The following is a 115343-nucleotide window of genomic DNA, read 5'->3' on the forward strand; positions in this document are numbered from 1 at the left end:
TAAGCGATTTTGGTGCCATGGCAGCAGTGAAACGAAGCCGTGCTCTGTTTGAGTGCCGTCGCGATGAGGTATCATAGGCGCGCTCCAGGTATCGCCGCCATCTTTTGAGAATGAAATGTTTACATCATAGGCATAGGTGTCCTTGCCACTTTTGGCCGGCCAGTGGGCGGCTAATACGCCATCATCCAAAACAGCAATAGAAGGGAAATCAGCCCAATTGACAAACCAGTTGTCACCTTCAGCTATTGTTTTAGGTTTAGTCCATTGGTTTCCCTCCAGGATACTAAATCGTAATGCGTGGCCGTTTTCAATCTTTTCACTCCAACTCATGTAAATTCGGCCATCATTGGCAGTGAACAAATTGGGTGTCTGGCTGCCAGGTAAAGCGGGGGATTCGATTGTTTGAATTTGATCGGCTGAAAAGGTTGCGGATTTTTCACAACCGAAAAATAATCCGATAATGATTATTAGCAGCCAGTACATCAATTTAGAATTCTTCATTTGGTTCTCCTAAGTTTAATTGAATTTCAAAAATAGTTTAATGTGGGTTTATAGTCAAGTTTAAAGTGCACTACGACTGGGAAAAATCTCGATGAAACCATTTACATAGACATTAAAAAAATCGAAAAGAATGTAAGAAAAGACCCTATGATATTAATATTTAATAAGGTTAATATAATATTGAGTTTAAGGTTAAGAAAAAATTGATTGAGGTTGAGATAAAAAAAATGAAAAGGTTGTGATAGTATTCTTACTTGTATCTAAAGAATAAAATTAGTCTAAAAACCTTATGAGCTAAATCTTAATCTTAACCTCAGCCTGAATCTCAATAGTTAAAGCACCCCGCTTCCAACTGGATTATCTATACATAACCGTTCAAGAAACTCTTCGAACCGCAAGCCCCACTTTTGTTGCAGATAAGGGACACGGGCTTTTATTTTTTCAATATCACCATATCGAGGGTGTTCATTAAAAGCAAATACCATAGTGTTTTGACTACCTGGGGCCGTAAGACAAACCGTTCGCTGTTCAAATACTTGACGGATATTCCATAAACAGTCCATAAACGTGTTTTCATCATAGATTAATAGATTAAACACCACCACCCCTTTAAGGGCCAGATGCCTCTTGAAATGCATAAGATAAATCCTATTCGATATCCAGGCTGGCGCTCGATTATCCTCAGATATATCAACTAAAATCATTTCATATTCACAGTTTGTAGTCTTTAAATAATCTCTGGCATCTGAATTAATGACCTCCCAGCCTTTACCCTCATCAGGGAAATCAAAAAATTTACGTGCAATATCTACAACGGTCGCTGACCATTCGATTACGTCTCCTTTAATATTGACATCTCGATTATGAAAATATCGAGCAATAGAACCGCCGCCCATTCCTATTAATAAAACACTCAGTGGTGTCTCAACAAACATTAACGAAGCAAGCATTGCCCGGCTAAATGGCGCTGGAAGCTGACCGGGTTCATCTAAGTCAATAATAGACTGCACCTCCTTACCAAAAGTCATCCAGCGGTGTCTTCCTATTTCCCACACTTCTATATTTTCATTTTTGGAATAGTGCGTATAAATTTTTTTAGCTTTAGTAATCTTAGTAAACATTGAACCTATTTCTATGCCATTTAATTCTCAACAAAATATTAAAAACTCAATATCAGCTCCACAACCGCCACTTAATATCGTTAGGTAAACCGATAGCCATTTGCGTCTAAGGTTAATCTGCTCGATAATACGAAAGAGTGCCAACAATCGTCGTCATCTGATTTGTAACACGCACGTCTTTAAAAGTTGATGCGCGTAACAGTTCAGGCAATAAACCCGCAACGTTATCCGCTGTTGTTTCAAAACCATCCAACATCTGTACCAGGTAGAATGCAGCCCGCATCAGGAAATTCTTAGGTTTGCCCCAATCCACCAGATGCAGTTCACCGGTAGGTTTGAGCACTCGCTTGATTTCAGCCATAGTACGGAGTTTGTTCTCTCGCGTCAAGTGATGAAAAAATAGGCTCGAAACGACTGTGTCAAATTTATTATCTGTATAAGGTAAGTTGAACGACATACCTTGATTTAACTGAATGGCAATATTTGCTTTCACAGCTTTGGCACTGGCGATTTTAAGAACGTTGGGGTCACCATCCAGTCCAAAGACATTAGCTTCAGGACAAGCGTTTTTAATTTTCAGGGTGAGTGTAGCTGTACCACAGCCGAGATCGAGAACTTTATGGCCGGGTAAAATGTTAGTTTGCTCAAGTAGCTTACGCTTGAATTTCTCCCCCCGGATTGTCCAACGAATGAGCGGATCATATATCGAAGTGAGCCAATTGAATCTTAAGGCAGAGATATAATTTGAATTTCTGGAGGGGGACTTCATAAAAATATAGGATGTTATTATAATTGATTTGAAATTAATTTTTCTTATCTACCAACAAACTGATCTCGCTTGAAAAGTTATCTGCAAACCGACAACCCTTTGGCCTGCAGTTGATTGTGCGTAATATCTGTGATTATCGTAAATGCTGCGAAAAAACATAGAAAGTTTAATAAAATAAATTGTACCATCTTTTTTCGATCAGCGTTCTACCAGTTATCTCGCTTATTTGCTCTTTTTTTGAAATTACAAAATCCTTTCTCAGAAATGATTAATGATTAATTATTAACCTGATCAATTCATAAACTATGTCACTGGTTTATAATACTGTCATTCCCGAATGCTCTTATCGGGAATCTTGTTACACAGGCCTATAGACCCCCGATAAAAGCACTCGGGGATGACAGTTTGGTTGTTCTCGGACACCCTGCCAATTATACCAGTGGTCTTCATCGCACAGAAACCAGCCACCGCCGTTTTACCGAAAAAAACTACTATTCATTGAGATTAACTATTATCATCCCAATTGAGTATAGTTCTAAACTCGTATAGACAAGAAATGGCTTAATTGTTCTCTCTTAAAACGTTTTACTATTTATGCTTATGTTCTTCTTCCTCCTCGAGTTCATGCTCAGCTCTAACGTATTTAAACCGTAGGTTATTTCTTTTGTCGCCTATTTTTAGACTCACCACAGCATCAAAAGAGTCTACACCTTTTAAATTCACCTCGGCCTGGAAATAGGAAACCTTCTCTTTGTCTCCCTCATGTATTTTTCCTTTTTCATGCTCTCCTTCTCCAGCGTGTTGCTTTCCTTCGCCTTCTTTATGCATCCCTTCCTTTTTATGCTCTTCTTCCCCAGCGTGATGTTCTCCCTTGCCTTCTTTATGCATCTCCTCCTCATGCTCGGCTTCCTCGCCATGATGCGACTTCAGTTCCTCAGTGCTAGCAGCTAGCTTCAAAGTCTGCTTCGACTTATCCGGTAGGGTTAAATAGACCACACCTTCTACCTTATCGACTGATACCGGTTTGAGATTTGCGTCCAGAAGGTAAACGACGATGTTGCCTTTGTTATTTTCTCCCTCTACGACCAGGAACTCAACATGATGATCTCCCATAGAGCGTACCTGGCCGCCATGAGGAGACTCATGGGCATGCTGTGCCCAGGCCTTGCCTGAGAACAATGCCAGACTCACAAAAATTAAAGAGCCCACAGCTAAAGTTGTTGTTGTTTTCATTTTTAATTCTCCTTCTTTTTAAGGTTACAAATAAACAGTTTCAAAAACCACTTCCATCATGGTGCGTTTGTGAAATGCCGATACTGATGGCATTTCAGTGTGCATCCGTGGTATCACCTCCTTTCACTACTTTATATAAGGCATGTCGCCCACATTAGATTAGCGCACTAGCGCTAAACAACTGCCAACCTTTTTTGTTCACTTTTTCTTTCCACCAGATAGTAAAAGACCGGCAAGGCCAGTAAGGTCAGGATTGTTGATGTGACCATGCCACCCACGATGACAATGGCAAGCGGTTTTTGCAGCTCAGCCCCGGAACCAGTGCTCAAAGCCAGTGGTAAGAGTCCCAAACCGGTGGTCAGTGCCGTCATCAAAACCGGGCTGATCCGGTCGCCGGCTCCTTCCAGAATGGCCTCCAACAGCCCTTTGCCTTCTTGAAAACGAAGATCGTTAATATGGGTCACCAATATAATTCCGTTTCGGACAGCGATGCCAAGCAGCAAAATAAACCCCACCAAAGAGGAAACACTCAAGACGCCGCCGGAAATAAAGATGCTGAAGACGCCGCCCACCAAGGCCAGGGGCAGATTCAACACGACCAGACCGGCCAATTTCCAGGTGCCTATGCTCATCTGCAGTAAAATGAATATAGCAGCGATTACGAAAACAGTTTCAATAAGCAGGAGTCGGGTCGCGCGCTGTTGACTCTCAAACTGCCCGCCGTAAGTGATGAAGTAGCCCTCCGGAAAAGATATCTGCTGGGCTACTCGATCTTGAACCTCTTCCACAAAACTACCCAGGTCTCTGTCCTGCACGTTGCACTGCACCACGATGCGGCGGGAGACGTTTTCCCTGTTGATGGTATTGGGTCCCATGCCGATTGTGATGTCCGCCACCCGCTTCAGGGGAACTTTTGGGCCGGTTGGCGTGGAAATCCTCAGGTTCTCAAGCCGATCTATCTTGTTGCGATTCTCATCGTCTATCATCACTACCAAATCATACTGCCTTTGTCCAAGAACCACCTGGCTCACCACTTCACCATTGAAAGCCGTTTCTATAAAATGGGAAATATCTTGCACCGCCAGCCCGTACCGAGCGGCTTCCTTTCGGTTTATTTCAATTTTTAATTGGGGAATATCAATAAGTACTTGCGGTTCTACCTGCAGATCGGCCACACCTCGGACTTCTCTGACCACGCTGGCCACCTCCTGGGCTTTCTGCCGTAGAATGTTCAGGTCAGGGCCAAAGATTTTTATGGCGACCTGTGCCGTGACCCCTGACAGTAGGTGGTCGATGCGGTGCTGGATGGGCTGCCCGATACTGATTGCCACACCTGGAAACTGCCCCAGTATCTCTCGCATGTCTGCTAGCAGCTCCTCCCGGTTCTTCTCCCGCTCCTCCACCGGCAGAACGTTTACCAACATTTCGCCGTAGGAAACTCCTTCCGCGTGCTCATCCTGCTCAGCCCGACCTATGCGGTTGCTTGTAGAAGTTACTTCTGGGATCGTATGAAGCGCTTCCTCCATTAGATAACCAATCCGCTGAGACTCTTCCAGGGAGGTACCCGGAGGTGATATCGAATTAACGACAAAAGTGCCTTCATCCAAAATAGGGAGAAACTCTCTACCCATAAATGGAATCAGAAGAAGTGCAATCATGATTAGGGAAACTGATCCCAGAAGGACAAACTTGTTCCACTTCATCATAAAATTCAAAATGGGTCTGTAGGCAGCCTTAACCCAACGGACTACAGGGCTTTCTTTGGTTTTGAGTTGCTTACCCCGGGTTAACATCAGGTCACACAATACCGGGACTACCGTCAATGCTACCAACAGAGAAGCTGCCATGGCTACCACTACTGCCAGACCCAAGGGGGAAAATAACCGACCTTCTATTCCGGTCAAGGTGAAAAGAGGAATAAAAACCAGGACAATAATCAAGGTAGCAAAAACAATGGAGGCCCGAATCTCATTGGACGCCCTCAGCACGACTTCGGTAGGGGTTTCCTTGGTTGGCTTGGCAAAATACTCCCGCAGTCGCCGGAAGATGTTCTCCACATCGATGATGCCGTCGTCCACGACCATGCCGATAGCAATAGCCAGTCCGGCCAGGGTCATGGTGTTCAATGTAAGTCCTTGCCAGTAAAGTACAATCACCGCTAAAATGAGAGACAGCGGAATGGCGGTTAAGGAAACGATTGAAGTCCGGATATTGAATAAGAAGATCACCAAAATTAGAGTAACCAGTACAGCGCCCTCCATGAGGGCATCCTTGACCGTATTCACGGCTCGCTCTATCAAATCTGCTTGCACATATTCAGATTTTATCTTGACACCCTCGGGAAGCGAGAGCTCCAATTCCTCGAAGACATCTTTTATTTTCTTCGTTAGCTTAAAAGTATTAGTATTCGGCTGCTTGATCACCTTACCAAGTACCGTCTCAACGCCATTCAAAGATCCTGAACCCCGGCGGGCGATGGGACCGTGAATCCTCACATCAGCTACATCCTTGATGAGAATGGGAACACCGTTGTCCCGGGTATCGATGACAATATTTTCAATATCGGTCACGGTTCGAACCCGTCCCAGTCCTCGAATTAGAAATTCCTCCCGACGGTTCAAGAAAAAGCCGCCGGGTGTGTTCAGGTTATCCTTCTCCAGGGCTTCACGCACATCCGACAGACTTAAATCATAGGCCAAGAGGCGTCCCGGGTGCACCAGCACCTGGTACTGCTTGACGAACCCTCCCTGATTAATTACATTTGCGATGCCACCGGCGGCTTTCAGGCGAAATTGCACGATCCAATCCGCAATATCTCGCAGCTCCAGGGAGGAGAGTTTGCCGCTTTCATCCACCATGGCATATTCAACTATTTCACCGAGACGGGAGATAATAGGAGCCATAAAGGGCGCCTCCACTCCGTCGGGCAGTGTAGGAACTACCATCTGCAGTCTCTCGGTAACCATCTGGCGGGCGCGATAGATGTCGGTGCCCCACTCGAATTCCACAAATATTACAGATATCCCAACACCGGAAGAGGAACGCACCCGATTTACTAAAGGAACACCGTTGAATGCGCTCTCCAGAGGAAAAGTGACCAGAGTCTCTACCTCCTCCGGGGCAAAACCCGGTGCCTCGGTCAGGATGGTCACCCTAGGGTCGTTGATATCCGGGTAGACATCAATGGGCAACTCTTGAAACACCTGGTATCCCAGGATCAACACGGTAAATGCACTGGCGAGGATCAGCATTTTGTTTTTTAATGAAAAGGATATGATTTTAGACCACATTTTTATGTGTCTCCTTTCGTTCAATCGAATTTAACAAACATATCTTAGTGGGCGTGGGGCTTACTCTCATCTTGTACCCCGCCCGCTTGAGGCCTTGTAACCACAGCTAAAAGCTGGTGGTTACCCTGGGTTACGACCGCATCTCCGGGAAACAGTCCATCTATAATCTCCACGTACAAATCATCACGAAATCCAGTCACCACATCCACTTTCTGGTAAATTTCACCGTTCTCTACAAAAACAAACTTATCAGGGCCGACCTCAATCACCGCATCCACCGGCACCGCAATAGCTTCGGGATTGGATCCCACCACGATGGTCACTTCGCCAAACATCTCGGGCTTGAGCTTGCCATGCTTATTGTCCACATGCACCCATATCTGAGCTGCCCGTATATCCGGATCGAGGACTGAACTAATAAAAATGATTTTACCTTCAAATATCTCATCCGGATAAGCATTTAGATGGATGCGCACCCGCTGCCCCATATTTAATAAAGGCACATAGTCCTCAAACACCTCACCTTCCACGATAACCATTGCAAGATCCATGATCTCAAAAAGCGGAGTAGAAGGATCTACGGAAGCTCCCATGGAAACCTTGCGCTGCACGATTGTGCCGGATATCGGGGCTGAAATGGATACCAGGGGAATGGGATTGCCGTAGCGGCGACTCTGTACTTCGGCTAACACCTGGCCCTTGGTTACTCGATCTCCCATATTGGCCAGTAAGTTTTCGACCCGGCCCTCGATGCGTGTGTTCACAAAGGCCACACGATTGGGATGTGGCCGTACGGTGCCAGGTACGCGAACAACTTGCTCTATATTTCGCAAATCGGCCACAACAATCTCAAGACCGATATTAATTTTTGCCTGTTCCGTTAAGCTTATGGTACCGGGATCTACTGCGTCATGGGCTTCCAGATTCGCCGAATTATCCCCGTTACTTTGAGCCGGGTTACTGCCAGCGCCGACTTTCATACCCATATAAAATGCAGCAGCCAGCAAAACAGGCACCAAAATAAGGGCCCAAACAGGCATACGAGCTTTCTCCGGATTTTCAAAAGTTTCTGTCATCGTATTGACCTCCATTAAAAATTATGCTAAAATGTACTTTCAATCTATTCTCGAATATCAACCAGATTCCCACCAAGGACTTTATCCAGGTTGACGACCGCCAGGTTGAAACTATACAGGGCTTCCAGATAGGCTGTCTGAATATCAACCAAATTCCTCTGGGCTGTGATGACCTCGATAATTTCCGCCTCTCCCCGCTGGTAGGCTTCTTGAACCAAATCCATATTTTGTTCAGCCGTTTCCAGCATACCTTCTTCCAGAAGCTGCACCTCTTTAGAGGCCAGGAGCACTTCGGAATAAGCTGAGGCAACCTCCTTTTCAATCAGAAATTTCAGAAAAGAATATCTTGCTTCGGCTGTTCTTTCGCTAGCTAAAGACATTGCAATATCGCCCTGGTTCCTGTTGAATAGCTTGATAGGGAGGGAAATCATCGCGCCAAAATTGTTTTTGTCAAACTCCTTATTATATAAAACTGAAAATCTCAGGTTGGGAATTTTCAGAGAACGCGCCAAATTGATCTCGCTCTGCGCCGCCTCCTGCTCGAATTGCAGGGACTTCAGATCACGCCGATTTATTACAGCATAGGCTTTCAATCTTGCTACATCCACCTCAACAGGCTGGTAGGCCAATTCTTCTGAAGACGTGAACTCAGTCTCCCAGGGGCGCCCCATTAAGTTGTTTAATCTATACTTTGCGATCTTGAGTTGGTTTATCACCCTGGCCTTCTCACGGAGAGTTCTTTGTAGCTCAAGTTTGGCGAAGTTTACCTCAAATTGCGGAGCGTACCCGGCATTAAATTTGTCACTTGTTCGGTTTACCAGATCTTCGGTAAGTGAAATCACCCGATGTGCCAGATCCAATTTCTCTTGTTGCAGGAGAACCTGGTAGAAAGTCTCGCGGACATCTCCCACTAACATCCATTGTGCCCGACCTATCTCCGCCTCGACCTTCTCAATTGTGGATTGTGCTACCTGTTTACGGTGTCCTCGTTGACCACCAATCTCAAATTCTTGCGACACACTCAAGGAATACTCCGAAGTTTTTCCGACACGTTCCGATGGATTCGCATTAAAATAGGTGATCTCAAGTTCTGGATTGCTAGGAAATATCTTGGCCCCGGTTAACTGTCCTAAAGCAATCCCCAGACCTTCTCGTAAGGTTTTCAACTCCAGGTTATTTTTAACAGCTAGAGCGATAACCTGCTTAACTGAAAGCTGACTTACATTACCAACTGTACCTAATCTTTCCTGTGCCTGTGCAGGAATGTAAAGTGGTAACAATAGAGTCAAAAATAATTTCCAAAGGATCGTGCTTTTTATTTTCATTTTCTTCCTCAAATTTTTAATCTCATCTCCTTTTGTTGACGAGTCCGAAATGTTCCGCCCGTAAATTGTTCTTGTAAAAAGTTTTTTTATCGAAAATTTTTATAGATGTAGCATTTAACCTTGGTCGCCAGATATAAACTAACTTACAAAATTCTAACAAATACAAAGCATGCACTTGTATAAACTACTGAACCGGCAACAGAAAAATGCGAATGAGAGATATCTAAACTAGGGGAGGTGCATGTATTAGGTAGGAGAGGGCGTACTTGTCCCTTGTACGTAATCGAATTATTTTAAAAAGACCATTGAAATGGAAATTTGGGGTTGATTCTATTGTTTCTAACCCACCTTTCGAAACCACACTTGATGAAAGAAAATGCTCAGTTTGTATGAGAGTGGGCAAATAAGAACTTCTGACAAACAAAGTTAAGATCGTATTACAGCAAATATCTGCTTCCTGCCGTTGGTCATCATGATTATGCGGTGGTGTTCCATTTTCATGCTCATTATGTTCAGTGCTATGATGATCTTGAGGGGTTAACTCCATTGCTAAAGCAATGCCTTGCTCAAGCAGACAAGCTTGGGAACTTAGCAATAATATAAAAACTAAAAAAAAGAAAATTAATTTTGAGCGGGTTTTTTGCATAATCTATAGTTATTTGCTAACCACTATTTTGTAGGCTGAAGTTAATCATTCTGTTAGAAAAAATCAAGCTAACCTTCACTTCATAAATTCCAAATTTCGAGATATTGTCGTATAGTTTTACTTTTGGCCTGAAAGAATTTCTCTATAATGCCAATACGGACGATAGCCAGTCTTTTAACCGCAGTGGCAAAGTCACGGCAAACCATAACAGAAACTCAATCGATATCGTTGTTTGAGTAGTTTCGTTTCATGTTACCTTCTATAAGTCGTGTATCCAATTTCGCTTTAAAAGAGATCGTGGTTCAGAGTAAAGATTGGACACTCATTTTACCCAAGAATAGTGTGCCAATCCCATGCACTCTTATCCCAACACGGCCTGGCGGTAGGGCATTTGCATGGCCATGGGTGACCCGTTCTTTATTGTTGATATAGCCGCGAAAATGTCGTCCGTCACCAACTACCCGAAGAGAAATCCAGCCATTTGCTTCTGTTTTCCCTTTATCAAAAACCTTAGTCTTTCCAGCACTGACCCTGCCAAGTTGGACAATTCCATTTTGTAAAGAGAAAAAATCATAATTAGAGTCGTCCTGAACATGATGCAGCAGCATTATCGATCCGGAAAAATCGTCTACGTTTAACAACATATCCACCTGAACGCTTTCGAGTGAATCTCCGGCGACAAATAAAAGAGGTTGTCCGGTTGGCCTGAGTGAAAGAAAATCCCCTCGAATTGAATCGGAAATAACTTCTGCACTTAAATTTTCAAAAGCGCCGGTTAACCAGTGGAATTGCTCTGCAAGAACTTTTTTAGCGCCCGGGCCGGGATGCCAACTCCATGAGCCGTTTTCGGAGAAGTCCAATTTTTGTGCCTCAACTTCTTCGCTTGCTATTTCATCTTTAGCCGCCTCATTGGATTGCAAGGCTTGCACCCCTACGCCATACTTAAAAACCAATTCCGCGCCATGCTCGCCAGTTTCAAATAACAAATATAGGCCTGAAGCGCCACTAAGCAATAAAATCCATGAAACTATTTTTTTTGTATGCAATTTCTTAAGGATTAGAAATGTCCTGGCGATCGCATAAATCCCGAAATACAACATCGTCCACAATGCCAAATCCGAATGTTCATTTAAGGTCGGGTTTGCTAACGCTGGCAGCGTAACGATGTCACTTGCCTGTTTGCCGCTAAAGTAAGTGAAAACAGCGCTGATCGCGCCAACCACAAATAGAAAATCGGCAATTTCTCTCAGCCGGACTTGCTTTTTAAATAAAACGCCAAGCAGATCAAAAAGAACAGCAGTGAACAACAGGGCTAACGGAAAATGAACCAACATGGGATGAATATTTGGCGCCCAATCCGGTAATGTTGGCATAAATACTCCAGAGTTAATTGACAAAATTTATGATTTATTTAACAACAGGGTTAACAGAGAATATAGAGTGTTTTGACTTTCTTTAGTTTCCTGGCGACCTCTGCACTCTCAGCTTTGCAATCAATATTAGTCAGGGTTTCTTCTTTGGAATTCTTGATGTGTGCATATGTTGAATTTTCCAATTTTCATTCATTTTAATTAATATTGCTGTCGCCAGGTTTTCACCATCGAAATTTCGAGTTTCCATTTTCACCGCAATTGATGTTTCGAAAATAGCATAAGCTGCGTTTCCGTACACTTTGACTTTAATATCACTGAAACTGTATTTTATTTCCAGAAATTGTTTGAGTTCCGGGCCGATATGATTATCGCGGTAATCTTGCCAACCCCAATTGATATGGCTCCCTTCAAATATTGTAAAGGCATCTGTAGTAACTACATATTTCTCTATTTCGCTCATATTCTTACTTTGGACGGCTGCGGCATAATTGACCAGAGTCTGTTTAACTGCCTCTGCTTCATCGGAGAAAGATTGGTTAGAAATAACCGGAGCCGATGAAAACGCCAAAATGATGAGTACAAATAACCAATTTTTTAGTCTCATTTTTTTCCTTTCAAATAAAATATGATTTGTTAAATTTGAGCGCATGTATAAAAAAAAATATAAAGAAGTTTAAAAAATTTCAAACAGCCCAAGAATAAAAACATACCTCATAAAACGTAAAGTAAAACTAACCCCAATAAATAAGCCTAAATTGATTTTTATGACGCCAGCCAAAATTGTAATTGGGTCGCCAATCACCGGCAGCCAAGATAATAACAATGCCCATTTTCCCCAGCGTTTGGTAATGGAATAGGCTTTGGCAACGGCCTTTTTTTGTAAGTGACGCTGTAGAAATTTCTCTTCGCCTTTGTAACCCAGCCAATAATTAAAAAGAACTGCCGAACAATTGCCGATAGTTGCAAACAGCAACACTGGCACTGGCTGCATATCCAAAGCAAGTGCGCTTGCAACTGCAGTCTCGGAACTTACGGGAATTATTGTAGCGGCCATAAAGCTGAATAATAATAATCCAATGTAACCAAAGTTGAAGATGTATTCGGTCATGGCTGTATGTTAATGCTTTGTTTGAATTAATAAGCGCAGAGACCGCCGAGATCACAGCGCAGCCTTGGGCCGCAACCAAATTATTTAGCCACGGATTTACACTGATTGACACGGATAAAATCCGTTTAGAATAAAAAAATAAAAATCATTACATTCAATTTGAAATTGGTGGAAATGTTTTAGGTTCAAATAGTGAAATTTAAAGCTCCATTTATTAAATCCGTGTTTTATCCGCGCGAATCCGTGGCTAAATTATTGTTTTTATTTAAAAGCCGTATTTGTTTGTTGATCTGTGTGTATTATCTTGGCCAACCAAAACTTTGCTAAAAAAACACGATGTTGCCGGCTTAAAGTACAGAGAAAACAAACAAGGTAACGTGTTCTCCTTAGTTGACTAAATCGAAAATTCCGCGTGCTTTGTGCACTCTGCGTTATGAGCTTTTTAATTATAATACCAATTTTCTAAGTCTCAGTGCATTGACGATTACGGAAATAGAGCTAAAACTCATGGCTGCTGCAGCAATCATCGGGCTAAGTAATATTCCGAAGAACGGATAGAGAATACCGGCTGCAAGGGGCACACCCAAAGAGTTATAAATAAATGCCCAAAAGAGATTTTGACGAATGTTGCGCATCGTTCCGCGACTGAGTCGCCGAGCCCTTGCGATTCCTCTCAGATCGCCCTTCACGAGAGTTAATCCAGCGCTTTCGATAGCTACATCTGTGCCAGACCCCATGGCAATGCCCACATGTGCCTGGGCTAGTGCTGGCGCATCATTAATACCATCACCAGCCATTGCAACAATTCGTCCTTCGGATTGCAGTTGTTTAACCGTTTCATTTTTCATTTGCGGAAGCACTTCAGCTTCGACTTCATCAATTCCCAGAGTTTTTGCCACAAATTCTGCAGTCGTACGATTGTCGCCTGTCAACATGACGATTTTAATTCCCTCTTTGCGTAATAACTGAATTGCCTCCGGTGTGGATGGTTTTATCGGATCCGAAACACCCAACAAGCCGGCCGGTTTGTTATCGATTGCCACGAACATGACGGTTTCACCTTTTCGACGCATTTCCTCAGCCCTGTCGGTCAAATCGCCAAGTTGGATTTCCATTTCTTCAAAAAGTCTGCGATTACCCACAGCGACACTTCGGCCATCGATAGTACCGATAACGCCTTTGCCGGTGATGGAATCGAAATTTTCAACCGGTTTCAATTCTTGACCTCGTTTCCGTGCGCCGGTTACAATTGCTTCGGCTAATGGATGTTCGCTCGCTAGTTCCAGGCAAGCTGCCAATCGTAAGACCTCATCATCTCCATAGTCTTGCAAGCTTTCAATGCTGGTAAGCTTTGGCTTTCCTTCAGTAAGCGTGCCGGTTTTATCCACTACCAGAGTGTCCACCTTTTCCATAGTCTCCAAAACTTCCGCATTTTTGATGAGGACGCCTGCCATTGCACCTCGCCCAGTGCCAACCATGATGGACATTGGCGTTGCCAGGCCCAATGCGCAAGGGCAGGCAATTATTAATACAGCAACTGCGTTTACCAGGGCGTAAGCCATACGCGGTTCCGGGCCCAATAATGACCATATAATTGCAGTTAGGACACTAATAATTACTACTGCCGGCACGAAGTATGAAGCAACCTTATCTGCTAAGCCCTGAATGGGGGCGCGGCTTCGTTGCGCTTCACTGACCATATGCACGATTTGTGCCAATAGGGTATCATTACCGATTCGTTGTGCTTCCATCACGAAGCTCCCTGTCCCGTTGACCGTCCCACCAATCACATTCTGTCCGGATTCCTTTTGCACTGGAATGGATTCACCGGTTACCATGGATTCATCAACGGAACTGGTTCCATCGACTACAATCCCATCAACCGGAATTTTCTCACCGGGCCGAACGCGCAGTTTGTCGCCGCGTTGAACATGCTCCAGGGGAATGTCCTCTTCAACACCGTTATCCCGAACAATTCTCGCAGTATTGGGCGCCAGCCCCAGCAAGGCTTTTATTGCACTGTTGGTACGGCTTCTGGCCTTCAATTCCAAAACCTGGCCGAGAAGAACCAGTGTTGTGATTACAGCAGCCGCTTCAAAATAGACCGCTACTTCCCCTTCAGCGCCGCGGAAAGCGGCAGGGAAGATAGCCGGGAATAGCGTTGCTACCACGCTATAGATGTAGGCTACTCCAGTACCAATTGCGATTAGGGTAAACATATTAAGACTAAAATTAACAACAGAAGCCCAACCGCGTTGAAAAAAAGGCCAGCCTCCCCAGAGGACCACCGGCGATGCTAATATGAATTGAATCCAAATTAGAAGGTTTGCAGAGAATGCGTTTTGCACCGGCTTGCCAGGTATCACTTCGGACATAGCCAGAAAAAGCACGGGGATCGAAAGCCCAAAGCTTGCCCAGAATCGTCGGCTCATATCCTTTAGCTCCGGATTTTCCTCTTCATCCAAAACCACGGTTTTGAGTTCTAAAGCCATCCCGCAAATCGGACAGATGCCGGGCTTGGATTGTACCACCTCCGGGTGCATGGGGCACGTATATCCTATTCTAGTTTGCTGTGTTACGGGTATTGCGGGTTCGAGGGACATGCCACATTTTGGACAAGATCCGGGTTCATTCTGTTCCACCTCAGGATCCATAGGGCAGGTATAAGTGACGCCTTTCATTGCTTTTTGAGTGTCTTGATGATGTTCATGCTCCACCTGTTCATGTTGCTCAACTTTGGTTGTGGTGAATGCTTCCGGATCCGATTTGAATTTTTCCAGGCAGTTTTGAGAGCAAAAATAGATGGATTCACCTTGGTAAGGAATGAAACCTGCGGCGGATGCGGGAGAAACTTCCATGCCGCAAACCGGATCTAATGTTTTAACTTTTAAGAATTGCATTTGTTAACTTAAAATTATGGCTTTTTGTCCTAATCCTGTGTGATGCTCTTATAGATTCGCAATTATAGATTTCAATAAATCTCGAACCTCTTCTACGATCTCACCTAATTTAGAATTTTCCACCGCCTGCATAGAAGCCATTGGATCGATAGCAGTAACATCGACTTTGCCATCTTCAAACTCCTGTACGATTACGTTACAGGGAAGCATGGTGCCGATTTTATTTTCTATCTGAAGCGCTTCGTAGGCAAACTGTGGGTTGCAGGCGCCTAATATGCGGTATTTGTAGAAGTCCACATCCAGCTTCTTTTTTAAGGTCTCCGTAACGTCAATCTCTGTGAGAATCCCGAAACCCTTTTCTTGTAAGGCAGCTGTAACATTTTCTATTGCTTCATCGAAGCTCTGATTCACTGTTTTTGAAAAATAGTAACTCATTTTTTGTTCTCCTTATTTTCGTTTTGGCTTAATTTGTATCTTTTGTAAAATATAACCAAAGGCAACATTGAATCATCAATGAAACTAAAAAACTTGATACTTATCTGTAGAGGAATGACGGATAACAAACGTGATCAAAAGTATTTTGTATCAAAAAACAACTCTCTCTATTGTACTCTTTAACTTGACTTCAAAACAGCAGAATCTGCCTGATCGATTTGATCTTCAATATTTTTGTTTAATCCGCGACTTCGCCACAAAAAATAAATAGTAGGAATTACTAATAAACATAATATTGTCGTAGAAAATAGCCCTCCAACCATAGGGGCGGCGATTCGTTTCATCACCTGGGAACCGGCGCCATGGCCCCACATGATTGGTAGCAACCCAAGAATGGTTGTTGAAACAGTCATAACAATTGGCCGAATTCGCATAGCAGTTGCCTTCAGTATGACTTCTTTAAGATCTTGAAGGGAATGCAATTTGCCTTTCCGGTCATTGTAAGCATGATCCAGGTAGGTTAGCATGATAATGCCAATTTCCGCCGAGAGGCCGGCAAGCGCTATAAATCCAACTCCAACAGCAACGCTCAGGTTATAGTCGAGCAGATATATAAACCAAATACCACCGACGAGAGAAAACGGCAGCGACAACATGACAATAAAGCTTTCTTGTATATTTTTAAAGTTGAGATAAAGCAGCAAAAAAATAATCAACAGGGTTACAGGGAGTACGATACGTAAGCGCTGTTGAGCTCGCACCATGTATTCATATTGTCCGCTCCAAACCAGGCTGTAGCCTTCAGGGAAATCTACCTCTTCTTCCACGACAATTTTAGCATTTTTCACATAAGTTCCCACATCAATATCGCGAATATCAATATACAGCCAGGCGGTACGTCGGGCGTTCTCACTTTTGATTACCGACGGACCTTTCTTGAATTCAATGTCTGCAACGTAATTGATTGGGATCTGGGCGCCTGTGGGTGTGGCAATAAGCACCCGGCGCAGATCATCCAGATTATCTCTCAACTCCCGGCTGTAGCGCACATTTACCGGGTAACGCTCCAGACCTTCAACCGTCCACGTCACATTCATGCCGCCAATGGCCGACATTATCACATCCTGAATTGCACCTACTGTTAGGCCATATCTTGCAGCTTCCTCCCGATTAATGGTAAAATCCAGGTAATTTCCGCCCACAGTCTTGTCGGCAAAAACGCTGAGCGTTCCGGGGACATTTTTTACTACGGTAGCCACCCTTTGCGCCAGATCTGACAATACTTTAAGATCCGAACCCATAAGCTTAATACCCACCGGCGTCTTGATCCCCGTTGCCAGCATATCGATTCGTGTCTTGATCGGCATGGTCCATGCGTTTGTTAATCCAGGAAACTGGATGGATTGGTCCAGTTCTTCGATCAGTTTTTCAATCGTCATTCCCTCTCGCCACTCATTCTCCGGCTTCAGCGTAATAGTTGTTTCGATCATCGAGAGCGGCGCTGGATCTGTGGCGGTCTCGGCGCGTCCGATTTTACCAAAGACATGGTGCACTTCCGGAAAGCTTTTGATGATTTTATCTGTCTGCTGCAAAAGCTCTTTTGCCTTGGTAATGCTGATACCTGGATCTGTAGTGGGCATGTAGAGCAAGTCTCCTTCATTTAGCGGCGGCATGAATTCCGATCCGATTCGCTGGAATGGTAAAATCGAAACAACCATGACTACAATTGCGACAATAATCGTCGACCACTTGAAGCGTAACACGAAATTGATCAAAGGTCGGTAGATTCGTATGAGAAACCGATTGATGGGGTTGACGTCCTCTGGTTTGATCCGGCCTTTGATCCAAAAACCCATTAATACCGGTACAACGGTGATAGCTAACAAGGCAGACGCCGCCATAGCGTAGGTTTTTGTGAATGCAAGGGGGCTAAATAACCTTCCCTCCTGGGCCTGTAAAGTAAAGACTGGCAGAAAGGAAAGTGTTATGATCAACAAAGAATAAAACAGCGCCGGCCCAACTTCCTTAGCGGCATCGATGATAATAAGCCAATGATCTTTCTTGCCGCCGTCTCTTTCGATATGTTTATGCGCATTCTCGATCATCACGATTGCCGCATCAACCATAACACCGATGGCTATGGCAATTCCGCCAAGAGACATGATGTTTGCAGTAATACCCTGGTAGGACATTATAATAAAAGCGATCAAAATTCCCATTGGCAGTGTAAATATGGCTACAAAAGCGCTGCGGAAATGTAACAGAAAGATGATACATACCAGGGCGACGATAATAATTTCCTCGATCAGTTTGCGAGTAAGGTTATCGATTGCTTTATTGATCAACACAGATCGATCATATGCTGCTTTGATGGTAACTCCGGGCGGCAGACCTTTCTTTAATTCTTCCATTTTTTCTTTTACAAGATCAATGGTTGCCAATGCATTTCCGCCAAACCGCATTACGATGATGCCGCCGACAACTTCCCCCTCGCCATTCCAATCTGCTAAGCCGCGCCTTAATTCCGGACCAATGGAAACATTGGCAATGTTTTTGATGAGTATCGGGGTGCCATGATTATCCACGCCCAATGGAATATTTTCCAAATCCTGTATAGACTTAATATATCCCAGTCCGCGCACCATAAATTCTGTTTCCCCGAATTCGACAAGGCGGCCGCCAACATCGTTATTACTGCTCTTGATCGCCATTCGAACTTTGCTGATAGAAATATTATATGCTGCGAGTTTGTTGGGATCGACTTCGACCTGGTATTGTTTTACATAGCCGCCGATACTTGCTACTTCAGCAACTCCCGGTACGCTCATCAATTCATAACGCAGATACCAGTCCTGGATCGAACGCAGCTGCTGCAGATCATACTGGTTGCCGCCATCCAACACGTATTCATAGATCCAACCTACGCCGGTTGCATCGGGTCCAAGTGTTGGATTTACTCCCTGTGGTAGACGGCTGGAAACGAAATTCAAATATTCTAAAACCCGGCTGCGCGCCCAGTATAGATCAGTGCCATCCTCAAATATGATATAGACAAATGAAAGGCCAAAGAAAGAATACCCCCGTACAGCCTTGGCAAAAGGCACCGCCAACATAGCGCTGGTAAGTGGATAGGTCACCTGGTCTTCCACCAACTGCGGCGCCTGTCCTGGATATTCCGTAAGAATGATTACCTGGACGTCGCTTAAATCCGGTATTGCGTCCACTGGCGTGTTGAGCAATTTATAAATACCGCCGAGAGCGATCATTATTGTGAAAATAATAACTAAAAAACGATTTTTTACTGAAGCTTCTATGATTCGTTCTATCATGTTAGATTTCTCCGTGTGTCCATTGTACTGAAAGATTCCATTTCTTCGAGAGACTGTGTGAAAATGGGAATAATTTTTATTACGATTCTAAAAGAACGCATGTCATTCCATAGGCTGCGTCCTGAGTGAAGTCGAAGGAAATCTTGTTATGGTTTGTGTAAGGTGTTGTTTTTTAACAAAGATCCAGTCACACGACGGGATGACATGTGTCGGACTTTTTAAATTATGTGATGATTCCATTAAACTTCGTGGTTAAAATAGTTTTCACACAGTAATCAGCGATAGAATAGCTGTTTCAGTGATTATGTTCTTTCGATTCCATGTTCTGCATGTTTTCCATCTCTTTCTTTTCTTTTGTTGCGCTATCTTGCGTATCCATTGGCTGTGTTTTTTTCTGTTTCTCAGCTAACAATTTTTGAATAACTTCTTGTAAGCGGCTTTCACTGTCAAGTAGAAACTGCGCTGAAATAACAACTTCTTCATTTCCAATGAGGCCGGAGATCACGCGGATTTTTCCGTTATCTCCTTCTTCTCCTAGTTTTACCTGCCGTGGTTCAAATTTTCCTTCACCCCGAACAACAAAAATCACATTTCGAGTGCCAGACCGTATGACCGCTTCGGATGGTATGATTACAGCATCTTTTATGGTAGGAGTCTGGATTTCTATATTCGCATACATACCAATCTTTAGCTCCAGAACCGGATTGGAAAAATCAAGGCGGACATGAGCAGTCCGTGATTTCTCGCGAAGATATGGGTAGATATAAGCGACTCTACCATGGAAAATCTTTCCAGGCAGGTAAGAAAGCTCCATTTTTGCTTCCGCCCCTTCCCGAATCCATGGCAATTCATAGTCATAAATACTTGCGTGAACCCAGATACTGGACAAATCTGCAATTTCATATAAATTTGTACCCGCCTTAACATGAAGGCCTTCAACAGCATTCTTTTGCACCACCATTCCACTTGCCGGCGATTCCAGCCTGATTGTTTTCTTTACTTCGCCGGTCTTTTCTAATCGATCAATTTCTGATTTAGGAACATCCCAGTAGAGAAGACGTTGTCGGCTTGATTCAAAAAGTGACTCCGAGTTTCTTGTAATCGAATCAAAAGTGCTCTTGGCTAGTTTCTTCCGGTTCTCAAGAGCCAACAAGAATTCTTGCTGGGTGATCACTAGCTCCGGTGAATAAATTTCGAGGAGAGGCTCTCCTTTACGAACCATCTCTCCTACGTAATTCACAAATAGCTTTTCGATCCAACCGGAAATTTTGGTGGTTACAATATATAGTTTTTCTTCATTGTACTGGATCTTTCCCACCGTTCGGATGGAACGGGTAAAATCTCCGCGTTCAACCATGGTGGTTCGAACACCCATGTTTTGTACAGTTACCGGGTCAATTTTTATATAACCACCAGCGCCAAGAGTTGTCTGGTCTTCATAGACTGGGATCAAGTCCATTCCCATCTTCGATTTCCCTGACTCGTCGTATATTTCAGTTGGATCCATGGGAGCTTGCCAATACAATACTTTGCGCTCACCTTTCGATTGTGTATCTTGAATTTCAGATTCCCCAGAAGTAATCCTTACCGGAACAAGATCCATCTTGCATATAGGACATTGACCGGGTTCATGCAACAGAACTTCCGGATGCATTCCGCATGTCCATAACTGGCTCTCTTCCTGATGTTCCATCGCTGCCATTTCTGTGGTTTTTTCCTCTGAACCACAACTGGATAAGCTTACAATTAACCCGAAAAGAAGTGGAATGGAAAGAAAGGTTAATGCCCTTACTGATAAGTTTGATTTATTTTTCATTCTGTACTCCATTAATTTGATTGTCATTTTCCCATTGCAAAATCACCGCCAACCGCACGTTCAAGCGCTGCCACTTGTTTGCAATAGTTGGCTTGTTCATTGGTATATGCCAATCGAAGTTGTAGAAGCATACGTTCTGCATCCAGTAAATTGAGAAAATCCAGTTTGCCGGTTTGGTACGCAGCAATGGCTGATTGCAAACTGCTCTCCGCTTGCGTAAGTAAACCCTGTTCGTACAAATCCAAAATTTCTGCCAGTGTTTTTATTTGAAAAATTAGGTCTGCAACCTCAGCTTGAACATGATTCATCAAGTTCTCATAGCTTAAATTCTGTGCCAGGATATTCTCTTCGGCCTGGTTCACACCAGCTTTTCTACCGCCTAACCATATAGGCAGGTTAATACCAACCAAGATACCGAAAGGATCTTTACCTGAATCCGAAAATGAATTGTTTACCTTAGGAATTGTAATGTAAGTGGCTTGAATATTGAAATCCGGGTAGTAATTTTTTTTCGCCAATCTTTTGGCGAACTCAGCCTTTCGGATCATCGATTGATTGGCAAGCAGTTCTTGGCGCTGTGCAAGAGCCCGCTGCAATAATTGATTTTCATTGAGTTGAATCCTGCATGAATCGATCACCACAACGAGTCCAATGGGCGCATTCACTGGTTGATCCAACAAGGCATTCATTCTTGTTACCACGCCTGTTCGCATTTTATCAAAGTTGAGTTGTTTAACGATGATGTTTGAAATTTCCACATGGGCTTTTAGTACTTGCGCCTGGATGCCTTGTCCGGTACTGTATCTTGTTGTAGCTACCTGGGCGAAATCACGGAGTAGATCAAGATATTGGTCGAGTATTTGTTTTGAACGGTCAACTTTGTAAAGATTGAAATAAGTAGTCTTTACTTTGAAAATCACATCACGGCGAACTGCACTCAGGTGATATTGGGCCGCTTCAGCATCCTGGTTGGCAATCTCACCTTTAAGACCAAGTTTGCCTGGAAACGGAATGCGCTGTGTCAGCATGAATACATTTTCTTGCGGTCCAACTCGTGTTTCCACATTCTCTATCCACCTGGTATAACTTAACATTGGATCTGGCAGGGTAGAGACCTGGCTCGGAATATTGAGAAAAGCCAAGTAGCGTTTCTCAGCTGCTTGAATGGCAGGATTGTTCTGTGCAGCCTCTTGAATCAAATAGTTTAAGGATACCGGGGCCTTGGTTTTCAAGTCACTTGCACCCGTTTTTCCCTGGGCACTAATTTGCCAGGGAATCCAAATCCCTGAAATCAAAAATAAATAGAAATAAACTCGAAGCATTTTTTCTCCTTCGATTTAACTTCATTAACTAAAATAATGAGATGAGTAACCACACAAACAATATGTGCATGGTCACGATAAATTTATGTTTTGAAAAAAATCAGATAAAAAAGGATGTAGTACACCCCGGGGAGAGTTTCAATTCAAAAAGGAGCAGAAGTAGAGGAAAAGGTGATCTTCAGTTAAAAAATTCAAGAAATGCTGATCATAACGAAAATTGAGAATATTTGGGTTATGAGAAGTTAATTGTGGATCATTGTGAAGACAAATAATTAGCTTTTGATTGAATGTCTTAATTACAGCTTTCTGAATAGGAAGTTGTTGATCCTGGGCGCTTTTTGACTCAATATTGCAACATTCTTTATGACATTCAGATTGCTGGGCACAGCAACTATGACTTTTTGCTGTTTGGAAATTTAAGAAACCTGCAAAGCAATTTAATGGAATAAAGAAGAGTAGATTAGTTGCGATTAAAAAGGCTGCAATTAATTTACAATTGAGAGATTTTTGGTTTTGTTTTGGCATTCTTAATTTAGTTTGAACAGAAAAGTTGTCTTTATTATTTCATTGTTTCAATCTATTGTGTGAAAAACGGATTTTCAAATGATTTTAAGTTTTTGAATTTACTTTGTGTTTGAAAATAAGAGATTGATGAAAAATAAAGCCCGGGGGTCTTAAAGATATCCAGGATATGCCACCAAAATATTTTTGGTTGGATAGCTTTGATGAGAGGGTTATGTTAATAAGACAGCATCAATATTTACTTATTTTGTTTTATAGGGTAGCATTCAGTATAAATTTGAGACTAACTTGTCCTCAAAATATTTAATTTGTAAACTACTTCAAAGTCCCCTGTTGAGAGGCTGTTGTAGAATACACATATCTGGCGAAATGTCATTTTTGGATACATTTTGCAACAGCCTGTTGAGAGAGGGATTTAGGAGTGTTTCGTGAAAAAATTCATATAAAATTAGGAGTTTCTTAGATCCTGAGGCTTAAAAGACGGATACCAGATCCAGATGCCGGATAATATCATTTATACTCTACTACTATCGTCCGTTGTCTATCGTCTATCGTTAAAAGTCTATATTTTGAATCCGGCATCCGGCATCCGGCATCCGACATCTGGGTGGAGCGGGTGTGAGTTCTGGTATCCGGTACCTGTCATACAGCATCCAGCATCTGATATTCCTTAACCTGCCCCTCCACCACCCCCACCGGCGCCTCCGCCCCCACCGGCTGATGCACCGCCACCGGTTCCTGTGGCTGAACTAAAGCTGCTGCTTGCCACGGTAACCATAGAAGAAACTGCAGTCCCAAATGCTGTTCCAAAGCTGTCACCCGAGTACTCACCATGATAGATGTACCATGGGAAAATGGTGCTGTGCATTTTGTCAGGTACCAGGTTAATCAGTTGTTTAATTCGCTTGGACGTTAATCCAAGAATCATGCCGTAAATCAAATAACGATCCATCATCGTGGTTATTTCGCTTCGATCTGTTTGGGTAAATTTGTACCTGCGCAGGTATCGCCCTAAAGCTTTCCATTGCGCATATTGGTCAATGTATTCCCTTGAAATCCGGTAAGTGGCTACTGTGATAATAAACAATACCAAGCCTACCACACATGGGATAATTGCGCCGGGACCCGTAATAGGTATGGACACAAACCCTACCAGAATAAGACCTAGGGATGGGATCAAACCTTTCATCATTTTTCGTCTACTGTCTAAATCGTAAAACCCCTTTTCTTTTGCCAGGTCTGCAATTTCTTTTCTCCATTTGGAAAACCATTTTGTCGTCTTACTTCTGGATTTTGCTATTTCTTTCATTGAAATTGAATGGCCATCCTTTGATAACTCCTCAAATAGATAATCGATGAGTTTATTTTCAAATGGTTGCAGGTCTCCAAATTTCTCTTCCAGATGATCCTTTTCTAATTTTATCGAGAATTCCGTTTTTTCTTTTTTACCAAAGATCGAATTGACGCTGACCTTCTCTTCCGAAATCTTAAGAAAACCTCTCCTGGCTAAATCAAAAAGAGTGGCAACCATTGCACTGCCTGTAACAGATCGATACTTGACAAAATATCCCATAAGTGCAGGAGGCAAGTCATTGGGAATATCGGAATAATATTGGCTGCGAAATTTCGAAGGGTAAGGTCGGCCATGTTGATTGAAGATTGGCAGCCAAATTAGAAAACCTGCTATTGCTAAAACTGACAATACGATTGCACCTGTTTTCCAGCGCTTATTTCTTTCTGCCAATTCCTGTTGAGCCCTGATCCTTGCTTCATTGGCTTCCCGGGCCCATCGGGTCTCTTCCGCGATGATATTGTCCAACATACTCGTCGATGCCGATAACGGTAAATTTGAAACTAATCGTGCAGGGAATAAAATCCTGCCTTCCCAGAATCTATATCTTGGCAGATCCACAATATCCAGGTGGATTGTGGTTTCATCCATTATTGTTACATTTCCCCATAACGGACCGTGCGCCCAGGCTCGCACTTCATCCAGTGCAGCGCCATATGGCAATTTTACGATTACATTGACTTCCCTGGTTCCGTGATCCCACTCACCGCCGACAAATTGGTAATTGAGTTCAGCGACATCCGGATAAATATTCAGAATGTTTGTAAGCTTGTAGGAAAGGATAAAAGTCTTGCTTTCATTTCTTGCGCTATAAAACCACTTCACATAAAATTCATCATTGCTATAACTAACCTGGTAGGTTCCCTTTTCTTTACCTGAACTACTGTGGTAAATAAAGTTTTCATCCCTTAATACAAAATTCTCAATTGAATCAAAACCTTTGACAGACTTTCGATAATCAGCCCAGCGAAATCTACCTTTGAACTTATAAGTCCTGAATTCCTGAATATCGATGCTGCCATCCAGGTTTACCGTGGCAATAATTTCAATTTTGATAATTTTGTAAGATTTGGCATATAGGGATAAAACATTCAATAAAGCTAATAGAAAAATGGTCATGCAAATAATTGAAATTCGTCTCATTGTTGTAGCTCCTTGCTTTAAATAAAACTTGCGATGTTACCCAAATAAATAGGGTTTATTCAATAGACAAGTTTTATTGCATCAATATCCCGCAAGAATTATCCTCGTTGATAATTGGTCATTAATCAAGCATCATACTCAAGCTCACCCGCCCCCTTTCCAAATCCACTTTCAGCACCCGAATTTCTATCACATCTCCCACGGCTACCACATCCAATGGATTGCGTCCTTTTTTACCCATCTCACTGCGGTGAACCAGCCCGTCTTGTTTTACGCCGATGTCCACAAAGGCGCCGAAATCCACCACATTTCTTACGGTTCCTTTGAGAATCATGCCTTCACGCAGATCTTCCATTTTTAGTACGTCGCTGCGAAAAATGGGTTTGGGCATATCAGCGCGAGGATCGCGGCCGGGCTTTTCCAAATTTTCGATGATGTCTTCAAGAGTCGGCTCACCGATTCCAACATCAGCTGCTAAATCTGCCAAACTTTGTTTATTCTCCTGAATCCGTTCACGCAGAAGCTCGCTTCGCAGTGTAATAGTAGCCAGATCGAGGCCTAGTTTTTTTAATAATTTTTCGGTGGCTCCGTAAGATTCCGGGTGAATGGCAGTCCGCTCCAATAAATTTTTGCTTTCGGGAATGCGAAGAAAACCTGCACATTGCTCATATGCTTTTGGCCCCATTCCACTGACCTTGGTTAGCTGTTCCCGATTTGTAAAACTGCCTTGTTGATCACGATGAGAAAGAATATTCTTGGCCGTGCGGGAATTTAAACCGGAGACAAATTGCAGGAGGGCTGCGGAAGCCGTGTTTAAATCAACGCCTACATAATTGACCACGGATTCCACAACGATGTCTAATGATTCACTTAATTTTTTCTGATTGATATCATGCTGGTATAAACCGACGCCAATTGATTTCGGATCGATCTTAACCAATTCGGATAACGGATCGAGTAAGCGTCTGGCGATTGAAATATTGCCCCGCATGCTGGCGTCCAATTTCGGGAATTCTTCCCGGGCGATTTCCGACGCTGAATAAACCGAGGCGCCGGCTTCGTTAACGATTACATATACCACGTCATTCAACTGCTCCCGGATAAGATCTGCCACTAACTGCTCGGTTTCCCGCGAGGCTGTACCATTTCCGATAGCGATGACATTTACAAAATGTTTATTGGTAAAATCAAATAGAGTGCGTTTTGCTTCGTCATAATTATTTTGCGGAGGATGGGGAAAAATGGTTGTCCCCTCCAAATATTTACCGGTTTCGTCGATAACGGCAATCTTACAGCCGGAACGAAAACCGGGATCAATGCCCATAATTCGCTTTCCCCTGATCGGGGGTTGCAGCAATAGATTGCGCAGGTTTTTTGTGAAAATGTTAATCGCATGCAAATCGGCTTTTTCCGTAAGCTGGTTTCGAATTTCCCGTTCGATAGAAGGTTCGATTAAACGTTTGTAAGCATCCAGAATCGACTCTTCAAAATGACTCGTGAAGATAGACATCGGTTCGGTGATTAACATTTGCTCTGTCAATTTAATGATTTTATCCTGTTCAACTTCGATGTTTACTTTCAGGATACCTTCTTTTTCACCACGATTCATCGCCAGGATCCGGTGGGGCGGGATTTGCTTTACCGGTTCATTGTAATCGTAGTACATCTCAAAATCAGACCGGCTTTCCTTATCCTTAGCTTCACTTTCAACTACTCCATTGCGAGTCGTGTATTCTCGTGTAAACTGGCGAATATCGGCGCGATCCGATACCATCTCGGCTACAATATCACAAGCGCCCTGGAGTGCATCTGCCACGGTCGGGATTTCTTTCTCCGCATCGACAAACGGTTGTGCCAACTCTTCCGGTGTTCCATCCAGCGTTTCTTGCTGCCAGATCAACATGGCAAGGGGTTCCAATCCCCGCGCCTTCGCCACCGTTCCCCGGGTTTTCCGTTTTGGTTTATATGGTAAATAAAGATCTTCAACTTCCTGCAATTTCCTGGTTTGGCAAATCCGGGATCGCAATTCGTCCGTTAGTTTTTCTTGCTCAGCGATGGTTTTAAGGACGGTTTGCTTTCTTTCTTCCAAATTGCGTAAATACTTGATGTGCGTTTGAACATTGCGAATTTGTTCTTCATCCAGCTTGCCGGTTACTTCTTTTCTGTAGCGAGCGATAAACGGAATGGTATTGTCCTGGTCCAATAATTCGACTGTACTCTTAACCTGGTTGACTCTCAACTCCAAATCATCGGCAATGATCTCAATCATCCTGTCTTGTGACATGCAGGTGTACTGATTGGTAGCTTTTTCGCTATTTGCTTGCTCGGGCATGTTTGGTTGAACTCCTTTTGAATATTGGAACAATTAGAATATAGTCTATCTTATATAATAACTATAACCTGTATTTCACAAGAAAAAAAGCTTAAATTTTAAAGCGGAAATTAATGGGAGGTCTTTTTTGTATTTGGATCATCTATTTTTTTAAGCTACCCCGTGGTTAGATATAAAATGTAAGTTGCAATTATTACAAAGCCTAGCAGTTCGAATGAAGCAAGCAACATAAGCATTCTTAGTCTTGATAATATTTCAATCCTTTATCATTTTAATTGCATCTTCCATACTTGATGCAATATCGAATCCTTTTAAAGCGGGAAGGCCAATCATTGTCAGGCTGTCCATATATTCTTCAGGGAAATTGACACAAACTAAATGACCATTATCATTGTTGCTTACTTCTTGCCAAAGATTGAAAAGTGCTCTAACAACATTCTTGTCAGCAAATTTTTCTTCAATTTTGATAATACAGGAAGTTGTTTTTGAATCCTCTACTTGTTTTTGATACTGGTTAATTATTTTTCATTGATTATTTAAAGAATTCCCCTTATTAAAAGCAGTTCCTCATCGTATTTTAAAGTTAGAACAGGGATTCCTTCTTTAATCTTTCCATTAACCTTGACTCCCATTATCTGGCCCAATAATTAATTATTCTTAATAATGATCTGTATATTTTATATTAGGAATGTTCCTTTACTAAAGTCTAGTAAGACTGGAAGTTAGATATAATTCAAGTTTCCACATGCGAAATGCCATTTGTCGTAAGCTTAGACTCACCAAAAGGCTAATAATTGTGAAAACAAGAAATTTCAAAAGTTGTGGCGAAAAATAAATCCAGGATTGGTTGGGAAATTGCTGAAAAACTTCAATATACATCAATATTATGAGTTGAATTGACAAAAGCAGGATAGCACAACTAACCCCCATGCTAAACCGAAATCTCCTGTGTACCCTTTGAGCTTGTTTAAGTACAGCCGGACACCTTTCGCCAAATTTATCAGCGATAAATGTACGGTAAATCACCAGTCGATTCCAGGGGCTTGCAATTTGTAATGTTTCAATTATTCCAGATAACTGTTCCAACTCATTTTCAATATCAGAATTAGCATCAACTGTCAAATGATCGATTGTAGGAGATGCAAATTTATAAATAATAATGTTAACTCGATCCAATATTTTTTGTCTAAAGTTTTTGCCTCTTTTTAGTTTTGCATGTGAATACCGGTAAAGTGCAACGTCGATATAAGAATTAATGATCAGACCAAATGTATAAGTTAAAATGAATCCCAGAAGAATAACAATAACCTTCTGATTCCAAAAACCTGATTTAAAATCAGGCCAATGCCATAGACCTACAGAAAAGAGTATAACTACTCCAGGACAAACATAGGTGAAAAACTCAAAAAGGTCGATCTTGTCCAGTATATCCTTCATAGAACTAGATTTTACTTATTTGTTTACAATTTCATCTTAATTTATTTAATCTTATATATGAAAAACTGGGAGCCATATGATGTTTTTCTAATCCTAATTTAACAAACACTGTATTCAACTTTTTATCTTTTTAATTGCGTCTTCCTCACTTGCAAGATAAAATCCTTTTAATACGGGCAAGCCAATTGATGTCAGGCTGTCCATATAATCTTCAGGATAATTGACGCAGACTAAAATACCATTATTATTGTCGGTTACTTCTTTCCAAAGATCAAAAAGTGCTCTAACAACAGCACTTCCAGCAAATTTAGCTTCAATTTTGATAATACAGGAAGTGGTTTCTGAGGCATCTTGTAGACTTTGGTACTGGTTAATTATTTCTTTACTAATTATTTTATCAACCCCCTTTTTAAAAGCAGTTCCTTATCCATATAATTTAAAGTGAGAACTATGATGCCATCTTCCATCTGGCCAGTAACTTTGATATCTTCTTTTTTCATTATTATACCTTAAAATTATTTTTAGTAATGATTTTTATATTTTAAAGTGCGATTATTATAAGTAGGTACCCACAATACTATTAACATAAATTAAATTTTCAGATCTTTATTTTTTTCTTAGCCGGGACAACATCTTTGCTAAATATCATTTTCATGGTTCGCCCTAATTCTGACACTTCAATCTTACTAATTAATTAGGAATATCACTTGTCTTTTGAATTTTAGCTGCATCTACATTTTTATTTTGCTACTAATTCTTCCTCTTTACTTGGAATATATTCGTTCATAGTTTTATATTTTGAGTCTTAGAGGCTTCGAGGCTGAATAGTTACAGATAGTGTAATGAATAAGACAAAAAAAAGTTGTAAAGAAATTCGAGAGCAGGTGGTTCTTTTTCTTTTGTTCATCACTTCAGAAGATTGTTTGCAGGCATATGAAAACTCAATTTCACAAGAAAAACTTGCTTTTGAGTTGAGCCGGATCTGGTTCGACGAGATTTATATTCCGGGAATGATTTACCTCGTCGATGGTTTGAAGGGTAACTTTAGTGAAAATAATGCCCGGGAATTTGAGAAATGTTTCACAGAGAAAGAATTCAAATCATTAGAACGATTCCATCGATTTTTTGAATTACGAATGGATATGCTTTCTAAAGACATGAAAAAGAAGGGAACCATCCCGCAAAACGACTCATGGCAGCATCTAAAAAAACATGCGTCCTATCTGGCTGATGAACTGGAACCGAATGCGGATGAAAAAAGAAAACATCTGGAGAGGATGGTTAAAGATGGATTGTTGGATGATGGAAAGTTGCTGAAAGGCAGCATCCGGGATAAATGGGTGTTGCCGTTAACAACAACGATGGATAAATAAAAAGGATCATGAATAATCCTCAGAATTAGATTTCCAATTTGGAATAATCATTTGTGCCATTCATGGGGCGTTGAACAAATCCAGGGAACCCATTTATGGTTTCCGGAATCTCACATATATTTCAATCCCAATCCAATGTAAATAACCATAGCTGCGAACCCTATATTTACCATCAAAAGAAAGAAAATTTTTCGGCGAATTTTTTTATAGGATTCCGGAAACGATTCTAACTTTTGATCATAGCTTCTAGCCATGGAGATTAACCTTGGACCGTACACCGAATTTTGTATTCCCTGGCTAACAATAATCAGTGTCACTAGAATTAGTTTAAAAACTAAAAAATTGATGTAATTTGAACTAAAGTTAAAATTACGCATATAGCTGACATTAATTAAATTGAAGATCCCAGTCAAAATAATCACTCCAATTGCTTCCCATTGAACCGTCTTAAACCGGTTATTTATTTTTATTAAGACTTCAGCAAATTCTCTGGTTGAAGCAAAGTGATTCTTTAAGACCGGACTTATAACCAACACAAAACAAATAGTGCCACCTACCCAGACGATGACAGCCAGGATGTGCAGCCACAGGATAAAAGTGCCGAATGTAAACATTATATGATTCTAGGGGCTAGAGGTGAGAGGCTTGAGACTAGGAAACTAGGGGCTAGAGATTGGACGCTAGAAACTAGAACTTTAACCAATTTTTAGTAGAAATAAAAGCATTTCCTATCTAGCCTCTAGTCTCTCACCTCTAGCCTCCAATTTCATCCTACATCCCCATCTGCTCTCTAACTTCTTCCAAGACCGTAGCATTGATTTCCTTAAAACCATTCTCCATTGCATGCTGCTCAATTCTTTTTTTAATCATGGAGCGAACAAAAGAAGGGATTCTATCCATTCGTTCTTTGGCTTCATCCGTCCAAATAAGCTCACTATCGGATTCATATGCTTCTTCAACCATTCCGGTAAATGGACATTTTGAAGTGGGACTTGAATTTTCAGGTGCTTGCTCAACATCTTGGTTTTCGGTTGATAGCTCAGTATCTTCTTTTTGATAAGTCAATGAGCTTCTAATTTTTTCCATTGGCTCGGCTGGTACAGACCTGCCGCCAATTTTTACATCGAGGGATCGTACCATCTGGGTTTCCATCTGGTTTGTTAGCATAGCGATGTCTTTGCCGCATTTCGGGCAATGAAAGATAACCGTCATCGAGCCGTTTTCAGGGCCTGAGGTCTCTTTCAGCTTCATTGCCTCATCGCATTCAACACATAAAAATTTCATTCAATTCTCCAAGTTTAAAGTTTTTTCATATAAACTAACTTTAATTTTATCGGCTATTTGACGAATCGATTTTCCTGCCGGTCGGTCTGAATATTTCTGTAGAAAAAAATCTCCCTCATCTGCACAAACTGCGATCCTGGGGTCGAACGGGATATTCCCTAAATATGAGATGCCATGTTTTATTGCAAATTCCTCAACATTACCGGCTGGGAATAATTCTTCCTCGTGACCACAGTTGGCACAAACATGGTTAGACATATTTTCTATAATTCCAATAACCGGCGTTTTTAATATTTCATTTGCCATTTTTATAGATTTGCCAACCACAAATTGTGAAACCGCCGAGGGAATTGTGACAATAATAGTTCCTGTTATTTGGGGTAGTACATCAGCCAGGTTGGCTAATTTATCGGTGCCGGGAGGTAAGTCGATAAAAAGAGTATCCAATTTACCCCAATTCGTATCAGAGAGAAATTCTCGCAGTGCTGCCGCTTCCATCATTCCGCGCCAGGTATAGGAGTCTTTTTGGGTCGGGGCGTCCCATAGAACGGGAGAGCTGTCATCAGGCAAGAATAGATCCATCGACATAATTTTCATATTTAATTGGCTTAATACAGGCAGGGTGCCCGATTTTTCATATTTGAGTTTTTGGTTTCGAACACCTGTCATTTTAGCGATAGATGGTCCATTGATGTCCGCATCTAAAATCCCCACTTTATTTCCTGCCAGTGCAAAAGTAGATGCCAAATTTACCGCAATAGAACTCTTACCAACTCCGCCTTTACCGCTCATCACAGTGATAATATTGTGAATGGAAGCCATTCTGGCTTGCATGCGATCTATTTGTTCGCCAACCTGAGCCACAATGTTTGAGCCACCGTCGCCTTTTATGTCGTGATACTTTTTCAAGATTTAATGACTCTTTTTCATAAATGAAACTCAATGAATATTGAAAATGAATGGGGGAATGGGTGAAAGGGAGAATGTGTGATTTTCATGTTTTAATTATCCATTTATCAGCTTTAATCGATCATGAGTACTATCTGAGATAATATACGATTATAACCTTCGTCAAATTTTAATGTTGCATCATCATCAATATACTTGCATCGATTAGATAGTTCTATTAGAACTTGTGTTTCACATGCCTCAGTTTCTGCATCGCTTAATTTTGCGATGAAAGCTGCTCTATATCTTCGTTTTCTCCATGCTTCTGCTAGATTAGTACAAACAGATCTTCATGAACGTCTTATTTGATCAACTAATGAAAATTTCTCTTCGTTTGGAAAACTTTTAGTAATTTTAAAAATTTTCATCGCTAGCTCAATTTCATTCTGATAAACTCTTAACTCTTTATAACTTTTTATTCTTGGCGCCATTCTCTATATCTCCCCGACTCTTATTAGAATCATTCTCCCCTTCGCCCATTCTCCCGTTCTCCGATTCAGTTAACTTCTGCCCCTTCTGGTTTTCGTTCCCTGATTCTGTTGAATTATCTTTATCAATATTTTTCATCATCTCCTCCATCATTATCCGCCCTTCAGCGATGCCTTCTTCTGCGATTTCGAGTGTGATTAACTCAACTTTTATCTTATTGGCAAAATCCACAATTCTTTCTTTGGTTTTATCACGCATAAAGCCTTCCGGAACGCGATTAAGGCGTGCAACGGCTGAAGAAGTCCAGGAGAACTCGCCGTCTTTGATGATTTCTGTGGCCGGACCGCTTGCACTGTAAGGTGTCTTCTTAAGCTTCCCTCGCTCTTCGAGATTTTTCGTTTCCTCGATAACATCTCCGGCAACTTCATAAACCTGAAGTTTGGTTATGATCGGAATTTTCTTTACCCGGGCGGATTTCTCGATCTGCGCTTTCGTTCGTCGTCTTTGATATCCTGACGGAACCTCATGTAAAGCCTGCTTTGCATCGCTGGTCCATTTCAGTTTAATATTGTCAAAGGTTAACTCTTCGGAGATAGCACCTTCCAGGGGTGCAAGGTTTTCGATGGCTTGTTTGTCCAGTTTTTGGAATTGATCGGTTTTCGATTTACATATAGGGCAAATGACCGGTTTAATATCTTTAGCCGCATAGCCACATTCTTTACAGATATAAGTTTCGGACTCCAGCAGGTTGCCTTTGTCGATCGCCACCTCTTCCGCGATAATGCCCATCGCTTGCATGGCCTTTGGCGGCAAAATTGTTGACAGCGATTTTTCGATAATTTTTATATTGATAACCGAATGTCCTCTTTCCATGGCCCAACGATGTATAGTGGTCCGTGCAATCCCACGTACACCTGCAGGCGCCGTATTTAACAACTTGGTGGCGTCCTCGGTCCAGATCATAGATTCTTCTGCCCGAATATCGATAGCTGGCACAAACCTTTTACTGGATAACAGGACATTACAGGGCGCCATTCTGAGAAGGTTCTCGGTATTGCTGCCTATATCCATTTCTTCATCACTGTGTACACCAATTCGACCCATTACCAGCAGCCAGGGTCTTTCTCGACGAACGTATTGAAGGATCTTTTCAAACGCTTTACCATCGATTAAAGTAATTTTTAATTCAATGCCTTGTTCGCTTGCTATCCTGCGGGAGACTTCAAGATGCGATTGATAGATCTTGGCCAGACCAGTATCGATTACATCCTCATGAAGTTGTTCCTGCTCTTTAAATTTGAAAACCTTGGTCGCTTTTTCGGTTAGAACATGTACAAGACTGTTGAAAAGGGTGTAATGTAAATAAGGATCATAAACGGAAATTGCTTCGACTTCTTTATTCAAAGCTTTTCCCAATTCAAGCGCAGTCTTTAAACCTGCAAACGACTCCGGACTGCCGTCAACACAAACAACGATATTACCGCCGTTGCCCAGTTCATGCTTAACTTCTCCGTTGCCGCTCCCATCGAGTTGTTCTTCAAGGGGTGACGTGTTCTTGACGATCAAGGTGTCGGTTTTGATTCTACGAACCACACGATCTGTAACACTACCGATCACGCTATCTCTCACAGCGCCAAGCCCCAAAGCTCCCATAATCACCAGGTCGTAATCACTTTCGTTGATATCATCAACGAGGACTTTATAATTCTTGCCATCGATCATTTTAGGTTCGAAAGGGATTTTCGCCGCCTGGCAGTATTTGTTCATCACTTCCAGATATGAGTCTGAAATAAGTTCCAGTCCCATGGTGATCAGGGTGTCGTGGATGCTTCGTTGCTTCTCTAATTCTTCCTCAACTTGATACTCTTCCGGTAGGGTGAATTCCATCTGTTTAAACCGTATGTCATGCATCTTGGCTGCATAGGCATGACAACCAACCAGCTTTGATTCGAACCGTTTTGAAAAGTCAACTGCAAACTCGATGCTCGATAAGGAATGATCTGAATTATCCACGGGAACATAAATCTTTTTAAACATAATTCTCCTTTCGAAGGCCTTTAGCAAGGATTGTAATTTGTTGGAAGGTCATTTCTTCAATAGTTACATTTATTTTGAATCGCTAATATATGACTTTTCAATTTTAAAGTCAACATGTTTCAGGTTTTCTTATATATGTTATAATATCCACTTTTTTCAAAAAAGCCTTGTTTTATTTCGTTCCGCTGATCTTATTAATAATAGCTCAACAAATAATAATGAGTCAGTGTTTTTTTCAACAATTGATCAATTTAGAACCGGAAAGCAAACAAATAAAAATATTTAGTGTCTGTGAAATTATCTGTCCTGATGCCGGTGTATTTTGAAAAAGCTTAATAAGGGTTTGTGGTTTTGTCTGTGTAAGTCAGTGGCTAATAAACAAACCCGATTCGATTATACACATAATTTAACCTGGTGAGAATGTAATTCAAGGTTTGATTTGCTTTCTGATCCTGGTTTGACTCCCCTAAAGAAATAGACATAATCGCGTTGCGTAAGTGATCCGTACTGGAATCCGGAAGTGGTCCATGTTTTGTTTCTTTAACACAATTAACAAAGTTTTTAAGCTCAAACCTGGCTTTAACAAGGGAATTATAAAAATCCGTTTCTGGTGTGAATTGGTTTGTGAGTTTACTGATCCTGCTAATCTCAAGTTGAATGATTGCAGGCCCCATCTGTTGGAATTCCTTCCAACTGAGGAATTCGAGTTCATTCCAATCTTTTTTTTTAAGGGTAGACATTTTTAGTTTATGGTGAATGGTTAATTTATCTTCCGCGTGATCACTTCATGATTTGATTCGCTTAAATTTAGTTATTCAAAAATTTGTTCCAAAAAAGTCAACTCTCTCGCGCAGTAAAATGCTAGGGGGGCTGATGTTTTGCTCCGGTATTAACAGCCCGCCACATTTGCAGCAGTCCTTTGAATTTTCTGCGAAATTCTGCAGAATCCTGTTGGATGGTCTCCCGTGTAAATTGAGGCAATAGATTTACCAGAAGCGATTCCATTTTTTCGATGGAAATCCAACCATGTTGCAGATAAGCCAGGGTAAGATGATAGTCCGGTTCATCTCCACGAGCGATGAAACGAAAGGCGACACTATAAGGATCGAAGTGCAAGAGTTTTAATTTATCCTGTTTAAAATTGCCATTATTGGAATAGATAGTATTTTCTGCTCGAATAGCTCGCTCTCGATATCCATCCGGTAATGGGATGTAATCACCTGGAGATTCATCGATCACCTCCACTATGAATTGATCCTGCGTTCGTTTTAACGCTTCTGAAAAAGCTGGTTTATGTTCGGGATTAATTTCAGATGCAATCTCAATTCGTTCAATCCAATTGCGCCAGCCTTCGAATAAAAGACTGGTCTCGCCAACAAGATAGAGGTTACCGGCCTTGTTGTAATTAACACTTAGTTTTGATAGAAACTCCAATAGGGTTTGGCCTTGAATTAGGTTCATAATAGATTACTATTGGTTAAATTTTGAATGATTATTTTTTAGTCTCTTATTTCAAGAGCTATTTTTAAAGTTTGATTTAATTCATTTAGTTTTAATGGGGATAACCTGCAAATGAAGTTTTTCAATATAATTTTAGAAAGGCTTACAAGCTCATCACAATGAATACTACTGTCATGTTTAAGTCCTTCAGCAATTCCAACTAATACCTGAGTGGATAAACCATCATGACTCGAATAAAGTGGTGCACAAATGACTGTAGAAAATTGTGAATCTATTAATAGTTGCCGACTAACTACTACAAATATTCTCGACTTTTTTGGATCCTTAGAGGAGGGCTTTTTAACTTTATATAAATCGCCACGTCTCACACGGGAACCTGGTAATCTAATACATCACTAGCTTCGTTATTGAGACGATCAGAATTGTTATTTATGATTTCAAGATCACAGCGATCCTGTACCTCTTTCAAATATATCTCTATATAAATCCACAAAGCTTTTTCAATAAAATCTGATCGACTTTTATTTTGCCCTGATTTTTCATCAATAGCATTCAATAATTCTTCAGACAATGTAACTGATGTTTTGATTTTCATACTACCAATATACCACCTATGTTTTTTTAATGCAATAAATTTTGTTTATTTTTTTGGAAAACTGCTAAGTTGACAAAATTAATCATTAAACCGAATGTTTTAAAATCACCTCTTTTCTTGGCTAACAAGATTAGTTCAACACAACATACCTTTCCAACCTGGAAACCTCCTTTTCGTCCACGTACTTACCAATTTCACGACGAAATTGCTTTAGGTTTCTATATGGGCGGTACTCTTTAAATTCATGAAGCATCCGTTTACCAACTCCGGGAATACTCAGGATGTCTTCGTCACTTGCCGTATTCAGATTGATTGGGACAAAAACATACTGTTCCAGGCGCGCCAATTCCTTATCGTTCACATATTTTCCGATCTCTCTTCGGAATTGCGCCAGGGCCTTATAGGGACGATACTCCTCGAACTCATGGGCCATACGTTTACCTACACCGGGAACCAGCCAAACTTCTTTTCGGGAAGCTGTGTTGAGGTTAATTGGGATAAATAATGTAACATACAATTTGGACAATGAGTCTTTGTGTACTGACTGACTGAGTAATGTGTCCAATTCGGTCATTCTCAAAAAAGGCCGGTTTTCCAAAATATCCTTTACAAGCTTTTTATTGAGTTGAGGAAGTGAAAGCAGCTCCTTTTCCCCTGCCCGATTCGGATTTAGAACATTTTTGTTGTTGCCAACCTGACTAAATGCGGCACATACAGTAATAATTACAAAAATGAAAACCATCATTATTGTAAATAAAGATTTATTTGAAGTCATCTAAATTCTCCCGTTTTAATTTGGATTCTTTTTGGTTTATTCGAAAAACCGGATGTCTAAAAGTGTAAACCGATCCCAGCAGACCAAGCTGGATCATTATGCCTGGAGCCAAAAAAGGTGTTGCACCTTTGATCGATTTCCAGAAAAGTTCTAATCCGGATAAAGAAGGATACATCTCTAACTCGAATTCTACATTAACTCGATAATGTAAGATAACGCCAACACAGCCACTAATCATAAATAATATCATCACTATCTGAAGCACTCGCAAAACCATAGAAACACGTTTGAAAGCAAACCAGCCTAGAACTACCAGACTACCGCAAATAAGAATAAGAGGCACAAATTGCCAGTAGACTTCAAAATGTTCTAGTAGCAGAAGTTCCACACCAGCGCCCAGTAAACCGGCAACAAATATGAGTAAAAGAAGATTTCGAATAATCTTACCAGTTGTGAAATTGCTGTGTTTGTCAGATGAGGTATTGTTCATTAGATAATGTACATAATACATTTTCAATAAGCATCACAATTTTTTTATTTTGTTTTTCTAAGATAAAAAGCTGGAACTCATGACAATTTCCATCGTAGATTCATTCATTCGTTTGATTAAAGCATTCGTTTGATTAAAGCATTCGTTTGATTAAAGCATACGTTTGATTAAATTTTGGTAATGAGTATGAAATCACAAATTTTTTTTCTACTTTTATTGCAGGAATATCATGGAGCAACTTGACACGAGAACGAGACTGTTAGATGTGGCCGAAGAATTATTTGCAGAGAAGGGAATCGGATCAACTTCCCTGCGAAAAATTATTGCTGAAGCAGGCGTCAACCTCGCATCTATTCATTACCATTTTGGCTCCAAGGAAGCCCTTGCCTGGGAGGTTTTTGCCCGGCGTATTAAACCCGTTAATGCGGAACGGCTACAGCGACTCGACAGAATTGAGGAAAGATCCGGTGAGACACCTCCAAACCTTGAAGAATTGATCAGGGCATTCATCGAACCGGCAATCCGGATTAAGTTTGATGAACCTGAACGCACCAAACTTATTCTTAGGCTGGTTGCTCAATTACAATCGGATTCCGGGAATTTAGGTGACCATTTTGTTGATCTATTTGAAGAAGTAGCAACGCGATTCATAGCTGCATTTCAAGCCGCTCTTTCCCAGCATTCCCATGCAGAACTTTATTGGCGTTTTAAATTTATGCTCGGCGTCATGCATATGATCATGGCACAGCCTCCGGTGCAGGAAAGTAAAATATTTTCACCCCCGGAATTGGATCTGGAGAGTATTTTAGCCCACGTAATTCCGTTCCTGGTAGCAGGTTTTAAAACACCTACTTTAAATGTCTTAAAACAGGAATAAAACTATGGTAAGAAAATTATTTGTTTTACTGCTGACACTTTTATTCATCTCATGCGCTTCGGCGCCGTCAAAACAAGATATAGAAACTGGGGTAACTGCTCCGACTAGCTGGCAATATTCTTCAACCATTGCTGCTGAAATCGATTCTGCATGGTGGACTGAATTTAACGATCCTCAACTGAACCAGGTTTTGGATGAAGCCTTCAATAAAAATTACGATCTAACCATTGCTGCTGCTAATTTTCATTCTGCAGCTGCCCAGGCAAGGATCGCCGGCGCTCCACTTTACCCACAAGCGAATCTTTCCTTTAACGGCGCCAGAAACAAACAAAATTTTATTGGATTTCCTATCCCTGGCGCCGGAGGCAACGTCTTAAGCAGCACAACGACTTCATTCGGTGTCTCGATGAATGTAAGCTGGGAGCTCGATTTATGGGGACGATTGCGATCGGATAAGGCAGCGGCTGTAGCTCAACTTCAAGCAACTCACGCTGATTTTATTGGCGCGAGGCTTTCTTTAGCTGCCCAGGCCAGCAAAAGCTGGTTTGCTGCCATTGAAGCAAAACGACAGATGGAATTATCGCAGGCTACGGCTGATAGCTGGCTCACATCTTATGAACGAGTTCAAAGACGCTACGAAAATGGCTTGACCAGTTCCCTGGATCTTCGTTTGTCTCGAGCCAATCTGTCTATTGCAGAAGCCAACCTCAGCGCCAGAAAATCCCAGTATGAAAATGTGTTACGGCAACTTGAAATACTCTTGCGACGATATCCTTCGGCAAGTATGGAAATAAACCGTGAACTTCCGGAAACATCAAGAGAAGTTCCAACTGGATTGCCAGCCGACCTGGTTTCACGCCGACCTGACCTGGCGGCTGCGGAACGACGTTTAGCTGCATCTTATGCCGGCGTTTCAGGCGCTAAAGCTGCACTGCTGCCGCAAATCAGTCTTACAAGCTCCGGAGGAACTTCCAGCAATCAGCTTAACGATTTATTAAATGGAAATTTTAGTGTTTGGAGTATTGCCGGTAGTTTGTTGCAACCTATCTTTCAAGGCGGGAGATTGCGTGCGAATGTCGATCTCGCTAAAACCAAAACTGAGATTGCCCTGGCACAATACCAACGTGCCCTTCTGAATGCCTTTGCTGAGGTTGAGAATGCCCTGGCTAACGAGAAGTACTTAAATGAACGGCAGGTTGCTTTAAAAGAAGCAACGCGACAATCTACAGCGGCCCAGGCTCTGGCAGAGTCACAGTACAATCGGGGCTTAATCAATTTCGTAACCATGCTGGAAACCCAGCGAGCAGCCTATGACAATGAACGGCAATTGCTTACCGTCCGCCGGCAGCGCCTTGATGCAAGAATCGATCTGTACCTGGCGCTGGGTGGTGGTTTTACAGTCAACAAAGACAAACAGATTCAAGATCAGGAGAATCCGTTATGAAGGAAAAGAAGAAATTTGTTCTACCTATATTGGTGATTTTTGTTAGCATCCTGGGTGCAATCGTGATTGTTGCATCCAGACCTGAAGTTAAGCCCTTACCTCCTGAGGTCTCAAGAAAAATAATTCGAGCGCAGAAAGTGTACAAACAAAGCGTTCAAATGGTAGTCAAATCGCAAGGAACTGTAGTACCTCGAACAGAAAGTGTACTGGTTTCCCAGGCGGCAGGGCTTATCATTGCCGTCTCGCCATCATTCGTTGTAGGTGGATTCTTTGAGAAAGGAGATGTTCTGGTTTCTCTCGATCCACGCGATTATGAATTTGCCCTGACACAGGTAAAACATCAAGTTGCCCAAACCGAGTTATCTTTGGAAATTGAAGGACAGGAAGCCAAGATTGCAAAAGAAGAATGGCATCGTTTAAATGATGGCCAAGCGCCTCCGTTGGTTGCCAGGGAGCCGCAGGTGAACCAGGCTCGCGCAGCGTTGGAAGCTGCTAAGGCAGGTATGTTGCAGGCCCAGCTCAATCTTGAACGAACCCAAATTCGAGCGCCGTTTTCAGGGCGGGTACGCAATAAGCATGTAGACGTTGGCCAGTACGTTACTCCCGGTTTGGCGGTAGCTAAGATTTATGCTGTTGATTATGTAGAAGTTCGTCTCCCCATACCCGATGAAGAACTTGCTTATGTTGACATTCCTTTGGATTTTCGTGGTGCAAAAACGAACCACAAAGGGCCAATAGTAATTCTGAAGACGCGCTTCGCAGGTGAAGAACATGAATGGCAGGGCTATATCACCCGGATTGAAGGAGAGATCGATGCACGCAGCAGAATGATTCATGCGGTCGTCCGGGTTGAAAATCCCTATAGCAAAAAACCCAACTCAATTAGGCCTCCATTAACAGTCGGGATGTTTGTGTATGCGGAAATCGAAGGGAAATATGTAGATGATTTGTATGCGATCCCGCGTGCTGCTCTTCGAGATAATGGCCAGGTCCTGATTGTGGATGCTGATGAGCGCTTACGATTTCGCAACGTTGAGCCATTTCGTTTCGATTCTGAAATTGTATATATTCGTTCAGGGCTGGAAGACGGAGAGCAAATTTGCATTTCGACACTTCAGGCAGTCGTCGATGGTATGCCGGTTAGTGTACTAGAAGAAAAAGTTTATGTAGGTAAAGAAACAAAATTAGAGGAGACCAAATGAATCGTGCCATAGAGTGGTTTGCTCATAACCGGGTAACGGCAAATCTTCTAATGATTGCCATTATTGTGGCTGGTGTTATATCTCTGTCACAAATAAAATTGGAAGTTTTCCCGGAGTTTTCTGCAGATTTGATTAGGGTCTCGGTAGCCTACTTAGGCGCTGCTCCGGAGGAAGTGGAGGAAGGTGTCTGCGTCCGAGTGGAAGAAGCGATTCAAGACCTTGAAGGAATTAAGAAAATCACTGCAACAGCATCGGAGAATATAGGTACTGTTGTGATAGAAGTTGAAACCGGTTATGATATTAGGAAATTGTTGGATGACATCAAATCCCGTGTAGATGCCATTACTACTTTCCCAAGGGAAACCGAAAAACCAGTGGTCCAGGAAATACTGAACCGCCGACAGGTTATCAACGTAGCCATTTCGGGCCAGGCGGATGAGAAAAGCCTTAAATTTCTCGGGGAGCGAATCAGGGATGAAATTAGCGACTTGCCGGAGATTAGTCAAGTGGAATTAACCGCTGCCCGGCCTTATGAAATTGCCATCGAAGTATCTGAAGAAGCATTGCGCCGCTATGGACTCACTTTCGATGAAGTGGCCCAGGCAGTTCGATTGTCTTCTTTGGATCTACCTGGTGGTTCGATTAAAACCAGTAGCGGTGAAATATCATTACGGACTAAAGGGCAGGCTTATCGCGGTCAAGAATTCGAAAATTTGATCTTGCGTACTTCAGCGGATGGAACGCGACTGAAACTGGGAGATGTTGCAACTATTGTCGATGGTTTTGCAGAAAGCGATCAATTTTCCAGGTTTAATAACGAACCTACGGTTCTGGTTCAAATTTTCAGAGTAGGAGAAGAAAATGCCCTAACAGTAGCCAATGCTGTAAAAGAGTATATCGCAGAAGCGCAATTGCGAATGCCGGAAGGAATCCACCTCACCACCTGGCAAGACGACTCGCTGCTGCTAAAAGATCGACTCAATTTACTTCTGCGTAACGGGCGCAACGGTTTTATATTGGTCTTTCTGGCTCTTGCATTATTTTTAAGATTAAGGCTGGCATGGTGGGTGACGGTAGGGATGATCATCTCGTTTTTTGGCGCATTTTGGGTGATGCCCAATTTTGATGTCTCCATCAATATGATCTCATTGTTTGCCTTCATACTGGTACTCGGTATCATCGTTGATGACGCAATTATAGTGGGAGAAAATGTTTATACACACCTGGAACAAGGTAAAAGTAGTTTAAGAGCGGCCATTGAAGGAGCACAAGGGGTCGCAGTTCCTGTGACCTTTGCCGTATTGACTACAGTAGCTGCATTTTCGCCTTTGCTTTCCGTTGCTGGTTTCATGGGAAAAATTATGAGAGTTATTCCCATTATTGTTATTGCTACACTGTTATTTTCCCTGGTTGAATCGTTGCTAATTTTGCCGGCCCACTTGTCTCATCTTCATCTCAAGAATAAAAAAAAACCAAGCTGGGGTTTAGCAAAATGGTGGGATAAATTTCAGGAGGGATTTGCCGTAAAATTACGCTACTTCATTAATGTACATTACCGCAATATTCTGGACCTGGCTTTGCGCTGGCGCTATCTTTCCATTTCCCTGGGTGTCGGGATGCTCATTCTTACCATTGGCCTGGTTGCCGGAGGCAGGATAAAATTTACTTTCATGCCCCAGGTTGAGGCTGACAATGTCGTAGCCCTCTTAACCATGCCCCAGGGAACATCCGCTGATGTTACCGCCCAGGCGGTTAAGGTCCTGGAAGAAAACGCCCTAAAACTGAAAAACGAATTTAAAGATGGAGACAGCACGCCAATTCAGCACATTCTGGCTTCGGTTGGCTCCCAACCGTTTCTTACTCGACAAATGAATCCTGGCGGTCCCAGCACAAGTACATTTAGTGGTTCCCATCTTGGTGAAGTAAACCTCCAGTTGTTTTCCTCTGAAATCCGTGATGTAACCAGCCCGGAATTAGCGCAACGATGGCGTGAGTTAGTCGGTACTGTGCCGGATGCTGAAAAATTGATTTTCTCCTCGTCATTGTTCTCTGTGGGTGAAGCGATCAATTTTCAATTAGCGGGTGCAAACTACGAAGAGCTCCAGCTAGCCGCGAATGAACTCAAAGCCCGGATTGGTGAATACCCCGGAGTTTTTGATATTTCAGACTCGTTTCGGGGTGGGAAAAAAGAGATCAAACTCAAAATAAAACCCGAAGCTGAAGCACTCGGACTTTCTCTTTCCGATCTGGCGCGGCAAGTGCGCCAGGCATTTTACGGTGAGGAAGTACAGAGAATTCAACGCGGTCGTGACGATATTCGTGTCATGGTTAGATACCCGGAGAACCAGCGAAAATCTTTGGGTGATCTTGAGAATATGCGTATTCATATACCTGGCGGGGGAGAAGTTCCGTTCCATATCGCGGCAGAAGTCCAACAAGGCATCGGCTTTGCTTCCATCAACCGCACTGACCGCAAAAGGACCATCAACATCACGGCAGATGTTGACTTAAGCAAAGCAAATGCCAACGAGATTGTCGCCGACATCAGCGCAAATGTGATGCCTTATCTGCTGGAAAAATACCCGGGCTTAAGTTATTCCCTTGAGGGTGAACAATCCGAACAGCAGAAGACCCTTGCCGGCTTGGGACGAGGATTTTTGTTTGCCTTGCTGATCATATATATTTTGCTTGCCATTCCTTTTCGCTCATATTCCCAACCTTTCATCGTGATGAGCGCTATTCCGTTTGGATTGATTGGTGCAATATGGGGTCATGTGTTTATGGGATTGAATTTAACCATCCTTTCCGGATTTGGCGTGGTTGCATTAACCGGTGTAGTGGTTAATGATAGCTTGTTGATGGTTGATTTCGTCAACCGGGCAAGGGCATCAGGACTGCCTCTTCATGAGGCCATCCGGGAGGCTGGGGGTTCTCGTTTTCGGCCGATCATGCTAACCTCATTGACCACTTTCGCCGGACTTACACCACTGCTCCTGGAAAGAAGCCTGCAGGCACAATTCCTGATTCCAATGGCCATTTCGCTTGCTTTTGGTGTCATGTTTGCGACTTTGATTACGCTGATATTAGTGCCTTGTATTTACCACATTCTGGAGGATGTGAAAGTAGGGTTGGCTAAGGGTTGGAGAAGAGTTCGAACTGAACCGGAATTGGTTGAGGTATGAGGTTGATTGTTACAATAATTCTTTAGCAAGATTTCTTAGAATTACAACATCACTATTTTTCAGGCATTCCTTAGGTTATTATAGCAATCTGAATCAAAATTCCCAGGTAACTTGAAGCTTTTACCTGGTGTTCAGTCTCTTCAGGACCTTCCAAATTGTTATGTATTTCATGAGTGCTTTTTCCGATAAGGAATAGACCCCCAAAGATCAGAATTAAGTCCGTCCTGAGATGTCATTTGCAAAAATAGTAAAAAAAGGTTTGGTTAAGCCCATCACCCAGGTCAATGAGAGGAGTAATAAAATTCGCGTAATCATCGCCAGGCTAAGTCCAATTATTCTGGCTTGATTTCTTTGGCTGGAGGGTAAACGTCCAACTAGGATTGATATAAAAATGATATTATCGATGCCGAGGACAATCTCCAAAGCTGTAAGTGTTGTAAGGGCAATCCATGTTTGGGGTCAATTAACCAATCCATGTTTTACGCTCCTATTCTCAATTCTTTCTACAATCTGATTATTTCCTACCCCTAATCTTTGAAAAGAGTAACTTAGCGATTCCGTAATAGGGAAGAATAAATCATAATATTTGTCTCTTTTCAAAATTTAATTTGGAGATTATTCCGTCACAATGGTTACAAAAAAATGCGGTCCATGTATTTTCCTGAATACGCCCATCAGTAATTGCCGGTTGCTGCCAGATTTCGATCAAATGTGGGTTAACTACATGACAATGGGGACAGGTACTCGAACGAGATGAAACAATTAATTTCATAGTCATTTCTAAAGAACCTTGTCATTTATTTTTTTGAAGTAATATCTAATATTGAATCCGTAGATCGTTTTGCAATATGTTCAATCTCTATATAATGCTGACAGGAACCCAGTAAATTGATATATTTCAAATCCAGTTCCTCCACCATCGTCTTTAATTCCTTTGAATCGGGAAACACGTAATCACAATCTGGTTTAATGGATCGAGCTTGCTCGATTGTTAAATGAATGAGATTCAACACGGCGTTTAAATTCTCAAGCACTTCATCCTGTTGCAGCACATTCGCCCGACCTCTTTTTGTTTGCAATCCCGTAAAAAGACTTTTGATATCATCCCAATATTTTGCATAAGCTGAATCGACTACTTTCTCATCCAAAGCACGGGTATAAACCACATTCATGGCGATCTGGTTTAGCAATAATCGAATAACATTAATACCTATTAATAATTCGATTGTGATCGCGGTTATCTCCGCATGAAGAGGGGATTTTTTATGTAAGTTACTTATTTTATGGATACAATAAAATAGTACTATTGACAGTGCAATTAAGTCAACAATCAATTCCGTAGTAGAAATCAATTTATTCAGCTTTCATTATAAATGTTTTCTTACAAAAAATCTATACCTAATAGTACCAAATAATGATCAAAAAAAAACCTAACCCAAGCAACGCATCCTTGCTTAGATCAGGCTTCCATGTAAACAACCTTTTTTGCTTCACTGCAAATGAATAAAAGAACAATTTGAGACACTAATTATAATGATCAGAATTAACAAAGTCAAGGGGAAAATGAATTTGATAGGATTGGACTTTGTCAGTACCTTTCTTAATATGCTCAAATTTTATAGTTATCTCTCTATGATCTAGTGGAATGATTCCAAAAATAACGTGTGTTTCAGAATAAACATAAATGAATTGTTAAATTCTGATTATAAAGTGTCATCAGCCACCCTGAGCGCAGTCGAAGGGTGACGAGTTTTTGTTGTCATTGAACTTAATGGCTATTAATGACAAAGTGTCTTAGACAGCAGCTTTAAGCATAATGGTTGTCATTGAATATTGCGATGATAATTAGGAATCGTTTAACTAGTATTGCCGTGGCAAAAATTCAGGTTAGTTGATATTCAGTAGTGATTTCAATCGCTTTATGCAAAGATTTATAAACCGGACAGTAATCTGCGTGCATACTATGAACGCGTTCGATCGTTTCTTTAGCCTCTTTTGTTGCAGATATCCTATAGAGTACATGAATACGCCGAATAACAAGGACATTGTCTTCTAATTCAACTTCTCCCCTGACTTCCGCAGTAAGCTTCTTATTGCTAGCATCAACTTGACGCGCTTCCAGCGCGCTTCCAAAAGTTCCGGTGAGTCAGCCGCCGGTTGCTGCGATCACATAATCTATGGTTGTTGCTTGTGGTTCGGAGATATCCGGACTGATCCCGTAATGCTTGGCGATATCACCGTGCACACCAAACTTAACCGTTTGGTTTACTGGCAGATAGGCTGTACGTAATGGCCCGTGATGGCGTTCGATTTGTATTTTTGAGACATAGACAACATCTGGCATTTTGACCTCCGATTCATATTCGTGTTTATAAAATTTACTTTTTTGATAAAAACATCCTGAACTTTTTTATGGCGAAGTAAGCTAGCTAAAACCATCTAAACTGTCAAGTAATAAGTTAACAATTTAGAAGCCTCTTCGGTTAAGGCTTGATTATTGGTTCTTTGAATTTGTAATTTATTTGGTATTTGGTATTTGGTATTTGGTATTTGGTATTTGGTTTTTGTCTTTTGTGATTTAATAGAAATTATCCACATCAAACACATTCTTCATGGGTTTATTAGAAAGGAATCGGTTTAGATTATCGCAGAACAGATCGGTCAATCGGCGGTTCTCGCGATCACTGGTACTGGCGGAGTGGGGACTGATCAACACATTTGGCATTTCCCATAAGGGGCTATTTTCCGGTAGCGGTTCGTTCGCAAAAACATCGAGACAAGCACCACCCAACTGACCGGACCGTAATGCTTCAATTAAATCGGGTTCATCCACCAACGCACCCCGTCCGATATTAATAAAAATAGCGCCTCGGGGCATTAACGAAAATTCTTCCGCCCCCAGCATGGCATCGGTTTTATCCGTATGTGGTGCGCATAAAACCAGGTAGTCGGCCGATCTTAAAGCGGAGTGAAGTTCGTTGGGAGCATAAAGACGATCCATGTTGAGGGCAGAAGGATCGATGCCGGAAATTCTCCGCTTTACGCCAATCACATACATGCCTAGCGTTTTGGCACAACGTGCGACTTCTGAACCAATTGCACCTGCGCCGATAATAAGCAGGGTTCTCTCAACCAGGTCGGTTCCGGCAAAGCGCTGCCAGTGTTTGCGCTTCTGGCCGTGAGCCATGGTAAAAAATCCCCGGCTGAATAGCGTCATAGCCATTACACAAAATTCGGTGAGTGGCTGTGCATGAATTCCAGTTGCCGTTGTTATTACAGTGTGGGGCAAACGAATATGGTATTGCCAGCGTTTTACGAGCTGTCCGATTCCGGCACTAGTGGCTTGTATCCAGAGAACATGAGGGGCCAATTCAGGTAAGTCTTCAAGATGGGTGCGGTCAAAATCAAATAATATATCCGCTCTTTGTAAAAGTTTTTGCCAACGGTTTTCCTGGTCAGGTGTCCTTGTAAATGGATTGCCAATATGGTCAGCAGCATAACGAGGAGTGGGAAGCAACTCCGGTTCATATAGTACATTCAACCGTTTGCTGACAGATCGAATTCGATCCACATGCTCTTCTTCCAAGTAGCTGGCAATGACTAGATTCAATATGGATTTGTCTGAAAGCATTCGTTTATGGGGTTAATTAACTCGATCTATTCATAAACTTTGTCACTGGTTTATAAAACTGTCATTCCCGTCCCGCCTGGGCGGGATTATCGGGAATCTTGTTACACAGGCCCATAGACCCCCGATAAAAGCACTCGGGGGTGACAATTTTGGGGTTCTCGGACACCCCGAAAGTATTCGGGAACTACACTCTGTAGCATCCTGCGCGACGGGATGACATTGGATGTTTTAAGCTTAAACAGATCGCAGTTTAAAATCAAATCTACCTACTCTTTTTCTTTCCACTCATTTTCTTTTCACGGTTCATTTCAATGATGTCCACTGTGTAAGCATAATTTCCAATCAAATGTTTGCAAAAATAATCCGATCTTAACCAGAAAAAATATTCGTTCATATCGCCATAACCATGTCTCTGTCCCGGAAATACAAAGAAATCAAAGCGTTTGTTTGCTTTGATTAAAGCATTCGCCAACCGAATTGTGCCGGCAGGATGAACGTTGTTATCGATATCGCCAGTGGTTATTAACAAACGTCCTTTTAAATTTTTAGCAATTTCCGAATTCTTCTCGATATCGTATTCAAATTTGATGTTGCCGTCTTTGTCCGTAACCTCTTTGACGCCATGGTGTTTTTCACTCCACCAGCGATTATAGACATTATTTTCATGATTTCCTGATGAAGAAACGGCCACTTTAAAGAAATCCGGGTAAACAAGCATTGCGGCTGTTGACATAAAACCACCGCCCGAATGACCAAAGATCCCCACTTTGTCGATGTCGATAAATGGATACCGATCCGCTAGTTGTTCGATGGCTGCTTTTTTGTCTGCCAATCCATAATCACGGAGATTGCCATATCCATAGTTGTGGTACCATTTTGAGCGGCTTGGATGACCGCCGCGGTTGCCCACAGTAATGACTATAAATCCAAACTGGGCCAGCCGATCGGTTCTGTCCATCCGGGTAGAAAAAGATTTGCTGACCGACTCAGTTTGGGGACCGGGATATACATAGGCAATGATCGGGTATTTCCTGGTGGAATCGAAATCGAAAGGTTTATATATGACGCCGTACAAATCCGTAATACCATCATCTGCTTTCACTCGGTAGGGTTTCGGAAATTTGTAGCCGGCCTGCATCAATAATGACAGATCTGCAGTCTCCAGGTCCACAATTTTGTTGCCGCGATTATCCCGCACTTCTGATTTTGGCGTTGTATCCACACTGGAATACGTATTGACAAAAAAGCGATTGGAGTCGCTGGGGCGAGCCGTGTGGTTATAGTTGCCAGGATTCAACAGCGTAAGTCCCGTACCGTTAAAATTTACTTTATATAAATGCCTGTAGTAAGGGTCTTCATTGGATTCGTGGGCATTCGCTGTAAAATAGAGAACCCGGTTTTCAGCATCGATCCCGGAGATGTTTTCACTGTGAAAAGGACCTGAAGTAATTTGATTCTTTAGATTACCGTTTCCATCATAAAGATAAAAATGAGCCCAACCATCCCGTTCAGACCAGTGGATCAATTCTTGGCCGTTGTTGACAAGTCCAAGTCGGCGAGTTTCCACATAAGTGTTGAGCCTTTCCTCAATCAAAACTTTGACTTCGCCAGTGGCTGCATCCGCAACACAAATATCGATCCGGTGCAGGTCGCGACTGGTTCTGGTGAAGTAAACTTTATCCGGAGTTTCTGCTAACCAAAGACTGGGTCTATTGTCATCATCACGATTCTTCGCTAATCGCGCTGCGGTAATGATGGAAACCTGCTGATCTTTAAATTCATCTTCCTGGACAACTATCTTTTCTTCCGAGGATAAATCAAAAACCAGGAGCTCAACCTGGGAAGCTTCCGATTCACCTGGCATGTTATATTTATAGGTTTCCAATGTGGGCCTGGGATTTGCTACAGAATTGATAACCCATAAATCCTTAACCTCACGACTGTCGGAACGAGTCATTGCAAACTTTTTTGAATTGCGGGACCAGACGATCCGAACTGATTTTCGTTTATCTTTGTTCTTTACCTTGTCAACATTAGTCTCACCTCGGCTCCGGCCCTGGTAGCTATAATACTCTTCACCATCAGTCGTCAAAGGGTGCTCCACTATTGTAGAATCCTCTTTTGTAGAATCCTCTTCGCTCTCGACGGCTTTCAGGTAATTCTCCATGTCCATCCAGAACAGGTTGTAGTTTTTGGAAAAGATAACAACTGAACTATCCGGAGCTATAGATGCCCAATCCGGTCTTTTCTTCGGTTTTTTATAATCTTCTACGATGGTTAGTTTTCCTGTGGAAAGCCTGTATTCAAAAAAGAAGATCTTTTTCTTGGGTTTTTTATTTTTTACTTTTTTCTTGTCATCCTTTTTTTCTTCCTTTTTTTGATCTTCTTTTTTCTCTTCCTTTTCCTCTTTTTCTTCTTTCTTCTCATCTTGCGAACTTTCTACTTCAAAGAAGATTGCCGTTTCATTCTTTATGAATTTGATTTTATCAATTGGAAGGTGTTTGGCATCATAAGGGTCTTTGGTTATCCGAGTCAGCATGGCAGCTATTTTAACATTATCGAAAATTGGGCGCTTCGTTCGTTTAACCGGATCAACTATGTAAAATGTCTTGCCTTCGCTAGTTTCGAAGGAGTACCAAAATCGGTTACTTAGCTTAAGCCAATGTGGATCCACGGATGTACTAAAAACCATTTTTTTCATCTTGTTTGGCGAAAACTTAGAAGCCAGCAGGTAGTTGGCTTTATCGATGGGTTTATTTTGGCCTGATAAACTTGCAGATTGAAATACAAGGGCTGTCAACGCGATTACAATAATAATACTTCTTTTCATAGCATGTTCCTTCCTAATCAATTAATTAATTGTTCAGAATTCAGTAAGTAAGGGTGAATAATAGAGTGAGATTCTCATTCTCATTCGAAATTCAGATTACTTCTTAATAAGAAAAAATATCTACTAAAAAGTCAATGAATTAATATCAATAAATATGAATTCACCAAAAACTTGTGGGATTTGTTCATAAAAATAATTCAGAAAAGACTAGCTTTTAAAATTCGAAGAAATTTTGTTTTTGGGTTATGAACCACAAGGCTATTTTTGGAATTTAGTAACATAATTGTAACTGTTGAAAATTGGCGGATATTTAATATACTGAAATCCTTTAAAAAACACCGGTAAAAATGAAACCTATTTTTCTGTAAAAGATGTTTCAAATTGAACCAATTATAATAAATCGTGCAATATTTCTTGGATATTGATTTAATTTGAAACAAATTATTTATCCTATCGCTTCAATTTAAAAAACAATCGAATCAACAATTTCATGCCTTTCTAACCTGCTGTGTGCACAAATATCGACCAACCCACAAATAGTTGCCGGATATTTCCCTATAAAAATAGAGAATTTGACCGGATTAGTCAGGTTCAAAGTAAAAAAACCCTTTATTAGAATATTTATAAGATATTAAATAATAATAAGTTAAATCAACATTTATTTAACAAAAAATGTATGATTTTTACAATTTATCAATATGGCATAATCCTTGCTGAGCATCTCGTAAAAGATGTTTTAGATTTAGTTAATAGTGGATAAAAGAACAATGAATATGCCTGAACACAGAGTTCTGATTGTAGATGATGAAGAAGATTTAACCTGGAGCATCACCAAGAGCTTAAAAAGGGAAAATCGAATTTCAGAGGTAAATTCTTTCAACTCAGGTAGCGAAGCGTTAGAAATTCTACAAAATGAAAGAGTAGATCTATTGGTCACTGATCTGCGCATGCCGGGAATTAATGGTTTTGCACTTATTAAGTATATTCAAGAAAAGAAATTAAATACAAAAATCATCATTATGACAGCCTATAGATCCGAAGAAATTCTAAATAAAGTTTTAATGGATGATAAGTGTAGTTTCATAGAAAAACCATTTGAGATGAGTAGTTTGAAGCAAAAGATCTATAAAATTCTTGAGCCTGTGCCATTAAAAGTTAAGAACGATGCAAGCAGGAAAATTCTTCATCTTTTAGATACAACAACGACCATCGATGATCTTCGGGTTACTTTGGTCAGTGGGAGTAAGAAGGGTCGTTTATACATTTCCAAAGGGCAGATCTATCAGGCAGAATTAGGATATATGAATGGAAAAAATGCACTCGATGAAATGCTAAATTGGGATCATTGTAGATTAGAAGTTGAATCTCCTCAAAACCCATAATTTTGTTGAAGAGTAGTTTGAAAACCCGATGAAAAATAATTTTAGATTTAAGGAAATCACTAATTGTTTCCGATAAATAGAATTAATAAACTAAAAATGTTTTATTGAATTCCAGGAGTAGTTGCATGGGCGAAGTTGTTTCAATTGCAAGTCAAAAAGGTGGTGTTGGTAAAACCACAACAGCGGTAAATTTGGGTGCTGCATTTGCTCATCTTAATTATAGAACATTAATAATAGATTTGGATCCGCAGGGAGGTATAGCCTCTAGTTTCGGGATGAGTCGCTATGATATAAAGGGTGGAATTCTACAACTATTCACAGAAAATATGCCTATTGAACAAACAATCCATTCTACCGAACTGAGTAATTTAGACTTAATTCCATGCAATGTTTGGTCCGATGACGATGAAAAAAGGAAACTAATCGGATCATCCGCAGAATCAAAACTGAAAGCTTGCTTACGTTCCATTAAAGAGGATTATGATTATTTTCTTATCGACTGTCCCCCAGCTTTGGGGAATCTAACTTATAATGGTTTGATTGCATCGGATTCGATAATTGTTCCAATTCAATGTGAATATTATGCTTTAAAGGCTTTAGGGCGTTTTTTAAAATTAACACGGACAATCAAAGAAGAATATAATCCATCATTGAAGTACCGTGGATTCTTACTAACCATGTATGATTCGAGGAATAATTTAACCAAACGGGTTGTCGAAAAAGTAAAATATACCCTAAAGGGGATGGTGTTTGAAACGGTTATTCCACGAAATGTCAGGCTGGCAGAAGTGCCTTATTATGGCCGGCCCGTTATGCTTTTTGATCAAAAGTGTAAAGGTAGTCAAAGTTATATGCAGTTGGCGGAGGAGATGGTTGCTTCAAATCAAATTCAAATCAAGAAAGAAGTTGCCTAAAAATTGAAAGGTAAGCGAATGGTCATACGATTTCTTAGACGTCTCACGGTTTTGGTCGTGGTGGCGGTAGCGGTGGCGTTGGGAATCAGTGCAATTGGGTTCACTTTACACCGAATTGAAACATTTCATTTTTTTACGTTTAACAACAGAATGGAGGGTTCAATAAAAGAAATTGAAGGCTCTATAAAAGTAGATCAACAACGACAAAATGTAACAATTAGAATTATTAGTATCATTGATAAATATAATCCTACTATGTCAACTGAGTTAAAGCAAGTAATAGCAGATTTGATTTATAAAATGGAAGTTAAATATGATAATCTGAACGTAGATCTAATCTGTGCAACAATTACGCATGAAAGTGCCCGGACATGGGATCCAAAAGTTATTTCACCGGTAGGTGCGATGGGTTTAATGCAAATAATGCCTAAGACCGGCCAATTTCTAGTTGAATATGAAAATTTAAAATGGACTTCAGCAGAAGAGATTCTCAATAATCCAATTTATAATGTTCGTATGGGATGTCGATATCTTTCGATGTTAATTGATTTTTATGGCATCGAAGGAGCTCTAGCTGCTTATAATGGTGGAGAAAAACGAGCTGCAATGTGGCTTGCTAACAATAAAGCTGATGGGATTTTATGGGAAGAAACTCAGAATTATGTACCTGCTGTAATGAAATTATACCGTAAATTTCAGAATTAGGAGATACGTATATGTCGACAATTCAGACTTCTCCTGAACAAACTAATGAAGCAGGTTTCAACGAAACTTTATTGGAGCGCTTTTTCAACCCAAAAAGCTATTTCCTCCAAAAATTTATGACTTCTCTTAATAAGAGTGATTCTTCTGTTCCTGAGACAGCGCATGCCGTTACTGTTGGTTTAATTATGGATGAAATCATCAATTCGGAAAATAAACTAAGATTATTTAAACAGCTAGATCAGTTTGATGAATTTCGCAGGTATCATGAACAATTAGATTACGGTATCGATTGCTTAAAGAATTCCAGGTTAACTACCCAGCAGATGATGGACATCGTAGGAGCCCTTGGGCAATCTCTTTCATCCACACTTCTGGATCTCTTATCTAAAGAGTCTACCAAATCCATGCTACTTGATATATTCGGATTAGAATCAACTAGTAATGGCAATGGTAATGATCATTCTTCAATGTCTAAAGATTCATTAAATGATGAGATAAAGAAAATCGACGATGTCCTCTCTCTTGAATCATTGTCTTTTAATGATGAAGATGAAATTCCTCAACAAAGTGAATTAAGCTCGGAAACTGAAATTGTATTTTCTTCTAAACCAAAACCTGAATTTCCTGTTCTAAAAGTAGACGAGAAAGAAACAGGAGAATTAGGTGATGAAACAGAGAATTCACTTTTCCAAGATTCACAACCAGAAACACCCGTAACTAAAATTGAGGAACAAGGACCAGAGGAATTAAGCTCGGAAACTGAAATTGTATTTTCTTCTAAACCAAAACCTGAATTTCCTGTTCTAAAGGGAGACGAGAAAGAAACAGGAGAATTAGGTGATGAAACAGAGAATTCACTGTTCCAAGATTCACAACCAGAAACACCCGTAACTAAAATTGATGAGAAAGATTCGGTGAAATTAATCGATGAAATTGAAAAATCGATTTTTCATGAGTTAAAATCCGAACCGCTGGTTGATAAAGCAGAAGAATCAAAGTCGGAAAAATTAACAATTGAATCTGATAATCTGTCATTCACCGAATCAAAGATTGAGCCACACGAACCTCATGTGGAACTGAAAACTGAGAATTTAAAACCGGTAAATGAACTATTTAATCCTCAAGAATCTGACGGATTCCCTTTACATTCCGATCTTAACGAACCAACTGGATTTAAAGAAAAGCCAAAAGATCTAAATGGTAACGAGATTGTTCAACAATTTGCCAAGTTGGATGAGATTGAAAGTATCGAACCCAATCCAACCGATTTACAACCTTGGTCCTATTTCCAGGATGATGTAAGTAATAAATTAAGAAGCATACGGAAAAATATTGATAATTTCTGCCTGAATGCAAACGATTGGAAATCATTTAAAAAAATCAAAAATGATTTTAAAGATTTGCGCGATGGGGCGATGATCCAAGGTGATGAAGGAATTGAAGCGCTCTCATTCAAGGTATTGCTGTTATTTGAAACTGCATACATGAAAGGAATAGAAAAACGATCAATTCTTAAGAACATTCTCAACGACGCCTGGGAAGCCGTTGCTGTTGTCAACAGCTCCGGAAAAGGCAGCGAGAGATTGGATATCGTTAGATTGGTAGCACATCAAATTGATAAACAAAGAGAAGTTTACCCGGAAGAATTGTTCGTCCAAAATGGCAAAACAGAAAAAGCTGCTCCAATAATCGAGAAAGTTGATGTCAAAGAAAATTCAAATAATTTCTCCAAAAAGACAAACGAAGAACCAATTGTTATCCTGAATAAGCCTGAACTTGAAGAAATCTACGAGTTCAATGAACCCGAGCCTTCCATAAATGAAACAGAAATACACGATGAACATGTCGACACGGTAGAATTTAAATCAATTCGTGAATCCGAGCTTCTTACCGAACTTATGGAGGAACAACTAGAGGCTGAAGAAGATTCTGTAAATCGATCCCAATTATCTGAAAATCTAAGTCTTAAAGAACATCCGGATTCGAACTTAGATAGACAGATTGATTCTTTAAGCGATGTATCTAAAACAACAGGGGAATCAGATTTAATGGAATCAAGCGATTTACCATTGACAGAGCCAGAACCTTCTTCTTCTAAACAGCCACAACCTGTTGCAATAAATTTGCCAGGAGAAGCTGATGAAGATTTGCTCGAAATATTGGAAGATATTAAAAATGAAGAATCGCAGCTAAACTTAGTTGAACCGGCGAATAGTGAATCTCAAAGTGAGCAAGTAGAAGATCAAAATGAATCCAACTTTGATTTTTACATAGAAAAGTTGCAGAAGGATTATGAAGCCAATCAAACTAAACATCCGGAAAATAGCAAAAATGATCATAATGGCTCTTCACAACCTGACCCAGGAAACGGTGGGATTAAAGGGAACATAAAGTCGGGTGACACAGGGGATGGCTACGATTTTGTTTCGGAATCTGATATGTATTTTTCTTTTGCCCGAAAGTCTCTTCAAAACTTGATGAGAAATCCTTCTGATTCACAATCACTGGAAGACATTGAGCTGGCATTTTACTCATTAAAAACTTTAGCCAAAAAACTTGGTTATAAAACCATTTATCAGTTGATGGCTTATGCGGAAAATTTGATAAGTAACAAAAAGGAAAATGAATCTTCCATGACCGTAACCCAGGTTAATGGTCTATACACGGCAGTTTCCGAAATTGAACATGCTTGCAGAGAGAAAAGATTAAACGAGCCGGAAAGGCAATCCTGGATTAATCAGCAAATAAAAATCATTCAAGGATGGAGTGAAATTCCAGCCTCTTTAGAGAAAGAGGAAATCGATGTTTCACCTGTTCAACTTGAGAAGAAAGAAAATCCATCAGATGATCCGTTAGATTTTTTATTATTTGATGACACTTCAAAATTTTTTAAGCAGTTGTTAAGAGAGTAAACATTTTTAATAATAAATCACTTTCAAGGATCTATGAAATCAAATATCCAATAGGAATAATATGAAAGAGGACAAGAAAATTACATTTCAAAGTGATACTGACAAAGAGTTAGAAGCCCTGCTTAAATCGCATAAAACGGTGATCAAGGTCATTGGGACGGGGGGCGCTGGGAATAATACCATTTCCAGGCTATTAGAAGCAGGTATTGATGATGTTCAAACCTATGCCATTAATACCGATGCCCAGGATCTCCTTTTTACAAATGCTGATCATAAAATCCTGATTGGTAGAGAAATTACTAGTGGCCTGGGTGCAGGGAGTGATCCTAAAGTGGGTGAAGATTCGGCGGTTGAAAATGAGAATGAAATAAAAGCAATTGTAAGTGATGCGGATTTAGTTTTTGTCACGTGTGGACTGGGTGGCGGTACTGGAACCGGTTCTGCACCGATTATAGCCGAATTGGCAAAAGAAGCAGGTGCATTAACCATATCTATAACAACATTGCCATTTTCAGAAGAAGGGGTAATGAGAAGAAATAATGCTGAGTATGGGCTGGAGCGGTTAAAAAAGAATTCCGATACCCTTATTGTAATTGAAAATGACAAATTGTTGGAGATTGATCCTGATGTGTCTTTGGATGAGGCGTTTCGTGTAGCTGACGATGTTTTAGTAAACGCTGTCAAAGGGATAACTGAATTGGTTACGCAAAAGGGCTTGGTTAATTTGGATTTTGCAGATATTCGAACAATAATGAAAGACGGTGGAACTGCATTAATCGGGATGGCTGAAAGTGAGTCACCTGATAGGGCCATAGATGCTGTTGAAAAAGCAGTAGCAAATCCCTTGATTGATCTAAAAATTGACGGTGCAAAAAGTGCATTGCTCAATATAACCGGCGGCAGGGATATGACAATCAGAGATGCAAAAACAGCCATGCATACTTTGGCGCGAAAATTAGATAAATCTGCAAAGATCATCTGGGGGGCTCGTATAAGTCCGGACCTTGATAAAAAAGTTTACGTGATGGTTTTAGCCACAGGGTTGAGTAATGATATGATTCCTTCTAATGTAGAATTGGTTTCCTATGAGAGTAACTCTAAAAAATTGGTCAAAAAAACATCTTACGGAACAAAAACCTCTTCCCAGCTCCTTGATGAAGAAAACGATAATGAAAGTTCATCTACGAAGACCGAAGCGCAATCTGTTGATGAAGAAAAACTAAACAGCTCTAAAAAGATTTTTTCTGAAATTATGGAAGAGGAGTCTGATGCAGATTTAAAGATTCTTTCTGATGTTATAATGGAACTTCAAGAAAACATCACTGACAGTGATCAATGGGAAGAACTAAGGAAAGCAAGTTCTTCACTAGCTGGAACAGCACAAATGTTTGATTTCGATGATATTTCCAAGACGATGAACTTGGCCGAAGATTTCTTGGCCAGTATTATTTATAAAGATTTATTCTTTGAACAAGTTCTCGAATTGTTTACGGATATCCCAAACCATCTGCAATTGATGATCCGGAATGAGGCGGATTCCATGAAATGGGCACAAGAATTTAAAGTTAAAGCTGATTTATTAGCGAAATCAATTCGCAGCAATGATATTTCTACAAAAGAAGATTTCGTAAAAGAGTTAGAGAAGATTAACAAAGATATGGATAAGCATTTGGTTGAATCCGGTTATGATACAGAATCGGGTCCAGCTTCAACAGGGGACTCAAAAATGGATAGTGAAAAAACCTCGAAAGATGTTTCGAATGTAAATGATGCAATGCAATATGTGAAAAGCTTATTGCGCAAAGACGAAAATCCGTCAAAATAATATTGAGTTTTATCATGTCTGAGAAAAAAGAAACCGTAATTTCGGAACCAGCTTTGGAATTTGTTTCCTACTATCAAAAAGAAATGCGTCGAAACATAGCAGATATCCGTAAGTTGATTTCTGATGTTGAGAACCAGGAGGATACCGAAAATTTACTTCAAGAAATAAAAAAAAGTGGACTGGCCATGAGTGATCTGGCAATGGTCTACGGTTTTGAGAGTGAAGAAGTAATTGGACGAACGATCGTAATGATGGTGGATACGCACGATAAAGAAAATGATTCGGAAAAACTAATCTCAAATTTAATAGATTCTGTAAAAGCTGCGGAAGCCGTATTACTGGTCAGCGAGAAAGAAAAGGAAAAAGATGGGAATAAAATAATCAAATACAATGCCGAAGAAGATTCTGTAACGATTAGCAGCGAAGAAGTTGACGAAGGGGATGAGAATGGGCTTATATTTGATATTAAAGAAGATGAGGGATTGATCTCTCTCATAAAAGGAGAATACTCGATAACAACGTCGACAATCAAATCTACAAATTTTGAAGATGGAGTTGCTGAGAATTCATTTTTGCCGAAAGATCAAAATCGATCTTTGAAATTTGATATTCCTGAAGAAGATGATTCCAGCTCTGAAATTCAGAGTTCTTTTACTGAGCTGGACGATGTTTTGGAGATTAATTTTGTCGAAAAGCCGGTAGTTACCCAAAAAGAACAAAAGAGTATTTTTAAGAAAATTACCGACTTATTTAGTTCAAAAAATTAAGAAGCCAGTAATTTATATCCTGCTTATTTGCCAACCTTATCCTTTCTTTTTGTCTCTTATTTCAAATTTATTCAAAACTTGCCGAATAATAAACTAAGGCTTCCGTTGGTTGCCATAAAACTAGTTCTGTACTGGAAAGAGGAAAGTGAAATCTAATTTAGAAAAACAGGATCTGGTTGTTGAAGATGAAATTCCGGGTCAAATAAAGAATAACCAAAAGCATTTTTTGCTGTTCAAAGAAAAAATGGCCAGTCTGGAACAACTTGCCGCAGGGATTGCTCACGAATTACGAAATCCTCTAAGCATCATCGGGACTTCCGTTTATTATCTCAACAAAGTTCTGGAGAATCATCCGGAAGTGCGTGTCCACGAACATTTAACTATCATGCAGGTCGAAATCATACGATCACAACGAATCATTAACAATTTGCTGGATTTTTCCCAGAGGACAAGTACGGAACGTGAAAGTGCCGACGTTAACAAAATTATTCGGCAAACCCTCTCATTGATAGAGAAAAATCTATTGTACCAGGAAATAGAATTAGAATCAAATTTGGAGCATGGTCCTCTCTGTTTTATCAATGTTAGTGAGATAAAACAAGTTCTACTCAATATATTTATGAATGCTATGGAGGCTATGCCAAGCGGTGGATGTTTGACAATCCACACTTATGTCAAAGAAAAAAATTACTTAGCTGTTGATATCACCGACACAGGGATTGGCATCGAACAGGAAGATTTGAAAAAAATTTTTGAACCGTTTTTTTCATCAAAATTAGATCAAAATGGAATTGGTCTGGGGTTATCACTGGTAGACGCAAGCATTTCCAGGAATCACGGCGAAATACATATTACATCAGAAATAGGAAAAGGTACAAAGGTATCCATAGTGTTACCTATTTCATCTTAAATTAAATATGAAATATCAAAAAGAAAAAATATTAATCGTTGATGATGAACCGAATTTTTTGCGGGCATTACGCGATACCCTTGAGTTGGAATCATTTGAGATTTTCACAAGCCTTTCTGCCCTGGAAGCTCTACCGATTTTACATGAAAATAGAATTGATGCTGTTATTACTGATTTACGTATGCCCAAAATGAGCGGAATTGAACTGCTGCGTGAAATAAAACAAAAATGGCCTGGCGTAATCGTATTCATATTAACCGGTTACGGTTCTATTCAACATGCTGTCGACTGCATGAAGCTTGGTGCGGAAAATTATATTTTGAAGCCGATCAACATCATGGATCTAATAAGCAATTTAAAAACAGCGCTGATGAAATCTTCTGAGACAGAGAAGAAAAACGCAGGCAACACTGCTGATATGGACTTTCCATTCATTGGCCAGTCAAGTGCCACTATAGAGACAAGAGAATTGGTAAAGAAAATTGCGCATTCCGAACTTTCAGTAGTAATCAAAGGCGAAAGCGGAACAGGTAAAGAGCTGATCGCAAATGCTATTTATCAGTACAGTAATCGTAAGAATAAGCCATTTCTTAAAATTAATTGTGCCGCCCTGCCACTTCATTTATTAGAAAGTGAATTATTTGGCTATGAGCCAGGTGCTTTTACGGATGCAAAAAAACTAAAGCGTGGAAAGCTGGAAATCGCTCATCAAGGCACTTTGTTTTTAGATGAGATTGGCGATATGCCAATCGAAATGCAGGCAAAATTACTTCGTGTTTTGGAAGAGCACGTTGTGGAAAGGCTTGGTGGTAATCAATTGATTCAAACGGACTTTCGTCTGATTTCAGCGACCAATCAAAACCTGGAATTGTGTATCAAAAATGGTGAATTTCGCAATGACCTTTATTTCCGATTAAATACAATGCAAATCAATTTAAAGCCTTTACGTGAGATTAGAGAAGATATTCAATTGATCAGTAATTATTTTGTCCAACGATATTCAATTGAGCAGAAAATTAATCAGCCATCAATACATTCAAAAACGATGGAAATTTTTTTATCTTACCATTGGCCTGGAAATGTGCGTGAGCTGAGGAATGTGATCCAAAGATCGGTGGTACTATGCGATGGTAAAGATATTCTTCCGGAACACCTTCCTGATCACATGCATTGGCATGAGTATAATGACGTTGAAATTGACTCGACATCCCTTTTGTCTCTTGAAGATATGGAAAGGGAGCATATTCAAAAAGTTATGCAAATCGCTTCCGGTAACAAAAATCGAACCGCGGCCCTCTTAAAAATCCATCGTGATACACTTTATAGAAAATTGCGGAAATACGAATTGGATTAAAACGCTAACCAAACACACCTCCATGAAATAAAATTCCATTCTAGACTTTCATTATGTCGTGTTTTACATAATTTGAAGACGATATGTAGAAATAGTCTAAATCTAATAAAGTCAAAATGTTATCTTCTTTATAACATGTCTATTGTCGTAATTTACGACTTCATACCGAATTCCTTTTTTTGTCATTTTCATTAAAACGCTACATCAATAAATCCCTATAAACTATTAAATAACAAGTGGTTATTGCTATATTTATTCCGGTTCGATAAGCGATTAGTTTGTTTGGAACAAGACTTGCTAAAATAGTTTCGAAACGAATTACGGTAAATCTTCAACTAGAACTTTAATAGGGAAGATAGAAAATTTTGGCAAAGAAATATACGGTAAAAATTTTATTAATTTTCTGCTTAATATCAAGTCTCCTGTTTGGATGTTCTAACAGAGTTGGAATTAAACAGCCGCAACAAAGTTATGGAAATGGATCTAGCAGTCAATCTGTTGAAAATCAACCAGTTGTTCCTGCGGAATATCTATTAGGTTTTGGTGATGAAATAGAAGTCAGATTTTTCAACAATGCACGATTCAATGAAACTATTACAGTACGGCCTGATGGTCGAATTACATTGGAAAAAGTTGGCGACATTTATGTATCTGGAATGACCCCTAGTGGCTTGGACAGTATAATTACAAAATCCTATTCAGATTTGTTAATCAACCCGGAAGTAACGATATTCGTTCGACAGTTCGGGGGGTATAATGTTTATCTACTAGGAGAAGTGAACGAACCAGGGGGTTATCCAATAACGCGCAATATGACAATTTTACAGGCAATTGCGCAAGCCGGTGGAGCCAAGGATAGCGCCAAGCTAAAGAGTGTAATGATATTGCGATTAGGTCAGGATGAGCAAATCGAAGCCATTAAAGTCAACTTAAAAGAACTATTAAAAGGTGCAAACATTCCAAACCAGTATTACTTGCGCCCACAAGATATTGTTTATGTTCCAAAAACATTTATTGCGGGAATTAGCTCATTTCTTAAACAAGTCTATGATGGAGCGTTTCCGCCTGTTGATATTTATTTGAGAGTATTATTCTGGACCAAATGAAGCTTGTTTTACAAGATTCTTAAAGTCTGAACAAAACATAATTCACAACGCCAAGGAATCTCATTTTATAATTTGGGACTGACTTGGCGGAGCTGTATTTAAATAAATTAAAACTAAATCAATAATTCCCGGAGTAAAAAAACTAAATGTTTAGTGAATCAAAATACGAAAACTCATTTTCCTTAAGAAATTTATTCATGGTCATATTTAAACGAAAATTGACATTACTGGTCGTTTTTCTGTCTGTCGTTGCAATTGGATCTATTGTCAGTTATTTATTGCCAAGAATATACCAGGCAAAAGCAACAATTTTAATTAAAGATGATACCGAAGACGAAAAGGCCATTTTATTCAAAAATAGTGCTTATAGAGGAATCGGGCAATTTGATTGGGTAAATTCTGAGGTGGAAATTCTTAGAAGTTACCCAGTTGCAGAACGTGTGGTTCAAGAACTGCAATTATCTCAGGTTTATTTTAAAAATCATTCAAATAAACCTAACATTGATAAAATTATTTTTGCTAAAACGGTAATAAGAGTGAGGGAAAAATTTAGAGTTGATGTCCCTCGTAATAGTAATGTTTTGGAAATTAGCTATAAAACGAAAGATCCACTGCTTGCTGCCGAAGTTGTTAAATCGTTTATAAATACCTACAAAACTTATCGTTCTGAAATATCAGAACAGTCTGAAACTCACCAATTTTTTGAGGAACAACTAAAGATTGAAAACGACAAACTCCAGAAATTGGAAAGGCAGCAATCTGCATATAAAAAGGAAAAAGAAATGTTGTCGACAGAAGCACAGAGTGAAATCTTACGTAATAAACTGAATAATTATGAACAGAACTTAACACGAGTAAGGACACAAAGGATAGGGTTAGAGACTAAATTATCAGTTGTAAAGGAACAGAGAGATCGAGGTCAATATCTAAATATACCAACAATGGATGCAAGTAATAGTCCCAGCCGAGAAAAACATATTGCTAAATTAAGGGGAGAACTGCTGGATTTTAAACTACAAAAAGAAAAACTTGAGCAAAAATTTACATCCCAGTACGTGGAAGTTATTGAGGTTACTAATTTAATAAATGTTACACAAGCCATCATTGAAAATGAGATTCAACAAATCATCGAAATGGAAGAAGCTTCCATAAGGGCATTGAAAGCGGAAGAAAAAGAGTTTCAGCGATTGATCGCCCAGATTACGCTGGAAGTCAAAGAATTTGCTCAAGAAGAATATGAATTTGCGCAGCTAAGCCGCGGCATTGAAGAAAATCGAGAGGTATATTCAATGTTGTTGAAGAAAAAAGAAGAATCAAGAATATCTTTGGCAAAGTTAGAAAGAGGAGTAAGGATTCGTGTTATCAGCCCTCCAATTGTACCAATAAAACCAATTTTCCCAAAAACCTATTTATTTCTCATTGTTTCAATATTTTTAGGAATGGTAAGCGGTTTTTTCTTGATCACTTTGCAAGAATACTTTGACCATTCTATAAAATCATCTAACGATTTAGAGCAACTTGTTGGAATTCCAAGCCTTGGCACTGTCCGAGAAATAGAACTAACTTAACATACTGATTTAACATTGATTGAAAAGGATATTATGCAAACCGATCATTCTATGCCTAAGGGATTAAAAGAAAAAATTCAACCAATATTTTGGGATCATTTCGGTATTAAAGAAATGCCTTTTTCAAGGACTGAGAATCCTAATTATGTTTATTGGAGTGCAGGGCATAAAGAAAATTTGATGTCCCTTAGAAAGGCGGCGTTAAAAGGGCAAAATATACTGTTCACAGGCAAAAAAGGTAGCGGCAAGACTTTAATCATTAATTCTTTTGTAAAACTTTTACCAGATGAATATCGTGTTGTTATAATAAATAATACTTTTACAAACCTAGAGTATTATTTACGTAATATTTGCAAACAATTTGGTATTACATCAACTGAAAAATCCAGTTTTGAACTTATTCAATCATTATCCTCCGAATTAGAGATTAATAGACGATTAAACAGAAAATCTTTGTTAATCGTTGACGATATACAATCTTCGAAACAGAATGTTTTATTACTACTTGGCAAGCTGCTGAATTTATTCCCAAAAGGCTTACTTCAATTTATTCTGGTGGGAACGAGTGAGATTTTAACAATATTAGAAAATGAAGAGTTGAATGATTTATCTAGATTAATTGATGTGAAATTGAATCTCTCTACATTGAATTATCAAGAAGTCAAGCAGTATATCAATCACAGGTTTGCTGTTGCGGGCAATCAAGAATGTTCAATTTTTAAAGAAGATTCTGTAGATAATATCTATGATTTATCGAAGGGAATTCCTTTAAATGTAAATAGGGCATGTAATCGTTTATTAGCTGAAGAATTCCTAAAAAGAGCTAAGCAAATAACTTTTCTCGATAAAGACAACTCTGATTCTAACTTACTGAAATTTGAGTTGGACACGAATGACACTTCACTTCAGTTCTTGGAAGATGCAAAGCCTGCAACAATAGAATTAAAAATAGAGGGTACAGAAACTAAACCTGACAAAAACGAAGAACAAGTTAAAGATAACTCTTATTTAGATGATGAAACAATCACAATTACCACTCCTGAAAATTTCGTATTGCAGGAAACGGCCAATCATATGGTACCTTCACTATTAAACAATTATTCAGATAAAGTGTTAAATGATTTTCAAAAAATATTAGAGAATATAAGGTTATCTGCTGGTGAAGATTCATTGAATATTATTGGAATTGTGAGCCCCATCCACAAACAAGGTACGTCTACAATTGCAAGAATTCTATCTTTAGTCGCATCTGGATTGGAGATCTCCAATGAAAATGAAAACCCAATGATTTGTTCAAATAATGCCACCCCCAACAGGATACTTTTGATTGATACACAATTAAGGGCGCCGGAATTACATAAGAAATTCGAAATAACAGCGGATTTCGGCTTGATGGATTTTCTCACAAAAAATATTTCAATAGAGAAATGCATTATTAAAATCCCTAATTCAAATCTCAACATAATTACTGCTGGTAGTTGTAGTCCTTTCAACAGGAAACCCCACGGCTTTGAAAAACTTAAGATAGCTCTTGAAAAACTTAGAGATCAATTTGATTTGGTTTTGATGGATTTACCACCAATTTTAGAATATGGTGAATCGATTTCTCTCTGCCGAATTTGTGATGGAGTTGTTTTAACTGTAAAATTAGATGATTGCCGGGTTGAAGTTTTAAAAGAATCAAAGAAAATTTTAACCCATGCGAATGTTCGTATAATTGGTGGTATTGTGAATCACAGAAAATTTTATTTACCACAATGGTTGTACCGCAGGTTATAAGCCTAAAATTTATTGGAACAATATTCATTAGGATTTGAATCAATGAGTTATCTGCAAATAGTTAAACCTTCTATAAAAACTCAATCTTCTTCCAGGATAGCGAGTTATAAAGAATTTAAGGCAACTATTATACAAGAAATTGAGCATGTCAACCGTAATAATCATTTTTTTTGGTTGATCAGTTATCGGATTGAAACGAAGGATGTAAGATCAGAAAGCGGAAGGCGGATATATGATATTATTTCAAGTAAAATACGCTCTTCAGATAAAATAGGAATTTTAAATGATGGTATTGGTGTTATTTTATTAAATACTGATGCAGAAATCGCAGAAAAACTTGCATTGAGTATTTGCACTTACATCTCAACATTTATGCCTCCACCGTTTTATACTATTTTTCCATATCCAACGAACCGGGACGATAAAACAAGACCTTTAGATTTTTTTGACCAGTTTGATGATTTAAAAACCAATGAAAACAGCGTTATGGATTCAAACCCAAGACCAGTTGATGAGTTACCTGGGAATGGAAACGGAAGTCCAACTTTCGCCCTTTCATCATCAAAACGATATTCTTCCAACAATACGATTAAAAATGCAATTGGTAAGTTTAAATCGGATGGACGAAATTCACAGCATGTAATAATGATAGGCATGAATCAGCGATCTATGCAATTCGCTCTAGATATTGAATCAAATCCGGGTTCTGGTTATAGCATTGATGGTTTTGTTGATAATGAATGGGATGGATCAGTTGATTGCTTAAAGCAGGGGTTTGAGTTGGTAGCAAGTTTTGATCAATTTTCAAAATATATGAATGAGCATGTGATCGATGAAGTGGTTATTGGTCTTCCGATGAATTCTCATTATCAAGAAGTATCTCGTATTGTATCTTTATGTGAGGAGCAGGGTATCAAAGTCAGGTTTCTGCCCTCTATGTTTAATTTAAGATTTGCTCGCTTAAAAATTGTAAATGTAGAAAGTTATGCTTTGGTTACCTTCGATCCAGTGAAATTAACGGGGTGGAAGGTTTACATCAAGCGTTTCTTTGATATCGTTATTTCTGCGGTTTCTCTTTTATTGTTTTCGCCACTTTTCCTGGTTATTTCTCTATTAATCAAGCTGACTTCAAAAGGACCCATTTTCTTCGTTCAAGAGAGAGTAGGTCTAAACAAAAGAAAATTCTCGTTGTATAAATTCCGCACTATGATATCTGGTGCAGAAGGTATGATGCCCGATCTCGAATCAGCCAACGAACTTCAGGGGCCAACCTTCAAGATGAAAAATGATCCCCGGGTTACAAGGTTTGGGAAATTACTCAGGAAATCCAGCCTTGATGAAATACCCCAACTTATCAATGTGTTGCAAGGATTTATGAGTCTTGTCGGGCCCAGACCACTTACACTTAGAGATTATAGTGGTTTTGAAAAAAACTGGCATCGGAGGCGATTTAGTGTACGTCCCGGGCTAACTTGCCTGTGGCAGATCAATGGCAGAAATAATATTCCATTCGATAGGTGGATGGAGTTAGATATGGAATATATTGATAAATGGTCTCTTTGGCTTGATTTAAAAGTTATGTTAAAAACCATTCCTGCAGTAGTTTTAGGAAAAGGGGCTGGGTGATTTCAAAATAAGGGGTAGCTCATTGATTGATTCAAAAAAGCGATGATTTTTTCAAGCTTCTTACTCGTACTCAAACGTAATTCAAAAAAACGATGACTGTCTTAGTTAAAACTGAAGAAAGCATTCTCACTGCTAAATCATGGTTAAGTAGTTTAACTGTACTGTGGCAGAGTCTGTTTGGCAAAACTGCCTGGAAGAGTGTCTTGGGTTTAACGGACCAGGCAATCGTTAGCGGCACTAATTTTTTAATAACCGTAATTGTTGGCAGACTGTGTGGAATAAATGAACTAGGCGTTTATTCCCTTGGATTTAGTATCGTTATATTGATTGTCAATATGCAAGAATCAATAATTTTTGTGCCTTATACAGTTTATGTTAATCATACTCCCAAGGAATCCCGCGCACAGCATGCCGGAAGTATTTTCATCCAATATTGTTTGTTCTCTATATTAGCTGTAATCTGTTTAATTGTGTCAGCAACACTTTTTTCAACAGTTTTCGAATATAATCGCATTGCATCTTTGATCTGGGTACTCGCGGGAATTACTCCTTTTATACTATTACGGGAATTTGGCAGACGTTTCGCGTTCGCAAATCTACATTTTGCATCGGCTTTAATTATTGACATGGGAGTCGTGCTGATATTAATAAGTGGTCTGGTCTGGTTAGGTTTAATTGCTAAGCTATCTGCTATTACCACATACGCAGTAGTTGGTTTGGCATGTGCGATAGTAAGTCTGGTATGGTTGTCTAAATTTAGCAAAAGCATGAAAGTAAATTGGAGCGATGTAAAACGAGAGATAAAGCGAAGTTTGTTATTCGGAAGATGGGTTCTTGCGAGCCAGATAACCGGAACTTTTCATGGGTACTTAATGTTCTGGATGCTAGCGCTAATGATTAGCACTTCTGCTACCGGCGCCTATACCGCTTGTTGGGCTATAGTATCAATTGCAAACCCCCTTATTTTGGGAATTGGCAATGTATTAGCACCGAGAGCTGCTCGCTTATATGCTGAAAGTGGCAGTAAAGAAGTTCGTAGAGTGATATTGAAAACCACATTGCTTATGGGGGGTGTCATGATCTTGTTTTGTGTGATGATGTTTCTTTTTGGTGGTGAGTTGATGTCTTTTTTCTATGGCAACGATTATGAGGGGTTCGAATCCACAATTCGTGTATTGGCAATGGGAATTGTCTTATCCGCTTTGACCATTACAGTAGATATTGGTTTACGCATTATTGAGAAACCGAATAAAAATTTTAAGGCATGTTTAATTGGTTTAGGTGTAACGATTGTTGTTGGGCCGTACCTGGTCGTTCAGTGGGGAGTTTTGGGTGCGGCTTATAGTATGCTAGCAGGCTCAATGATCGCCTTGTTAGTTAGGTGGATAGCTTTTTTACGGCTTGTGGATAATTCATATAGCTTAGACTAATTATAATTATGAACCAGACCTTATCTTTACTACCAACAATAGATAAACGGTTGCTCAATCAAACGAAACCTTTTACGATGTCTATGTGGATCGGTGCTATTTTATTAAGTGCTGCTGTCTTTTTTAACAGCTTCAGCATCACGCTTATTGGTTTAGAAAAAGGAGCCCAGTTTTCGGTTCAGTATACGGTGATTATCAGGTTGTTGCTGTGTGCTGGATGTGGGCTCTATGGTTTATTCTATGTGAGAAAGACGGTTAAAGAATTTTTTCGCTTTCCAGGCGCCTGGAGTTTATTGCTCGGACTATGGGGGTTAGTCACGGTTGCTTTTGCATCCAATATCCCTTACACCGCAACGGCTTGTTTTGCAATCTTTTGTATTATTTTGTTTGTACCGGCTCTAATAATCAATTTAGGTTATCGGCGAGTAATGTTTTCAATCTTAGCGGGACTATTAATTTACTGTATTGGTTCCTGGGTACTATACTTTATTTGGCCTGAATTAGGGCGCTATGCTACGGAGCCTAGTCGGTTAGGCAACAGTTCCAATGAATTAGGTCTTCAAATTTCGTTGGCGGTGGCAACAATCTTAAGTTTAAAAATAGCTGGATATCTAAGCCGAGGAACTATGCTGTTTCTTTTAGGATTTTTTTGCATCTCTGCCTATTCCACTGGAGCCAAATCTGCAATGGTGTGTGTAATGATAGTAATCTCATATTTTCTGTTCCGGAAAGTCAAAATCCCCGCAAAAGTTTTTACCGCCTTCGGTGTTATTATTGTCATTTCATTAATATCCTTAGTTTATTTCAGCGGGTTGGTGGAATTGAATTCCCAAACGATACTTAAGAGCCTAACTCGCTCAGGTGATGTGGAAGAAATGTACACCTTTACTGGTAGAACAGACATCTGGTCATTTGCAATAGATAAGGTGTTTGAATCACCCTGGGTCGGTTATGGCTATGGTGGGTCTCGTTATGCGTTAACTGAATTTTCGAACCACGCATATGGTGAAAATGATTTACATCATGCTCATAATTTGTTGCTTAATACGATACTATGTGTAGGATTATTTGGCGGTGTTATTTTGGTTGCAATGCTACTCACTCAACTGGGCAAATTGCTCACAAGTCCTTCTATTTTTCCGGATCTTATCCTTATTGTTGTGCTCATTATAGGTTTAACCGAACCCGTGTTATTTGGCCCAATGCCGAGGGGCAGCACAATTATTTGGTTAATCGCATTGTTTTGGCGTCAGCTTGATAAGTTCTTACAACCTATTGATGCTCTTCCGAAAGAGATTCGCGGCGCCCCAATGATTATTTCTACACCAGGTCCAAACTATCAGTATCAACCCCTAAAATGAGGAATTTGCCATGAAAATTTTAGTCTCTCACAATCATTATCAGTGGTTTGGTGGGGAGGATCAAGTTTATATTGACGAAACTAGTTTGCTGGAGGCTAATGGTCATGAAGTAGTTCGTTATACGCTACATAACGACGCTATCGATGAAATGAGTAATTGGGAGATTTTACGAAAGACTTTTTGGAACCAACAAACTTACTGTAAAATAAGAAGCTTAATCCAAAAAGAGAAGCCGGAAATTATACATTCTCACAATACTTTTCCTCTAATTTCGCCTTCCCTCTATTACGCAGCCAGGGCGGAAAAAGTACCTATAGTTCAAACATTACACAATTATAGACTTTTTTGTTTGAACGGTTTCTTTACAAGAAAAGGAAAGATATGCGAGGATTGTTTAGGTAAGACGTTTGCATGGCCAGGAGTGCTAAGAGGTTGCTATAGGCAAAATAAGGCTGCTAGCACAGTAGCAGCGAGTATGATTGGATTTCATAGATTAATCAATACCTGGTCTCAAATGGTTTCAAGGTATATTGCACCATCAAAATTTACCATGGAAAAGTTTATTCAAGCAGGGGTTCCCCGTAACAAAATTGTATATAAACCTAATTTTATTCACTCTGAACCAAGCGTCGGTAAGGGGAATGGAAACTACGTCGTTTTCGTCGGACGGCTTTCCAAGGAGAAAGGGATAGACATACTGCTTTCTGCTTGGTCGCAACTGCGGAAGCCAATAACATTAAAGATTGTCGGTGAAGGTGAATTAGCAGAAAACGTTTGCAAGGCAGCTAACCAGGACAATCGCATCGAATGGCTTGGCAGGCAGTCGCAAAGCTCAGTCTATTCTATAGTCGGAGACGCCGCTTGTTTGGCTATGCCTTCTATTTGGTATGAAATATGTCCCAAAACCATTCTTGAAGCTTTTGCCAAGGGAACTCCTGTCATAACTTCGCGCCTGGGAGGTATGGCTGAGTTTGTGCAGGATGGCCACACGGGATTGCTCTTTGAGAGAGGGAATGCTTCCGATTTGGCGGCAAAAATCGATCAATTTTTTAGTAATCCATTAAAAATGGAGCAAATGCGGAAAGTTGCTCGCGAAGAATATGAACAGGAATATACTTCTGAGACCAACTATAGAATGTTGATAGAGATCTATGAAAAGGTGCTTGGTGAAAAAGCACAGGGGGGTTTCGATAGTAGAGCTTTAAAACGTACGGCCGCTTAAAAAATTGAATAATCACACAATTGGCTACTCGTCGTTGACCATTTGAACACAGTGAAGCCAAAGGTTTAGGACATGAATAACAAAATCAACATGAAAAGTTCATTTAAGCGATTCATCAGTTTGAGACACAACTGGCTCAAGAACACAGCAGCTGTCATAATCGGAATCTCGGTTTCATTTTTGTTGGCCGAATTGTTGGTTCTGTTGGTTGTAGGAGAGATTCCCAAGTTCCCGCGTCGCGTTGTAGAGGCTCCTTGGGGTATTCGTTACAACGACCCAGGGGCCAGGTACCGACACAAGTCTGCTGATGGAACATGGCATTTCCGAATCAATAATCAAGGAATGCGGGCTGATCGCGATTACACTTATCAAAAGCAACCTGGTGTCAAACGGATTCTCAGTTTGGGTGATTCGTTTACTTTGGGTTTTGAGGTAGACGGCGAAGATACTTATTCCAGTGTAGTGGAACGAAATTTAAATTTTATCGGGATTCAAACCGAAGTGCTAAATACGGGTGTTTCCGGCTTTTCCAACGCCGAAGAATATTTGTACCTTGAGCGGGAATTGCTCAACTATAATCCGGACCTTGTGATCATATCGTTTTGGATCAATGATTTCATGGACAATATACGCACCGGTCTTTTCCAGCTTGACGGTAATAGTCTGATTAGACATAACCAGCGATATGTGCCCTTGGGAAGTTTAGGTAATTTTTTCAATACAAATATGCTTTCTACTTTTCTTTCTGAGCGGTCCAATGCATTTGTGTTCCTAAAGCAGTCTCTTATAGGCATTGCGAAAAGATGGATTGAAACGCAGAAAGAGAAAGAAATACAACTTTCACCGAACTCCGATTTGAACATCAATAATACATATCCATTAGGTGATATTATGGTGAATGTAGAAAAATATATATATGTGCGCAGATTAACAGCAACCATTTTTAATCATTTTTACAACCTGCTTAGACAAAGAAATATTCCAATGATTATTCTGAGCATACCAACACCTTACTGGGATAGAAGTGATCCTTTGGTTGAAGAATTTCCTCTCGAGTATTTTGATATAGATCGTCCGGGTATCACCTTTGTCTCTGGTAAGGGTCTGCTAGATTCTCATGTCAGCCATGAGTTGCTGTATTGGCAACAATCCCAGGTTCACTGGACGCCTTTCAGTCACGAACAGGCTGGCAAGGCTATAGCAGAATTAATTCTGGATCATAATCTTCTGGGCAAAATTAATCATGCCGTAATTTCGCACTATTAATGATCGATAGACGACTAACAAACCTGAAAGTTTCTTAGTGATAATAAAAACATAGGTTCTATCCAATGAATTCAAGAGTCACAAACATAGCTCTCAAAACACCAAAGGTCAGTATTGGAATGCCGGTTTTTAATGGCGCCAAGTTTATTGATGAAGCGCTCCAGTCATTTTTGGTACAAACGTTTGAAGATTTTGAACTGATCATATCGGATAATGCTTCTTCGGATAGCACAGAATCGATTTGTCGGGAATATGCTCGCAGGGATAAGCGAATCAAATACTACAGACAGGAAACTAACAAAGGGGCAATTTGGAACTTCAATCATGTTTTTAAACTTGCCAGAGGCAAATACTTTAAGTGGGCGGCTTATGACGATATTTGTAAACCAACATTTCTTGCCCGCTGCATTGATGTACTGGATAAGGACCCGAGTGTTCTATGGTGCCATACAAAAAGTGGAAAAACTGATGCAAGCGGTAAAGAGATTTTAAGATGGAAAATTGGCCAAAACAATGAACTGCCCAGGAATAATTATAATTCTCCCAGTCCGCATAGGCGTTTCAAAGGCGTTTTGTTAGGCACAAATTGGTGTGTTGATAGCTATGCCGTATTTCGCGTTGATGCGTTAAAAAGTACTCGAATGCTTCTTCCTTGCTATGGAGCTGAGAAAGTACTTTTAGGTGAAATGAGCCTTCGGGGATGTTACAAGGAAGTACCTGAAAAACTCTTCTATCAGCGACATCATCTTGATGCTGCAAGCAGCTTAAATTCTTCGGTAAAACAACAGAGGTATATGAATCCTAAAAACACGAATCATTTTGCATTTACGAGGTTTAAACTTTTATTTGGCCATGTCATTTCCATCATAAGAACAGATTTGACAACTGCAGAAAAAATATTATGTTTTTTTGTTATTTTTCAATACCTTCTGCAATTCAAAAAATGGAGGAAAATTATAATTAAAACAATTTTCGGTAGTGGTCTTGCTGAAGACCTGTCTATTTTACATACTACCTGCAAAGATAGTCAGGAGTGGAATTCTTTTACTTTGCAAAAGTCAAAACAGGAACCTATTACAATTAAAACATGATAAGTTCTTTTAAGTCTATTTTCAAATACAAGCACAAAGCCTTTTAACAAGAACATTGTCGCTCTTTAAAATTCAACGGGGCTTCAAAGCGAAGTGTTAAATACTGGGTTTCTGGTTTTTTCAATTCCGAAAAATATTTTATATCTCAAACGATAATTGCTTAAACACTATCCTGATCTGGTGAACATATCGTTTTAGATTAATGACTTTTTAGACAATTTTCGCACAGGTCAATTTCAGTTTGAAGGTTGAAACCTGATAAAAATATATCAAACTAAATTGCTATTCTGGGAACGATCCCATAATCATTGGACGCCAATTAGCCTGAACAAAGCAGTAAAGGCTATGGCAGAATTAATTCGGGACGTAATCTGATTGGCAAAATCAATAATGCCGGAGTTTCATAAAATTAATAAGAAGTTATTCTTCTAGAAGTTCCAATCCAAGTAATACCCAATCCAATAAAAATAAAAGAAAAAGTCAAATATCTAATATGACAAACTTTGAAAATGACAAGGTCAGTCTTTCGATTACAAACGGATTTAAAGTTAAGATTAATCCTACAAAAATTGCTTTTTGGCTTATTAAACTTGTGCTCATTATTCTAATAGTTGGTACTATTGCAAATGTGATAATCTATAACGTAGCTCCAAGCACAGATCATAAACTTGCAAAAATAATGCAACGATTTGATTTAGGTCATGAACCCAGTATTCCAGCATGGTATTCCTCAATTGCACTTCTTGGTAGTTCGATTTTATTAATCATCATTGCTTTGATTAAAAAGAGTAATGAAGACAAATATGTGTTGCATTGGTTTGTCCTATCTTTTGTCTTTCTATATCTTTCTTTAGATGAAGCTGTCATGATTCATGAGATGGCTGATGATACACTACATTCATGGCTTGATTCAGGTGGGATTATTTACTTTGCATGGGTCATTCCGGGCATTTTCTTTGTACTTCTTTTCACTCTATTTTTCACAAAATTCCTTATAAATCTGGAGCCCCGTACGCGTTGGCTGTTTATCGCTTCTGGCCTTGTTTTTGTTGGCGGCGCTATTGGATTAGAACTTATTGAGGGTGTAATTGTCGATGCGCAAGGAATTGAAGGAGGCTTCAAATCTTTTCAACTGACGATAGCTCAAACCATTGAGGAGGGTTTGGAGATGTTCGGCATTGTTCTCTTTATTTATGCTTTGCTAGAATATATCAACAAACACATAAACTTGGTGGTGGTGAAAACCTCGACCAGAGAATACAATTAAGGCTTTTATTATCCTTAAGATAGTCAGAGTGTTATTTGGAACCGCCGGGGTTGGTCTGAATAATACTCCATTCTAAAAGCAAGTCTTACAGAATAAATCCCTTTCCAGACAGCTCTTATTAGTGTCGTATTTTACGAAAATTTAACGAAGATATGTGCAGATGGATAACTCTAGTAAAATCATCTAGTTAACTTCATTATGATCAAAGTAGTGTCGTAATTTACAACTTTCCTCAAAACACTCCTTATCACAATTATTATTGAATTCTACCATAAATAATTAACCTAAAATATTAATAAACAAATACTTAAGAAGATTTCGTTAGAGCGCTTAACGCATTTAATTTATTTGGAACAAGGCTTGCCAGTTAATTTCGGTATGAAAATTCGAAGAATCACAAACACAAATTTTTCGAACAAGTTTACGAGGGAGAATTTCCTCGGGTTTGATATACTCAAGGGTTTTATAGTAGACGAAATAAATCTCGGCTCACAAAGATCTTAAAGTCGGAATCAAACCCGATAACGTTAGCGCCACTGAAATCTCGAAAATCATTAAATGGGATTGACGTGGCGGAGCTGTACCTTTCTGAAAAAATCTAGAGTGATGAATACGGAGAAAAACTAAATTTTTAGATATCATAAGAATGATAACCATTTTTATTAGAATTTTTTTGACCTCATTTTTGATTACAAAGGATGACTTTTATTAATGATTAATATCGAACAACTTGAGAAAACTGAAACAGCAATTGAATCCGTAGCAATTGAATGTCCTGCATGTGGATCGCCGGATCAAACGGATTTTTATAAGGTTAAGCACCTTCCTGTCCATGTATGTTTACTTTTTGATAGTGCCGAACAAGCACGAAATACTGTGACAGGCGATATTATTTTGTCTTATTGCCACAGTTGTGGATTCGTTCATAACCGCATATTCGATCCAAAAAAGGTCACCTATGAGCCAGGGTATGAAGCATCTTTAATCCACTCTTCAGTATTTCGCTCATACATCAATGGGGTTGCATCGCGCCTTATTGAACGATATGAAATTCTAAATAAAACTGTGTTAGAGATCGGTTGTGGAGCGGGAGAATTCCTTTCCTTGATTTGCCAAATTGGAGGAAATATCGGAATAGGAATCGATCCAACTATTAAATATGAATATACCAGACAAGTAGGGGATGGAACCATAAGAATGATTCGTGATTTTTTTACGGAAAAGTATGCAAATCTTCACTGTGACTTTATTTGTTGTCTTTCTGTTTTCGAGCATATACCAGGTCCATTAAATTTTTTGAAAAATCTCAGAAAAATAATTGGCGACCGCAATATTGGCATTTATTTCGAAGTCTTCAATGCTTCTCATGCCTTCCACAATCAGGAAACCTGGAGTATTCATTACGAGCAGTGTAACTACTTTACCCTTCAAGCTTATGTAAGAATATTCGAGCGCAGTGGATTTAAAGTCCTCGATTCCGGCGTTTGTTATGAAGGGGATCAATATCTTTTTGTGGAGGCAAAAACCGATAGCAACACCTCTTTGCCGGATACAAAACAATCTAATTTAAATGGCAAGCTACCCCCTGAAATCTCCATGTTTGCTGAACATCACCAAAGAAAAATAAAAAAATGGAAAGATCGGTTGAGGGACTATAAAAAACAAAACAAGCGTGTCGTTGTTTGGGGTTCAGGAGGTAAGGGAATTGGGTTTTTAAATGCTCTCAATACCGAGGATCTGGTAGATTTTGTTGTGGACATTAATCCGAATAGACAAAATAAGTATATTCCCGGGTCTGCCCAGAAGATTGTTTCGCCCGAATTTTTAATAGAGCATCGACCGGACCTTGTGGTTATAACAAACCCCCTATACGAACAAGAAATAAAAAATCAGGTTCGTGAACTCGGCATCTCATGCAGCTGTCTAATAGCTTAGGTTGCGATCACAAAATGAAAATTAACGTCATTGATGGGAAGTGTCTAACAGTAGATCATGTCACAGCATGGTCCCATTTACAGAATAAAGATTCTGCTATTAACAATCCCTTTCTTAGTCCTGAGTTCATTATGGCTACAGCAAGTGTTTGTGATAATGTAAATGTAGCCGTCTTAGAGCAATGCGATGAATTTGTTGGTTTCTTCCCGTTTCAGCGTGTCAGGCAAAACATTGGAAGAGCGGTTGCCTGGAGGATTTCAGATATGCATGGGATTGTCCTGAAAAAAAATGTTCATTTGGATGCAAAGCAACTTTTAAAAGAATGCAAGCTTTCTGCCTGGCATTTCGATCACCTGGTAGCGTCACAAACGCTGTTTAAGCCCTTCCATCATCTTATTGAAGATTCGCCATACATGGATCTTAGCGAAGGATTTGAAGGTTATCAATTTTCAAGGAGGCAGTCGGGTTCTTCAACGATATCACAGGCTATGCGTAAATCCCGAAAAATCGAGCGAGAAGTCGGTCCACTTCGGTTCGAAATGCATACCACCGAGACTGCTGCATTTGCAGCGCTTTTGACATGGAAACAGGAACAGCTTAATCGACTACAATATTTGGATGTATTTCAATTTAACTGGGTTGTTGAATTGTTAAAATTGATCTGGTGCACAGAAACAAAAGGGATGACTGGAATGTTGTCAGCTCTTTACGCAGGGGAGCGGTTAATTGCCGTCCATTTGGGAGTACGAAGAAATGATATGTTGTCATCCTGGTTTCCAACCTATGATCCAGCCTATTCCAAATATTCTCCCGGGTTAATACTCCACATCGAGCTTGCGAAGAAAGCTGCAGAAATGGGTATAAAACGAATCGATCTGGGTAGGGGATATAATCAAATGAAAATCGGTCTCATGTCAGGCTCTATACCTTTAGCAATTGGGTCGGTTGAATTACGAATTATAAATAATGTGTTGCGGTCCGGTTGGTATAACACCCGAAATCTTGTTCATGCATCGCCTTTAGGAAGAACTCCACTCCGTGTGTACCGCGCCTTACGTAATTGGGTGATTTACAATTCACATTCAGCCAATTAATAAATCAAGATTCCTAATAAAAATAGCTAATTCAAAAACATAGATGCGGAGTTTATATGACTCATAACAATTTTCCTGTCCTTATGTGGACCAGCTTACCGGTGAAAATATTCCGGAGAATATTCGAGGTGGGTTTTTTTGATACCCTGAAGTGGTTTAGGCTGCACTTATCCGCACTTTACCGTGAATGGAATTTAGGAATTAAGACTGTAAAAAATTTAGGACCAGAAATGTTAGGATATGATTCGGAATGTGAAGGGTATGAACCTATTAGCTACGTGTGTTTTGACACTGCAATGCACACCGTCGATATTCGACCTGAGGAAAGTGTTTTTCTTGATTATGGCAGTGGTATGGGTCGAGCATTAATATTGGCCGCTCAATATCCATTTAAAAAGGTCATTGGAGTAGAATTATCACAAAAGCTATGCAATATTGCTCAAGAGAATGTTAAAAGAGCATGGAAAAACCTGGAATGCAAAGATATTGAAATAATCTGCAAGGATGCACGGAGTTTTACGCTTCCATCGGATATAACTACAATTTTTATTTGGAATTCCTTTACGGGAAGTATTTTATCATCAGTTTTTGAGAAAATCCGGGAATCATTAGAGAAATCTCCAAGACCCCTTACTCTCCTATATCTGTTGCCTTATAAAGAAAAAGATATGCTTGCTGGGTTTTATTATTTTGAAACCAGGCAATGGTTGAAAACTGATTTTTGGACAGGGATTAAAATTATTGTCTACGAAAGCAAAAAATCAGTTGGAACTACTCATCCAAAAGTTGAGAACTTTAATATAAACAGTTAACGTTTTAACAAGTGAGGAGAACGATTTAATGGGTATGCCTTTCATAGATACTTTCGATGGATTTTCAGTTTTTGTTACTGGTCATACAGGTTTTAAGGGATCCTGGTTGTGTATGTGGTTGAATCATCTGGGCGCTAAAGTTACGGGTTATGCACTTGCCCCCCCTACCGACCCAAATAATTTTACTATATGTGGGATTAAGGAATTACTGGAGAATCACTATGAAGCGGATATTCGGGATGAGGAAACTTTGCATAAAGCTTTACAAGACGCTTCTCCAGATATAGTCCTACATCTTGCAGCACAGTCTATTGTAAGAAAAAGCTACAGAATTCCCAAAGAAACATTTGAAGTAAATGTAATTGGTACTGCAAACCTGCTGGATGGAATTAAAAAATTGAATAAACCATGCGCTGTTGTCGTGGTTACCAGTGATAAATGTTATGAAAACCGGGAACAGACTTGGGGATATCGAGAATCTGATCCGTTCGGGGATCATGATCCTTATGGAGCGAGCAAAGGCGCTGCAGAAATATTGTTACGGTCGTACAGAACTTCTTTTTTCCCTCCCGACAAAATTACTGAACATGGAATTAAATTAGCAAGTGGTCGTGCTGGCAATGTGATTGGCGGCGGAGACTGGACCCCGGATGCGTTAATCGTGGATATCGTAAAAGCATTATCGCAAAGAAAACCGGTTAAAGTGCGTAATCCAAATTCTTACCGACCGTGGCAACACGTTCTTCAGGCGTTAAGTGGATACTTAACTTTGGCTGGGAAATTGGTTACTTCTGATAACCCAAATTTATGTAGCGGCTGGAACTTTGGACCTTTACCGGGAAACGAACTTCCAGTTACGGATATTGTTGAAATGTTTATTGAAGAATGGGGTGACGGCTTATGGAATGATGTTAGTCTTCCCAATCAACCTCATGAAGCAAGTATCCTTCGGTTGGCAATTGATAAAGCGTTATGGGAACTGGATTGGAAACCGCAATGGGATATACATCAAACGATAAATATGACCGCAAAGTGGTATCAAAAATATTTCGAAGATCCTAAATCCATGCGCCAGGTTTGTTATGATCAAATCGCTAGTTATGAAGCAAAATTATTAGATGAGAAAAAAGTAGACATATATCAAGAGTTAGCGATTCTAAATTAATATAAATTACAGGAAATTTTAATAAAGCGGTTACAATGAATTTTACAAAATCAAAAAAGTTACAGCAAAGAAGTCATGCTTTGATTCCCGGTGGCTGTCATACCTACGCAAAGGGTGATGATCATTACCCGGTTTTGGCGCCGGGATTTATTGTCAGAGGGCAAGGCTGCCATGTTTGGGATGTCGACGGCAATGAGTATATCGAATATGGTATGGGAAATAGATGTGTTACACTTGGCCATGCTTTTAGTCCAGTTGTAGAAGCGGCAAAAAATGGTCTGGAAAACGGCGTAAATTTTTCTCGACCGTCGCCAATAGAATTAGAATGTGCAGAAGAGCTTTTAAGTGTCATCGACGGTGCAGACATGGTGAAGTTTTGTAAGAATGGATCAGACGCCACTACCGCCGCTCTAAAACTTGCCAGGGCCTATACCGGCAGGGATCTTGTAGCATGTTGCGCCGACCATCCTTTCTTTTCCATAAATGATTGGTTTATTGGAACTACACCCATGGATGCTGGAATTCCAAAAGTTATTAAAGATCTTACTTTGTCATTTCACTATAACAACATCGAAAGTATTAAATCATTATTCGATCGGTATCCCGGACAAATTGCATGTTTGATTTTGGAACCCGCAAAATATGAAGATCCTAAAGATAGTTTTCTGCATGAAGTCCAAGCTGTTTGTAAACAAAATGGTACAGTATTTATTCTGGATGAAATGATTACGGGCTTTCGTTGGCATATTGGCGGGGGACAAAAATATTATGATATCGTACCGGATTTGTCCGCTTTTGGGAAAGGGATGTCAAACGGATTTTCAGTTTCTGCGCTGGTAGGGAAAAAAGAAATAATGAAACTGGGTGGGTTAAATCACGATAGAGAACGTGTATTTTTGTTGTCCACAACCCATGGTGCAGAAACTCATTCACTGGCGGCAACAATGGAAGTCATCAAAACCTATAAAAGAGAACCGGTGATTGAAACATTATACAGGCAAGGTGAACGTTTAACCAGGGGTATCAAGAACATCATAGAAAAAAGAAATTTATTTGAATATTTCCAGGTGATCGGCAAACCTTGCAATCTTGTGTTCATAACAAAAGATCAGGAGAAGAAACCCTCTCAATCTTTTCGCAGTCTTTTCCTGCAAGAAATAATAAAAAGAGGGGTCATTGGACCTTCGCTGGTGGTCAGTTATTCTCATTCCGATGAAGATATAGATCGAACTGTTGAGGTATTTGATGAAGCATTAGAGGTTTACCAGAATGCTTTAGAAGATGGGGTTGATCGGTTCCTGGTAGGTCGTCCTTCCAAAAGCGTTAATCGCAAATTTAATTGAAAGAATTGGTAACTTAATCAGGCTGTGTTAATCAATTGAATTCTGAGATTAGCGATTTAATACTTGATTTTACTTGAACAATGGGGGTACAAAATAATTTTCGGAAACTTTATAATTTTTTATTTGGAGAGAAGCTATCATGAAAACCATTTATTTCAATTCCGATGTAAGTGACGAAGTACGCCGTCAACGATTATACAAAGGGGAATTATTCGTCTACACCGCATGTGACAGTACGAAGCAACTTTGTGCGTTTGCGCGTGAATTTTGTGAGGAAGTTTTTTATCCCTATGATCCCAGGGATGCACAACATCACCTTTCAGTTGAGGAATATGTTGAGATTTTAAAAGAATTGAAACCAAAATTTATTCATCATCCAAAAACTAAAATATTGATTCAAAATATTCTTAAGGAATCTGGCTGTGATTTAAGCAAAACTTATTTCGATGTTCCCAGGCTAAGAACCTCTACTGCAAAAGGATACTTGACTTCCGGATTGGCTTATGTATTCAAACCGCATCGAGATATATGGTACTCTCCGCCAATGTGCCAGCTTAACTGGTGGCTGCCAATCTATGGAATCGAATCTGACAATTCAATGGCTTTCCATTTACACTATTGGAGTAAGCCTGTTAAAAATGATTCATGTGATTTTAATTACCAGGAATGGAATAAAAAGGGACGGAAGGATGCGGCCAAGCAAGTTAAAAAGGATACTCGCAAACAATCTGGAGCGCTTGAGCCATTAGAATTAGATCCTCAAATACGGGTTATCACGGAACCTGGTGGACTCCTGATATTTTCTGGGGCACATTTGCATTCGAGCGTGCCAAATACTACAGATCGCACTAGATTGAGTATCGATTTCAGAACAGTTCATTACGAAGAGCTCTTAACTAAAGATGGCGCACCGAATCTTGATAGTGCTTGTTCAGGAACCACAATTCGAGATTATCTCCGGGGATCAGATCTGACACAATTGCCGCCAAATATTATTGAATTATATGAAGAAAAGAAACCAACAGTTGATGAGCTTTCGCCTCAGTATCTGGATAAGCAGGTTGGAGTGGCCTAAATTTGAATACTTTTAATAAAATTATAAATCATTATTTTTTACCAAATAGCTAAATAACAACAAGGAGGATTTATGGGTTATTCAAACTCAAACGGAAATAGTGTCACATTAGGTCCGGAATTACTGCAAAACCAGGATGTGATAACTGATATAGATAGTTCACCTAAAAAATCATTATCCTCCGATAAAAATTCCAAGCACGGTTGTCGTTTTTGTGGTGCTCATCTGCAACATGTGTTCGTGGATTTGGGCATGTCGCCTTTGTGTCAAAGCCAGGTATCACCAGATCAGTTAAACATAATGGAATCATTCTATCCGCTTAAGGCTTATGTGTGTGACCAATGTTTCCTGGTTCAGGTAATTGAACATGTAAGTGGTAAAGAAATTTTTAGTCACTATGCTTACTTCTCCTCTTATTCTGAATCCTGGCTGCGTCATGTTAAAAAGTATACTGAGTTGATGATTGGGCGTTTTGGATTTAACTCAGAAAGTCAAGTCATCGAAGTTGCAAGCAACGATGGTTATATGCTGCAATATTTTGTTGAAAAGGGAATACCCGCACTTGGCATAGAGCCTGCGGCAAATGTGGCTGAAACGGCCATAAAAAAAGGTGTGCCAACTGTTGTCAAGTTTTTTGGTGAACAGACTGCCCGGGAATTAGTGAAAGAGGGAATTGAAGCTGATTTACTGGCGGGTAAAAATGTGATGGCTCATGTCCCGGATCTGAACGATTTCATAAAAGGCCTTAAAATTCTCCTCAAATCCGATGGTGTAATTACAATCGAATTTCCCCATTTAATGCGCCTGATAGAAGACAATCAATTCGATACCATCTACCAGGAGCATTATTGTTATTTTTCTTTTATTGCCGCACAACAGGTATTTGCAGCACACGGTCTCACAATTTTTAATGTGGAAGAGTTTCCGACTCACGGCGGTTCCTTACGAATTTATGCACGGCACACCGAGGATGAGAGTAAACCGGTTCAAGAATCTGTTACTAAAATGAAAAACAGAGAAGTTACAGCGGGATATACTAAAATAGAAACCTATCACAATTTTGCTGAAAAAGTAACAGAAACAAAACGAAAATTACTAGAGTTTCTTATCCAGGCGAAAAAAGAAGGTAAACAAATTGTCGGTTATGGCGCTCCTGGTAAAGGCGTTACTTTGTTAAACTATTGCGGAATTCGTGAAGACTTTATCGATTATACAGTCGACCGAAATCCAATGAAGCAGAATAATTATTTACCTGGCGTTCGAATACCCGTTTTTTCCCCTGAAAAGATAGCCGAGACCAAGCCGGATTATATTTTAATTTTGCCCTGGAACCTGAAAGAAGAGATTATGGAACAATTAGATTATGTCCGTCAATGGGGCGCAAAGTTTGTAGTTCCAATACCAGAATTAACAGTATTCAAATAAATAAACTTTATCTAAGTGTAATTTGATCCAAGGACCATTAAGGAAAATCTTATGAAAGTAGTACTGTTTTGTGGCGGTTTTGGGATGAGGATGAGAGAATATTCAGAATCTATTCCTAAACCGATGGTTAGGATAGGATATCGTCCAATTTTGTGGCATATCATGAAGTACTATGCACATTTTGGCCATAAGGATTTTATTTTATGCCTGGGTTGGAAAGCTGACGTCATAAAAAATTATTTTCTAAATTATAACGAATGTCTACGAAATGACTTTTTAATTCCATCTAGCTGTTCACAAATGGATTTACTCAGCAATGACATTCATGAATGGAATGTTACTTTTGCAGATACGGGCACAACTGCCAATATTGGACAACGTTTAAAAGCTGTGCAACATTATTTAGAGGATGATGAAATATTCTTGGCAAATTACGCCGATGGTTTAACCGATCTTTATTTACCTGATTTAATTGATTTTTTTCATAAACAGCAAGCAATAGCATCGTTTTTGTCAGTAAAACCAAAAAATAGTAGTTTTCATTCAGTCAAAATTGATGACAGTGGATTTGTCCAACAGGTTCAGCCTATTGAAGATTCTAACGTCTGGATGAATGGCGGATTTTTTGTCTTCAAGAAAGATATCTTTAATTATATCGAGGATGGCGAGGAATTAGTAAACCAACCTTTCCAGAGATTAATCGCTGATAAACAGTTAAGTACATTGAAATATGATGGTTTTTGGGGGTGCATGGACACATACAAAGAAAAACAAATGTTCGACGATAAGTATGCCCAGGGTAATCCGCCCTGGCAAGTTTGGAAAACAAATTCAAAGTCTAAGTATCAGTCTATTGATCATGATTATAAAAAAGTGGCTAATTTTTAAAGAAATAAAATGATTGCTCTTAACACCGAGAATATTCGATCGATTTTATGTATTGGCGCCCATGCGGATGATATTGAGATTGGCTGCGGTGGTACTCTTTTGAAAATATTTGCAGAAAACAGTTCAATAGACGTCCATTGGCTTGTTCTAAGCGGTCTGGAACAGCGTATAGATGAAGCGTTCAAAAGCAGTGAAGAATTTCTCCAGAATATTTCTAATAAAACTGTATCGATTAAAAATTTTCGTGATTCTTTCTTCCCTTATTGTGGCTTGGAAATCAAAGAGTTTTTTAATCAATTCAAACGAGAATGTAACCCGGATTTGATTTTCACTCACCAAAGGGAAGATATGCATCAAGATCACCGCCTTGTATCTGAGTTGACATGGAATACATTTCGGAACCATTTGATATTTGAGTATGAGATTCCAAAATATGAAGGTGATCTTGGCCATCCAAATGTATTTGTTCGATTAGATGAATCAATTTGTAAACGAAAGATCGATGTTATTTATAATACTTTTCAAACTCAGAGATCTAAAAATTGGTTTACCGAAGATACTTTTTGGTCTCTACTGAGGATTCGGGGAGTTGAATCTAATTCTATAGATAAATACGCTGAAGCATTTTATTGTCGGAAATTGGTTATTTAATGATTTTCTTTTTCATATAGTGTTATTCAAATGAGAATTCCTAAGAAATTATTTTACATGTCATTATCTATCTTAATCTTTAGCTTCTGCTCAGCTAAATTGGTAAATACGTTCACCCCAAATACCCTTAGAGATTTGGCTAATGAAGTAGAAATTGAAATCGGAACGGCTTTTGATGGTTATCAAATTTATAATACAAAATGGAAGGAAGTCGTTGTACGAGAATTTAATTTAGGAGTTATTCATTGGGGAGTTTATTGGTCCTCCATAGAGCCCAGCCAAGGAAATTTTGATTTTGCAATTCCAGATTTACAAGTTCGATTTTGTCGAGAAAATGGACTGGAAATCAGAGGCCACCCATTAGTCTTTCCTTCTTCAGCTCCCGAATGGCTTACACATGGAGAATTTACAAGTGAGGAATTAAATAACATTCTAAGAATTCATATTAGCCAGGTTATAAATCATTTTAAGGGTTACATAAAACAATGGGTAGTCGTTAATGAACCTTATCTATACCCGTATAGAGTAGATGATATTTATTATGAGCATTTCGGTTATGATTATATTGAATATGCATTTCAAATTGCAAGAGATACCGACCCTTCTATTGAATTGATTTATAATGATGTAAATAATCATTACTCAGACAGCGAAACAACGATGTTAACTAAAGAAATAATCCAAAAATTGAAATCTAAGAATTTGATTGATGGAGTTGGATTACAGATGCACTTAGATGGGGATAATCTTCCTGATAAACTAGACGTCATTACTACTATGAAAAGTTATGGAATTCCGGTTTATATAACCGAGTTTGATGTGGATTTGAGAAATATTCCTGGTAGCGTAGAAGATAGATTTTTACTGCAGGCTGAAATTTATAAAAGCATGCTCGAGGCATGTCTCGAGTCCGGAGTTTGTGAGAGTTTTACTGTTTGGGGGATCGGTGATAAATATTCATGGCTTGAACAATCTTCGATCAATGAGATGAGTTCTTGCAAAGCTGACCCAACACCCTTCGATGACGATTTACAGCCTAAACCAGCTTATTATTCTCTCTATGAGGCGCTGGAAAAATATGCTAAAAACTGAAAGTTAGTTTTGTAGTGCAAGCATAATTAAGAGAATATTCAACCTTATTTCTTTTAGCTATCCTGTTACTTGTATTCACAATTATTTTCATATTTAAAAAATTCATTAGACCGATCTAAATGATTAGAAAGAGTTTTATGATAATAGATAAAACAGAAAGCGTCATCCAATGGCCAGAAAAATACAACCTTTGTGGGGTTAAGGTTAGCGCTACAGATTATGACGAAACGGTTTCTTTAATTTTAAAAGCTGCTAAATTGCGCCAGTCATCCGTGGTATCATGCCATGCTGTACACGCAATAATTTCTGCTAGCCTGGATAATCAATTGTTGGATCAAGTCAACTCTTTTGAGCTTATTGTTCCGGATGGGCAGCCAGTGCGATGGGCATTAAATCGTCTATACCAGACTAATCTCAGTGATCGAGTATATGGTCCAGAACTTACAGTTCGGCTTTCCAGAAAAGCTGCCGAAGAGGGAGTGCCCATCTATCTCTATGGAAGTTCTTCTGACGTTATTAAATTACTATGTTCCACTTTGATTTCAAAATTTCCAGGATTGCAAATTGCTGGTGCGGAATCACCTCCGTTTCGGCCATTAACGCAAGACGAATCGGAAAGTATGGTAAAACGAATTAATGATAGCGAGGCAGGTATTGTGTTTGTGGGCCTGGGTTGTCCAAAGCAGGATCAATTTGCATCTGAGTATAAACACCGTCTAAAGGCTGTCCAGGTATGTGTAGGTGCAGCATTCGATTTTATCGCAGGGACTAAGGAAATGGCTCCGAGTTGGATGCAGCAACGAGGGTTAGAATGGTTGTTTCGCCTGAGTGAAGAGCCACGCCGTTTACTGCGTAGGTATCTAGTAACCAATTTTCGATTTATCCAAAAGCTTCTGATCCAATGGGGACGGCAGAAAATTTTGATAATATGGATGAATTAATCAACCATATCTCAATTTTTACTGCTTAGTAGAATTATTTATATCAATGAAATGTAGTTTCTAAATTAGAACCAAAAATGAAGGAAAGATGGCATGTTAGATAAATTAATAGTGATAGCTGGCGCTGGAGGTTTTATTGGTGGGCATCTCGTTTCTTCTTTACTTGATAGAGGTCATTCGAATATTTGTGCGGTCGATATAAAGCCTTTCAATCAATGGTACCAAGTATTTGACAATGTTGAAAATGTAATCGCAGATCTTCGAGAAAAAGAAAATTGCTTTCGGGTATGCCAAGGAGCTAGTGAAGTTTATAACTTAGCCGCTGATATGGGAGGAATGGGTTTTATTGAAAATAATAAAGCTTTATGTATGCTTACCGTATTAATCAATACCCACCTCTTGTTAGCCGCAAAGGAAGCCGGCGTCCAACGATATTTTTATTCGAGTTCAGCTTGTGTTTATAATGCCGAAAAACAAAAAGACACAAATGTAATTCCACTATGTGAAAGTGACGCCTATCCAGCAATGCCGGAAGATGGTTACGGATGGGAGAAATTATTTTCCGAACGTATGTGCCGACATTTTCGAGAAGATTTTGGCCTGGTGACAAGAGTTGCAAGATTCCACAATGTTTACGGACCCTATGGGACCTGGGATGGCGGCCGTGAAAAAGCACCGGCTGCAATATGTCGGAAGGTCATACAGGCTAAACTTACCGGAAATCACGAAATCGAGATATGGGGCGATGGCAATCAAAAGCGAAGTTTTATGTACATCGATGATTGTATACATGGAATTGATTTGATCATACGAAGTTTAATCGTTGAACCCATTAATCTAGGTTCCAATGAAATGGTAACTATAAACGGATTAGTGGATATCGTTGAAGAGATCGCCGGTATTCGGTTAAACAGAAAATATAAACTGGATGCTCCTAAAGGAGTGAATGGAAGAAACAGTGATAATACAAAAATTCAGAAGTATTTGGGATGGGAACCCAGTACAAAGCTCTTTGAAGGTATGAAATTGACTTATGAGTGGATTAGCAATGAACGTTTAGTCAAATATGGAACCGCCGCAACAGTTGGTTAAAGTGAATAAAGCTGCCAATAGAAAAAATGTTAATCTTACGGCTGATAATTAACGGTTGATTTTATACCGTGGAGAAATCGATTCAGTGAATAGTAAAACTCCAAAGGTTAGCCTTGGTTTGCCAGTTAATAATGGTGAGAAGTATCTTTCCCAAACTCTTGATTCTTTACTGGGCCAGACATTTGATGATTTTGAGTTGATTATTTCAGATAACGGTTCGACAGACTTAACGCCGCAAATTTGTCAATACTACAGTAAGAGAGATAAAAGAATTCATTACTACCGATATGAACAAAACCTGGGAGCTGCATGGAATTTTAACAATGCGTTTAAGCTATCCCACGGTATGTATTTCAAATGGGTGGCCCATGACGATATAATCAGTCCAACCTTCCTTAAAAAATGTGTGGACATATTGGATAGCCATCCCGAAGTTGTCTGGTGTTTTTCTATAAGTAGGCATATTGATCCAGAGGGAAAGTCTATTGACAGTGAGCTTGCTGGAGTTGTAAGCTACGCAAATCGAGATTCAAATAATCCTCTATTGAAATCACAAATGAAACCAACTCGAGAATCGTCAAAAGTTTTCGAAAGATTCGGGGCTATATTATTAGGAAGTGATGGGAATTTAGATGTCTTTGGTCTTATACGAGCAGATGCAATGAGGAAGACTATGCTGCAATTACCTTATTATGGCGCCGATAAAGTCTTCGTCGCCGAGCTTAGTTTATTAGGCAGGTATAAAGAAATTCCGGAAATTCTCTTTTCAACTCGAGTTCATCATGCCGGTTCCGGAGCGAAGACTAATTCTAAACAGCTACAAGACTGGATTGATCCAACGAGTCGGCGAGTATTTCATCTTACGAGATTCAATCTTCTGAAAGGTTATTTAAAAGCGATAATGCGTGCAAAACTTAGTATTCCGGACCGGATGAATTGTTTTCTCGTTATTATTCGATATTTGTTTCAAGTAAGGAAGTGGAAGAACGTGGTTAGCCGTACATTCAGAAGAATTGGAACTGGCGGAGGCTACATCCAGGCAGTTGAGATACTAAACAAAAATTCTGATAAATATGATTATAGCAAAAGTACCATTGAGAGTCGTTTTGACTCGCTTAAGATAATTCATTCGACATTAGGAGAAAAGCTATGAAAGTAGGAATTCTTGCTGGGGGAGTCGGTACAAGGCTTGCGGAGGAAACCGAAACAAAGCCTAAACCCATGGTAGAGATTGGAGGAAAACCAATTTTATGGCACATCATGAAGCATTATTCTACCTATGGTTTCTTTGACTTTGTGGTTGCTTTAGGATACAAAGGTGAAATCATCAAAAAATATATGATCGATTATAGCACACTTAATGGTAACCTCAAGGTTAATTTACAGAATGGAGATGTTCAATTAGTTGGAAAGAATGTTGATAACTGGAAGATTGACCTGGTAGACACCGGATATTATACAGCCACAGGCGGCAGAATTAAGCGTATGGCCTCCTATTTTGGCAATGAAACGTTTCTATTAACCTGGGGTGATGGCGTTTCGAATGTAGACCTGGGTGAGTTAATTAGATTCCACAAATCCCATGGCCGTCTTGCTACGGTTACAGCGGTTAGACCCCCGGCACGCTTCGGTAAACTTTATATAAAGGAAAATGTTGTAGAGAAATTTTCTGAAAAACCTCAATTAGATGAAGGCTGGATCAACGGCGCCTATTATGTTTTAGAACCGGGTGTTTTTGAATTCATTGATGGAGATGAAACCCAGTGGGAAAAGGAGCCAATGGAAAGACTTGCTATGGAGGGACAATTAATGGCTTACAAACACGGATCATTTTGGCAGTGTATGGATACTTTACGGGATAAGAAGTTGTTAGAGAAAATTTGGCAAACTGGTAACGCTCCCTGGAAAATATGGAATGGAATTAAAAGATGAGAGTCTTACTTACGGGTCATCTGGGTTATATTGGTACTATCTTAGCGCCGATGCTAAGAAAATCTGGTCATGAAGTCGTTGGGTTTGATATGAATTTATATGCTCAATGTACTTTTGGAGAATTGTCTTGCAACATCGACGGGATAAGAAAAGATATTCGGGATGTACAGGCACATGATCTGGAAGGTTATGATGCTATCATTCATTTAGCAGGACTTTCTAATGATCCCCTTGGCGATTTAAATCCAGCGTTGACATTTGAAATCAATCATTTAGCTTCAGTAAATTTAGCAAGATTAGCAAAAAAAGTTGGAATCAAACGATTTATTTTTTCTTCCTCGTGCAGTAACTATGGCGCAGCAGGAGATCGGTTAATCAATGAAGAAGGAGTATTACAGCCAGTTACTCCTTATGCCAAATCAAAAGTGTTATCCGAACAAGATATTTCTCGAATGGCTGACTCTTCTTTTACCCCTACTTTTCTACGTAGTGCTACTGCATATGGAGTATCTCCACGTTTGCGATTCGATCTGGTTTTAAACAATCTTGTTTCATGGGCCTTTACAACAGGTCGAATTTATCTTAAAAGTGATGGTACACCCTGGAGGCCTATTGTACATATTGAAGATATTTCCCGTGCTTTTGTTGCAGTCTTAGAAGCTCCAATCGAACAAATTCACAATCAGGCTTTTAATGTCGGGCGAACCGATGAGAATTATCAAATGAAAGATTTAGCTGAAATTGTAAAAGATACCGTACCCAACTGTGAGATCGAATATGCTAAAAACGCTGGACCGGACAAAAGGTGCTATCGTGTTGACTGCAGTAAGTTAGCAAAAAAGATTCCAGGGTTTAAACCACAATGGGACGCAAGGAAAGGAGCCAAAGAACTATACACGCACATTCAGAAATATGGATTAAGTTTAGAAGATTTTGAGGGACCACGTTATAAACGTGTTGCACATCTTCAACAACTGTTAACCAAAGGATACCTGGATAGTTCATTGCGATGGCGGGTTTTAGCAGTTGCTTAACCTGAATTTAATCTAAAAGAGAATGGTAATGAAAAAAATTAATATAAAATGTCGATCTTGTCACTATTCAACACTTGAGTTAATTCTTTCTCTTGGTATCACGCCGTTAGCAGATCGACTATTAACCGAACAGCAATTAGGAGAATCTGAATTAACCGCCCAACTAGATTTAGTGTTTTGTCCTCGCTGTTCTTTAGTGCAAATAGTAGAAAGCGTATCGCCGGAAATACTCTTTACAGAGGACTATCCATATTTTTCATCGGTATCGCCGGCACTTCAAGAACATACTCGAAAAAATGCAGAAAACCTGATCCGGACAAGAGGGCTCGATACAGGCTCACAAGTCATTGAGCTTGCCAGCAATGATGGATACATGCTTAAATACTTTGTTAACAAAAGTATTCCGGTTCTCGGTATTGATCCGGCAGAAGGTCCTGCTAAGGTAGCTCAACAAGCAAAAATACCAACTCTCTGCACGTTTTTTGGCAAGGAGCTGGCAGAAAAGATTCGAAAAGAAAATAAACTTGCTGATGTTGTTATTGCGAATAATGTTTTAGCACATGTACCGGATTTGAATGGCTTTGTAGAAGGCATTCGCCTTATTTTAAAAGACACAGGGGTAGCGGTTATAGAAGTTCCATATTTAGTAGATTTAATTGAGAATTGTGAATTTGATACCATTTATCACCAACATCTTTGTTATTTTTCGGTAACTGCTTTGGATATACTATTTAGAAGACATTCTCTTTTTCTCAACGATATTAAAAGAATTCCTATCCATGGTGGATCTTTGCGACTTTTTATAGAACCGTATGAAGCAGTAAGTGAAAATGTTTCTTTGTTATTGCGTGATGAGGCCAAAAACGGGGTTGACGAGATGGAGTATTATCGTAATTTTGCTAAAAGTGTTCAAGAAATAAAACATTCGTTATTGGAAATTATGGTCGGATTAAAGTTAAAAGGTAGCAGGATTGCTGCTTATGGAGCAGCGGCTAAAGCTACAACCTTAATGAGTTTTATTGGTATTAATAAAAAACTGGTTGATTATATTGTTGACTTAAATCCATATAAACATGGACGATATATGGGAGGTAATCATCTACCTATATTCCATCCGGAAAAATTATTGGAAGATATGCCAGATTATGTTTTATTGCTATCTTGGAATTTTGCAAAAGAGATTATGCAGCAACAGGATATTTACCGCCAGCATGGGGGAAAATTTATTATTCCAATTCCACAACCGAAAATCTTGTAGAGTTTAGACTATTTTCAGAAAAGAATTAATAACAATGGCTAGATAGAAGTTATGAAAGTATCAAAGTTGACTGAGAACCTTTGTCCAGGCTGTGGGTTGTCATCAATCAATGTTTTTTACGAGTTAAAAAAAGTGCCAGTTCACAGCGTTCTTCTCATACAAACGCAAGAAAATGCGTTTAACTTTGCCAAAGAAGACATCACTTTAGGATGTTGCAATATGGCCGGCACGGGTCAAAAAATTATACCTCCGGGGAATTTTTAACAGATAATGCTCCGGACATGGTGGTTGTAATGAAACTCGAATAGAATGGAGAATCTAAAATAAAGGATTTAAAAATAATAAATGATTGATATCTATCCAGTGTCCAATATTCCAAGGGTCAGCATCGGTTTGCCAGTGTACAACGGGGAAGAATTCCTCGAAGAGTCAGTCGGCAGCCTTCTGACCCAGTCTTACACTGATTTTGAGCTGATCATCTCCGACAACGGATCCACCGATCGCACCGAGAGCATTTGTCGGGCTCTGGCCCGGAACGACTCTCGTATCCGCTACTTGCGCGAGGACGAGAATCGCGGCGCGTGCTGGAACCACAAGCGGGTGATCGAGCTTGCTCGGGGGGAGCACTTCAAGTTCGCAGCCCACGATGACCGGCTCGCTCCCACGTTCCTGGAACAGTGTGTGGCGGTACTCGACGCCGAACCGGACGTCGTGTGGTGCCACTCCATCAGCACTCACATCGATCACTTCGGCCGGCGTGTCGAGGGAGCCGATGCCGGCGACGTCGGATTCGCTGCGGCCACCGTTCACCCCTCCTGGACTCTGCCCACCCGGGAGTCGTCGCGGGCACACCATCGGTTCCGCGCCGTCATCCTAGGGCCGAGAGGGAATATGGATGTCTTTGGTCTCATTCGCGGGTGGGCGATTCGACGCACTGCAACCATGATCCCCCATTACGGGATGGACAAGGTGCTCGTCGCCGAGCTCAGCCTGATGGGGCGTTATCACGAGGTGCCCGAGCTGCTGTTCTTCGGGCGCATTCACCCCAAGAGTTCCGGTGCGATCGCCAGTAGCAGCGAACAGCAGCGGTTCATCGATCCGTCCGGCGTGAAACGGTTCGCGTTCACCCGTCTGCACCTTCTACGCGGCCATCTCCGATCCGTGCGACACGCCGACCTGCCTTCGGGCGAGAGGCTCCGCTGCTACGGTGTTCTGATGCATTACCTTCTCCAGAGCAGGAAGTGGCGGTCGGTCTTCATGAAGACGTTCACCGGAGCCGGGACCGGAGGCGCATACGTAGAGCCATTGCGGCGGATCAGGCAGCGGGATGACGCGCACTCACCCGGAGGGGACGGAGCAAAGCCAAAGACCCTACCAGCCGATGGCAAAGTGAGCGCACCCGCGTCGAGGGCCAGATAGCCGATGGAATTCCGCGAGACTCGCCTGTCCGGCGTCTACCGCGTGCAGCTCGACCCCAACGTCGATCACCGTGGCACGTTCACGCGCACCTTCTGCCGGGAGACGCTGGAGAACCAAGGACTCAAGGGTCACGTCGAGCAGTGTAACGTGGTGATGAACGAGGTGCGAGGCACTCTTCGAGGAATCCACTACCACGTTCGCCCGGCGGGCGAGGTGAAGATGGTACAGTGCGTCAATGGCGCACTGTTCGAAGTGCTGGTGGACCTGCGCAGCGAGTCCGAGACGTGCGGTGAGTGGATCTCCATGGAGCTTCGGGGGACGAGCGCCGAGGTTGTCTATATCCCCAAGGGGATTGGGCACGCCTACCAGACCCTGGAGCCGAACTCCATCGTCACGTACTTCATGTCCGAGGCGTTCCGTCCCGGCACCGAGCGGGGCATTCGCTGGAACGATCCGCACTTCTCCATTCCCTGGCCGCTTGCCGAGCCGACGCTCTCGGAGAAGGACCGCTCCTACCCTGACTTCGATCTCGAGAGCCACAGGCGCGACGATCGAAATGCCGATTCAAGCGGTCGGGTAACCTGATGGCATCGACCCGCGACATGACGACGCTACGAGACCAGGTCGACTTCGACGAGCTCGGCCTCGAGATGTACGAGCTCATGACCCGCCTCTATCCGATCTGCCGGAGTATCACCGGCGAGGGCTTCCGGGAGAGCCAGCGCATCATTGGCGAGTACCTACCCGGTCTGTCCCTCGAAGCGGTTCCGAGCGGGACACGAGCGTTTGACTGGACCGTGCCGCGGGAGTGGAACATACGCGACGCCTACGTGGCCCACCCAGGCGGCGAGCGGATCATCGACTTCCGGAAGTCGAACCTGCACGTCGTCAGCTACAGTGTCTCGGTTCATCAGACCATGACCCTCGACGAGCTTCGCAAGCGTCTCCACACCCTTCCCGAGGAGCCGGACTTCATTCCATATCGTACATCCTATTATCGTGAGGACTGGGGTTTCTGTCTTTCCCACCGGGACTACGAGCGTCTCGAGGACGGCATGTACGAGGTTTACATCGATTCCACCCTCGAGGACGGGCATCTCAACTACGGCGAGTTAGTTCTTCCAGGCGATGGTGAGCATGAGGTTCTGATCACGAGCCATGCCTGCCATCCCTCACTGTGCAACGACAACCTCTCGGGAAATGTCGTCGCGACATTCCTGGCCAGGCTTCTGAGTGGAGTCGAGCGACGGTACTCCTACCGCTTCCTGTTCATCCCCGGCGGGATCGGGTCGGTGGTGTGGCTGAGTCGGAACCAGGATCGGCTGGATCGGATTCGGCACGGTCTCGTGCTCGCCTGCGTGGGGGATCCGTCCCGCTTCACGTACAAGAACACCCGCCGTGGCGACGCCGAGATCGACAGGGTCGCGAAGCACATCCTCGAGAACCGCGCCGAGCCGTTCGAGACGATCCCGTTCTCGCCATATGGCTACGACGAGCGCAACTTCAACTCACCGAAGTTCAACCTGCCGGTAGGGTCACTCACTCGTTCCACGCACTCGGAGTTTCGTGGCTACCATAGCTCTGGAGACGATCTCGAGCTGGTCAGCGCGGAGCGACTGGGGGAGACGCTCTCCGTCTGCCTTGAGATCGCCGCAGTCCTCGAACGGAACCGGCGATATCGGAATCTGATCCCAGAGGCCGAGCCCCAGCTCGGGAAGCGTGGTCTATATGGATCGATGGGCGGATTGCAGCGGCGGGCCGATCTCGAGATGGCGCTTCTCTGGGTGATGAACTTCTCCGACGGCGATCACACCCTCCTCGACATCGCGGAGCGATCGGGGTATTCCTTCGATCTGATCCGGCAGGCCGCTGATTCGCTCGTCGATCACGAGCTTTTGCAGACCATCGACTAGACGTCGACGCAGTCGGAGAGAAGCCGACAGTTCTGATCGTCTACCGGGTTGGTTGGTGATCCTTCATTCATCTCGTTTCGACTACAGGCCGGCGACGACACTCGAATAAATGAAGAATCTAAAATAAAGGATTTAAAAGAATAAATGATAGACATCTGTCCAGTTTTTCAATCAACCCAGGTTTCCACATTCTTTGAAGTAACTAATGTACCAATACACTGTAATTTGATTTGGGAATCACAGGCAGAGTCAATTCAAGCACCAAGAGGAGATATCCATTTAGGATTTTGTAGAAATTGTGGGCATATATTTAACCTTGTATTTAATCCCGATCTAATGAAATATGACCAGGACTATGAGAATTCATTACATTTTTCACCACGATTTCAACAATATGCTGAGTCACTTTCCCGGGAATTGATTCAGCGTCATAATTTATCTAAAAAGCAAATTATTGAGATTGGCTGTGGTAAGGGCGATTTTCTCCAACTCCTTTGTAATCAGGGCCAAAACCGGGGCATCGGGTTCGATCCAAGTTATGAACACCACCGAAATAAAAACACAAATAGTCCTATTGAGTTTATAGAAGATTTTTATTCAAGTAAATACTCAAATTATTCTTTTGATTTTATTTGTTGCAGGCATGTTCTTGAACACTTGCAATTTTCCAGTGAATTTCTAAATGAGATTCGAATGAACATAAACGAAAATTTTAATATTGCTGTATATTTCGAGGTTCCTAATGTGAATTTATTTTATGTAATGATGGAATATGGGATATAATTTATGAACATTGTTCATACTTTAGTACTGGTTCATTGGCTGCAGTATTTCATTCGAGTGGATTTAAAGTCCATTCTTGTCGGGATGCATTTTCAGGACAGTTTTTATCGATTGAAGCTTCAATAAAGGATAACTCAACATTGAAAACAGATAATACATGGCTTGATGTCAATTAAATATCTAATGATGTTGAAAAATTTTCTGGTATTTACCAGGAGAAGATAAGCAACTGGAGGGAGCAACTGTCTCAAATCAGGGACAAGAATCTCAAGGCAGTAATTTGGGGAGCCGGATCGAAAGGAGTTACATTTTTAAATACGCTGAAAATTAATAAGGAGATTGAATACGTTGTGGATTTAAACCCTAACAAACAAGGAAATTATATAGCTGGTACTGGGCAAAAATTTGTAAGTCCGGAGTTTTTATCGGAATTTAATCCCGACTCTGTTATTGTAATGAATCCCATTTACGCAAAAGAGATTCAAATAAACGAATTAGTGTATATCGTTGAAGAAATTGCCGGTATTCGATTAAACAGAAAATATAAACTGGATGCCCCAAAAGGAGTGAATGGAAGAAAGGGTGATAATACAAAAATCCAGAAGGTATTTGGGATGGGAACCAAGTACAAAGCTCTTTGTCAGGTATGAAATTGAATTATGAGTGGATTAGCAATGAGTGTTTAGTCAAATGTGGAACAGTCGCAACAACTGGTTAAATTTAATGAAGTTGCCGATAGAAAAAATGTTAATCTTACGGTTGATAATTTTTTAACCCAAATGGAATGCACAACAGGGAGCTAGGGAATTATACGATGCTTACAGGAAACATGGATTGTATATGGATGAACTCGAATCACCTCGGTACAAACGCCTTGCAAGTATTAAATACTTAATAGAAAGTGGCCACTTAGATACATTTTTAAGATGGCGGCAAAGGGCTACAGCTTAATCAATTCATAAAAATGATTTTTATAATAGGTGGAACATCATGAAAGAGTACTTACTAGTAAATCAGAATATTGCAGAAACGTCCTCGTTAACTGACACTGTCTGTCCAAGTTGTCGGGCATGGGGATTGGAAACATTCTATGAGGTTCGAGATGTGCCTGTCCACGGCGTTGTGCTCTTGCCAACACGCGATGAGGCTCTTAACTATCCAATAGGGGACATAAAATTAGGGTTTTGCCATAGCTGTGGATTTATTTCAAATGTTTCTTTTGATCCGGGGAAACATGAATATCCTGCCAGGTATGATGGAACACAGGGTTTTTCACCGACTTTCAACGCGTTTCATAACCGATTGGTTGCCAGCTTAATTGAGCGACATGATTTGCATGGAAAAACAATTATTGAGATTGGCTGCGGTCAGGGTGAATTTTTGTCGTTGCTTTGTGAAATGGGCCATAACCTTGGAATCGGTTTTGATCCGGCTTTTGATTGCAAAAGTCTCAGAAGTGAAAATAAGAATGCAAATTTTATCAAGGATTTTTATTCTGAGAAATTTGCCATTTATCAAGGGGATTTTATCTGCTGTAATATGACATTGGAACATACACATAACACTGCGGATTTTCTCAGCATGGTACGACGAACGATAAGAAATCGATTAGACACCATTGTTTTTTTTCAGGTTCCGGATACATCTCGTATTCTAAAAGAGGGAGCTTTTTGGGAGATTTTTTATGAACATTGTTCCTATTTCAGTTTAGGATCGTTAGCCCGGCTATTTCAATATTGTGGATTTGATGTACTTGATGCCAGGAGAGCTTATGGTGATCAATACTTAATGATTGAGGCGAAACCATGTGAGAAAAGAAAAAATGGCGCTTTAGAATTAAAAAATGATATAAAAGAATTGAAGTGTTCTGTTATAAATTTTAACGAGCACTGCCAAAAAAAAATAAATTACTGGCATTATCGAATCAAACAAATAAAACAAAAAAAACGACGTCCTGTGCTTTGGGGTTCTTACTCAAAATCGGCTGCTTTTCTTTCGACGTTGAAAATCTATGACGAAATTCAATATGTCGTGGATATAAATCCCAATAGACAGGGTTCGTATATAGCTGGTACGGGGCAAAAAATTGTAAGTCCGGAGTTTTTATCTGAATTTAATCCCGACTCTGTTATTGTAATGAATCCCATTTACGCAAAAGAGATTCAAAACCACCTAAAGATTATGAATCTTAAACCTGAATTAATGATACTTGAATAGATAGGATCTCTCTGTATCGACCATCAAAAAGGATAATTCTAATAGCCATAGTTTAATTAATTTTGTTTGATAAACAATATTTTCATATTTATAATGTGTAGTAAAGAATTATATTTATATTTCCGATTATAATGCTATGCATCTCTTGACAATTGAATTGAGAACTATTATTAATTAAAAAAGAGGTAGTTTGGTGGACATACTTGGTATATCCGCATTTTACCATGATAGCGCCGCTTGCCTGGTGCGCGATGGAGAAGTTATCGCAGCTGCTCAGGAGGAGCGTTTTACACGTAAAAAACACGACTTTAATTTTCCTGAAAATGCAATTAAATATTGTCTTGAGGAAGGCGGAATCAGTGGTGAAAATCTGGACTATATCACTTTTTATGATAAGCCATTTATTAAATTTGAGCGATTATTACAAACCTACCTAACATATGCTCCATTTGGATTAAAATCTTTCATCATGGCAATGCCCCTATGGTTGAAGAAAAAATTATGGATAAAAGATTATATTGCCAGTGAATTAAATTTCAAAGGGAAGATATTGTTTCCTGAGCATCATGAATCTCATGCTGCCTCGGCATTTTATCCATCGCCTTTTGATGAAGCTGCCATATTGACTATAGATGGAGTAGGAGAATGGACAACTTCGAGTTACGGAGTTGGAAAAAATAATGAAATCGACTTATGGGCTGACCTTCATTTTCCACATTCTTTGGGTTTGTTATATTCAGCTTTTACCTACTTTACAGGTTTTAAGGTGAATTCCGGTGAATATAAATTAATGGGCTTAGCACCTTATGGTGAACCTAAATACGTAGACCAGATATTAGATAACCTGATAGATTTGAAAGAAGATGGTTCTTTCAAAATGAATATGAAGTATTTCAATTATTGCGCCGGACTTACGATGACCAATAATCGTTTCGCTAATCTTTTTGGTGGTCCCGCTCGCAAGCCGGAATCAAAAATTACCCAGCGAGAAATGGATATTGCCATGTCAATCCAAAAAGTTACGGAAGATATTATGATCCGCATGGCCAGGCATCTGTATAAAGAAACCGGTATGAAAAACCTGGTATTGGCTGGTGGTGTGGCGTTAAATTGTGTGGCGAATGGTAAAATACTTCGTGAAGGTCCTTTTGAAAACATTTGGATTCAACCAGCTGCGGGAGATGCGGGTGGCGCTCTTGGAGCTGCACTTTTCACCTGGCACCAATATTTAGGGAAAGAAAGAAAATTATCCAATGGCAGAGATTTACAAAAAGGTTCGTATTATGGACCTGAGTACTCCAATGAAGAAATTGAAAAATATCTGAAAAAAGAAAACATACCATTTGAAAAGCTTTCAGATATGGAACTGACGGAAACTGTTGCAGATCTGCTTGCGAATGAAAATGTAGTCGGTTGGTTCCAGGGAAGAATGGAATTCGGACCTCGTGCGCTCGGAGGCAGGAGTATCATTGGTGATGCACGCTCTCCTAAAATGCAATCTATTATGAATTTAAAGATTAAATTTCGAGAAAGCTTTAGACCCTTTGCACCTTCCATATTATCAGAGAATGTCTCTGATTATTTTGAAATGGATACCGAAAGTCCATACATGCTATTAGTCGCACCTGTTAAAGAAGAACTGTGTTTTGATAATTCACAGGATGGCCATAAAAATTATGACGGTTTGGATAAGTTGAAAGTAGTTCGTTCAGAGATTCCTGCTGTTACTCATGTGGATTATTCAGCTCGAGTACAAACCGTAAATGAAATGGATAACCCGATCTATTACAAAATGATTAAAGCTTTTTATAAAAAAACCAATTGTCCGGTAATTATAAACACTTCCTTCAATGTACGCGGTGAACCGATAGTATGTAACCCGGAACATGCATTCCTTTGTTTTATGCGCACGAATATGGATTATTTGGTTTTAAACAATTTTTTACTTAATAAGAAGAAGCAAAAAGAATTGACGCATGATATCGATTGGCAAAAAGAATACGAACTAGATTGAATAAAAACAATGTTAAAAGAAGAAATAAAAGTAGTTCGAAGTATTTCAGATAAAAAAGAGTTAAAGAAATTCGGTTATGTAATTGGTGTTTTCCTTGGACTCTTGGCTTTACTCTTATTCTGGAAAGACAAACCTTCAGCAATTTATTTTGCATATATTAGTGGGTCTATACTCTTTTTGGGTATAGTTTATCCAATAGCCTTAAAGCCGCTTTATATTTCTTGGATGAGTTTTGCAGTTGTCCTTGGATTTTTCATGACTCGACTCATTTTGAGTTTACTCTTCATCCTTGTTTTTACGCCTGCAGGAATTGCCATTCGGCTTTTAGGTAAAGATCCGCTAGATCAAAAAATTGAAAAACAAAAATCCAGTTATTGGATAAAACGGGATCGCAAACCTTATGATCCTGATTCAACCGAAAAGCAATATTAATTATTAATTTTCAGGGATAAAAAAAATGGCAAAAGCAGAAATTATACGCGAATTCTGGCAATTTCTTCGAGTTCGAAAAAAATATTGGCTTGCTCCTATTTTATTTTTCTTACTTTTGTTAGCTTCATTAATTGTTTTAACTGAAGGAAGTGCTTTAGCGCCATTCATCTATACCCTATTTTAGATGAAAACGTTTATTAGCTAAAATCCTGAATTTATCATTGGTCCTGATTTTTATTATCCTTTGGCTAGGTTTTATTTCCAAGTCCTCCAAAAGCCTTGACTTTTCTTAAAAGCCTCGCTTAAGGCTTTGAAATCCGTATATTTTTCCCAAATTATATAGTACCTGAACCAATACTCGACATATGCCTCCCAGGTAACCAAATGATTCGAACTATTAACTGATAGAGTGATGAATATGAATCTTCTTCTTGTGGATTATGATTTGAATAGCTTGAAAGTGATGCGTAGTGTTTTCGAATTATGGGGTTATTTTGTTACTGTGTGTACAAATGAATACCAAGTTAAGAAGGCTATGAATGAAAAATTATTTGATGCCATAGTGACAGAGCTTAATATGCCGGGTTCAATATCCGGCGAAGTCATTTCGTATATGAGAGAAAAACAAAAAAATATACCGATCATTGTCTTAACAGAAAATCATTCCATAAGATCGGCAATTCGTGCAATGAAAAATGGGGCAAATGAAATTCTTCAGAAACCAATAAAACCGGATCAGATACGAAAAATACTGACTTTGGAATTATCTCCCCAACGTTAATTATCAATAAGTTGCTTTCAATTAATAAACTGTAAAAATCTTAGCTTTTTATTCGGTTAGCAAAAAAAGTTAGGTTTATTTTAATTCTAAATATAGAGTGTAATATAATGCTTAACTCAAACAATCAAAATCGCATTGTTTTTTTATTCGATCAATCCAGTAAAGATATAGATTCGAATTTAGCGTTGGAAATTAAAGAATTAAGTAGCAGAAAAATTCCGTTATCCATATTTTGTATAAACCGTAACGATAATATATTTAATGAAAATCATCTTCAGGAATTGAATGGTTCCGTGTTTTGCCCGAACTGGAAAACCACTTTTTCTTCTATCTGGTCATTTATTTTTCTATTGATTACGAAATTACATGTTATTATTACCTGTTTCTTTGTTTTGGCAAAGGACAATTATAAAAATCTACCATTTATGATTAAATTTTTATCTAAGTTTCTGAGAATTGCTTGGATAGCGAGAAAAATATGTAAATATCCTAAAGTTGTAATTCATGTACAAGGTTCTTATTTTGCCATTCAAACTGCCTGGTTAATTTCCCGTTTAACAAAAAAGCCATATTTGATTACTTTGGAATCCGAAATTTTGGTTAAGAAAAACGGCAAAATTATGTGTGCAATATCTGAAGCTAAAGGTCTCCTAACAAGAACGAAATCCAGTAAACAACTTCTTATGAATTCTTATGGTAAATTAGAAATTCCAATATGGCCACATTATCAGAGTATTATTTTAAATGGTAATACACCGGAAGAAGCCAAAAAAGACGATCAATTTAGGATAATTGTGTTTTGTTCAAATGAGCCAATTGAAGGATTTAATGCATTGTTGGATGCTTTTAATGTACTTGCAGAACGAAATATTATTTTTCAATGTGAGTTCATAGGAGATGGTTTAACCTTTGATCGTTTTAAATACCTTGTATACGATAAGAGCCTGGAACATATGGTGACTTTTCATGACGAATTGTCAGAAAAAGAGATGCTAGAATGGATGAATATTTCCAGTGTTTTGGTTATTCCCAGTAGTCTTGTAAAAGATCCCCATAACGGCTGCATACCAAGTTGGGTGTTGCAAGCAATGGCTTTGGAATTGCCGATAATTGCATTTAATGAGGGTATTATTAAAGAAATCATCAAAGATTTTGTGTCTGGGATTTTAGTGGAGCCGGGTGATTCACTTTCACTTGTTTCGGCAATTCAAACTTTATACTACCATCCGGAAATTAGAAAACAGTTTGGAATTAGGGCAAAACAATTAATTTATTCCAGGTACAATTTAACAACTAACATTAATATTTTGGAAGAAATTTATAGAACCGTGGGAGAATAAACCTAAATATATCCTTTGGGTAACCTGCCCTTTAGCGCAACAAATCCTTCTATAAAATACTTTTCTGAGTTAGTACAATATTCTTTATTTCGCCATTCCACTGTTGATTTTTAATTCTTCCCAGGAATTCGTTTTTAGCTAATATTTTGAACCATTCTTACTAAGAGATTGTAAACTATTCAAAGCAAGAGCATAAGGATATCCTGGTTTACGCAAGAATTACAGAGAAGATCTAGTGAAACCTGTAAGAAAACAGATAATAAACAAAGTAAAGATAAAAAAAGAAAAGTGATTGAATACATAGACATAAATATATATTCTATAGGATAAATCAAATTTATTTGAGTTCGTAGTATTACCATGGGAAAGCCGAGTTGGAAACAAAAACATCTAAGATTGGCACAATATTGACCGATGAACAAATAATGGTCACTATACAAAATGGAGATCAATCATCATACGACACATTGGTTACAAGATATCAGGAGGATGCATTACGCCTGGCTTATCATTATTTACACAATTGGGAGGATGCACGAGATATAACACAAGATGCTTTTGTAAAAGTCTATTTAAAAGCGGGATCATTTGACTCGATGCAGAAATTCAAACCGTGGTTTTTTCGAATATTAGTGAACCAGTGTATAAATGTTTTGAATAGAAAGAAAAAGATTAAATTTTTTTCATTATTTCAACAGATTGGCCAAGATAATAATGGATTTTTAGTAGATCAATTGACAGGTGAAGAAGCATCATCTACAGATTTCCAAACGCGACAAATGGTTTGGAATGCGTTGGCCAAATTAACTAATTCACATCGTGACGTCCTTATTTTGCACGAAATGCAAGGTTTTAAAGAACATGAAATTAGCGAAATAATGAGATGCTCGGTTGGGACAGTGAAATCACGACTCTATTATGCAAAAGAAAAAATGCGCAAATATCTTTCGAAGGAGATTAAATAACCTGGAGTAATTATTATGCTGTGTAAAAATGTTCAAAATAAATTAAGTAAAACAGTTAATTTGAACGAATTTTCGAAGATTCTTTCAGAAGAGCAGATCTACCATCTTAATCATTGTGACGTTTGCCAGGAAAAGTTAAATCAATACTTTAAAGCAGATGACTTGCTTAAGTCCATGCAAAATCTAACGCTTCCAAAGAAAGTAACAGCAAATTATCTTGCCGGTATATACCAGAAACTGGAACCACAGCTTAAGCAACCAGCCATGACTTTAAAACCGGAACCAGAAACCCAAGTTAGTCGATCTTTTTTTCAATCATTTGCGAGTCGGGTAGTTTTTGCAGGTTTGACTGTTGCTACAATTTCTTTTGCAATATGGCAAATTGGTTTTCGAAACGATCAACCGGTCGAAATTTTAACTTCAGATTCAATCGAATACTATATGGAGTCATTTAACGAAGTTTCTGCTGCCAACCCAGTATATGTCGTCAAAGAAGTAGAATATGATTGGGCATATTATGAGAGCACAAATTCAAATGAATAGGAAGTATCTTCAAATACTCCTAGCGCTAGTATTTTTAATTCTCCTCGTTGGTCAATTTTCCACTCAGGGATTTACTCAAACTTTGAGTAAGAGTGAAGTGGTAGAAATATTGGGGAAAATGAAACAATCAAGGTCTGAGATTGTTTATAATGGTCTTCTAGAGATTGAATATAAGAGAGAAAAACCACGAATAATGCTTTTTACTGTCTGGGCACTGCCACCCTCTATTTATTATCTTGAACCCAAATTATCAGGTGCAAAAAAAAGAAGCAAAGATACACAAAGAAAATTTTCAGAGAAAAAGAGAATGCGTAGACATGCATTCCAAAGGAATAATCGTGAATTTGATTTATTCCCAAAGCGTAAATACTTGAATTTATTTTCAAAGAATTATTTAGTTGAAAAATATTCCGGAGAATCCATTGCGGGGAAAAAGACCGTCCGGTTGAATGTAAAGCCGGTTCATTTACCGCGATTTGGAATTCGATTGTGGTTTGATGAATCCAATTATTTTATTTTGAAACGCGAAATTGTTTATTATTCCGATCAAAATGAATTATTAACTATGCGACATGAGTTTAAGAAAATAGAGTATGGTGTTACCTTACCGGATAGTATAATTGCAAAAGTTGGCGCAAAAAACGAATACCATAGAAGGACAGGGAAAAGACCGGGTAGTCGATACAAGACTGTATCCGAGTTGATTAACAAAACAGAAGTTACTCCATTTTTACCTGAATACCTGCCGGATGGATTCGAGCTAATTTCCATTGTTTTTAAACAAGAAACCGGTAGAAATATTATTCATTTTCACTACACAGATGGCCTATTAAATCTTTCCATTTTTGAGATTAAAGGCCCCCCCCCCAAGTCTTTTGAAAGGCTGTTAAACCAGCCCAAAAATCGGAAGGGACAGAATTATAGCTTTCAACAGATGATAATTAAGAAGGTTAATCGTCATTCTTTCTTGCTGATTGGGAATTTTTCTCGCATTGAAATCCAACAAATAGCAGATTCTTTAGAAAGAATTGATCCTTAATTATAATTTCAGGTTTTTCTTACTAAGCTTTATTCTACACTATTTCCTGATTTAACTTGACTTTTTCCATCCGATTTAGCTACTTCTTCATGTAACTATTCATTTATTTTTGTAGTACTATGCAAAAAGATCAGCAATTTTGTTATAAACATCCTGAAACACTGACATTTAGAAAATGTTATTCATGCTATAGATCCATTTGCACAGAATGCCAGATAACGAAGTCACATCATATTTTCTGTAGTTTAAATTGCTGGCAAAATTTTCTATTTACTAAAGCTACCTCGCCAATCATTCAATCTTTTCAGCGTATAAAAATATTACATAGTCCGTGGATTGGTGTCGCAATTCTCACAATTTTAGTAGGTTGGCTTATTTTGATTAACCGGCAACTAAGTGATGAAATCAAATCTATAAAATTGACATTGGGAAATTCAAATTCAATAGTCGATGGATTTTTAGATCAGTACCATAAATTGAAAATTACTGAACCGGTTGAAACCAAAGGAATGATATATTATAAGACAATAAATATTATAGGAGAGGCTGAGGAAAATTCGGTTGTTATGCTTCTTTCAGGAGATGAATTAATCCAAGTTGTTAAACCGGAAGACGGGAAATTTTTTTTCGAACAAGTAAAATTGACCCGGAGGCACAAAGTTTTTTCGATACAAATGATGTCTATGGACGGGCAACGTGTAGCTTTAGAAACAATGGATTTTCGTTATAATACACCATCACTAAAATATCTAACGCAGACATTGAGTAGAGGAAATAAACAGAGTCCCCAAATTGCGTTAACATTTGATGGGGGATCGCTTAACAATATGAGTGAAGAAATCCTGAATGCATTAAAAGAATATAATGTAAAGACTACATTTTTTCTAACTGGAGAATTTATTAATGATTATCCGGAAACCGTTTTAAGAATAACATCAGAGGGTCATGAAGTCGGCAACCATACAATGAGTCATCCACACCTCACAACTTATGGAGAAAATAAAAAACATATCACAAGACCTGAAATTACTAAAGAATCCTTTCAAGAAGAGTTAATAAAAACAGAAGTTGCTTTTAGCAGTCTTACGGGGATGGATCTTGTACCTTTTTGGCGAGCGCCTTTTGGAGAGCAGAACCGGGAAATCAGGGAGTGGGCTGCAGAGCTTGGCTACAAACACGTAAGTTGGACACAAGGTGATGGTATTGGCAATAGTATGGATACCAAGGATTGGATTGCCGATACATCCAATCCAAATTATAATTCAGCAGACCAAATCCGTTCGAAGATTTTAAACTTTGCCGATACACAAAAGCACGGCGCTAATGGTTCCATTATTTTAATGCATATGGGAAGTGAACGAAAAGATGATTATCCTCAAAAAAAGTTAACGGATATTATTACCGGATTAAAAGATCGTGGTTATCAACTGATAACAGTATCTAAATTAACGTCTATTTAATGACAAAGTGATTTTGATATGGAAAGTAAAAAGATATTAATAGCAAGTAGTGACGAAACCAGCATAAAAAAAATATACGACCCTCTTCAACGGGCAGGTTATGATATTTCAATAAGTGATGATGGGGAAGAGGCGTTAGAGTTAATTCAAAATATAAACCCTCTGGCTATTGTTGCAGAGTTGAATTTACCAAAATTGTCCGGCTTGGAACTGTGCTGGGCTGTTCGCAATCGCTATAAATTGAATCATATTCCGTTCATTATTTTATCGAATTCAAATAACAAAGAGATAGAACTAAACAGCTATCGGTCGGGTGTTGATGGAATACTGATCAAGCCCATATCCGCCCGTGAGTTTATGGTCCGTGTTGAAGCCTTGGTTTCGAGATTTCAAGTATTTGCCAACAAAGGAATATCACGATTGAGTGTATTTAATGGGGAGTTAGGTGAATTTCTCCTTCTTGAACTTATTCAATGGTTGCACAACAATAGCAAATCAGGAAGACTATGGTTGTCTAATTTATATCAAAGAGGTTCAATCTATTTATATGAAGGAAAAATTGTCCAGGCTAAATTGGATGATCTAGAGGGTGAAGAAGCTATCTACCGCATGTTTAGTTGGAAAACCGGTAAATTTGAATTCGAAATAGGGGAGGAACCTAAAACTACAAATATTAAAAAATCCACGATTGAAATTTTATTGGAATGTAGTAAAAGGATGGATGAACAGGAACGCACCTTTTCATTTAGCCATAATTAATTATAATTAGACAATTCAACCTACTTTTTTTCTTTTAACCAGGTATTCAAATAAAGCCTTGTCGAAAGGTTCCGTTGTATCCATAAGAATATAATGAATACGGTTTTCTCTGCATTCTTTTCGGAACTGTTTTATGAATTTTGCAACCTTTTTCCGATATTCTTTCCTAATATGTGCGGGCTGGGTTAAAATTTGTTGACCTGTTTCCATATCTTCAAAAATAACTTCCCCATGAAAATCGAATCTTCTTTCTTCCGGGTCTAAAATATGGAAGACAATCACCTCATGGTTGTTGTGACGAAAATGCTTTAGCCCTGATAATATTGCCGATCTATCATCAAAAAGATCAGAAATTACAATGATAAGACCTCGCCTTTTAATACGATCAGCCATTTCATGAAATGCTGAACTGATATTCGTCTTACTGGAGCTTTTGCAGTTATGGAGTGCAATTAATAGCTGTTTTAAATAAGAATTTACGGCTTTGGGTGGGAAGTATTGTCTAATTTTTTGATCAAATATAACCAATCCAACTGCGTCTTGTTGATTTAGCATTAAATAAGATAATGCGGCTGAAAGATAGATGCCATATTGTAGTTTTGTAATTTTCCCCGACGTATACCCCATCGATGCTGAAGTGTCTAGTAAGATGTGACACTTTAGGTTTGTTTCCTCTTCAAACTGCTTTATATAATATCTCTCCGTTTTTCCATAAACCTTCCAATCGAGGTGCTTTATGTCGTCACCAGGCATGTATTGGCGGTGCTCGGCAAATTCAACACTAAATCCATGGTAGGGACTACGGTGCAAGCCAATAATAAATCCCTCAACTACCATTCGTGCAATCAGATCCAGCCTGCCCAATCTGGACACTACATCCGGTCTTAAATAACGTTGATAGATATTGGCAGATTTTGATTGCATAAACTTAAACTTTTTCCAGTAGCTTATTAATAATACTTACAGTATCTACGCCTTCCGCTTCAGCATTAAAGTTTGTAACCAGTCTATGACGCAGGACTGGAATTGCCATTGACCGCACATCGTCTATCTCAGGTGTGGGGCGGCCTTCCAAAATACATTTGGTTTTTGCGCCGAGAATTAAAAATTGAGATGCACGTGGACCAGCTCCCCAGTTAATCCAATCTCGAATGAATTTTGGAGCATTATTACTAGTAGGACGTGTCATTCGAGCCAATTTAACTGCGTAATTAATTACGTTACTTGCAACAGGCACACGTCGAACCAAATTCTGGTAAAGAATGATGTCTTCTGCATGCATAACTACTTTTGGATCTGAAATATAGGCTGATGTTGTATATTTTACAATTTGAACTTCATCATCTTCATCCGGGTAATCAATCCATAAATTAAGCATAAAACGATCTAATTGTGCTTCCGGAAGTGGATAAGTACCTTCTTGCTCAATCGGGTTTTGGGTGGCTAGCACAAAGAATGGTTCACTTAATTTATACGTTACACCTGCTGCTGTCACTTCATGTTCTTGCATTGCTTGCAATAAAGCAGCCTGTGTCTTTGGAGGGGTCCTGTTAATTTCATCTGCCAAAATAATGTTAGTGAAAACCGGTCCTTTAACATAACGAGGTGTTTTCCTACCTGTACTTAGATCCTCTTCTAAGATTTCTGTTCCGGTAATATCGGCCGGCATTAAATCAGGTGTGAATTGAATTCGGTTGAATTCGAGCTTTAATGTTTTTGAAAGAGTACTAATCAATAATGTTTTTGCCAGACCAGGAACTCCGATTATTAAGCAATGCCCCTTTGAAAGTAATGTAATGATCATTTGGTGGATTATGTCATGCTGGCCAATGATTACTTTACCAATTTCTTTCAATAAAACTTCATAAGTTTCCCGCAACTGATCAACTAAATCCACATCGTTTATTTTTTTTAGCGCCTTTGCCATTGGAATTCCTCCAAATGTAGAATCCTAAAGTTAATTATATTTACCGTTGAGATAACAAATTATCAAGTCTGCAAACAGTTATTTACAGATTTGATTTATTTTAACTTAACTTATGATATATCCTAAATAATATCAATTACTTTTCCTTGCGACGCCAATCACAAAACTGTACATTAAAGTTTTATATTAAAATATTTTTATAATGAATTCAAGTACATAGTAAATGAGAAGTTTTGATTCTAGTTCCGATATTACCGCTACTAAAAAAATGAGTATTTCAGGATATTCAACAAAAACTTATTTAAAAGGACTTTCCTTAGAGCAATTACAAGAGTATGTCCAGAGTTTGGGGATGCAGCCATACCGTGCTAAACAGCTCTTTCATTGGATGTATAGAAAAAATGTTTCCAGTTTTTCAGCGATGACGACTTTGAAGAAATCAGTCCGTGAATCGTTAGAACCGAGTGCTGAGATTAGTCTTTTAAAATTATCGCAAAAGCTGTCATCCAGCTATGAACCAACTACTAAATATTTATTTGAATTAATGGATGGTAAACAAGTAGAAACTGTTTTTATGGAAGTGGATGACCGCAAAACCATTTGTTTATCTTCACAGGTCGGTTGCGCTTTAAAGTGTGGGTTTTGTGCAACTGGGTTGATGGGATTTATACGAAATTTGTCAGCGGGTGAGATAGTAGATCAAGTCTTAATGGCAGAGCGAAATATGGGGCAGGAAGCCACAAATATTGTTATGATGGGCATGGGTGAGCCTTTCTTAAATTATGATTCAGTCATTCAAGCTGCGTATTTAATTTCCGATCCTGAAGGAATTGCAATCAGTAAAAGAAAAATAACCATATCTACCAGTGGCATAATTCCAGCTATCTTGCGTTTTGCCAATGAAGAACATCGTTTTAAGCTGGCTATATCATTAAATGCAACCACTGAAAATATGCGCCGTAAATTGATGCCGCTCACCAAGAAATACTCACTCGATGAATTACTCAAAGCAGTGAAATATTATACGGATCGATCGAAAAGTAGGGTAACTTTTGAATATGTACTTTTAGAAAATGTAAACGATTCAATGGATGATGCATTAAGGTTAAGAAAACTACTAAGCAATATCCCATGCAAAATTAATCTAATTCCTTATAACGCTACAGAACTTGGATATTCTCCATCATCAGAAGATAAAATTCAACATTTTATTTCAGCGTTAGCTTCCTTTCCGGTTCCGGTTACAGTACGTAGAAGTAAAGGGAGAGACATATTTGCAGCTTGCGGTCAACTCTATATTGAAAAATTTGATGGTTAGGAAACCAATTAATAAAAAATGGAATTTTTGTTTTTTCTGCTTTTTTTATTGATCTGTGAGATTTTTTTCTATACAATATAATACAACTTGTAATAAACTTGATTAAATAAAATCAATTTTCTATTTTTTCAATCCCATGATTAATTTCTTATCTAAGGGATTTACAAGGGGCTAAAATAGAGGATAGAGCAAAATTAAAGCTCATTTATGGATACACTGAAAGATAAATTTAAAGATATAAAAATTGTAAAATACCGCTTTTTTATGCAAGCGGAAGATGAAGTAAAAATGGATCGCGGGACAAATAATTCTCTCCGTAGAGACTTTATTCCATTATTCAAACAAATAACTTGCAAAGCAAATAATGGGCCTTGTGATGACTGTCAACTAGGGCAAGATTGCCCCTATTTTGTTGTTTTTGAAAGCGCAAATCTACCTCTAGATCCAAAAAATAAAAGATTCCAAACGCCACCCAAACCATTTATTTTTGAACCATCCCTCACCCAAAAAACTTACTTTAGTAGGGATGAAGAATTTACCCTGGATTTGATTTTAATTGGTGAAGCAATCAGTTATTTTTCTTATTTTATAGCAGCGCTTCACGCCCTTGGCAAAGATGGGATAGGCTTTAGCGGTGGTAGATTCTTTATCAAGAATGTAGTACCGTTTGATCTTTTTGAAAATTATGTTTCAGGTAATTATATTTGGAATCCGGATTCTCCGACATCAGACGACGCGACGTTTTCATTGGGAGAATTGTACGAAAAATATCGAAGCGAATACAAAGAGATTAAAGAAATTCAGGTTAACTTGGTTACTCCTTTACGAATGAAGAGACTGGGGACAGAAGATTGGCATTTACATTTTAGAGGAGTACTTCGAAATGTACTAACTCGTGTTGCAAACCTGGCCTATAGATATTGCGGCTACGAGGATTTCATGGAATTCCCTGAAATTCTATATAAAAGCGGTGTAGTAAGGACAATTAGCGAAAAGTTTTATCAGGAAGACAAAAAGTCATCGTTTACGCAACGAGTTGATGTAAGGAAAACCGGTTCTTTAGGAAATATAGTTTATAGAGGAAATATTACTGAATTTTGGGGGATAGTAAGATTAGCAGAGCTGTTACACTTAGGTAAAAATACAAGTTTCGGTTTTGGCAGAATTGTTGTAGAGCCGCACGAAATTACTTCAATTCCTGCTGAATAACAGATTCTCATAAATCCTTTAATTCGTATTCAAACGTAAAAGATATTCTTTTAATGCCTCGGGTATGGAGTCCTGGTGTGTTTGGAGTAGGTTAAAAGATTTGTGAGGTTGTTTATTATTTATATATAAATCAATCAGTTTTAAAATAGCTCCCCAATGTTTGGGATCTTTTTCCAATACTATTTTGAAGTCCGCAATTGCCAATGTCGTTTGATGCATAGTTTTTAGAACCTGTCCCCGATAATAAAAATAGCATTTCTTGGGTTCAACAGTTCGGATTAATCGATTTAACTGCCTCAATGCGTCACGCAAAAAATAATCTTGTAATTTTGTATCTTGCACCCACATTTGACAATACCGTAAGCAGATAATCGCAAAACCAAGTCTATAACCGGCATAGTTTGGAAACTTTTTCATTTTATTTTCAAAATAAAAAAATTTAGCCCGGTAATAGGATTCTATCGGCCTGAGCTTGTTTTGAGCTGCGTTTCTGACAATAGCGGCTGAATCAAATTTGAAAGGCTGTAGCTGTTTTACAAACGACCTGGTCTTAGTAGCTTTAAGTTTGTGAATTGCTTCATAACGCAGCGTCGGATCGTGATCATGCAGTTTATTAATCGTTGGTTCTAATTCATAATACCAATTGGGGACATAGCTGTCTAACTCATTTATTATTTGAATAGAAATATTTGCGGGATCTTTGTTAACTGCTAGTTCTGAAGGTGAGATTTTCATACGCCGACATCGGCTGCCTTTATTTTTTTACGATGAACTAATTCGGATACTGTTTTATGAAGTTGTAACGAATCCTGGCATGCCTGTACCATTTGGCGTGGTTGTTGAAGTCCCGGGTGGGAAGAACTGAAGCCAAAGTGGCAGGTAAATAATGTTTGATCAGCCAAATCCATTTTGACAATCACATTTATCCTTTCCATAACATAACATAAGCCATCAAAATTAGTAAATGGAAGAATAACCCAAAATTGACCTGCTTTATCACCATCGAATAAGTAGTCTACATCCCGCAAATTTTCCAAGCAACTTGATTTTATTTGTTCAAGCAGGGAAGATTCAGGTAATAGTTGGGCTTGTTCCTCGCTATTTGCTTCCATAGCTATTAGCATTATGGAAAGCGGAAGCTGGTTACGGTTTGCCCGTTTAAATTCGTTATTTATTGTTATTAGAAAGTTTGGGTATTTTGTATTATCCTCGGAATTTGAGGTTTTGTTATTCGTCAACAACGATTGGTGGACGAGAATGTTTCTATACAATAAGCCAGTAAGTTTTGCAATGACCTGCATATCTCGTACTGTATCACGATGCAAGCGAAAGAACTCAATATCATCGATTGTTAATATGCCGATTAGCTCGTCCTCATTGTAAATTGGCGAATAGAGCATTGCTTTACTGAATGA

94 protein-coding genes and 3 pseudogenes (1 of these 97 running past the window's edge) are annotated in these 115343 nt (G+C 39.5%); 57 read left to right on the plus strand and 40 right to left on the minus strand.

Going from position 1 to position 115343, the window contains the following annotated elements:
• The 19 genes from IIC38_00005 to IIC38_00095 all read right to left on the minus strand — a co-directional run.
• Window positions 1-501, minus strand: a 501-nt coding sequence (locus IIC38_00005) for an exo-alpha-sialidase (GenBank protein MCH8124344.1), incomplete at its 3' end; no start/stop codon positions are given.
• Window positions 502-833: 332 nt separating this feature from the next.
• Window positions 834-1622: a fused MFS/spermidine synthase gene (locus tag IIC38_00010; protein MCH8124345.1), complete on the minus strand. Its 789-nt coding sequence runs from the start codon at window positions 1620-1622 to the stop codon at window positions 834-836.
• A gap of 112 nt (window positions 1623-1734) precedes the next feature.
• Window positions 1735-2391 (minus strand): class I SAM-dependent methyltransferase, encoded by a 657-nt coding sequence (locus tag IIC38_00015; GenBank protein MCH8124346.1) that lies wholly within the window; start codon window positions 2389-2391, stop codon window positions 1735-1737.
• Between the two features lie 588 nt (window positions 2392-2979).
• Window positions 2980-3624, minus strand: a complete 645-nt coding sequence (locus tag IIC38_00020; protein MCH8124347.1) for a hypothetical protein — start codon at window positions 3622-3624, stop codon at window positions 2980-2982.
• Between the two features lie 173 nt (window positions 3625-3797).
• A complete protein-coding gene (locus IIC38_00025; protein ID MCH8124348.1) occupies window positions 3798-6914 on the minus strand; it encodes an efflux RND transporter permease subunit in 3117 nt (1038 codons plus the stop codon).
• Between the two features lie 44 nt (window positions 6915-6958).
• Window positions 6959-7990 (minus strand): efflux RND transporter periplasmic adaptor subunit, encoded by a 1032-nt coding sequence (locus tag IIC38_00030; GenBank protein MCH8124349.1) that lies wholly within the window; start codon window positions 7988-7990, stop codon window positions 6959-6961.
• A 44-nt stretch (window positions 7991-8034) separates the two neighbouring features.
• The gene (locus IIC38_00035; protein MCH8124350.1) at window positions 8035-9315 is read right to left on the minus strand and encodes a TolC family protein; all 1281 of its coding nucleotides are present in this window, start codon (window positions 9313-9315) and stop codon (window positions 8035-8037) included.
• A 223-nt stretch (window positions 9316-9538) separates the two neighbouring features.
• Entirely contained in the window at window positions 9539-9961 is a 423-nt protein-coding gene (locus tag IIC38_00040) for a hypothetical protein (protein MCH8124351.1), read from the minus strand.
• Window positions 9962-10263: 302 nt separating this feature from the next.
• A complete protein-coding gene (locus IIC38_00045) occupies window positions 10264-11334 on the minus strand; it encodes a DUF2231 domain-containing protein (protein MCH8124352.1) in 1071 nt (356 codons plus the stop codon).
• Window positions 11335-11464: 130 nt separating this feature from the next.
• Window positions 11465-11938: a nuclear transport factor 2 family protein gene (locus tag IIC38_00050; protein MCH8124353.1), complete on the minus strand. Its 474-nt coding sequence runs from the start codon at window positions 11936-11938 to the stop codon at window positions 11465-11467.
• Between the two features lie 69 nt (window positions 11939-12007).
• Window positions 12008-12442, minus strand: coding sequence for a DedA family protein (locus IIC38_00055; protein MCH8124354.1), 435 nt, complete (start codon window positions 12440-12442; stop codon window positions 12008-12010).
• 446 nt (window positions 12443-12888) lie between these two features.
• Window positions 12889-15342, minus strand: coding sequence for a heavy metal translocating P-type ATPase (locus IIC38_00060; protein ID MCH8124355.1), 2454 nt, complete (start codon window positions 15340-15342; stop codon window positions 12889-12891).
• A 48-nt stretch (window positions 15343-15390) separates the two neighbouring features.
• Window positions 15391-15777: a DUF302 domain-containing protein gene (locus IIC38_00065; protein ID MCH8124356.1), complete on the minus strand. Its 387-nt coding sequence runs from the start codon at window positions 15775-15777 to the stop codon at window positions 15391-15393.
• 179 nt (window positions 15778-15956) lie between these two features.
• Window positions 15957-19106, minus strand: coding sequence for an efflux RND transporter permease subunit (locus IIC38_00070; GenBank protein MCH8124357.1), 3150 nt, complete (start codon window positions 19104-19106; stop codon window positions 15957-15959).
• A gap of 295 nt (window positions 19107-19401) precedes the next feature.
• Complete coding sequence (locus tag IIC38_00075) at window positions 19402-20922, minus strand: efflux RND transporter periplasmic adaptor subunit (GenBank protein ID MCH8124358.1); 1521 nt, start codon at window positions 20920-20922, stop codon at window positions 19402-19404.
• Window positions 20923-20945: 23 nt separating this feature from the next.
• Window positions 20946-22244 (minus strand): TolC family protein, encoded by a 1299-nt coding sequence (locus IIC38_00080; protein MCH8124359.1) that lies wholly within the window; start codon window positions 22242-22244, stop codon window positions 20946-20948.
• A gap of 1192 nt (window positions 22245-23436) precedes the next feature.
• Entirely contained in the window at window positions 23437-25260 is a 1824-nt protein-coding gene (locus tag IIC38_00085) for a DUF2207 domain-containing protein (protein ID MCH8124360.1), read from the minus strand.
• A 121-nt stretch (window positions 25261-25381) separates the two neighbouring features.
• Complete coding sequence (locus tag IIC38_00090) at window positions 25382-27544, minus strand: RNA-binding transcriptional accessory protein (GenBank protein MCH8124361.1); 2163 nt, start codon at window positions 27542-27544, stop codon at window positions 25382-25384.
• Between the two features lie 747 nt (window positions 27545-28291).
• Window positions 28292-29029 (minus strand): hypothetical protein, encoded by a 738-nt coding sequence (locus tag IIC38_00095; GenBank protein ID MCH8124362.1) that lies wholly within the window; start codon window positions 29027-29029, stop codon window positions 28292-28294.
• Window positions 29030-29871: 842 nt separating this feature from the next.
• On the opposite strand from IIC38_00095, the gene IIC38_00100 reads away from it, so the two are divergent.
• Window positions 29872-30402: a hypothetical protein gene (locus IIC38_00100; GenBank protein ID MCH8124363.1), complete on the plus strand. Its 531-nt coding sequence runs from the start codon at window positions 29872-29874 to the stop codon at window positions 30400-30402.
• Between the two features lie 110 nt (window positions 30403-30512).
• Here IIC38_00100 and IIC38_00105 read toward each other — a convergent pair whose 3' ends face one another.
• The 11 genes and pseudogenes from IIC38_00105 to IIC38_00155 all read right to left on the minus strand — a co-directional run bounded on the left by IIC38_00105 (window position 30513) and on the right by IIC38_00155 (window position 38421).
• A complete protein-coding gene (locus IIC38_00105; GenBank protein MCH8124364.1) occupies window positions 30513-31016 on the minus strand; it encodes a DUF4149 domain-containing protein in 504 nt (167 codons plus the stop codon).
• Between the two features lie 157 nt (window positions 31017-31173).
• Entirely contained in the window at window positions 31174-31686 is a 513-nt protein-coding gene (locus IIC38_00110) for a PCP reductase family protein (GenBank protein MCH8124365.1), read from the minus strand.
• Window positions 31687-32595 (minus strand): Mrp/NBP35 family ATP-binding protein, encoded by a 909-nt coding sequence (locus IIC38_00115; protein ID MCH8124366.1) that lies wholly within the window; start codon window positions 32593-32595, stop codon window positions 31687-31689.
• A gap of 113 nt (window positions 32596-32708) precedes the next feature.
• Window positions 32709-33065, minus strand: a pseudogene (locus IIC38_00120) (four helix bundle protein).
• Window positions 33040-35100 carry a universal stress protein gene (locus IIC38_00125; protein MCH8124367.1) on the minus strand — a complete coding sequence of 687 codons (2061 nt, stop codon included), beginning with the start codon at window positions 35098-35100 and terminating at the stop codon, window positions 33040-33042. Before IIC38_00125 ends, IIC38_00120 begins: the two are co-directional and overlap by 26 nt.
• Before the next feature lie 371 nt (window positions 35101-35471).
• A complete protein-coding gene (locus IIC38_00130; GenBank protein MCH8124368.1) occupies window positions 35472-35840 on the minus strand; it encodes a hypothetical protein in 369 nt (122 codons plus the stop codon).
• A gap of 121 nt (window positions 35841-35961) precedes the next feature.
• Window positions 35962-36561, minus strand: coding sequence for a hypothetical protein (locus IIC38_00135; protein ID MCH8124369.1), 600 nt, complete (start codon window positions 36559-36561; stop codon window positions 35962-35964).
• Window positions 36562-36599: 38 nt separating this feature from the next.
• Window positions 36600-36929 carry a type II toxin-antitoxin system PemK/MazF family toxin gene (locus IIC38_00140; GenBank protein ID MCH8124370.1) on the minus strand — a complete coding sequence of 110 codons (330 nt, stop codon included), beginning with the start codon at window positions 36927-36929 and terminating at the stop codon, window positions 36600-36602.
• Entirely contained in the window at window positions 36926-37156 is a 231-nt protein-coding gene (locus tag IIC38_00145; GenBank protein ID MCH8124371.1) for a hypothetical protein, read from the minus strand. The genes IIC38_00140 and IIC38_00145 overlap by 4 nt, the downstream gene beginning before the upstream one ends.
• Window positions 37157-37286: 130 nt before the next feature.
• A complete protein-coding gene (locus IIC38_00150; protein ID MCH8124372.1) occupies window positions 37287-37931 on the minus strand; it encodes a hypothetical protein in 645 nt (214 codons plus the stop codon).
• Complete coding sequence (locus IIC38_00155) at window positions 37918-38421, minus strand: hypothetical protein (GenBank protein ID MCH8124373.1); 504 nt, start codon at window positions 38419-38421, stop codon at window positions 37918-37920. Before IIC38_00155 ends, IIC38_00150 begins: the two co-directional genes overlap by 14 nt.
• A gap of 229 nt (window positions 38422-38650) precedes the next feature.
• Here IIC38_00155 and IIC38_00160 point away from each other — a divergent pair, with 229 nt between their 5' ends.
• From IIC38_00160 to IIC38_00175, 4 genes are read left to right on the plus strand one after another with little or no spacing between them, the layout of a single operon-like run.
• A complete protein-coding gene (locus IIC38_00160) occupies window positions 38651-39298 on the plus strand; it encodes a TetR family transcriptional regulator (protein ID MCH8124374.1) in 648 nt (215 codons plus the stop codon).
• A 4-nt stretch (window positions 39299-39302) separates the two neighbouring features.
• A complete protein-coding gene (locus IIC38_00165) occupies window positions 39303-40742 on the plus strand; it encodes an efflux transporter outer membrane subunit (protein MCH8124375.1) in 1440 nt (479 codons plus the stop codon).
• Window positions 40739-41944 (plus strand): efflux RND transporter periplasmic adaptor subunit, encoded by a 1206-nt coding sequence (locus IIC38_00170; GenBank protein ID MCH8124376.1) that lies wholly within the window; start codon window positions 40739-40741, stop codon window positions 41942-41944. The genes IIC38_00165 and IIC38_00170 overlap by 4 nt, the downstream gene beginning before the upstream one ends.
• Complete coding sequence (locus tag IIC38_00175) at window positions 41941-45126, plus strand: efflux RND transporter permease subunit (GenBank protein MCH8124377.1); 3186 nt, start codon at window positions 41941-41943, stop codon at window positions 45124-45126. Before IIC38_00170 ends, IIC38_00175 begins: the two co-directional genes overlap by 4 nt.
• A 70-nt stretch (window positions 45127-45196) precedes the next feature.
• Here IIC38_00175 and IIC38_00180 read toward each other — a convergent pair.
• The 6 genes and pseudogenes from IIC38_00180 to IIC38_00205 form a co-directional block, all read right to left on the minus strand.
• Window positions 45197-45573: pseudogene (locus tag IIC38_00180) on the minus strand (hypothetical protein).
• A 350-nt stretch (window positions 45574-45923) separates the two neighbouring features.
• Window positions 45924-46478, minus strand: coding sequence for a hypothetical protein (locus IIC38_00185; GenBank protein ID MCH8124378.1), 555 nt, complete (start codon window positions 46476-46478; stop codon window positions 45924-45926).
• A gap of 530 nt (window positions 46479-47008) precedes the next feature.
• Window positions 47009-47248 (minus strand): OsmC family protein, encoded by a 240-nt coding sequence (locus IIC38_00190; protein ID MCH8124379.1) that lies wholly within the window; start codon window positions 47246-47248, stop codon window positions 47009-47011.
• A 24-nt stretch (window positions 47249-47272) separates the two neighbouring features.
• A complete protein-coding gene (locus IIC38_00195) occupies window positions 47273-47470 on the minus strand; it encodes a hypothetical protein (protein MCH8124380.1) in 198 nt (65 codons plus the stop codon).
• 234 nt (window positions 47471-47704) lie between these two features.
• A complete protein-coding gene (locus IIC38_00200) occupies window positions 47705-48757 on the minus strand; it encodes a D-2-hydroxyacid dehydrogenase (GenBank protein MCH8124381.1) in 1053 nt (350 codons plus the stop codon).
• 262 nt (window positions 48758-49019) lie between these two features.
• The gene (locus IIC38_00205; protein MCH8124382.1) at window positions 49020-51587 is read right to left on the minus strand and encodes a DPP IV N-terminal domain-containing protein; all 2568 of its coding nucleotides are present in this window, start codon (window positions 51585-51587) and stop codon (window positions 49020-49022) included.
• Between the two features lie 767 nt (window positions 51588-52354).
• Between IIC38_00205 and IIC38_00210 the strand changes: the two genes are divergently transcribed.
• The 50 genes and pseudogenes from IIC38_00210 to IIC38_00455 all read left to right on the plus strand — a co-directional run bounded on the left by IIC38_00210 (window position 52355) and on the right by IIC38_00455 (window position 109474).
• Window positions 52355-52969, plus strand: coding sequence for a response regulator (locus IIC38_00210; GenBank protein MCH8124383.1), 615 nt, complete (start codon window positions 52355-52357; stop codon window positions 52967-52969).
• Between the two features lie 125 nt (window positions 52970-53094).
• The gene (locus IIC38_00215) at window positions 53095-53883 is read left to right on the plus strand and encodes a ParA family protein (GenBank protein ID MCH8124384.1); all 789 of its coding nucleotides are present in this window, start codon (window positions 53095-53097) and stop codon (window positions 53881-53883) included.
• Window positions 53884-53901: 18 nt separating this feature from the next.
• Window positions 53902-54588 (plus strand): lytic transglycosylase domain-containing protein, encoded by a 687-nt coding sequence (locus IIC38_00220; protein ID MCH8124385.1) that lies wholly within the window; start codon window positions 53902-53904, stop codon window positions 54586-54588.
• A gap of 11 nt (window positions 54589-54599) precedes the next feature.
• Window positions 54600-57500: a hypothetical protein gene (locus IIC38_00225; GenBank protein ID MCH8124386.1), complete on the plus strand. Its 2901-nt coding sequence runs from the start codon at window positions 54600-54602 to the stop codon at window positions 57498-57500.
• 61 nt (window positions 57501-57561) lie between these two features.
• Window positions 57562-59325, plus strand: coding sequence for a cell division protein FtsZ (ftsZ, locus tag IIC38_00230; protein ID MCH8124387.1), 1764 nt, complete (start codon window positions 57562-57564; stop codon window positions 59323-59325).
• Window positions 59326-59339: 14 nt separating this feature from the next.
• Window positions 59340-60092 (plus strand): hypothetical protein, encoded by a 753-nt coding sequence (locus IIC38_00235; protein ID MCH8124388.1) that lies wholly within the window; start codon window positions 59340-59342, stop codon window positions 60090-60092.
• A 145-nt stretch (window positions 60093-60237) separates the two neighbouring features.
• Complete coding sequence (locus IIC38_00240) at window positions 60238-61002, plus strand: hypothetical protein (GenBank protein ID MCH8124389.1); 765 nt, start codon at window positions 60238-60240, stop codon at window positions 61000-61002.
• A gap of 7 nt (window positions 61003-61009) precedes the next feature.
• Window positions 61010-62356, plus strand: a complete 1347-nt coding sequence (locus IIC38_00245; GenBank protein ID MCH8124390.1) for a sigma-54-dependent Fis family transcriptional regulator — start codon at window positions 61010-61012, stop codon at window positions 62354-62356.
• Between the two features lie 365 nt (window positions 62357-62721).
• Window positions 62722-63462 (plus strand): polysaccharide export protein, encoded by a 741-nt coding sequence (locus tag IIC38_00250; GenBank protein MCH8124391.1) that lies wholly within the window; start codon window positions 62722-62724, stop codon window positions 63460-63462.
• A 146-nt stretch (window positions 63463-63608) separates the two neighbouring features.
• Window positions 63609-65030 carry a GumC family protein gene (locus IIC38_00255; GenBank protein MCH8124392.1) on the plus strand — a complete coding sequence of 474 codons (1422 nt, stop codon included), beginning with the start codon at window positions 63609-63611 and terminating at the stop codon, window positions 65028-65030.
• 33 nt (window positions 65031-65063) lie between these two features.
• A complete protein-coding gene (locus IIC38_00260) occupies window positions 65064-66809 on the plus strand; it encodes an AAA family ATPase (GenBank protein MCH8124393.1) in 1746 nt (581 codons plus the stop codon).
• Window positions 66810-66851: 42 nt separating this feature from the next.
• On the plus strand, window positions 66852-68435 hold the full coding sequence (locus IIC38_00265; GenBank protein ID MCH8124394.1) for a sugar transferase: 1584 nt from the start codon (window positions 66852-66854) through the stop codon (window positions 68433-68435).
• 92 nt (window positions 68436-68527) lie between these two features.
• Window positions 68528-69865 (plus strand): oligosaccharide flippase family protein, encoded by a 1338-nt coding sequence (locus tag IIC38_00270; protein MCH8124395.1) that lies wholly within the window; start codon window positions 68528-68530, stop codon window positions 69863-69865.
• Between the two features lie 77 nt (window positions 69866-69942).
• Window positions 69943-71226, plus strand: coding sequence for an O-antigen ligase family protein (locus IIC38_00275; GenBank protein MCH8124396.1), 1284 nt, complete (start codon window positions 69943-69945; stop codon window positions 71224-71226).
• Window positions 71227-71236: 10 nt separating this feature from the next.
• Window positions 71237-72448, plus strand: a complete 1212-nt coding sequence (locus tag IIC38_00280; GenBank protein MCH8124397.1) for a glycosyltransferase — start codon at window positions 71237-71239, stop codon at window positions 72446-72448.
• Between the two features lie 72 nt (window positions 72449-72520).
• A complete protein-coding gene (locus IIC38_00285) occupies window positions 72521-73714 on the plus strand; it encodes an SGNH/GDSL hydrolase family protein (GenBank protein MCH8124398.1) in 1194 nt (397 codons plus the stop codon).
• A gap of 65 nt (window positions 73715-73779) precedes the next feature.
• The gene (locus IIC38_00290) at window positions 73780-74805 is read left to right on the plus strand and encodes a glycosyltransferase family 2 protein (GenBank protein ID MCH8124399.1); all 1026 of its coding nucleotides are present in this window, start codon (window positions 73780-73782) and stop codon (window positions 74803-74805) included.
• Window positions 74806-75298: 493 nt separating this feature from the next.
• Entirely contained in the window at window positions 75299-76072 is a 774-nt protein-coding gene (locus IIC38_00295) for a hypothetical protein (GenBank protein MCH8124400.1), read from the plus strand.
• Window positions 76073-76783: 711 nt separating this feature from the next.
• The gene (locus IIC38_00300; GenBank protein ID MCH8124401.1) at window positions 76784-78007 is read left to right on the plus strand and encodes a methyltransferase domain-containing protein; all 1224 of its coding nucleotides are present in this window, start codon (window positions 76784-76786) and stop codon (window positions 78005-78007) included.
• A gap of 14 nt (window positions 78008-78021) precedes the next feature.
• A complete protein-coding gene (locus tag IIC38_00305; protein MCH8124402.1) occupies window positions 78022-79101 on the plus strand; it encodes a GNAT family N-acetyltransferase in 1080 nt (359 codons plus the stop codon).
• 56 nt (window positions 79102-79157) lie between these two features.
• Entirely contained in the window at window positions 79158-79913 is a 756-nt protein-coding gene (locus IIC38_00310) for a class I SAM-dependent methyltransferase (protein ID MCH8124403.1), read from the plus strand.
• A gap of 34 nt (window positions 79914-79947) precedes the next feature.
• Window positions 79948-81078 carry a CDP-glucose 4,6-dehydratase gene (rfbG, locus tag IIC38_00315; GenBank protein ID MCH8124404.1) on the plus strand — a complete coding sequence of 377 codons (1131 nt, stop codon included), beginning with the start codon at window positions 79948-79950 and terminating at the stop codon, window positions 81076-81078.
• A 35-nt stretch (window positions 81079-81113) separates the two neighbouring features.
• Window positions 81114-82421, plus strand: a complete 1308-nt coding sequence (locus IIC38_00320) for a glutamate-1-semialdehyde 2,1-aminomutase (GenBank protein MCH8124405.1) — start codon at window positions 81114-81116, stop codon at window positions 82419-82421.
• A 139-nt stretch (window positions 82422-82560) separates the two neighbouring features.
• Window positions 82561-83496 carry a hypothetical protein gene (locus tag IIC38_00325; GenBank protein ID MCH8124406.1) on the plus strand — a complete coding sequence of 312 codons (936 nt, stop codon included), beginning with the start codon at window positions 82561-82563 and terminating at the stop codon, window positions 83494-83496.
• Window positions 83497-83568: 72 nt separating this feature from the next.
• On the plus strand, window positions 83569-84921 hold the full coding sequence (locus IIC38_00330; protein ID MCH8124407.1) for a methyltransferase domain-containing protein: 1353 nt from the start codon (window positions 83569-83571) through the stop codon (window positions 84919-84921).
• Window positions 84922-84972: 51 nt separating this feature from the next.
• A complete protein-coding gene (locus tag IIC38_00335; protein MCH8124408.1) occupies window positions 84973-85809 on the plus strand; it encodes a glucose-1-phosphate cytidylyltransferase in 837 nt (278 codons plus the stop codon).
• Window positions 85810-85818: 9 nt separating this feature from the next.
• On the plus strand, window positions 85819-86460 hold the full coding sequence (locus IIC38_00340; GenBank protein MCH8124409.1) for a PIG-L family deacetylase: 642 nt from the start codon (window positions 85819-85821) through the stop codon (window positions 86458-86460).
• 57 nt (window positions 86461-86517) lie between these two features.
• Window positions 86518-87552, plus strand: a complete 1035-nt coding sequence (locus tag IIC38_00345) for an endo-1,4-beta-xylanase (protein MCH8124410.1) — start codon at window positions 86518-86520, stop codon at window positions 87550-87552.
• A 137-nt stretch (window positions 87553-87689) separates the two neighbouring features.
• Window positions 87690-88493: a WecB/TagA/CpsF family glycosyltransferase gene (locus tag IIC38_00350; GenBank protein MCH8124411.1), complete on the plus strand. Its 804-nt coding sequence runs from the start codon at window positions 87690-87692 to the stop codon at window positions 88491-88493.
• Window positions 88494-88586: 93 nt separating this feature from the next.
• Window positions 88587-89585, plus strand: a complete 999-nt coding sequence (locus IIC38_00355) for an NAD-dependent epimerase/dehydratase family protein (GenBank protein ID MCH8124412.1) — start codon at window positions 88587-88589, stop codon at window positions 89583-89585.
• Between the two features lie 85 nt (window positions 89586-89670).
• Window positions 89671-90738 (plus strand): glycosyltransferase family 2 protein, encoded by a 1068-nt coding sequence (locus IIC38_00360; GenBank protein ID MCH8124413.1) that lies wholly within the window; start codon window positions 89671-89673, stop codon window positions 90736-90738.
• On the plus strand, window positions 90735-91517 hold the full coding sequence (gene rfbF / locus IIC38_00365; GenBank protein ID MCH8124414.1) for a glucose-1-phosphate cytidylyltransferase: 783 nt from the start codon (window positions 90735-90737) through the stop codon (window positions 91515-91517). The genes IIC38_00360 and rfbF overlap by 4 nt, the downstream gene beginning before the upstream one ends.
• Entirely contained in the window at window positions 91514-92551 is a 1038-nt protein-coding gene (locus IIC38_00370; protein MCH8124415.1) for an SDR family oxidoreductase, read from the plus strand. Before rfbF ends, IIC38_00370 begins: the two co-directional genes overlap by 4 nt.
• A gap of 28 nt (window positions 92552-92579) precedes the next feature.
• On the plus strand, window positions 92580-93809 hold the full coding sequence (locus tag IIC38_00375; GenBank protein ID MCH8124416.1) for a class I SAM-dependent methyltransferase: 1230 nt from the start codon (window positions 92580-92582) through the stop codon (window positions 93807-93809).
• A 51-nt stretch (window positions 93810-93860) separates the two neighbouring features.
• Window positions 93861-94073 (plus strand): hypothetical protein, encoded by a 213-nt coding sequence (locus IIC38_00380; GenBank protein ID MCH8124417.1) that lies wholly within the window; start codon window positions 93861-93863, stop codon window positions 94071-94073.
• 81 nt (window positions 94074-94154) lie between these two features.
• Complete coding sequence (locus tag IIC38_00385; GenBank protein MCH8124418.1) at window positions 94155-95228, plus strand: glycosyltransferase family 2 protein; 1074 nt, start codon at window positions 94155-94157, stop codon at window positions 95226-95228.
• 3 nt (window positions 95229-95231) lie between these two features.
• The gene (locus tag IIC38_00390; protein ID MCH8124419.1) at window positions 95232-95813 is read left to right on the plus strand and encodes a dTDP-4-dehydrorhamnose 3,5-epimerase family protein; all 582 of its coding nucleotides are present in this window, start codon (window positions 95232-95234) and stop codon (window positions 95811-95813) included.
• A 17-nt stretch (window positions 95814-95830) separates the two neighbouring features.
• On the plus strand, window positions 95831-97141 hold the full coding sequence (locus IIC38_00395) for a DUF4910 domain-containing protein (protein MCH8124420.1): 1311 nt from the start codon (window positions 95831-95833) through the stop codon (window positions 97139-97141).
• 144 nt (window positions 97142-97285) lie between these two features.
• Window positions 97286-98574 (plus strand): annotated as a pseudogene (locus tag IIC38_00400) (methyltransferase domain-containing protein).
• Between the two features lie 340 nt (window positions 98575-98914).
• Window positions 98915-100141: a methyltransferase domain-containing protein gene (locus tag IIC38_00405; GenBank protein MCH8124421.1), complete on the plus strand. Its 1227-nt coding sequence runs from the start codon at window positions 98915-98917 to the stop codon at window positions 100139-100141.
• A gap of 193 nt (window positions 100142-100334) precedes the next feature.
• The gene (locus tag IIC38_00410; GenBank protein ID MCH8124422.1) at window positions 100335-102155 is read left to right on the plus strand and encodes a carbamoyltransferase; all 1821 of its coding nucleotides are present in this window, start codon (window positions 100335-100337) and stop codon (window positions 102153-102155) included.
• Between the two features lie 9 nt (window positions 102156-102164).
• Window positions 102165-102587, plus strand: coding sequence for a hypothetical protein (locus IIC38_00415; GenBank protein ID MCH8124423.1), 423 nt, complete (start codon window positions 102165-102167; stop codon window positions 102585-102587).
• A 25-nt stretch (window positions 102588-102612) separates the two neighbouring features.
• A complete protein-coding gene (locus IIC38_00420; protein ID MCH8124424.1) occupies window positions 102613-102771 on the plus strand; it encodes a hypothetical protein in 159 nt (52 codons plus the stop codon).
• 234 nt (window positions 102772-103005) lie between these two features.
• On the plus strand, window positions 103006-103368 hold the full coding sequence (locus IIC38_00425; GenBank protein ID MCH8124425.1) for a response regulator: 363 nt from the start codon (window positions 103006-103008) through the stop codon (window positions 103366-103368).
• Window positions 103369-103553: 185 nt separating this feature from the next.
• The gene (locus IIC38_00430; GenBank protein ID MCH8124426.1) at window positions 103554-104708 is read left to right on the plus strand and encodes a glycosyltransferase family 4 protein; all 1155 of its coding nucleotides are present in this window, start codon (window positions 103554-103556) and stop codon (window positions 104706-104708) included.
• 374 nt (window positions 104709-105082) lie between these two features.
• Entirely contained in the window at window positions 105083-105673 is a 591-nt protein-coding gene (locus tag IIC38_00435; protein MCH8124427.1) for an RNA polymerase sigma factor, read from the plus strand.
• 15 nt (window positions 105674-105688) lie between these two features.
• On the plus strand, window positions 105689-106216 hold the full coding sequence (locus IIC38_00440) for a hypothetical protein (protein MCH8124428.1): 528 nt from the start codon (window positions 105689-105691) through the stop codon (window positions 106214-106216).
• Between the two features lie 118 nt (window positions 106217-106334).
• Window positions 106335-107255, plus strand: a complete 921-nt coding sequence (locus tag IIC38_00445; GenBank protein ID MCH8124429.1) for a hypothetical protein — start codon at window positions 106335-106337, stop codon at window positions 107253-107255.
• Between the two features lie 377 nt (window positions 107256-107632).
• Complete coding sequence (locus tag IIC38_00450; GenBank protein MCH8124430.1) at window positions 107633-108715, plus strand: polysaccharide deacetylase family protein; 1083 nt, start codon at window positions 107633-107635, stop codon at window positions 108713-108715.
• 18 nt (window positions 108716-108733) lie between these two features.
• A complete protein-coding gene (locus IIC38_00455; protein ID MCH8124431.1) occupies window positions 108734-109474 on the plus strand; it encodes a response regulator in 741 nt (246 codons plus the stop codon).
• A 15-nt stretch (window positions 109475-109489) separates the two neighbouring features.
• On the opposite strand, the gene IIC38_00460 is transcribed toward IIC38_00455, so the two are convergent.
• Both IIC38_00460 and IIC38_00465 read right to left on the minus strand, forming a co-directional pair.
• Window positions 109490-110398 (minus strand): DUF58 domain-containing protein, encoded by a 909-nt coding sequence (locus tag IIC38_00460; protein ID MCH8124432.1) that lies wholly within the window; start codon window positions 110396-110398, stop codon window positions 109490-109492.
• A gap of 4 nt (window positions 110399-110402) precedes the next feature.
• Window positions 110403-111401: a MoxR family ATPase gene (locus tag IIC38_00465; GenBank protein MCH8124433.1), complete on the minus strand. Its 999-nt coding sequence runs from the start codon at window positions 111399-111401 to the stop codon at window positions 110403-110405.
• Between the two features lie 223 nt (window positions 111402-111624).
• Between IIC38_00465 and rlmN the strand changes: the two genes are divergently transcribed.
• Both rlmN and cas6 read left to right on the plus strand, forming a co-directional pair.
• Window positions 111625-112719, plus strand: a complete 1095-nt coding sequence (rlmN, locus tag IIC38_00470; GenBank protein ID MCH8124434.1) for a 23S rRNA (adenine(2503)-C(2))-methyltransferase RlmN — start codon at window positions 111625-111627, stop codon at window positions 112717-112719.
• Window positions 112720-112926: 207 nt separating this feature from the next.
• Window positions 112927-113928 carry a CRISPR system precrRNA processing endoribonuclease RAMP protein Cas6 gene (gene cas6 / locus IIC38_00475; GenBank protein MCH8124435.1) on the plus strand — a complete coding sequence of 334 codons (1002 nt, stop codon included), beginning with the start codon at window positions 112927-112929 and terminating at the stop codon, window positions 113926-113928.
• An 18-nt stretch (window positions 113929-113946) separates the two neighbouring features.
• Here the strand turns inward: cas6 and IIC38_00480 are convergent, their stop codons facing one another.
• Both IIC38_00480 and IIC38_00485 read right to left on the minus strand, forming a co-directional pair.
• A complete protein-coding gene (locus IIC38_00480) occupies window positions 113947-114663 on the minus strand; it encodes a hypothetical protein (protein ID MCH8124436.1) in 717 nt (238 codons plus the stop codon).
• Window positions 114660-115343 carry the 3' portion of a hypothetical protein gene (locus tag IIC38_00485; GenBank protein ID MCH8124437.1) on the minus strand. 657 nt of this gene lie beyond the right edge of the window, so 684 of the gene's 1341 nt are visible here — the last part of the coding sequence; its start codon lies beyond the right edge, outside the window; the stop codon is at window positions 114660-114662. Before IIC38_00485 ends, IIC38_00480 begins: the two co-directional genes overlap by 4 nt.

The sequence above is a fragment of the candidate division KSB1 bacterium genome, from assembly GCA_022566355.1.
Taxonomy (GTDB): domain Bacteria; phylum Zhuqueibacterota; class JdFR-76; order JdFR-76; family DREG01; genus JADFJB01.

Excerpts from the sequence above, each read along its gene's own strand:
- IIC38_00010 (MCH8124345.1), bottom strand. The coding sequence starts at position 1,622 with ATGTTTACTAAGATTACTAAAGCTAAAAAAATTTATACGCACTATTCC.
- IIC38_00015 (MCH8124346.1), bottom strand. The coding sequence starts at position 2,391 with ATGAAGTCCCCCTCCAGAAATTCAAATTATATCTCTGCCTTAAGATTC.
- IIC38_00020 (MCH8124347.1), bottom strand. The coding sequence starts at position 3,624 with ATGAAAACAACAACAACTTTAGCTGTGGGCTCTTTAATTTTTGTGAGT.
- IIC38_00025 (MCH8124348.1), bottom strand. The coding sequence starts at position 6,914 with ATGTGGTCTAAAATCATATCCTTTTCATTAAAAAACAAAATGCTGATC.
- IIC38_00030 (MCH8124349.1), bottom strand. The coding sequence starts at position 7,990 with ATGACAGAAACTTTTGAAAATCCGGAGAAAGCTCGTATGCCTGTTTGG.
- IIC38_00035 (MCH8124350.1), bottom strand. The coding sequence starts at position 9,315 with ATGAAAATAAAAAGCACGATCCTTTGGAAATTATTTTTGACTCTATTG.
- IIC38_00040 (MCH8124351.1), bottom strand. The coding sequence starts at position 9,961 with ATGCAAAAAACCCGCTCAAAATTAATTTTCTTTTTTTTAGTTTTTATA.
- IIC38_00045 (MCH8124352.1), bottom strand. The coding sequence starts at position 11,334 with ATGCCAACATTACCGGATTGGGCGCCAAATATTCATCCCATGTTGGTT.
- IIC38_00050 (MCH8124353.1), bottom strand. The coding sequence starts at position 11,938 with ATGAGACTAAAAAATTGGTTATTTGTACTCATCATTTTGGCGTTTTCA.
- IIC38_00055 (MCH8124354.1), bottom strand. The coding sequence starts at position 12,442 with ATGACCGAATACATCTTCAACTTTGGTTACATTGGATTATTATTATTC.
- IIC38_00060 (MCH8124355.1), bottom strand. The coding sequence starts at position 15,342 with ATGCAATTCTTAAAAGTTAAAACATTAGATCCGGTTTGCGGCATGGAA.
- IIC38_00065 (MCH8124356.1), bottom strand. The coding sequence starts at position 15,777 with ATGAGTTACTATTTTTCAAAAACAGTGAATCAGAGCTTCGATGAAGCA.
- IIC38_00070 (MCH8124357.1), bottom strand. The coding sequence starts at position 19,106 with ATGATAGAACGAATCATAGAAGCTTCAGTAAAAAATCGTTTTTTAGTT.
- IIC38_00075 (MCH8124358.1), bottom strand. The coding sequence starts at position 20,922 with ATGAAAAATAAATCAAACTTATCAGTAAGGGCATTAACCTTTCTTTCC.
- IIC38_00080 (MCH8124359.1), bottom strand. The coding sequence starts at position 22,244 with ATGCTTCGAGTTTATTTCTATTTATTTTTGATTTCAGGGATTTGGATT.
- IIC38_00085 (MCH8124360.1), bottom strand. The coding sequence starts at position 25,260 with ATGAGACGAATTTCAATTATTTGCATGACCATTTTTCTATTAGCTTTA.
- IIC38_00090 (MCH8124361.1), bottom strand. The coding sequence starts at position 27,544 with ATGTCACAAGACAGGATGATTGAGATCATTGCCGATGATTTGGAGTTG.
- IIC38_00095 (MCH8124362.1), bottom strand. The coding sequence starts at position 29,029 with ATGAAGGATATACTGGACAAGATCGACCTTTTTGAGTTTTTCACCTAT.
- IIC38_00100 (MCH8124363.1), top strand. The coding sequence starts at position 29,872 with ATGAATAAGACAAAAAAAAGTTGTAAAGAAATTCGAGAGCAGGTGGTT.
- IIC38_00105 (MCH8124364.1), bottom strand. The coding sequence starts at position 31,016 with ATGTTTACATTCGGCACTTTTATCCTGTGGCTGCACATCCTGGCTGTC.
- IIC38_00110 (MCH8124365.1), bottom strand. The coding sequence starts at position 31,686 with ATGAAATTTTTATGTGTTGAATGCGATGAGGCAATGAAGCTGAAAGAG.
- IIC38_00125 (MCH8124367.1), bottom strand. The coding sequence starts at position 35,100 with ATGTTTAAAAAGATTTATGTTCCCGTGGATAATTCAGATCATTCCTTA.
- IIC38_00130 (MCH8124368.1), bottom strand. The coding sequence starts at position 35,840 with ATGTCTACCCTTAAAAAAAAAGATTGGAATGAACTCGAATTCCTCAGT.
- IIC38_00135 (MCH8124369.1), bottom strand. The coding sequence starts at position 36,561 with ATGAACCTAATTCAAGGCCAAACCCTATTGGAGTTTCTATCAAAACTA.
- IIC38_00145 (MCH8124371.1), bottom strand. The coding sequence starts at position 37,156 with ATGAAAATCAAAACATCAGTTACATTGTCTGAAGAATTATTGAATGCT.
- IIC38_00150 (MCH8124372.1), bottom strand. The coding sequence starts at position 37,931 with ATGACTTCAAATAAATCTTTATTTACAATAATGATGGTTTTCATTTTT.
- IIC38_00155 (MCH8124373.1), bottom strand. The coding sequence starts at position 38,421 with ATGAACAATACCTCATCTGACAAACACAGCAATTTCACAACTGGTAAG.
- IIC38_00160 (MCH8124374.1), top strand. The coding sequence starts at position 38,651 with ATGGAGCAACTTGACACGAGAACGAGACTGTTAGATGTGGCCGAAGAA.
- IIC38_00165 (MCH8124375.1), top strand. The coding sequence starts at position 39,303 with ATGGTAAGAAAATTATTTGTTTTACTGCTGACACTTTTATTCATCTCA.
- IIC38_00170 (MCH8124376.1), top strand. The coding sequence starts at position 40,739 with ATGAAGGAAAAGAAGAAATTTGTTCTACCTATATTGGTGATTTTTGTT.
- IIC38_00175 (MCH8124377.1), top strand. The coding sequence starts at position 41,941 with ATGAATCGTGCCATAGAGTGGTTTGCTCATAACCGGGTAACGGCAAAT.
- IIC38_00195 (MCH8124380.1), bottom strand. The coding sequence starts at position 47,470 with ATGCCAGATGTTGTCTATGTCTCAAAAATACAAATCGAACGCCATCAC.
- IIC38_00200 (MCH8124381.1), bottom strand. The coding sequence starts at position 48,757 with ATGCTTTCAGACAAATCCATATTGAATCTAGTCATTGCCAGCTACTTG.
- IIC38_00205 (MCH8124382.1), bottom strand. The coding sequence starts at position 51,587 with ATGAAAAGAAGTATTATTATTGTAATCGCGTTGACAGCCCTTGTATTT.
- IIC38_00210 (MCH8124383.1), top strand. The coding sequence starts at position 52,355 with ATGAATATGCCTGAACACAGAGTTCTGATTGTAGATGATGAAGAAGAT.
- IIC38_00215 (MCH8124384.1), top strand. The coding sequence starts at position 53,095 with ATGGGCGAAGTTGTTTCAATTGCAAGTCAAAAAGGTGGTGTTGGTAAA.
- IIC38_00220 (MCH8124385.1), top strand. The coding sequence starts at position 53,902 with ATGGTCATACGATTTCTTAGACGTCTCACGGTTTTGGTCGTGGTGGCG.
- IIC38_00225 (MCH8124386.1), top strand. The coding sequence starts at position 54,600 with ATGTCGACAATTCAGACTTCTCCTGAACAAACTAATGAAGCAGGTTTC.
- ftsZ (MCH8124387.1), top strand. The coding sequence starts at position 57,562 with ATGAAAGAGGACAAGAAAATTACATTTCAAAGTGATACTGACAAAGAG.
- IIC38_00235 (MCH8124388.1), top strand. The coding sequence starts at position 59,340 with ATGTCTGAGAAAAAAGAAACCGTAATTTCGGAACCAGCTTTGGAATTT.
- IIC38_00245 (MCH8124390.1), top strand. The coding sequence starts at position 61,010 with ATGAAATATCAAAAAGAAAAAATATTAATCGTTGATGATGAACCGAAT.
- IIC38_00255 (MCH8124392.1), top strand. The coding sequence starts at position 63,609 with ATGTTTAGTGAATCAAAATACGAAAACTCATTTTCCTTAAGAAATTTA.
- IIC38_00260 (MCH8124393.1), top strand. The coding sequence starts at position 65,064 with ATGCAAACCGATCATTCTATGCCTAAGGGATTAAAAGAAAAAATTCAA.
- IIC38_00265 (MCH8124394.1), top strand. The coding sequence starts at position 66,852 with ATGAGTTATCTGCAAATAGTTAAACCTTCTATAAAAACTCAATCTTCT.
- IIC38_00270 (MCH8124395.1), top strand. The coding sequence starts at position 68,528 with ATGACTGTCTTAGTTAAAACTGAAGAAAGCATTCTCACTGCTAAATCA.
- IIC38_00275 (MCH8124396.1), top strand. The coding sequence starts at position 69,943 with ATGTCTATGTGGATCGGTGCTATTTTATTAAGTGCTGCTGTCTTTTTT.
- IIC38_00280 (MCH8124397.1), top strand. The coding sequence starts at position 71,237 with ATGAAAATTTTAGTCTCTCACAATCATTATCAGTGGTTTGGTGGGGAG.
- IIC38_00285 (MCH8124398.1), top strand. The coding sequence starts at position 72,521 with ATGAATAACAAAATCAACATGAAAAGTTCATTTAAGCGATTCATCAGT.
- IIC38_00290 (MCH8124399.1), top strand. The coding sequence starts at position 73,780 with ATGAATTCAAGAGTCACAAACATAGCTCTCAAAACACCAAAGGTCAGT.
- IIC38_00295 (MCH8124400.1), top strand. The coding sequence starts at position 75,299 with ATGACAAACTTTGAAAATGACAAGGTCAGTCTTTCGATTACAAACGGA.
- IIC38_00300 (MCH8124401.1), top strand. The coding sequence starts at position 76,784 with ATGATTAATATCGAACAACTTGAGAAAACTGAAACAGCAATTGAATCC.
- IIC38_00305 (MCH8124402.1), top strand. The coding sequence starts at position 78,022 with ATGAAAATTAACGTCATTGATGGGAAGTGTCTAACAGTAGATCATGTC.
- IIC38_00310 (MCH8124403.1), top strand. The coding sequence starts at position 79,158 with ATGACTCATAACAATTTTCCTGTCCTTATGTGGACCAGCTTACCGGTG.
- rfbG (MCH8124404.1), top strand. The coding sequence starts at position 79,948 with ATGCCTTTCATAGATACTTTCGATGGATTTTCAGTTTTTGTTACTGGT.
- IIC38_00320 (MCH8124405.1), top strand. The coding sequence starts at position 81,114 with ATGAATTTTACAAAATCAAAAAAGTTACAGCAAAGAAGTCATGCTTTG.
- IIC38_00325 (MCH8124406.1), top strand. The coding sequence starts at position 82,561 with ATGAAAACCATTTATTTCAATTCCGATGTAAGTGACGAAGTACGCCGT.
- IIC38_00330 (MCH8124407.1), top strand. The coding sequence starts at position 83,569 with ATGGGTTATTCAAACTCAAACGGAAATAGTGTCACATTAGGTCCGGAA.
- IIC38_00335 (MCH8124408.1), top strand. The coding sequence starts at position 84,973 with ATGAAAGTAGTACTGTTTTGTGGCGGTTTTGGGATGAGGATGAGAGAA.
- IIC38_00340 (MCH8124409.1), top strand. The coding sequence starts at position 85,819 with ATGATTGCTCTTAACACCGAGAATATTCGATCGATTTTATGTATTGGC.
- IIC38_00345 (MCH8124410.1), top strand. The coding sequence starts at position 86,518 with ATGTCATTATCTATCTTAATCTTTAGCTTCTGCTCAGCTAAATTGGTA.
- IIC38_00350 (MCH8124411.1), top strand. The coding sequence starts at position 87,690 with ATGATAATAGATAAAACAGAAAGCGTCATCCAATGGCCAGAAAAATAC.
- IIC38_00355 (MCH8124412.1), top strand. The coding sequence starts at position 88,587 with ATGTTAGATAAATTAATAGTGATAGCTGGCGCTGGAGGTTTTATTGGT.
- rfbF (MCH8124414.1), top strand. The coding sequence starts at position 90,735 with ATGAAAGTAGGAATTCTTGCTGGGGGAGTCGGTACAAGGCTTGCGGAG.
- IIC38_00370 (MCH8124415.1), top strand. The coding sequence starts at position 91,514 with ATGAGAGTCTTACTTACGGGTCATCTGGGTTATATTGGTACTATCTTA.
- IIC38_00375 (MCH8124416.1), top strand. The coding sequence starts at position 92,580 with ATGAAAAAAATTAATATAAAATGTCGATCTTGTCACTATTCAACACTT.
- IIC38_00380 (MCH8124417.1), top strand. The coding sequence starts at position 93,861 with ATGAAAGTATCAAAGTTGACTGAGAACCTTTGTCCAGGCTGTGGGTTG.
- IIC38_00385 (MCH8124418.1), top strand. The coding sequence starts at position 94,155 with ATGATTGATATCTATCCAGTGTCCAATATTCCAAGGGTCAGCATCGGT.
- IIC38_00390 (MCH8124419.1), top strand. The coding sequence starts at position 95,232 with ATGGAATTCCGCGAGACTCGCCTGTCCGGCGTCTACCGCGTGCAGCTC.
- IIC38_00395 (MCH8124420.1), top strand. The coding sequence starts at position 95,831 with ATGACGACGCTACGAGACCAGGTCGACTTCGACGAGCTCGGCCTCGAG.
- IIC38_00405 (MCH8124421.1), top strand. The coding sequence starts at position 98,915 with ATGAAAGAGTACTTACTAGTAAATCAGAATATTGCAGAAACGTCCTCG.
- IIC38_00415 (MCH8124423.1), top strand. The coding sequence starts at position 102,165 with ATGTTAAAAGAAGAAATAAAAGTAGTTCGAAGTATTTCAGATAAAAAA.
- IIC38_00420 (MCH8124424.1), top strand. The coding sequence starts at position 102,613 with ATGGCAAAAGCAGAAATTATACGCGAATTCTGGCAATTTCTTCGAGTT.
- IIC38_00425 (MCH8124425.1), top strand. The coding sequence starts at position 103,006 with ATGAATCTTCTTCTTGTGGATTATGATTTGAATAGCTTGAAAGTGATG.
- IIC38_00440 (MCH8124428.1), top strand. The coding sequence starts at position 105,689 with ATGCTGTGTAAAAATGTTCAAAATAAATTAAGTAAAACAGTTAATTTG.
- IIC38_00445 (MCH8124429.1), top strand. The coding sequence starts at position 106,335 with ATGAAACAATCAAGGTCTGAGATTGTTTATAATGGTCTTCTAGAGATT.
- IIC38_00455 (MCH8124431.1), top strand. The coding sequence starts at position 108,734 with ATGGAAAGTAAAAAGATATTAATAGCAAGTAGTGACGAAACCAGCATA.
- IIC38_00460 (MCH8124432.1), bottom strand. The coding sequence starts at position 110,398 with ATGCAATCAAAATCTGCCAATATCTATCAACGTTATTTAAGACCGGAT.
- IIC38_00465 (MCH8124433.1), bottom strand. The coding sequence starts at position 111,401 with ATGGCAAAGGCGCTAAAAAAAATAAACGATGTGGATTTAGTTGATCAG.
- rlmN (MCH8124434.1), top strand. The coding sequence starts at position 111,625 with ATGAGAAGTTTTGATTCTAGTTCCGATATTACCGCTACTAAAAAAATG.
- cas6 (MCH8124435.1), top strand. The coding sequence starts at position 112,927 with ATGGATACACTGAAAGATAAATTTAAAGATATAAAAATTGTAAAATAC.
- IIC38_00480 (MCH8124436.1), bottom strand. The coding sequence starts at position 114,663 with ATGAAAATCTCACCTTCAGAACTAGCAGTTAACAAAGATCCCGCAAAT.